We start from the raw sequence: 113084 nt of genomic DNA on the forward strand, positions 1-113084 counted from the left end.
ACGCGTATGCCGCGACCAGGACCTTCCGCGAGCGCGTCCTGCACGACACGTCAGGCCAGGGCACGACCGGCGTGGACGACCAGTATGCGAAGGCGTACTTCGCTGACACCGGAGCGGAGATCATGGGCGCGGGGATGTTCGGCCTGCACAACTTTCCTGACGACCCGGACTGGCGCGGGTGGTGGGGCGACGAGCCCCCATTCCGGATCCCGGTCTTCGTGCTCACGCATCGAGTCCCACGGCCCTCGATCGAGATGACCGGCGGCACCATATTCCATTTCCTCTCCGCAACGCCACAGGAAGCGCTCGACCGGGCATTGGAAGCCGCCGGCGGCAAGGACGTCCGTGTTGGCGGCGGAGCGACCGTCGTGCGCGACTTCCTGAAGGCCGGGCTCGTCGATCAACTCCACGTGGCGATCGCTCCGATCATTCTCGGCCGCGGCATCCGCCTCTGGGACGACCTGCGCGGCCTGGAAACCGGCTACAACGTGGCCGCCGAAACTGCGGAGAGCGGCACGGTCCACCTGACATTCCGGCGCTAGGCCGCACCTCACGTCCGGATGCAAGAAGAGCCAACGCTGGCTGAGCGCTCAATTCTTCTTCAGTTCCTCAGCGAGCATCACGATGATGCCGCTGGGGCCGCGGACGTAGGTGAGCTTATAGACGTCCTCATAGGTGGCCACACCGCGAAGCGGGCGGCAGCCGTGCTTCGCGGCGATCTCCAGGGCCTCGTCCAAGTCATCGACCGAGAACGCGACCCGGTGCATGCCAATCTCGTTGGGCCGCGTGGGCGCCGTCTCGATCGCATCGGGGTGGATGTACTCGAAGAGCTCGAGCTGGCCGTGGCCGTCCGGGGTTTGCAGCATCGCGATCTTGGCATGGTTGCCATCAAGCCCGACGGCGGTGTCGGTCCATTCACCGCTGACCGTGTCACGGCCGATAACCGAAAGACCCAGGTCGGTGAAAAAAGCGATCGTGGCGTCGAGGTCCCGGACTGCGATGGCGACGTTCTCAAGTTTGATGGCCATGCGCGTCATGTTAGCCAGCCGAGAGCACACCCGTGAAGGCCCTGCTTCGCGCCGGTGTTGCGGGACAATAAACGCGTGGACGACCTGCATGTGCCCCCGGGACCCGGCGTGCCCGGCGGACTCCGCATACCGGCAGCAGAGCTGCTGGAGCAGTTCTCGCGAGCCTCCGGACCCGGCGGCCAGAGCGTCAATACGGCCGACTCCCGCGTGCAGCTGAGTCTCGACCTAGGCACCACAACAGCACTGAGCGACGTCCAGCGCGAACGCGCCCTCGACCGGCTCTCGGAGCGGATTTCGGGCACGGTGCTCACGATCAGCGCCTCCGAGCACCGCTCCCAGCGGCTCAACCGGACCGCGGCCAGGCAACGCCTTGTCGCACTCCTCCGCGACGCATTGGCTCCCACAACGGTGCGGCGACCGAGCCGGCCCACCCGTGGCTCACAGCGTCGTCGGCTTGCAGGTAAACGGTTGCGCTCCGAGACCAAGCGCAATCGCCGGCGCCCAGAGGCCGAGTGACCTTCTCTGTTAGCGGGATCACCTGGCAGTCAGTTTGGTGATCCGACCTGCCCTGGCCCACCCTCCAGTCGATACCCTGTCAACCGCTTGGCTTGCTGGCCACCTCGCCAGTGCAGTCAGGGGCCGACGATCCCGGGGCCACGGTCGGGCTCGTCGTCGCCGCCTTCTTCGGGAAGCAATCCACGCTGGTCGAGCACGTACAACAAGATGAAGGCCGGCACGATCAACAGCACGGCGAGACCGGCCGCGACCAGCACGGCGGTGATCGTGCCCGGCGGCGCTGCCGCCGCGGAGACTGTGAGCGTTTCGGGCAGCAGGTAGTCCCACTGTGCAACGCCCCAGGCCAGCACGAGGGCACCGGCCGCGGCGATCGCGGCCAGCCGCCCACCGCGGCGGGGGCGGCCTCGGAGCAGAACCAGCGCGCCGAGCCCTGCGACCACCGAGATGATCACCAGCGGAAGGGCCCTTGAGGTGAGTCCTTCGAAGACGTAGCTAGCTTCGCTGCGTACCACGAAGAGTCCAACCAGGGCGACGGCTCCAGCCGCGGCGCCGGCAGCCACCGCGCGGACGCGGAAGTAGCCGACCATCGCCTCGTCGGCGAGGCGGCCGGCATCCCAAGTGAGCAGTACCGCGGCGACGTAGGCCGTCACGGCCACGGCGAGCAGCCCCATGACCACCGACGTCGGGTTGAGCCAGCTGTGCAGCGGATCGCCCGCCCGGCCGCCGGCCGGAACCTGGCCGGCGGCGATGCCGCCCGCGATGGCGCCGAAGCAGTAGGGCACCAGCACCGAGGAGACGGCGAAGATGACGCCGAAGCTGCGGCGGGCTCGCTGCCGAAACACCGCCTTCCCGAAGGCGAAGCCGGCACCGCGCAGGACTATGCCGAGGGCCGCCAGAGTGAGGGGCACGAACATGGTCAAGGTGATCGACGCGTAGGCCTCGGAGAAACACGTCCAGAGCACGACGAAGATGAAGATCAGCCACACGTGGTTCGCTTCCCACACGGGTCCGATCGAGTGGTCGATGACCTCGCGCGGCCGCTCTCCACGCTTTGTGCCACCAGCGGTCAAGTCCCAAAAGCCCGCACCGAAGTCAGCGCCGCCGAAGATCGCGTAAATGGTGATGGCAGCGAACAAGAGCAGGGCCGCGGCGGTGTCCATGGGTGATCCCTAGGTCTCTTCCACCTGCTGACGCGGCCCATACGGAGAGTCTGTCTCCTCGAACCACTGTGCCTCACGGTAGCGACGACTCATCCCGCGCAGGACGAGGATGGTGGTGATGCCCAGCCCGATGTAGAGAATCGTGACCCCGATGAAGGTAATCCACACTCCGGTGTTGGTGGTCGCGGCGTCCTCCACCCGCATCTTGTTGTAGACGATCCAGGGCTGGCGGCCGACCTCGCTCACCGTCCAGCCTGCCTCGAGCGCCAGGACGGCGAGGGGCCCGGCTACGACGGCGCAGCGCAGGAACCACTTGCTGCGAGGCATGTCTCGTCGGAAGATCCACGATGCCCAATACCACAGCGTCAGCAGGAACAGGGCGGTTCCGACGCCGACCATGATGTCCCACGCGAGATGGACGACGTTCACCTGGCGGTTCGTCGGCCGCTCGTCGGAGGGTACAGAGTCGAGCCCCTGCACGACGGTCGCCCGGCCAGTACTAGGGTCGGACAACCACGAGGCCAGCCCGGGTATGGGGACACCGCCCACCACCTCTCCTTCCGAGTTGAGATGGCCAAGCAGCGTCTCGGGCACGTCGCTGCCGGTGGTCGGCACCATCTCGATGGCGGCGAACTTAACCGGCTGGTTGCTATAGACCCAGCGGGCCAGGCCGTCGCCGACTCCCATCTGCACCGGGACGGCGCTGGCGGCCACGGTGAAGGCGATGAGGAAACCGAGCCTGTGGTAGTGGTCACGCCGCCCGCGCAGCATCGCCGTCGCGTAGACCATGGCCACCAGGAAGCCGCCGACCAGATAGGCCGCAATCACCATGTGCGCCGCCATCAGCGGCATGGCCCGGTTGAAGATCACCCCGAGCGGATCCACCGCCACGACATTCCCGGCGGTGTCCAGCGTGACTCCTTCGGGGGAGTTCATCCACGCGTTGGCGGCCACCACCGAAATGCTGCCGAAGATGCCGGCGACGGCGATCGGGACACCGGTCCAGAAATGGGTCCAGGGTTTGAGCCGCCGCCAGCCGAAGATGTAGATCGAGATGAATACGGCCTCGAGAAAGAAGAAGAGACCCTCGAACGCGAAAGGCACACCGAACGCCTCGCCCCAGTGCCCCATGAACTGAGGCCACAGCAAGCCGAACTCGAAGGAGAGAACCGTTCCGGTGACGGCGCCGACTGCGAAGGTGACCGCCATGTACTTCGACCAGCGCTGAGCAAGCCGGATGGCGACAGCGTCGGCCCGCCTGATCCCTCGATAGTTGGCGATCAGCGCCATCACCGACCAGGACACGCCGAGTGGCACCAAGACGATGTGGAAGGCCAGCGTGAACGCCATCTGCGCACGCGCCCACGGAACCGGGTTCACCTCCATTGTGGGGATGAGGACGTCAACGAACAGCGTCATGTCGCACCCCTTCCGGCGTCATTGACAGCTGCCATGGGGTCCCGGGGAAAGCCAAGGCCGGAGCCTCCTGGAGCGGGTTCTCGGTTCTACCGTTGCTGCCTCTAGGCACTGATCCTGAACCCCGGGGCGGACGGCGTCATCACCCAAAATGGGTGATGACGGGGACCGGGAGGCAGTGGTTGGCTCTGATAAGTGCCGGTCTAGGTCAACTCCGGCACAAAGGCCGCCAGCAGGTTCATTTTCTGGTTGAGCGTCGATCACGTTGAGGAGATGCCATGACACCGCCCATGGACAACCGAAGCGCGGCTGGCCGTGGCCAGCCGGTTAGCGCAGGTCAGGATTCCGCCGACGCGTTCGTGGTGTTCGGAATCACCGGAGACCTGGCCAAGGTGATGACGTTCAGATCGCTGTACCGGCTGGAGCAGCGGGGTTTGTTGCAGTGTCCGATCGTCGGGGTTGCCGTCGATGATTGGACGGTTGATCAGTTGGTGGAACGGGCCCGGAAATCGATCGAGGGCACTGGAGAGGTGATCGACGCCGCCGTCTTCGACCGCTTCGCGGCCCGGCTGTCCTATGTGCAGGGCGATTTCGGCGACGCAGCGACCTATGGCCGAGTCGCCGAGGCGATTAAGGGCGCCGGCAGCCCTGTGTTCTACCTCGAAATCCCGCCCTTCTTGTTCGGCACAGTCGTCAAGGGCTTGGCCCGGGCCGGCCTGACCGCGACGGCCCGGGTAGTGGTAGAAAAGCCGTTCGGGCATGACCGAGCTTCGGCTCGCGCCCTGGCCGAGGATCTGCACCAGTTCATCGACGAGTCGCAGTTGTACAGGATCGACCACTATCTGGGGAAGATGGGCCTGGAGGAGATCATCTACCTGCGGTTCGCCAACACGATGCTCGAACCGATCTGGAACCGAAACTACGTCGAGTGCGTCCAGATCACGATGGCCGAGGATTTCGGCGTCGAGGACCGTGGCCACTTCTACGATCCCGTCGGTGCGCTGCGCGACGTGGTCGTCAACCACCTCATGCAGGTCGTCTCCGCGGCTGCAATGGAGCCCCCGTCCGGGGGTGATCCGCAAACGCTCAAGGACTCGCAGGTCGCTCTGTTCCGCGCGGTCTCCGCGGCCGATCCCGCCCACTACGTCCGCGGCCAGTACGAGGGCTACCAGAGCATCAACGGCGTGGCACCGGATTCGACGACGGAGACGTACGCCGCGTTGCGGCTCGACATCGACAATTGGCGCTGGTCGGGGGTGCCGTTCTTCATTCGGACCGGCAAGAAGCTTCCGGTCACTCAGACCGAGCTTCGGCTGGTGTTCAAGCAGCCGCCCCGACTCGGCTTCAACTTCGGATCCGATCGCCGGCCAGAGCCCAATCAGATTGTCATCAGGCTTGACCCGTCGACCGGCGCCAGGTTCAAGGTCGAGGCTCTGCGTGCGGACACAGTCGGCCCCGGGGCCATCGATCTCGACATGGAGTTCGCTGACGAAGGGGGCGAGGGGCCGACTCCGTATGAGGTGTTGCTCCACGCGGCGATGGTCGGAAAGAGTACGCGGTTTACCCGCCAGGACGGGGTCGAGGAGACGTGGCGGATCATGCAGCCACTCCTGGATGCGCCGCCACCGGTGCACAGCTACACACCCGGGTCCTGGGGCCCGGCAGCTACAGATGAGCTGACCGCCGATTACGCCGGTTGGCACCGGCCTTGGCTGGCGTCATGAGTCCCAACGCTGCCCGGCGGGCCACCGAGCAGATCACGCCTATACGCCTCCCTGTTTGCAGCACCCCCACATCACCTTCACCATCCCGGAAGGCCCAGCGGTGTTGCCAGGCCTTCCGTCCCTCAGGGTCGCCAAGAAAACCGTTGAAATAGCACAGCCCCACTCCTAGAGTCATATATGGGGAAGGATGAGAGGGATCATGGGCGACCATACTGACGGCGACCCGAAAACTCCAGACATCGCTGCTACCACCAGCCCGGGTCAGGTAGAAAAGTTCCAGGATCCTGGACTACCTCCCCACCGCCCGCGCCGTGCCGATAAGGATTCCCGGGCCGCAAAACGTGCCGAGCGGCAGGTTGCAATTCTCTTTGCCATATCCATGATCGGTACCCTGCTTTTCTTCGTCGGGTATTTTGCCATCCCGTTACCCACTGCGATTTCCACGCTGCGACTGCAAAACCTGCTGCTGGGCATGGGAACGGCCTTCGCGATGCTCGGCATCGGCGTCGGCATCATTCACTGGGCGAAGACCCTGATGCCGGACCATGAAGTGGCCGAGGAACGCCACGAGGTCCGCACCGAAGAAGACCGCCAGGACGCGGAGCAGATCATGGGCCAAGTCCTTGACGAGTCCGGCATCAAGCGCCGTCCCCTGATCCGCAACACCCTCATTGCCGCCGGGGCGCTGGCCATCCTGCCGGCCATCGGCATCTTCCGCGACCTGTCCAAGAACCTCGATCCGGCCGTCCTGGGACACACGCTGTGGAAGGAGGGCACGCGTCTGGCACGCGACCCCGAAGGAACACCGATCAAAGCCTCGGACGTGACTTTCGGCGCTATCTTCCATGTCGTCCCTGAAGGCCTGAACGAACTCCCCGTTGGCAAGCTCGACGAAAAAGCCAAGTCAGTGGTCCTGCTCGTCCGTCTGGACCCGGCAGATCTGCATCCCAGTCCCGGCCGGGAGGACTGGGCCTACAACGGCATCGTCGCCTATTCCAAGATCTGCACGCACGTCGGCTGCCCGGTGGCCCTGTACGAGCAGCACACCCACCACCTGCTCTGCCCCTGCCACCAGTCCACCTTCGACGTGACCCATCAATGCGAGGTCATCTTCGGTCCTGCATTCCGACCGCTGCCGCAGCTGCCGATCACCGTGAACAGCGAGGGCTATCTGGTCGCCCGGAGCGACTTCCATGAACCTGTCGGCCCGAGCTTCTGGGAACGTGCCCTGCTGGAATCCGGCGGCTAGATCTGCTCGGACGCGGCCGACAACTTCCCGGACGCGGCCGGCCTGAGGGCACCCCAGCCGAAGTCCCGCCGGTTCAGGCCTGCTCGTCAGCGGGGGCGCTCGGGTTCGACCAGCACCAGGATCGTGTCGGGGCGTACGCCGTCGAACTTCATGGCGTCGGCAGCGGCTTCGGACTCCATCATGCGCTGGAACGTGTCCGGGTCCGGGACTTCGACGATCAGACCGACGCGGTTGGTTTTGTCCGGATCCACAAAGGTCCGAACGGTCATGCCCAACGGTCCGAAGAGTTCTTGACGCCGCGGCGAGCTGAGCCAGTGATCAACGTCGTCAACCTCGTGAAAGATCAATAGGGTTGCCATCGTCGCCTCTACTTTCGAAAGGCGGTATTAGGAGCCCGGATCGGGAGACAATCGCGTGAGGAACTCCTAACCCATGCAGAAAGTACCACAGCCGGCTCCTCTTCGATAGACACCCGGAAAACCGCTGAGATCGCTCGCGGCGTCAGGGCGGCCGGTACCAGCCGACCATCGGCAGGCGGCCGGGTGATTTGTCCTATCGAAACTCCGGGCGCGGGGACCTGACCGGGAGTATGGTTCAGTCATGCCTCCCTTGGAGAATTTCGTCGCCTTCGCCGTCACGGCGGCGGTCATCATCGTGATTCCCGGCCCCAGCGTGCTCTTTACCATCGGACGGTCCATCGCCTTCGGCCGCAGGGCGGGAGTCCTCAGCGTCGCAGGCAACTCTCTTGGGATCATCCCCGCCATCCTCGCTGTCGCCTTCGGCGTAGGCGCGATCGTGACGGCCTCTGTCGTCGCGTTCACCGCGCTCAAAATCGCCGGCGGTCTTTACCTCGTCTGGCTCGGTATCCAGGCCATTCGGCACCGCCGCGCGCGTGCAACAGGAACACCTCGTGTCCCGTCATCCTCCTGGAAGCTGCTGCGCCAAGGCTTCATCGTCGGTTTCACCAATCCCAAGACCCTCGCGTTCTTCCTTGCCGTGCTGCCGCAATTCGTCGATCCCGCCGCGGGAGCGGTGTGGGCGCAGCTGCTCCTTCTCGGGCTGACTTTTCAGGCCATCGCGCTGGTCTGCGACAGCGCGTGGGCTCTGGCTGCCGGCACTGCCCGGGCGTGGTTCGCCAATTCCCCACGCCGGCTCTCCACCCTTTCCGGGGCTGGCGGCGCGATGATGATCGGCCTTGGCGGCACGCTCGCACTGACCGGCTCCAAGAGCTGAAGGACGGGTTCACGCCGCCATCGAGCAAGTGGTTAGGCTGGGTGGATGGCGACAGTCATTCTCGTGCGGCACGGACGCACCACAGCCAACGCCGCTGGACAGCTCGCAGGTCGGGCCGCGGGCGTCTCGCTGGACCAGACCGGGCGCGACCAGGCGGCCCTGACCGGGGACCGGCTCGCGGCCGTGCCCGTCGTCGGGGTGGTGTCGAGCCCTCTGGAGCGTTGTCGGCAGACCGCCCAGTTCATCCTCGATCGCCAGGCCGGCGCGCCGGACGCGCCGATCGATCCAGATCTCACCGAGTGCGATTACGGCGAGTGGCAGGGCCGCGCGATCAGTGATCTCGAGACCGAGGATTTGTGGCCGGTTGTGCAGTCGCAACCGTCCGCCGTCGTCTTTCCCGGCGGTGAATCCCTGGCCGCGATGCAGGCCCGGTCGGTGGCAGCGATTCGACGCCACGATGCAGCCTTCGAGGCGGAGCACGGGCCAGGGGCCGTGTGGGTGGCGGTGAGTCACGGCGACGTCATCAAGTCAATCCTTGCCGACGCGCTTGGCATGCACCTTGACCTGTTCCAGCGCATCAACGTGGGCCCAGGGTCCGTGTCCATCGTGAGCTACGGCATCAGTCGGCCAAGCGTCTACGCCACCAACACCGACGCCGGTGATCTGTCATGGCTGTCAAAGGGCATCCGCTCTGCCGGTGCGCCGGTGGGCGGCGGTGCAGGGAAGCAAGCGCCCTGAACTTCATGGGCCTAAAATACTGACATGCCTACACGTGTTCACGAGTTCGCCTGGCCTGATCGCGTCGTCGTTGGCACCATTGGCCTTCCGGGGGCGCGGACGTTCTATCTGCAAGTGCGTGCGGGGACACAGATCGTGAGTATTGCCCTGGAGAAGCAGCAGTCGGCTCTGCTCGCGGAAAAGATCGACGAAATTCTCGACCAGCTCATCGCCGTCGAGGGCAACCCCTTCAGCGTCCCTACGAGCACTCCGATTGAACTTGTCGACAACGACCAACTCGAGACAGTTCAGGAGCAGTTTCGCACCGGCTCAATGACCTTAGGTTGGGACCCGACGACGGCGCAGCTCGTGATCGAGGCCTACGCCATCCCCGATGTCGATGCCGACGACGAAGCGCTTGACGAGGACGGGGCTGACGCGGCCGAGATGCTGGTGGTGCGAATGCCGGTCGGCACCGCCCGCGCTTTCGCGAAGCGCACCCGTGAGGTCGTGGACGCCGGACGCCCAATGTGCCCGCTCTGCGGTTACCCCATGGACGCCGACGGGCACATCTGCACCCTTCCCGAGGCCTGATGCCGGCGCTGGACCTGGTGACCGCCGAGCTGACGCTCACTGGCCGTATCACGACGGCATCAAACGCAACATTTCTGGGCAGTATCGGCGACGTGGTGGTCGTTTATAAGCCGATAGCAGGCGAAAGTCCGCTGTGGGATTTTCCCCCCGGCACGCTGGCCCACCGGGAGGTGGCAGCCTACTTGGTCTCGCAGGCCTTCGGCTGGGACGTCGTACCGCAGACCTGGCTGCGCGATGGCCCGTTCGGCGAAGGGATGGTGCAGCTCTGGCAGGAGCAAGACCCCGCACAACGCGCCGTGGACCTGGTCGCCGCAGACCAGGTACCGGAGACGGGCTGGAAGCACGTGCTCAAGGGTCGAGATGAGAACGGACGCCCGGTCGCCCTCGTTCACGAAGACTCGCCGGCGCTCAGACGCATGGCGGTGTTCGACGTCATCGTCAACAATGCCGACCGCAAGGGCGACCACATTCTTGCCATGACGGACGGGCACCGGCACGGCGTGGACCATGGGCTGACCTTTCACCGTGACCACAAGCTGCGCACGGTGCTGTGGGGATGGCTGGGAGACGCTCTCACCGCTGAGGAACGTGACGGCATAGACCGAGTCAGCGAAGGACTGCACGGCGAGTTGGGCAAAAATCTGGCGGACTTGCTCAGTGCCGAAGAAATCGCATCGATCGCCGCGCGCTGTGCCCAACTGCGCCTGGCCGGGCGGTTTCCGCCTCCGCGCGGTGAGATGTCTGCGGTGCCCTGGCCACTGTTCTAGGTCGATATGCAGCAAATGCAGCGAACCAGGCCACGTACTCAGCGCGACGCCGCTGCACATCTTTCCACGTCGGCTCACCGAAATGAACGAAACTCGGATCCCTGCTGAGAAGCCGGCTGCGCCTCAGCCCAGGACTTCGTCGACATAGCACCAGCGCCACGACTCACCCGGTTCGACGCTGCGCATGACCGGGTGGCCCGTGGTGCTGTGGTGGCGGGCCGCATGCAGGCCGGGGGACGAATCGCAGCAACCGACGTTGCCGCATTCCAGGCACAGGCGCAGGTGGACCGGAGTGGTTCCTTCGGCGTGGCAGTCGAGACACTGAGGGTCGACCGGAACCGGGCGGTCCGGTGCCCGGACCATGTGCCCGCAGCCGGTCGCTACCTCCTGGGGTACGGCCCAGAACGCCCCGTGACGGGTGCCGCAGTCGTCCATGGCGGCGTCGAGCATCGATTCTTCAATGTCCAACCGCTCCAGCACCTCATCCACCACCTCGGAAGGGTAGTCACCCGTTCCGCGAAGTTCCAGGACTTTGGCCCGTTCGGCGTCCAGCATGGCTACCCGCAGCTGCGCATAGCGGTGGCTGGGGGTGCGGATTTCGGTTTCCGGCCGGCCCAGCCGCTCCCAGGCTGCCAAGCCGCGCTCCTCGGTCCGCCGCTGCAGCATATCCAGGACTTCCGGCGGGTCCTCAGGCACAGCGGCTGTGCGCAGCCTTTCCAATCCGGCTGCCACGGTCTGCTGGAGCATCGAGGCCTGAGTCAGCGCGTCTTGCGCAGGATCAGGGCCATGCAGTCCCAGCCTGCGCACCAGCCAGGGCAGGCTGAATCCCTGCAGCACCAAGGTTCCGCCCACTACGGAGAGGGCGGCGAGGATGAGGACCTGGCGGTGGGGTATGTCCTGCGGCAGGACCAAGGCCGCGGCCAGGGTCACCACACCACGCATCCCGGCCCACGAGACAACGGCGGGTACCTGCCAGCCCGGCGCCGGGTCCGATCGCCTGATCCGCGGGACCAGGCGTGGGAGGTACATGGTGGGAAATACCCAGACCGGGCGCAGGACCAATACCGCCAACAGCACCACCGCGCAGGTCCACCAGACGCGTCCGAGGCCGAGCGGGTCAGCGTTCGCGGCATCGATGATCGACCGCACCTGCAGCCCAATCAGTAGGAAGACGGAATTTTCCAGCAGGAACTGCACTGTGGCCCAGTTGCTGCGCTGGCTCAACCGGGATGCACCGCCAGGCATCGCCGGACTTCGGGTGCCGATGATCAGTCCGGCGACGACGACCGCCAGGACGCCGGAGGCATGGATTTTCTCGGCCGGGATGAACGCCACGAAGGGAGCGGCCAGCGACATTGAGGTATTGATGGCTACATTGCGAACCCTCCTACGGATCTGCAGCAGCAGCCAGGCAGCAGCCGCTCCGGCCGCTGCCCCGCCGGCCACGGCGAGCAGGAACTCCAGTCCGATCTCCAGCAGGGTGAAACTGCCGGCTATCGCTGCGATCGAGGCCCGGAGTAGGACCAGTGCTGTTGCATCGTTGACTAGCGACTCGCCCTCAAGGATGTTCACGATCCGCCGCGGCATGCCCACCCGCCGGGCGATGGACGTTGCGGCCACGGCGTCGGGTGGTGCGACCACCGCTCCGAGGGCAAACGCGGCTGGCAGCGGGACGTCGGGCAGCAACCACCAGACCACCAGTCCGACCGTGACGGTACCGAAGATCACGTAACCGACCGAGAGCATTCCGATCGACCGCTTGTTGGCCTGGAACTCCACCACTGAGGTGCGCAGCGCTGCCGCATAGAGCAGCGGCGGCAGGATCCCGATCAGGACGATGTCCGGGATAAGGGCCACCGATGGGATGAAGGGCAGATAAGATCCCAAAACGCCGACCAGCACCAGCAGCAGCGGGACGGAGACCTTCAACCGGCGGCCGAGCGCGCTGACCGCGCAAATCACCGCCACCAGCGCCAGCAGACCGACGGCGACGTCCATGCACCTATTCTGGCAGAATGCTCCGGTCAGTGGTGAGTGCGCAGGAATTCCGCGGGCGGGTGGACCGACGGCGCTCCGGCGTCGTCGTCGGAGGGCTTGAGCCCCTCGGCAGCAAGGGAAGCAAGGGAATGGTCGACGCCTTCCTGCCAGGAGAGCGTGGGACCGGGCTTCGCCGAGGCGACTCCTCTATTCGAAGAACTCGAAGCGCGGCTCGCCCTGGACTCCTGCCCGCTGCATCGCATCTTTCAGTTGCGGGAGGGTCGTGAAGGCGCGGGCCTTGTCTACGGAATCAAAGTAGTGGAGCACGAGAACGTTGTTCGGGTCATCGACCATTCGGTGCACGGATTCGCTGGTTACCTCGGCAGCCGCCTGCATGTCTGCCACTGAATCGTAGACCTTGCGCCAAGCATCGTAGTCGGCGACGCGGTGCAGCGTAAGTAAGAGTGCCATTGCGAGCTCCAGGGGTTGGATCGGGTTGCGCGCCATCCACGATGGTGGGGGCCGCTGGACAAGATTCAAACTACTCCTGAGCATTCGTAGCGGGTAGGGGCTGATGCCTGTGCAGCACAGGGTCATCGCAGTAATGGCACGGACCGTGACCGTGTTCATCCCGATCGCAGGAAGAGCGGAAATGTTGCCTCTGGCTGCCTCCGGGCCCGCCCGTCTGCCCAGGTCGTTCGGAGAGGGTGCCTGGCGAGGTGCATAAAACCGGGTTCCTCTACCACCCGACTCCGGGTTGGTACGACCCGAAGCTCCACTCCCGCCCGCCCGGGTCCAGAACGCGAGCCCGTCGCGTGCCCCACTCAGTGTCCTCGGGCCGGAAAACCGACACGCCGCCGGCATCGACTGCGGCGGTGTAGATCTGATCGACATCGCCTCTAACGACGTACAGGCCCGCCCCGGTCGACCTCCCAACAAGCGGAGCGACAACATAGTCGCTGTCATCACTCGCAACCATGACGACGACTTCGTCCAACCGCAGTTCAGAGTGCACGACCCTGCCGCCAGGACCGTCCTTTCGGGCGACCACTTTGAAACCGATCGCTTCCAGCCAGGCAATTGCGGCGGGAGCATCGGCGTAGCTCAAGTAGGCGGCGAGCTTGGATGCCATGCCAGCATTTTATGTCCATCAAGGAAGGATCGTCTTCGGCTCAGATTTCACCCGCTAGGTCGACGATCCCCCACCGCCGCCGCAACCCGTCTGGCAGTCCTCGCCCACGAAAGCGCGGCCAAAGATGATTGTCCACATGAGACTAACCCTCCTTGGCGTTGGGAAGCAGTCACTTCTGACCGCCAGGCGCCCCAAGACGAGGATCGCGATGAAGAGTTCTGAGGCTGCATCACTCTCCCGGCCAACAGTTATGGCGCCACGCGGCATCGGTGCTCAACGGCATCAATTTGATGAGGCGTGCTGCCGCAAAAGCCCGTGGCGGCTAAGAACACGTGTTCTTAGCGGCCACGGCAAAACGTCTCAGGAAGTCAGGAACTACACATTGAAGCGGAACTCCACCACGTTCCGTAGCCGAATAACCTCTACGACGGCTCGCCAATGCAAACGCGTTCTGCTGGCGCTGTTGATGCGACAGGCAGGGCCCGTTCGCCTCGTGCAGCGGGAACACCGTTTATTTGGATGGCGCTGGCTTTGAAGACAATTCCAAATTCGGTCACGTCCGTGAAAGGTGGCGACGCCGACGTTGACCATCTGCACGATCCCGTTGACTTGTCGAGTGCGAACCTCGGCAACAACGCCGACGAGCGCCATTCGTGTCCAACGTGCCCTGCCCAGGTATGGGCACTAAAGCCACTAAGAACCGTGCGTGTACGACGGCCGGCTGGCCGGTCCGCGTTCTCCACGACAGGGGCGAAACGTCCCCGCCTGCTCGACCCCGGCGACCAAGAGTTCGCCGCCCCGTCGGCGCAGACTGGCAAGCCGACCGCCGGCCGCTGCCGTCCTACGCCGCGGCCGGTTCCAGGACCTCGAGCCGGCACGGCACGGACGCCGGACCGGTGGCCGGGGGCAGCTGCCCCGTCCGGCGAGCCGAGTGCAGGTCTGCCATCGGCACGGCACCCACCACCGCCTGACGCAGGTCAAGGACCACGGCCATTCCGCCGGCAAACGTGCAGGCCCGCCGTACCACCGCGTAAACCGCCCCCAGGTTACGCTCGGTAACCGTGCCCCGGATCCGGATGTGCGCCGCGGCCATGTCCACGTCGAGCCGGACCATCACCTTCAGCTTCGACCGCGCAGCCGGGACCGCCCCGCTGCGCAATTCACGCACGCAGTGGCGCCCCGGCCAGCCGGCGGCGACCCGTGGACCGGTCATCGCCGCCTCTCCGGGAGGGCTCCGCCGCGGAGGCGCCAGACTTGTCCACGATCTGCCCTGCCGCGGCGTTTTCCCGCACCGCAAAGATGGCCGCCGCCGCCCCGGCCTTGTCCCGGAACAGCCCGGAGACGGCCAGGACCTCGTGGTCCTCCCCCGTCAACCGGAACCTGAACTCCGTGCCGTCCGTGAAAATTTCAAACTGCCCCGCCATACCGACCATTCCCCTAGAATCCCGGCGGCACCCCGACCGCCTGCATGCATTGATGTGATCATCAATGCCCCCACGAGGGACTCTCACGCCGCCGTCCGGGTGGGCAACCCGGACCCAATTGTTGCATCGATTGGACCAAATTGCTATAGTCCGGCTCCTTCCCGTCCGACCGCCACTGACCCTGCTGCCCAGTAACCGGGCCGCCGAAGGCGAGGATCTGCCCCCGTGCGCCGGCCCCTGGCCAGCTGCTTCCGTGGGCCGGACCTGCACCGGCACATCCGGCAGCCGCCGGCCAGGTCCGCGCGCAGTCGTTGGGCCAGATACACCGGGACCTTGTCGGCGTCCGGATTGTAGATAAGCACAACCCGGTCAAAACGCCCGAGAACGGAACCATTCATAGCCCCAGCCTAATCACCGCGAACTACGCCCCGCCCCGGCCGGAGCGTCCACCCCACGCAGCGGCCGGGAGTGCTTCATGGGAAGGTGCCAGGTGCGCTTCGAGCCGTGTTCGGCATCTATGTAAACCACTGGCGTTGCAGATATGGGAACGCGACCAGGAACCGCGTAAGCCCATCCTTCAGCGCTTCACTCGCCGGCCACTCCCCTCCCCCGCCGGCGGAAATGATGTACACATGCTCCGCCGGCGTCCCGCTGGTCTACTGGTTCCTGGGCGGCGCCGATCCGGGCGAAACTGGCCCTCCGAACGCTTGTCCCATGTAACGGCCGCCGGTCACGGCGGGCTGCCGGGCTTTTGTCATGTGGCTCGGCCCCTAGCCCACACCTGCCGATCCGACCGGCAGGGCGGACCGCCGGCACCTTCCCGCCTGCCAGGCCTTGGCCGCTGCCGGAGCCGGCCAGGGCCGGGCTCGCGGGTACTTTCCGTGCAGCCGTCCCGCGACCGGTAGAGTGCAGCAGACAGCGGCAACACAGTGGCTGGGCTTCTTATTTGCCCCTTAGGTCATCTGCTACCCGGTTCAGGTCCTGGACCCAGCCGGTGGAGCGGCCAATTGTGCCAACAGCGGCCTCAAAGTTGTGAAGTGCTTCCGCCAGGTCGTCCAAGGCCGCGGCGATAGTGGCTTTCACCGCCGGGTAGCCTTCATTGGACCGGGGATCGGAGGATGCCGTGCGTAGCAGTTCCGCCCCGGCCTTGATAACCAGTGATGCCTCGGACTCGTTCATGCCCATACCCCTGTCTGATGGATTGACGCTAAAGGACTGCCGGCCCCGGCCCTGGTTACCTGCCGCCCTTGCCAAAAAGTCCTGCCCGGACCCCGGTGGCATAGGCCGTGCCGATGGCCGGTGCCGCCTCCTGGAAAACGGTGCCCCCGCCGGGTAGGACCATGTAGGCCAGGAACTCCTGATCGAAGGTGACGATCCCTGAGTCTACGGCGTCCAGCTTCGCCCGGATCAGCAGGGACAACTGATGCCAGCACCGGCGGGACATCTCCTCCGCCGGCTTGCTGCCCGCCCCCTGCCTCCGCGGCTGCAGCGGATCACCCGCCGGGCCGGCCTTCTCTGCCGAACCGGGAAGGGCGAGCACGAAACGGAACCGACGTTCGCCGGCGGTGAAAGCGATGGCCGCCCTGCCCTCCTCCCAACCGCAGCGAAATCCGGTGGCACCGTACCCGGTGAGCATGTCCTGGATTTCCACCCGGGACGCCGCACTGGTGATGGAGGCACCCCGGACATAATGAGTCGTCATATCTCAGGGTACGCCCGCCCGGCGTCCCGGACCGGCGTGCCGGCGGAGCGGCGGCACCGGCCGGCGTGGTGCTCGCGGCCCAAGCGGAACAAGACCGCCTTGGCCGCGAACAAACATTAGGTTCTGAACCTTATCCGTGGGACAGTGATGACACCTGTGGAGGCATCAAGCAGTGAGTGTCCCGGCAGGTTGGTGGAAGGGCCGCGGCGGCTTATTGGGGGTTCGTCGGGACCCTTCCCCTACGCCAGGTGCCAATTCCCGCAACGAGCCTGTGAACACGGTGACCCGTCCCGCGCCAAGAACCTCAGCGCGTGATGGCTCGGAAGCCCTAGCTCGTTCCCCTCGAGGAACCGTATGACGAGCCGCGTTCGAGGAGATCCACGGGAAGTTCTGCTCGCCTCCAAGGCGTTGCGCCTGGTTGTGCGGATAGCACGGGAGCAGGACAATCCGAAACCACCATCGTTCTCGCCGTTGGGATCCTCATGGGACGAAACGGGTGTGGCAAAGAAGATGCCCTCCACATCCTCAAGAATGCTTCCAATAGCCGCAAGATCAAGCTCCGTGACCTTGCCGCCCGCCCGTCGTTGCCAAGATTCGGAAGCAAATAAATCACGCGCCTACGACGGACGGGGCTGGTAGCGTTTTTTACGACCGCGGCTGCCCATGCCCAGTGAAGTGGTGTGCCACGAGGCTTGCAGCACGAAACCACGATGGATGTTCTATGCCGGGCGCCCTGTGGAAGAATGGAACGTGGGAGGGTCTGCGGCATCCGGACAGCGCGAGTGCCTGCCCCTGTTTGCTTGAGTCGATATGCGCTCCCCTATCGGGAGCCGTTGGAACGCCCTTATTCCCGAAGGTCAGCGTGCTCGGCCCAGTTCCGGTCACGGCACGGGAGACTGACCGGTGGTGGGATCCGTCAACCGTTAGAGGGAGATGAGCAATTCATGATGCCTGATCAAGAACATCCCGTACTCGATCTTGACCCATCGGAGTCGTGGGACCTGCTGGCCGGGTCGGAGCTGGGAAGGTTGGCCGTCAGTGTGGGTGACATACCGGAGATCTTTCCCATCAATTACCTCGCCCATGACGGCGTCGTGCTGTTCTGCACGGCTGAGGGCAGCAAACTGGTGAACTTGACGATTAATAAGCATGTGGCCCTGGAAACGGACGGGTTCACCGACGAGTTCGCCTGGAGTGTGATCGTGCACGGCACCGCCGAAACCTTGGCGGGAGGGGCCGACATCGAAGCCGCAGCGCAACTGCCACTGCGCTCATGGATCCCGACGATGAAATACGTTTTCGTCGTCATCACGCCGCAAAAGATCACCGGCCGCCGCTTCGCCCGCGGCCCCGCCCCCGACCGCTGGTAACAACTGACCGGCGCACCCGGCCAAGGTCACGGGGACAGGCGAGGCGTCATAGCCGCGGGAACCGAACGGCATTGCGGCCGGGTACCTGGCCTTGACTGCGGCGCGCCGACGGATGCCGTATCGGCGAATATGTTCAGCTAAGTGGAGGAGGCAGGACCGCCCTCGTCACCTCAGAGACGAGCGGTACATGCCCCGAAGAAAATCGCTGGCGAGCTTCCACTTGGCGTGGATATTTCGGCGGCTGATGCTGTGTCCGCTGAAGTCCCGCCAGCTTAAAGTTGCCGCAATCCCTTGACGAAGGTTCCGGCGTCAACCGTCTTCACCTCGCCGTCGATTTGATAGGGCAGGGCTTGAGCGTGGTGAACTCGTAGCTGTTCACACTTGGCTGGTCCCCCAGCCCTTGGGTAGTGGCGCGCAGCGCCTTCAGCAGGACACGCCACTTGGAAATGTGCGGGAAAATGACCACTTCGAATTTTCCATCCGAGAGTTTGTCATCGGGCTCGCTGAGCGTGGCATACTCCGCCATCTCGGCGATGTTTGCGAAGACGATGCTGTTGAACTTCCGGCGCTTGCCATCGGACTGGCGTATCTCGAAGGACTGAAACCTCGAAAACGTCCGCACGACGGAGACCATCTCCTTGAGAACGTCAACCTCCGTGACCTCGCCGCTGACATCTGCCAAGGCCGCACCGCACCCCACTTCACGGATAACGGAACAGGCCTGAAGATGCCCGGGAATGCTCCCCCCGCAGCGCAACGATGCCGGTTGTGCCGATGAACCTTTATCTCAATTCATGCTGTTTCGGGCTGGCAGCGCTCCTCTTCCCTTCGGCACTGACGGTCATCTTTGCCCCGGCGGCTACAGCGGGCAGCCCCTTCTGACGGAATCGTTCACCTGGGACAAGGGTGTACGTCAGCTGCGTTTTCTGGCTTCCCGTCCCGTCCGGGCGGCAAGCGCTGCCCGACGGGCCGCGATGAACGCCTTCCACCGCACTCGGGTCAGTCCGTTCCCGTTGGCCGGACCGGATCCGGTGTCCGCCGGTTGGGCCCAGACCTGGATGATGGCCCAGGTTACCGCGGCTAGCGGCACGGCCAGCACGGCACCGATGATTCCGGCGAGGATAACACCGGCGGCCAGGGCCAGGATGATGACCAGGCCGTGCAGGCGCAGCGATCTCCCCATCACGATTGGTTGCAGGACGTGGCCGTCAAGCTGGTTGATGCCAATGACGATGGCCACGACAATCAGCGCCACAACTGGCCCGTTGGCAACCAGCGCGATCAGAGCAGCAAGGATGCCCGCTACCGTCGCCCCGACCATCGGGATGAAGGCGCCAAGGAAAACAATGACGGCCAGCGGAAGGGCCAGCGGCACCTGCAGGATGAACAGTGCCGCGCCGATGACCACAGCCTCGATCAGGGCGATGATCGCCGTACCCCGCACATACTGGCCCAGCACGACGAGGGACCTGGACCCGGAGCTGCGAAGCTTGCGCTGTCGCTCACCGTGGAAAGGCCGGAGGAAGAAATTCCAGATCCGTCCGCCGTCCTTCAGGAAGTAGAAGAGCACGACGGCGCCCAGCAGGACACCCGTGATGACCTCGGCCGCCGTCGAAACCCCGGCAAGGGCGCCGGCCCCGAACTGGCTGCTGGTGGCAAACCCGGTCACCGCGTCGATGCCCCTGTCGATCATTGTCTGGTCGATGGGCAGTGGACCGGAAGCCACGAATTTTTGGAGCTCCTCGAATCCACCGGCGGTGGCGGTGACCAGCTCGTCCCATTCGCTGCGCACGGCGAAAACGATGCCGGTGACAATGCCTCCCAGCACGACGACGGCGGCCAGGAACGTAATCCAGGTCGCCAGCGCACTGGGGAGCCCCTTGCCTCGCAGGAAGGCGACCACCGGGTTGAGCGCCGCGGCCAGGATGAGCGCCACCATGAGTGGGATCACGATGAGCTTGAGCTGTATCAGCCCGTACACGGCAACGGAGACCGCGATCAGGAGCAAAATGAACTGCGCGGCACGGGTCCCGGCCCGGCCGAATCCGTCGGCCCATAATCCCCGGGCCTTCACGGCGCCCACGGTGGACGAGGTTGTTGTCATGGAAACCATCCCCTTATCTGCCTGCTGTACAGGTACTCTCAGGATGCGCCTCCCCGGGTGGTAGGCCGCAAGAACGGCACCCCCCTAGGGGTTCGCTGCTACCCGAAAAGCATGCGGCGCGGACACCGTCCGGAGCCGTCACAAGTATCCGTCCCCGGACCGGTTCACCGCTTTCCTTTCCGGTGAGTGTGAGACGGGCCGCTAACACTGTCGGCAGTCAGCAGGGACAAAAATGAACATGGACATCAGCAGCTCTGGCACGAATAGCCTGCACTGCAGGACGCCGGGACGCCGGACCCTTCCGTGTGTGCATGACCTGAGCGTATCCTCGAGGCAGGGCCGGCGGTTCGAGCAAAGGCCCGCGAAGGCCTCTGGCAGTTCCGAGGTACCCATGGACGCTCACCGTTCCGGACCCCGTCCGGAGGTCCTCCCCGGTTCCAAAGAGCCGAACGGCATAGCCGCCGGGTACCTGGCCTTGGCCGACCAGGTCCGCGAAGCGGGCCTGCTACGCCGCCGGCGCGGCTACTACATCACCCTGTTCGCCCTGCTCATGCTCGCCTTGGCAGGAACGTGGACCGGCTTCGGGCTGCTGGGTGCCAGCTGGTTCCAGCTGCTTATCGCGGCGGTCCTGGGCATCTTGTTCACCCAGTTCAGCTTCCTGGCCCATGAAGCAGCCCACCGGCAAGTCTTCGCTTCCAAACGCGTCAACGAGTGGGCCGCTCGGCTGATCGGCACCGGCCTGGTCGGCATCAGCTACGCCATGTGGGTACGGAAGCACACCCGGCACCACGGCTTCCCCAACCAAGTGGACAAGGACCCCGACATCCGCACCGGCGCCGTCGCCTTCCATCCCGACGCCGCCGCCGCCAGGCGCGGCTTCATGGTGCTGGTAACCCGGTGCCAGGGCTATCTGCTCTTCCCGCTGCTATTGTTCCTCGGATTCAGCCTCCATATCGACTCGGTCAAATACGTGCTCAGGCCTGCCGAAGTCGACCACCGGTGGTTCGAGATCCCACTCCTGGCTGCCCGTTTCGCGCTGCTGCTCGGCGTCGTCTTCTTTTTCCTGCCCGCCGGTATGGCCTTCGCGTTCATCGGTGTGCAGACCGCCGTATTCGGGTTCTACATGGGCGCCTCGTTCGCACCCAACCACAAGGGCATGCCCATCTACCCCAAGTCCGCCCGGCCGGACTTCGTCACCCGCCAGGTCACCGCGTCCCGCAACATCCGCGGCGGCATCATCATGGACCTGCTCATGGGCGGGCTGAACCGCCAGACCGAACACCACCTGTTCCCCGACATGCCCCGCCCCAGCCTGCACAAAGCCGCTTCGATGGTCCGCCGGTACTGCAAGAGGCACGACATCCCCTACACCGAAACCGGTCTGATTGCCTCCTACGCCACCATCGTGAGCTACCTCAACAGCGTCGGCATCGCCGCCACGGACCCCTTCCACTGCCCCGTCGCCGACATCTACCGCCCCGACTAGACCACCCCAGCGGGGAAAGCATGCGCCCCCGCCCAAAGAATTGCTCCCCGACGCTGATGGGCTCCTAACATCGAGACGGGCTTCCCTGCGCTGCGGGAAAGACTCCCGGGCCGGACAGGGTTGACCAGCCCGTCGCTACCCGTCAAAGGCGGCCGCCGCATCGGGCATGGGTCTGGGCCCTGATGTGCCCCTGGGCGAGCACATGAAACTCCCGTTCCAGTTCACGGATCAGCACGGTCCCCTGCGCATGTGCGCACTCCTGAACCTTCAGATCGCCGTTCTTCACGACCTCGTCCCAATCGTGCACATCCTGGATAGATTCGCCGGTTTCCTTTCTGGAGCGAGGAAACGAGGGTCATTGTCCACAAAGGAGGGTGCGCAGACCCGAAGGCGGAGCACAACTTCCGCCGGCTCCTGCCAGCCGGCAAGCCACTCTCGCTGGCGGAGAACGAAGATGACCACCGTTCCGCCTCCTCCTCCGGCAGAGCCAAAAGACACGCGGGCAGGATTTGAGTGGTTTTCCTGATGCAGCGGCACCTGCGCGTGCGGCAGATCGAAGCTTTCCTCAAACACGTAATCGCTCTCCGGCACGCCTCCGCTAACCCAGACACGGCGACACCGCGTGCAGCTACAGGCAGTCCCGGGGAGCCGAGGCTCGTCGCTGCGATACCCACGCCGGCGGCCTGCGGCACCGGCGTGAGGTTCATTCCGACATAGATCGGTTTGCCCCTATGAGCCCATTGGGACTGGTCCGGGCTGATGACTTCGAAGAACCCGGCGTAGGATTTCCCGGCATTGTTTACGAGCCTGACCACCAATGGTGGTGGCCGGGACGTAGAGCCTGTGACGTGCTATGGCAATCACCGTACTACACGGGATAATCTCAGGGCATGTCAAGGACCGGCACTGGCGGCGGCACTCAACCCGAGCGTCCTGAAACTCCCCCGACCACTGGCCGCCTCCGGGCGGAAGCCGCTTCGGACGTGGCGAAGGAATATGGGCCCCCGCTCTGGACCGACTTGTGGGATGCAATGAGCCGGACACGGAGGAAAATCGCGAACGGCTATACGGCGGCTGCGGACCCGGAAACCCTGAAGACAGACATGATGGTCTTTTTCATCCTGTGCTGGAACTTCCGGGACTGGATCATGACCGATGACACAATTCCCTTCGGGGACGATCTGAAGGAGGTCGAGACTACCGTGCTCTGCATGCGCCGGTGCAGGGCGGTGGCGAAAACCGCCCATCAACGCAGACCCGCGGGGGTTCAGAGCATGGTGATCCATCACAACTCCAGGGCCAGTATCCGCTTCAGTGAGGACCCGACCGATACGGTCGATGTGCTGGAACTGGCAGACGAGTGCCTGCAGTGGTGGCGCACTTACCTCGCAAGACACGGACTTACCGCATGCTAAGGCCGATCCACCGACTGTGGGAAACGAGTAACCGATCGGTTACGATCCCGGCGGCGGGCCCCCGGGTCGATGTCACCCGTCGGGCAGCCCGGTTTGACCCATCCAACGAACAATGTCGTCCTCCGTTACTTCCGCCGCCACCAGGGCGCAGTGGGAAGCCGATTACCGGGGATGTCTTCTTCTCAAGTACGAACCAGCCCGAGGTCGGGCAGACTTTTCGGACACCGCCGCCGAACTGCCCCTGACCGGGCAGCACATCCAGCTGGACCGGCGACCGACCAACGGCCGCTCCTTTACTCATGAACAAGTAAAGCAAACTTCTCCTCAACCTAGATTGCAAACCCGCCCATAGACATAGACCGCACATGCGACCGTTTCGCGGCGGAAATCGCGCTTGAGGAGGTCATCGACCACGCCGAGGTAGAAGTTCAGTTTCCCGGCGTACTCGGGTTGGAACCGGCCGGTCTTCGGCTCGAATACGCAGTACCGCAGCTGTTCGACTTGGAAAGTCCTTCAACGGGCGGTGGTCGGCAGTTCTTCGAACCATGCTGCGGCGGTGTCCGGGTCGGTGGTCAGCTCCAGCCTCGGGCGACGATCACCGGGAGTTCCCAACATCACCTCCCGGCACCTTTCGGGAGCGCAGGCATTGTATCGCAAACCGAAATTCCACCACGTTTTGTAACCGAATAACCTTCTCTACGGTTTCGAGGCACAGAGGCTTCGAGACAGATTCGGTTGTGCAGCTAGGCTTACCGGTGGCCCCAGAGCAGTTCGCGTGTGATTCGGCGCATTTCACTGGGATCAACCTCGGGATGGGCGGCCGCCCAGTCCGCAAGCGCGTCGGCATAGCTGCCGAGCGGTCCGCCCGGGTCAGGCACAAGTTGCGCTTCAGCGTGTAATGCACGGACGGCGGCCAGCAACTACTGACCTCGCTCGGCGCCTATTTCCGCCAGGAATCGCTCATCCCCTGATGGCGCGGACTCGCCTCGACGACGCGCAGGGTCGTGAGTGTAGCCATGCCATGCCTCGCGGTAAGCTCTCAGCGCTGCGCTAAGTTCGTCGTCGACCACGTCATAAAGTGGCATACGTCGGTGACACATTTAGGGCGCACAGAGGCATGGATGGAACTGCAGCGCCGTCCTATCCATGGGGGCAGCCGCGGGTCAGAGGACCTTCTTCACCACGCTGGACTTCAGTTGCATCCGACCAAACCCGGGAACGGTCGCATCGATGTCGTGATCGCCCACGCCGTCCTCAATGAGTCGGATGCCGCGCACCTTCGTGCCGACCTTCACGACACCTCCACCGGCGCCCTTGACCTTGAGGTCCTTGACGATCGTGGCCGTGTCACCATCGCGGTCTCAGCCGATACCTTCGACCATTCGAGGCCGCACATCGGGCACACCAACACGGCGCCCTGCTCGTATGTGAACGCCTCGTGGCACTCCGGGCAAGCCGGCAGAGCGTCAGACATTGAAGCGGAACTCCACCACGTTGCGTAGCCGAATAACGTCTTGACTGATAAGGAGGTACGCCAGCCTGCGATCCCTAGCCCTCGACCATGTCGAGTCGAGTATCCCTGAGTCATAGTCCGATGCCGATTCTGCCCCAGTTTGCTTCACTCATGGACCAGCTCATACAAGCCTCGCTGCGACTGGAGAAGCCGGAGAGTTTAAGCTCTCCGGCTTCTCTACCGTCAACCCGTCGACTTGGTGGTCAACGTACCTTCCAACAGCATCGCCCTTCAGCGCACAACGCTGCTGGTTGTGGGGATCGCGGTGTTGAATGCGGCCCCGCCGTCAGCGGAGTGCTCGACGCCGTTATCCGTGGTGACCCAGATGCGCAACTCCCCTCCGTCGTCGACTGCGGCAGTGATTGCGGCGGCCGGCGCGGAAACCTTGCCAGTCTGTTCCCAGGCATTTCCGGCGTCCCGGCTGATGTGTACGGTGCTGTCGGGTGCAACGCCAACTGCTGTGCGGGGATCGGCGAAGGCGGTGAACATCAGCAGCGGCGCTCCGTCCGGCAGTGACCAGGTGTTGCCCCCGTCGGTGGACCGTTGGACGCCGTCTTCTGTGGTCGCCAGGACGATGTCGCTTTCAGGCGATCCTGCCAACGCCACCGGTTCGAGGGAGGTCTGGACGGTACTCCATTCCTGGCCATCGGCGCTGATCCGCAGTTGGCCGTCGAAGCCGATGATGCCGTCTCGTGTGGTGGCCAGGGCGTGGAAGTCGGATTCGCCCTGTCTGGAAAGCGGTGTCCAGGTTTTCCCGCCGTCGTTGGAATGGATGAGACCGACAGGGTTCGGCAGGTCCGACCCTGCGCCGGGGTGGCCGGAGGCGTAGAAGTGGCCGGCGTCGGCCGTGGCGGCGAAGCCCAGGCGAAGCCCATGAGATCGATGGTGGGACTGAGCTTTTCGGCCGGCTCTGTGCTGACATCGAACAGCCCATAGTGGGTGGCGAGCAGGACCTGTCCGGTGTCCGGGTCCGCGGCCATGCCGTGGACATGGCCAAACGGATTGCGAGTGGCCGGGGGCGTGGAGTTCTGGGCTGCGCCACCGGGTGAGGTGCAGGCGGTTGCAAGCAGCGCGAGGGCAGCGACGCCGGTGAGCGCCTGGGCGGCGCGGGTCGAGATCATTCGGGGCATGGGTGTATTACTCCGGTCAGGAAAAGAGTTGAGGGTGGCGAGCCGGCAGCGGCGGACGGGTGGCCGCCGCTGCCGCTTGGTGCTGCGGTGAGGGTTAGAGGGCCTTGAGCAGGTCCCGCATCTCCGTGATCTCGCCTTCCTGGTCCGTGACGATGGTCCGGGCCAGTTCCACGGCCTGCGGGTTGGAACCCTGCTCCATTTCCTGCTCGGCCATCTTTACGGCGCCTTCGTGGTGGGCGATCATTTGGGTCAGGAACAGCTTTGCGGCTTCGGTGCTCTGGGCAGCCTCAAGCTGTGCCAGATCCTCTTCGGACATCATGCCTTCCATGCCAGCTTCCTCGGAAGCCATGCCGGGCAGCTCGTGACCGTCCATGCCGGCGCTTTGCGAGGGCATCATGCTCGGTTGGCCCCATGCCTGGAGCATTCCGGTCATCCGCTCGATTTCCGGTCCCTGGGCTTCCTTGATCTTCGTCGCCAGGTCGGTTATCTTCGGGTCCAGATCCTCCTTGGAGAGCATGATCTCGCTCATCTGCACGGCCTGCTGGTGGTGCGGGATCATCATCTGGGCGAACATCGTATCCGCGTCATTGTGTTCGGCGCTGACCTCGGCAGCAGACGTTGCGGAGGTGGCCGCCGAGGTCTGTTCCGGCGATTGGGTGCCGCTTTCGCCCGTTGCGCATCCGGCCAGAGCCAGGACGGTGGCGAGGGCGGCTGCCGAGACAGTCAGTTGACGTTTCATTGTGGTTCCTTCAATCAGTGGTTCTTCTGAGGTGTCGTCCATCGCCCCACGCTGCGCAAGAGCTCAAGCAGGGGGTAACGGACCGGTCTTTCCGCATAGCGGCGGTACCGGCCGGTTTATGTGCGGCTGATGGAGAGCTGAACCAGTGAAGGCGGCCGCAGATGCGGCGCGGTGCGGGGAAGGATGCGGGGCGGTCCGCGGAGTCCGGCGGCAGACACAACCAGGCCGGATTTCAGGCCCAGCAGGGCCGCAATACCGGTCAGGAACAAGGCCAGGATGCACATGCCAGCGGCCATGTCGGTTTCTCCGCAGTTGGCACAGAGGGCCGCCGCGGTTCCGCCGCTGTCCTGGACCAAAAGCGCCGAACCGGCCATCGGCGGGATGTGGACGGCCCCTTCCCCGATAGCGGCGACATGGTGTGTCCTTTGCCAGTCCGGGTTATGGTTCCCGGTCCAGGTGTGCATGGCGAGGATTCCGACGATGATCGCGAGAAGCCCGAGCAGCAGTCCGACGGTCCGGGCAGGCGAGGAAGCGGTGACCCGGGAGTTGGTCCGGGCCACTGTTCCTGACGCCTTGTTCCTGACAATCATTTGCATCCAGCCTAGCTACTGCCGTCGGGCGGAATCGAATCCACTCGGAACCCGGGCCGCCTCCGGCGTGCCGGGTCCGGCATCGGCCTGGATCCGTTCCGGGTCCAGATCGATCCGGCGCAGCAGTTGGGCGTTGAGGGCAACCACGATGGTGGAGATAGACATCAGGATCGCGGCGACGGCCGGAGAGATCGCTACCCCCGCGAAGGCCAGCACGCCGGCGGCCAGCGGCACGGCGATGATGTTGTAGCCGGTGGCCCAGAGAAGATTCTGGATCATCTTGCGGTAGCTGGCCCGGGACAGGTCAATCATCGAGAGCACGGCCCGGGGGTCGTTGCCGGCCAGCACGACGCCGGCCGATTCCATCGCCACGTCGGTGCCGGCGCCGATGGCAATGCCGACATCGGCGCGGGCCAGGGCCGGGGAGTCGTTGACGCCGTCGCCGACCATCGCGACCCGCAGACCGCGCTCCTGCAGTTCTGTCACCTTCTTGTCCTTGTCCTGGGGCAGCACTTCGGCGAAGACCTCGTCGATGCCCAGGTCCTTCCCGACAGCCTCGGCCACCTGCCGGGCGTCGCCGGTGATCATCGCGACCTTCACGCCACGTTCCTGGAGCGCGGCGACGGCGGCCCGGGACTCGTTGCGGGCTTTGTCTTCCAAGGCGACCGCGCCGATGATGTGCCCGTCGCGGACCACATGCAATACCCCCGCGCCCCGCTCCATCCATGCGGAAGTATGCGCGGCAAGCCCATCGGGGGGTGTCAGGCCGAGCTCGCGCAGCATGTTCGGTCCGCCGACGGCTACTTCGGTGCCGCCGACGACGGCGAGTACGCCGCGGCCGGTCATGGAGCTGAAATCCCGGCCGGTCAGCCGCATCGCGGAAGCTTGGGGGTTGGCGGCGGCCGCCTCGACGATCGCGCGGGCCACCGGGTGTTCGCTGTCGGATTCGACGGCGGCTGCGGCAGCCAGCAGTTCTGCCTCGGTAACGCCGTCGATCGCCGCGGTGCCGGTGACGGCGTGCTGGCCTTCGGTCAGGGTGCCGGTTTTGTCGAACAGCACGACGTCGATGGTGCGCATGCGTTCAAGCGCCATCCGGTTTTTGATCAGCACGCCGGAGCGGGCCGCGCGTTCAGTGGAGATCGCGATCACCAGCGGAATGGCCAGTCCCAACGCGTGCGGGCAGGCGATCACCAGGACAGTGACCGTCCGGACCACGGCCTCGTCCGGACTGCCCAGGACCAGCCAAGCCACGAAAGTGATGATGCCGGCGCCGAGAGCGAAGTAGAAGAGCAGGGCGGCCGCGCGGTCTGCGAGGGCCTGGGCGCGGGAAGATGAGGCCTGCGCCTCGGCGACGAGGCGCTGGATGCCCGCCAGCGCAGTGTCGGAGCCCACGGCGGTGATTTCTATCCGCACGGCATTGTCGGTGGCGACGGTTCCGGCGACCACGGTGTCTCCGGCACCGCGGCCCACGGCCTTGGATTCACCGGTGATCATGGATTCGTCGAACTCGGCTTCGCCGTCGATGATGCGGCCGTCTGCGGGAACCCGGGCGCCCGAGCGCACCAGGACGATGTTGCCGGCAGTCAGGGTGCCGATCGGCACCGTGGTGACGCTGCCGTCATCGTTCACCAAGTCGGCTTCGTCCGGCAGCAGTGCCGCCAGAGCGTCGAGGGCGCCCTGGGCCGACCCCAAGGCCCGCATCTCCATCCAGTGGCCCAGCAGCATGATCACGATCAGCAGCGCCAGTTCCCACCAGAAGTCCAGGTCGAACCCGCCGATGCCCAGGGTCGTGATCCAGGAGGCGGCGAAGGCCACGGTGATGGCCATGGCGATCAGCAGCATCATGCCCGGCTGGCGGGCCTTCAGCTCCGACAGCCCGCCCTTCAGGAACGGCAGGCCGCCGTAGAAGAAGATAACGGTGCCCAGCACCGGTGGAATCCACTCTGCGCCGGGGAACTCGGGAATGTCGTACCCCAAGAGCATCGCGAACATCGGACTGAAAAAGACCACGGGGATCGAAAGAGCCAGCGACAGCCAGAACTTGTTTTTGAACATGGCGGTGCTGTGTCCTGCGTGCTGCCCATGGGTATGGACAGCGTGTTCTTCGTCCACTGCCACCTGGGCCTGCTCATGCCCGTGGTGGTGTTGCCGTTCGGGCGAACCCTGGGAACTCATGACTCTCCGTTCTTGATGAAAGTTGTCGAGAAATCTGCGGCGCTGTCATTTCAGAGGCGCGGTGTTCTTTTAGGAAGTGGCTACCTGGTAGCCAGCTTCGGCTACTGCTTCACACACTTCCGCGTCGGCCACAGGCTGGGCGGCGGTGATGCTGACGGCGGAAACGCCACCAGGAACGAGCACCACCTGCACATCTGTGACGCCATCGAGACCAATCAGCGCGTCGACGACAGTGGACGAGCAGTGCCCGCAGGCCATTCCGGCCACTCGGTATTCGGCACGGACCGGGAAGCCGGCATCTGCTGCCTTATGCGCAGCAGCAGATGCCGGCTCTTCGACGTTTTCGGCGTCAGCGGGCGCGCAGCAGGCGCAGCCGGGAGAAGAGGCATCTATCAGCGGAAGTTCGCGGTTCCCTGCTCCGCACATGGCGATCTCCCTCACGCTAGTAATCAACCTGCGGGGACGAGAAGCGTCATGCCTGAGCCGATAGCCCAGAGGAGGTCGCAGCTGCCCTGTCAGTGTGGGTGAGGACCTTCATTGCGTTGAGCACCTAAAGGGCGCGTGACGGCGTTTTCCGGTATTCCATTGATATACCCATGGGGGGTATGTGTCAACGGACGGAGCAGGGACCGCCTTGCCCCGAGGGCGTTGAGGCTACTGCTTCAAGTGGTGGCCGGCTCCCCGTCGGCCGGAAGACACACGTGAAAGGGACACGATGGGCCGGTAAGAACACATGTTCTTACCGGCCCATCGCAAGCCCCTGAGGTCAGGAATCACACGTTGAATCTAAATTCGACCACGTCGCCGTCGGCCATCACGTATTCCTTGCCTTCGATCCGCACCTTGCCGCGGGACTTGGCCTCGGCCATGGACCCTGCGTCAACCAGGTCGGCGAATGAAACCACTTCGGCCTTGATGAAACCGCGCTGGAAGTCCGAGTGGATGACGCCGGCGGCCTGCGGCGCGGTGTCGCCCCGGTTGATGGTCCAGGCACGCGCTTCCTTCGGCCCCGCGGTCAAGTACGTCTGCAGGCCCAGGGTATGGAAGCCAACCCGCGCCAGCTGGTCCAGGCCGGATTCATCCTGGCCGTTCATCTCCAGCATCTCGCGGGCCTCTTCCTCGTCCAGTTCCACGAGGTCCGCCTCCAACTTGGCATCCAGGAAGACGCAGTCGGCCGGCTCCACGAGCGCGCGCAGTTCGGCCTGGCGCTCCGGGCTGGCGAGCACGGCGTCGTCCACGTTAAACACGTAGATGAACGGCTTGGCGGTGAGCAGGCTCAGTTCCCTGAGGTTCTCGACGTCGAGCTTGTCGCTCTCCACCGAGGCGAAGACGGTGTCGCCGCGCTCCAGCACCGCCTGCGCCGCCTGCATGGCGGCCAGCTCGGCGGCGTCGCGCTTCTTGATCTTGACTTCCTTCTCAACCCGCGGAATGGCCTTCTCCAGGGTCTGCAGGTCGGCCAGGATCAGCTCGGTGTTGATAGTCTCCATGTCCGAGCGCGGGTCCACCTTGCCGTCCACGTGCACCACGTCGGGGTCGTCGAAGACACGGATGACCTGGGCAATGGCCTGTGCTTCGCGGATGTTGGCCAGGAACTGGTTGCCCAGCCCTTCACCCTCGGAGGCGCCCTTGACGATGCCGGCGATGTCCACGAAGGAGACGGTTGCCGGAAGGATTCGCTGCGACCCGAAGATCCCGGCCAGCTGGTCCAGCCGGGGATCCGGCAAGGAAACCACGCCGACGTTCGGCTCGATGGTGGCGAACGGATAGTTTGCCGCGAGCACGCTGTTGCGGGTCAGCGCGTTAAAAAGAGTTGATTTGCCGACGTTGGGCAGTCCGACGATGCCAATAGTTAGAGCCACGGTAGTCAAGGATACCGTGGCCGGGACACAACCACCGGCGTTCCCTGTTTTGTCCGAGGCAGCTGGCAATGTGAAGACATGGATGCATCGCATGTACTTCTCGCACTTCTGGCCTTGTTCATTGGCGCCGCGGCCGGGGCCGTGGCCGTGGCTGTCCTTTTCCGCCGCCGCCTGGCGGATCTGCAGCACGCTGCCAAGGACGACGGCGACCGGCTGGCGGAGCTCTCGGCCCGCCTCGCCGGAGTGGAGGCGGAGCGCCGGATGCTGGCCGAGCAGAACCGTCAGCTCTCCGCCCAGGATGAACAAGAGAACACGGTGCTGCGCGCCCTGATCCCGGTCGGCGAGAAGCTCAAGCTGGTCCAGCAGCAGGTCAGCCTGCTTGAACGGGACCGGGTGGAGCAGTTTGGCCAGTTGGCCGAGCAGTTGCGCGCTGCCCAGCGCAGTGACGAGGCGCTGATGCGTTCCACCCAGACACTCGCCTCCGCGTTGCAGTCCAACTCAGCGCGCGGCCAGTGGGGCGAGGTGCAACTGCGCCGGGTCGTGGAGGCAGCCGGCATGCTCCCCCATGTGGATTTTGATGAGCAGGTCCACCTGGCCGGCGCGGACCGGACCGGCCGCCCGGACATGCTGATCCGGCTGCCCGGCGGGAAGACCATCGTGGCGGACGCCAAGGTGCCACTGCGCGCCTACCTGCAGGCCCAGGAGATCCCGGCCGCAGCATCGGCTGCCGAACAGCAGCAGCGTGCAGACCTGCTGGCCGCCCACGCCAAGGCGGTGCGCGCCCACGTTGACGCCTTGGCGGGGCGGAAATATTGGGAGAATCTGCAGGCCTCGCCGGAATTGGTGCTGTGTTTCCTGCCCTCGGAAGCGGTGCTGTCCGCGGCCCTGCATGCTGATCCCGGGCTGCTGGACCATGCCTTCGCCCGCAGCGTTGCCTTGGTCTCCCCCGTCTCGCTGCTGGCCACGCTCAAGTCGGTGGCGTTCACTTGGCGGCAAGAGGTCCTCAAGGACAATGCCCGCGAGATCTTCGACCTGTCGCGGCAGCTCTATGAGCGGCTCGGAACGCTAGGCGAGCACGTCACGCGGCTGGGCTCATCGCTGAAAAGCTCGGTTGAACGGTACAACTCGTTCGTTGGGACCTTGGAGTCGAGGGTGCTGCCGACAGCGCGGAAGATCAACGCCTTCGACGCGACGGTGCTGGAGGAACCCGCAGCACCGGCAGCGCTGGAGAACACGCCCCGGCTGCTGTCAGCACCGGAGCTGATCGAAAACAGGGATCCGGCCGCCTGAGGCTCCCCCGGCGCCGCGCATAGGCCTATCGGGCCGCTCGGCTGCCGGGTGGCCGGCAGCCGAGCGGCTCGAGGCCCTTGGCCCGGGGCGCGGGACCTGGCGCCCGCGGCCCGGGGCCGGGCTTAGCTTTGCTGGGGCCGCGGCCCTGCGGCTTAGCTGGTGGGGCGGGCTACCCTGCCGCCGAGGCCGCGCGTGTCATCGCCGCGTTCCTTGAGCGTGGCCCGCAGTTCCTTGGGCAGCGAGAACAGGATGTCCTCCTGGGCGGTGACGACTTCCTCCACCTCGCCGTAGCCGTAGTCGGCCAACAGGCTCAAGACTTCGCGCACCAGCACCTCGGGCACCGAGGCGCCCGAGGTCACGCCCACGCTCGCCACCCCTTCGAACCAGGACTCATCCACCTGGTTCGCGAAGTCCACCCGGTAGGCCGCTTTGGCGCCGTATTCCAAGGCGACCTCGACCAGCCGGACGGAGTTGGAAGAGTTCGCGGAGCCAACCACAATCACCAAGTCTGACTGCGGAGCGATCTTCTTGATCGCCGCCTGGCGGTTGGAGGTGGCGTAGCAGATGTCGTCACTGGGCGGATCCTGCAGGGCCGGGAAGCGTTCGCGCAGGATCGAGACGATTTCCAGTGTCTCGTCGACGGAGAGCGTCGTCTGCGAGAGCCAGATCAGCTTGTTCGGGTCGCGCACCTCCACGGTCCGCGCCTCGTCCGGGTTGTTGACGATCGTGGTGTGGTCCGGCGCTTCGCCGTAGGTTCCCTCGACTTCTTCGTGCCCCTCGTGACCAATCAGGAGGATCTCGTTGCCGTCGCGGGCAAAGCGCACCGCTTCCCGGTGCACCTTGGTGACCAACGGGCAGGTGGCGTCAATGGTGCGCAACTGCCGGTCCGCAGCAGACTGCACCACGGCGGGGCTCACTCCGTGTGCGGAGAAGACAACCAACGCCCCCTCCGGAACCTCGTCCGTCTCTTCAACGAAAATGGCGCCCTGCTCTTCCAATGTGGAGACAACATGCACGTTGTGGACGATCTGCTTGCGAACATAGACCGGCGGACCGTAGTGCTCCAGTGCCTTTTCGACCGCGATCACCGCACGGTCCACGCCAGCGCAGTATCCGCGGGGAGCTGCCAACAGCACCTTCTTGTCGCCGTCCACGGGCACGGCTGCTGCAACTTCGTCTGGAGTGCGGCGCTTGCGGGGAACGGTAGGCATGGAAAGGGAAACTGCAGTACTGGCCATGCCTCTATGCTAGCCGGTGGCCTTGTTACGCCGGTCCCCGCCCAGCAACGCCCGCAGGGTGAATCCGGCCACGGCAACAACTAGTCCAACGCCGGCAAAAACGGCAGCCCACGGGCGGAAATCAGCCACGGCCAACGCTGCCAGCCTCCCCACGAAGGCGGCGGCAAGTTCGCTGCGGCCTGCCGCGCCCTCGGCCAAGGGCGGCACCTGCACGGCCACCAGCCAGAGGAGCCCACCCAGTGCAGCCGCGCCAATCCCGGCCCAGGCCAGTGCGGTGGTCCGTCGGCGTGCGGCCAGCAGCATCAGCATCAGGGCACCGCCCGCCAGCAGCGCGGCTACCCACCACTGCGCCGCCAGGTCCTGCCAAAAGGCCAATTGGCTCGCGGTCTGGGCGGACCCCACAGGGACCAGCACGCGCTCCGGGACCGGCAGATTGGTGCCGAGCGCTTCCGCTACCCGCGTAACCGCCAGGTCCACGATGGGGGCAATATCCAAGGTGATCCCCGCTTCCGACCCCGTCTTGCCGGACAGCGTGAGGGTGTGCGAGTTGGCCAAGGCCTCATTCAGCGCCTGCGGGAAACCGTCCAGCTCGGTGACCGCCCCGGCGGTCCGCTCGACGATGGGGAGCACCAGTTGCTGCAGGCCTGCCGGCAGGTTTGCACTTCCGGAAACTTCTTCCGTGACTGCGGAGGCCAGCGCTGCACGGAACTCGGCATCGCCGCCTAGCGGTGCAGCCAGCGAAACGAACCCGTCACGGTCGAACACCCGCTGGTTGGCCCAGGCTCCGCACAGTGCGGCGCCGGCGAGGAGCACAGCGAGTAATCCGCTGACCAGGGCCAATACTGCCCGCATGGCCGCCTCCGTCCTTCGTCTGCCCGGTGCTCCCGCGCCGGGGAGCGCCGCGCCGCCTATACCAGTACAACAGGGAAACTTCAGTGGCAGGGATAGCTGATAAGAATTTGGCATCCTCCCCTCCCTGAATGGAGAGCAGTCCCTGAGCCGCTGCCATCAGGCTGCTGTGCTCAGGGTGGTTCCTGTTTCGTCGGGGTGTGCCGGCGCGGGCGTCGGGCTTACCTTCCCTCCACAGGCGTTTAGTTGGGTCTCCGCATGCCCTGCGGCGACCCGTAGCAGGTTCACTGCTGCGTTGATGTCCCGGTCATTTAACGCCCCGCACCTGCATGTCCAGGCCCGGACGTGCAGGGGCTGGGCTTCGCCGATGGTCCCGCACGCCGAGCAAAGCCGTGTGGATGGAAACGACCGCTCCGCCTTGACCAGGGTGCGTCCGGCCTCGGCGGCCTTTTCTTCGATCAGCCGGATTAGCATGCCCCAGCCGGCGTCGTAGACGGACTTGGCCAGACGTGTCCTGGCCAATCCAGTAATGCCCAGGGTTTCGGTACCGATGACTTGGTTTTCGTCAACGATCCTGCGGGCCAACTTGTGATGATGATCCAAGCGCGTTTCGCGCACCTTGCGGTGCAGGACGGCAACCTTGCGCCGGGACTTCTCCCGGTTCGTCGAGCCCTTCTGCCGCCGGGCCAGCTCGCGCTGGGCTGTGGCGAGTTTGGCGAGTTTCTTCTTCAGATGCCGTGGATTCTGCACCTTCTCCGAAGTCCCGTCGTTGTAGGCGATGACCGCCAAGTGCTCCAACCCCAGGTCAATCCCGGCCGTGGCATGCTTCGGAGTCCGGCGGGGCATCGCGGCCACGTCCACCACGAACGATGCATAGTAGCGGCCGTCGGCTTCCCGGATGATCGTCACCGAGGACGGCGCCGCCGGCAGGTCTCGGGACAGGGCCGTCTTGACTTCGCCCACCTTCGGCAACCGCAACATGCCCTGGTCTCTGCCCACCTTCCGCAGTCCGAAGCCGGCGTTGCGGGTGAATCTCGCCGACTGGGTCGCATTCCGGCGGGACTTGAACCGGGGCGCCTGGACCTTCCGGCCCTTGCGTCTGCCCTTGAGTGAGTCGAAGAAGTTCCGGTAGGCGGCCTCCGCGTCGGCCAGGGATTGCTGCAGGGCCACCGAGGAAACCTCGGTCAGCCACGCCCGTTCCGGGGTTCTCTTCGCCGCGGTCAGGGCCGCCGAGAGCTCCGCACGGCCCGAATACACGTCGCCAGTCTCGCGGGCCCGGTTTCTGGCGGCGACGGCATCGTTGAAAACCACCCGAACACACCCGAACACCCGGGCCAGACACTGTTCCTGGTCCGGGGTCGGATACACCCGGTAGCGGTAGCGCTTCAACATTCTTTTAAGATAGGTGCTGCCTACGACAGTAAGTACCGATATCCACAGCAGAAGGCATATCCTCCGGGACTGCCACGTACACTTTGGTGTCCGCAACCAAGCACCGGCGCGGGCGCGTTGACTGGCCCCATCCTGGACGACTGTGAGAAAGTCATTGCCAAGGACTGCTTAGGCTTCGGCTGCCAACTGCGCGGGTTCAACGGAGAAAACAACCACGTTCACCTGCCGACAGGGTTCCCCGCCACCGTCCAGCACCCAGGCCCAGCAACTCCCTCAATAAGGGGTCTCCCCCGGCAACTGCGCCGCGGTCCCGCCGGAGCAATTGACCAAACGTCCCTGGGGTTGCCATCTCTGGTCCGGCCCTGCTCCCCGGGAACAGCCGGAGGAGCGCCCCGGGATGTCATGGGAGGCATGTGAAAGTCACAGCCTCGTCACACGATTCACCATCGCCGTGAACGATGGAGGTGAATCGCGTTATAAAGGTAGAGTCTTCGGCAGCCGCCGTAAGCACACGGAAGCACACTGCCGGAGGGGGCAATCCATGGAGTCAGGCGGGGTCCAAGGCGCGGACACCGGTAAATCGACCCTGCCCTCGACTGCCAACCAAACCACGGCAGAGAACCCCTGGCCGCTGCGGATGCTGTCCCAGAAGCTCAAGATGCACATCGACCGCGTCCCGCCCACCTGGGTCGAGGGCCAAGTCATTGAGCTCAACCGCCGGAACTCAACAACCTACTTGACCCTGCGGGACACCGACGCCGAGGCCTCCTTCAGCCTGGTGGTCTGGGGCAGCGTGATGGCACGCCTGGAGATGCCGCTGGAGCCGGGGTCCCGGGTGGTGGCACAGATCAAGCCGGACCTTTACGTCAAGACCGGGCGGCTGACCATGCAGACCCGCGATATCAGACCGGTGGGGCTCGGAGACTTGCTGGTGAGGTTGGAGCGGCTGCGCCGCGCGCTGGCCGCCGAAGGACTGTTCGACCCGTCGCGCAAGCAGCGGCTGCCGCTGCTGCCGCACCGCATCGGCTTGATCACCGGCCGGGATTCCGACGCCATGAAGGACGTGATCCGGAATGCCTCGCTGCGCTGGCCGGCCGTCGAATTCGAGGTGCGCGAGGTTGCCGTCCAGGGCGTGAACGCGGTCGCCCAGGTGATGCGGGCCCTCGCGGAACTCGACGCCCGCCAGGATGTGGACGTCATTGTCATCGCCCGCGGAGGCGGATCCCTGGAGGATCTGCTGCCGTTCAGCAACGAAGACCTGGTGCGCGCGGTGGCCGCGGCAGCCACGCCGGTTGTCAGCGCCATCGGGCACGAAGCAGACCGTCCGCTGCTCGACGACGTCGCGGACCTGCGCGCCTCGACACCCACTGATGCCGCCAAGCGCATTGTCCCGGAAGTCAGCGAGGAACTGCACCGGATCGGCCAGGCCCGCGCCATGCTGGCCCGGCGGGTGGAGCAACTGGTACACCGCGAAACCGAGCGGCTGGCCACCTTGCGCAGCCGCCCGGTGATGGCCAATCCTGCCGGCATGGTGGATGTCCGGGCGGACGACATCCACCGGCTGACTTCTCGGGCCCACCAAGCGGTTTCCGCGGCCGTGCACCGGGATACCGACCGGATTGCCCACCTCAAAGCGCAGGTACGGGCGCTTTCGCCTCAGAACACACTGGACCGCGGCTATGCCGTGGCCCAGTTGCCGGACGGCCACGTGCTGCGTGATGCGGCCGATGCTCCGGCAGGAACCCGGCTGCGCCTTCGCCTCGCGGTCGGCGAGGTCGCTGCCGAGACACTCCCCTGAGATCGCACCCGAAACCCCACAGACTCCAACAAATTGACCTGCAGCGAAAGCGAGAATCCGATGACAGAGCAGCCAGCAGTGCCGGCCGATGTCGCGTCCTTGTCCTATGAACAGGCGCGCGAAGAGCTGGTAGCAGTGGTCAGCCAGCTGGAAGCCGGCGGCGCCAGCCTTGAGCAGTCCCTGGCACTGTGGGAACGCGGCGAAGCGCTGGCCGCCCGCTGCGAAGCCTGGCTGGAAGGCGCGCGGCAAAGGTTGGACGCCGCCCGCAGTGTGACCAACGACGGGCAGTCGCCGCTCAGTCCGGGCAGTGCGGGTACTCCGGTTTCTCCGGTTTCCCCGCTCTAGCCCGGCCGGCGCCCCGGCACCCCGGGGGCGCCCCGGGGAGGGTTTGCCGCGGCAGGAAAGTCCGACACGGTCCGCCACGGCGCGGCGGGACGCCCCTCGGCGGTTGCCGTCAGGCCGCTGCTACGAGTCCGCGAGCCGGGCCTTTTCCTCGGCGACGTCGAAGTGGGCCGGTGGCCACTGCGGGTCGATGGCTTCCAACGCCTGCAGCAGCAACTCCTGCACGGCAATCCGGGCGTACCACTTGTTGTCCGCGGGCACGACGAACCACGGCGCCTCCGGGGTGCTGGTCCGGTCCAGCATCACCTGATAGGCCTGTTGGTACTCGTCCCAGAAGCGGCGTTCGTCTACGTCGCCCGGGTCGTACTTCCAGTATTTGTCCGGCCGGTCCAGCCGCTCAAGCAAGCGTTTGCCCTGTTCGGCCTTGCCGAGGTGCAGCATGACTTTGACCAGCCGAATGTCTCTGCCCGCCAGCGACGACTCGAAGTCGTTGATCTGGCCATAGCGGGCTTCCACCACATCCTTGGACGAAAGCCCGTGCACTCGGTGGATGAGCACGTCTTCGTAGTGCGACCGGTCGAAGACCCCGATCAGGCCCGGCCCGGGCAACTCCCGCTCCACCCGCCAGAGAAAATCGTGTTCCAACTCTTCCGGCGTCGGGGCCTTAAACGCATGGTGGGACACGCCCTGCGGGTCGGCCGCTCCGACCACATGCCGCACGATCCCGCCTTTGCCGGAAGTATCCATGCCTTGCAGCACCAGCAGGACCGCGTCGCGTGCCCCGCCGCGGCTCTGCGCAAAGAGCCGTTCCTGCAGTTCGGACAGGCGTCGGTCAGAGGATGCGAGCAACTTTTTGCCCTCGGCCTTCCCGCCGTCAAACCCCGGTGTGCTGCCGGTGTCCACGGCGGCCAGATCAAACCCCGGTCCTACCTGCAGAAGCTCCGACGGACTCCGCGTGAACTCCGGCAACGCAGTCTCTTCCACCCTCGTCCTCCGTTCGGCATGCCACCTGGCGTGCAGTGGGGAAAGCCTACCCAAGCGTGGGCGGCGCGGCTACGGCGGGTCCGCCAGCTACTGCCGGTATCCGGCCAGGAACTCCTCGATCCGCCCGACTGCTTCGGTCAAGACATCCACGTTCGGCAAGGTGACCAGGCGGAAGTGGTCCGGCTGGGTCCAGTTGAACGCCCGGCCGTGCGAGATCAGGATCTTCTGCTGCTTGAGCAGGTCCAACGCGAACTGCTCGTCGTCTTTGATCGGATAGACTTCCGGGTCCAGTTTCGGGAACAGGTAGAGCGCTCCCCTGGCCTGCTGGGTGCTGACACCGGGGATGGCGTTAAGCAAGTCGTAGGCCTTGTTCCGCTGTTCCAGCAGCCTGCCGCCGGGCAGGATCAGGTCGTTGATGCTTTGGTGTCCGCCCAAGGCGGTCTGGATCGCGTGCTGCGCCGGAACATTCGCGCACAGCCGCATGTTCGTGAGCAGGTTGATGCCCTCGATGTAGTCCGCGGCCAGATGCTTGGGCCCGGAGATGGCCATCCAGCCGCTGCGGAAGCCGCACACCCGGTAGGCCTTGGAGAGCCCGCTGAAGGTCAGGACCAAGACGTCGTCGGCCAGCAGCGCCGTGTTCACATGCTCGGCATCTTCGTACAGGATCTTCTCGTAGATCTCATCCGAAAACACCACTAGGTTGTGCTTGCGCGCCAGTTCCAGCATGCCCTCGAGGATGTGCCTCGGGTAGACGGCACCCGTGGGGTTGTTCGGGTTGATGATCACGATCCCCTTGGTGTTGGGGGTGATCTTCCGTTCCATGTCTTCCAGGTCGGGCAGCCAGCCCTCTTCCTCGACACAGAGATAGTGCACCGGATGGCCCCCGGCCAGCGATACCGAGGCGGTCCAGAGCGGATAGTCCGGCGCCGGGATGAGCACCTCGTCGCCGTTGTTCAGCAGGGCCTGCAGGCTCATGGTGATCAGCTCGCTGACGCCGTTGCCCAGGTAGACGTCGTCCACGCCGATCTCCTGGATGCCGCGCGTCTGGTAGTACTGCGACACGGCGGTCCTGGCGGAGAAGATGCCGCGTGAATCGCTATAGCCCTGCGCGGTGGGCAGATTGCGGATCACGTCCACCAGAATCGCGTCCGGCGCTTCGAATCCGAACGGCGCTGGGTTTCCGATGTTCAGTTTGAGGATACGTTGACCCTCGGACTCCATCCGCTGTGCGTGCTCGAGCAACGGGCCGCGGATGTCGTAGAGGACGTTGTGGAGCTTGTTGGACTGCTTGAACTCGGCCATCCAGAAATCTTCGCACACCGAACGCGCCGCTCCGGCGACCGGAGCGGCGCGTTCGTAACGCTGCGCAAAGCGCTAGTCGGTCAAGCCCTTTTTGGCCAGCCAATCGGCGGCTGCGTCGGACGGGTTGCGCTTTTCATCGCCGCTGACCTGCCGGTTGAGGTCGATCAGGTCCTCGGTGGTCAATGCCGCCGAGACTTCGTTGAGCACCTTGGCAGCCGCCTCATCCACGGAATCGGTGCGGACCAGCGGCAGCACCTGCTGCGCGATGAAGTTGTTCTTCGGGTCCTCAAGCACCACCAAGTCGTTGTCCTCGATGGAAGGGGTGGTGGTGTAGATATCGGCCACCTGGATCTTGTCAGTGATCAACGCATTGAGCGTCGTCGGTCCGCCGTAGTCGTTGATCGGTTCAAAGGACTTGGGTACGCAGTTGTAGTGCGCCTTCAGTCCCGGCAGGCCGTATTCACGCTCGGCGAACTCCGGGTTGGCGCCGATCACCAGTTCGCCACAGACCGGGGCCATGTCCTCGATCGAGGTCAGCTTGTGTTTCTCCGCCGTTGCCTTGGTCACCACCATGGCGTCCTTGCTCTCCGCCGAAGCCGGCTCCAGCACACTGAGCCCCTCCGGCATGGCGGCCGGCAGCGCCGCCATGACATCCTTCGCGGAGGCCGCCGTCGCGCCGGTGTCCAGGAACAGCAGGAGGTTTCCGCTGTAATCCGGGATCACGTCCACGGACCCTTCCTCAACGGCCTTCACGTAGACCTCCCGGGAGCCAATGCCGGGCTTCGTGCTGACGTCAAAGCCGGCGGCGGTCAGGGCACCGGCGTAGAGCTCGGCAATAATCTGGCTTTCCGTGCCGCCGCTGGAACCGATCACCAGGGATCCGCCCGAGCTGGCCTCCGATCCCGGCGTCCCTTCCTCCAGCGGGTTGGAACCGCCGCCGCAGGCGGCCAAGACCAGCGCCAGCGCCGCCGTTCCGGCGGCGAGCACGCTCCGCCGTGCAGTCTGGGGCCTGTTCTTGCCGCCCTGGTTGTGTGCATTGATCCGGGGGTGGTTATTCATGCTTGTCTCCTCATGTGCCGGCACTGGCTGCCCTAACCTTACTTGTCCTGCCTTTTGGCCCGGAGGCGGCGCCGCGCACGCCGGGCGATACTGCGACTTTCTGCACCACTGCCAATACGGCATCGGCCACCAGGGCCAGCGCGGCGATCAGCAGCGCGCCGGCAAACAGCCGTACCGGGTCGCGGACGGCAAGCCCGTCGATCAGATAGCGGCCGAGACCGCCGAGATTGATGTAGGCGACCACCGAGACCGTGGCGATGACCTGCAGCACGGCGGCTCGTACCCCGCCCAGCAGCACCGGCAGCGCATTGGGCACTTCGGCGCGGAACAGCACCTGCCATTCGGTCATGCCCATCGCCCGCGCGGCGTCCACCAGCGGGCGGTCGACGGCGGCTATCCCGGAGTAGGTGCCCGCCAGCAGCGGCGGGATGGCCAGGATCACCAGCGCGTAGATCGGCGGCATGAGGCCCAGGCCCATCAGGATGACAAACAGTGTCAGCAGCCCCAGTGTTGGCAAGGCCCGCAGCCCGCTGGCCAGCCCGACGACGGCGACGCGGCCCTTACCGGTGTGGCCGACGAACAATCCCAACGGCACGGCGATGGCCGCCGCGATCACCAGGGTCAGGCCGCTGTAGAAGAGGTGCTCGGCCAGCCTGGCCGGGATGCCGGCCGGTCCGGTCCAATTGGCCGGATCGGCGAACCACGCCGCTGTCTGCTCGAAGAGATTCATCCGCGCACCGCCGCCTGTGCAGCATCGGGCCGCTGTTCCGGGCCGGTTTCCTGCGCCGCTGGGCCGTCCCCCGGTTCCGACTCGCCACCGGGTTCGGCACCGGAGAGCGCCGCGGATCCGCGGTCAGCCTTGTGCCGGCGCAGCCACGGGGTGAGTGCTCGCTCCAGCAGCACCAGGAACGCATCCATCAGCGCCGCGAGCACCAAGGTCATGAAGATTCCGACCAGGATTTCGGTCATGAAGTTGCGCAGCAGTCCGTCAGTGAACAGGAAGCCGAGGTTCGGGACACCGATCAGCGCGCCCACGCTGGCCACCGATATGTTGCTCACCGACACCACCCGCAGGCCGGCAACCAGCACCGGGATGCACAGCGGCAAATCCACCTGGAAGAAGCGGCGCACCGGCCGGTAGCCCATTGCCGCCGCGGCTTGCCGGACGCCGTCGTCCACCGATTCCAGCGCATCGACCACAGAGCGGACCAGCAGCGCAACGGTATACACGGTCAGCGCGACGATGAGGTTGGACATTTCCAGGATGCCGGTGCCCAGGATCACCGGCAGGATCACGAACAGGGCCAGCGAGGGAATGGTGTACAGCACCGAGGACAGGGACAGGATCAGTCCGCGGACGGCGTGGATCCGCCAGGCCAGGTAGCCCAGCGGCAACGACGCCACCAGGCCGAGCACCAGCGGAACCACAGCCTGGAACAAATGGAGCCCGCTCAGCTCCATCACATAGGGAAAGTTGGCCAGGAACCAGTCCATCAGCTGCCGTCCGCCTGCAGCCGCTGCAGCACGGCTGCGGGGTCGATCAGTCCGGCGACGCGGCCTGCGGCATCGACGGCGACCCCAGCCCCGGAGGGCGAGGACAGCGCCGCGTCCAGTGCCTGCCGCAGGCTGGAGCCGGGCGTGAACAGCGATCCCCCAATCAGTGCCTTTGCCGGGTCGCGCTCGCCCGGCGGCAGCCACCCGGCCGGTCCGCCGCCGTCGTTGGTCAGCAACAGCCAGCCCTCCCGAGGCGCTTGCCCAATCCGGTCTGCGGTTGCGGTGGTGGCCGGCATCAGGGTTAGGCCGGCCGCACTGTTGAAAGACAGGGAGCGGAAGCCGCGGTCCCGGCCGACGAAGCCGGCCACAAATTCGTCCACCGGCGCCCGCAGGACTTCCTCCGGCGTGCCGTACTGCGCCAAGCGCCCGCCGGTGGCGAAGACCGCCAGCTTGTCACCGAGGATGGTCGCTTCGTCGATGTCGTGGGTGACGAACACGATGGTTTTGGCCAGGTGCTGTTGCAGCCGCAGCAATTCCTGCTGCAGCTCGGCGCGGACCACCGGATCCACCGCGCTGAACGGCTCGTCCATCAGCAGGATCGGTGGATCGGCCGCGAGCGCCCGGGCCACCCCGACACGTTGCTGCTGGCCGCCGGAGAGCTGGACCGGATAGCGGCTGCCCAGCTCCGGCGCCAGCCCGACGACGTCGAGCAGTTCTGCGGCGCGCTTCCGGGCCGCAGCACGGCGCACGCCGTTGAGCCGCGGTACCGTGGCCACGTTGTCCAGGACGGTTCGGTGCGGCAGCAGCCCGGCCGACTGCATGACGTAGCCCATGGAGCGGCGCAGGGCTGCGGCGGGTTGGGCGGAGACATCCTGGCCGTCCACCAGCACGGAACCAACGGTCGGCTCCACCATCCGGTTAATCATCCGGAGCGAAGTGGTTTTGCCACAGCCCGAGGGACCCACGAAAACGGTGATCGAACCGCGTTCAATGTCCAGGGTCAGGTCCTGGACGGCCGGTTGTCCCGCATAGGTCTTCGTGACGTTACGGAACTCCACCATCGGGCGGGCCCCATCCGTGGCGACTCCGGCCGACCGGTCAGTCGGAAGGGCAGTCGGCTGTATGGGCTCGGTCATGCTGAACCTTCCGTGGGAGATCCTGCGGCCGGCGGGCCCGCAGAAGTGCTGGCTCTGAGTCTAATCACCTCCGCGGCCCGCCTGCACGTGGTTCCCGCCGTCCGCGGTAGTCCTTGGCTTGCGCGGCAGCCTTGGCCAGCTTGGCGAACTGCCGGCCGGTCCGCCGCTGCTCGGCCACGTTTTGCCGCAGGTGCAGGTTGGCCAGTTCCCGTCCCATCTTCCGGTAGCTCTCCCAGCGACGCCGCTCCAGGCTGCCGTCGGCGAGCGCCTGCCGGACCGCGCAGCCGGGCTCGGTCTCATGGGAGCAGTCGTTGAACCGGCAATCGGCAGCGAGCTCTTCGATATCGCCGAACACCGTCCCCAGCCCGTCCTCTGCATCCCAGAGGGCGAAGCCCCGGATGCCGGGGGTGTCCATCAGCACTGCGCCGTTGGGCAGCGGAATGAGTTCGCGCGCCGTGGTGGTATGCCGGCCCTTGCCGTCGCCGGCGCGTACTGCTCCGGCGTCCTGCACGTCCCTGCCCACCAGGGCGTTGATCAGACTGGATTTGCCTGCCCCGGACGGTCCGAGCAAGGCCATCGACCTGCCCGAGCCCAGATGCCCGGCCAGGGCGTCTATGCCATCGCCCGTTTCCGCGCTGGTGGCCAGGACTTCGGCGCCGGCGGCCTGTTCCACGATCTGGGCGGCGACCTCGTCATGCTGGCCGCAGAGGTCCGCCTTGGTCAAGATGACCAGCGGCGCGGCGCCCGAATCCCATACAGCAACCAGCGTCCGTTCCAGCCGGTTCGCCGAGAGCGGCCGGTCGAACGGCACCACCACGCCGATGAGGTCCATGTTGGTAGCCAGGATCTGTTCGGTTGAGAGCGGATCGTAGGCCTGTTTGCGGGAGAGCACGGAGAATCGCGGCAGCAGCCCGGCGATGGCCGGGCCGCCCGCGGACGCCGGGCGGCCGGGTTCGAAGGCCACCCAGTCGCCCGTGGCCGGCGGCTGCGGCAGTCCTGCAGTAGTCAGGTGCAACAGACTGCTGTCGGTTGCCAGCAGGACACGCCCCCGATCGGTGCGCACCACCCGGGCCGGTCGGAGTCGGGGGTTGGAAAATTGGTCCCTGAACAGCGCGGCGATGCGGTCGGTATAGCCGTAGCTGTGCAGCAGGGAGTGCGGTGTGGGTTGGTCGGTCACGACGGTTACCTCGGGAACTTGAGGCCCCCGGGCCGGATGTTCCGGCGGCTAGCCGCGGCTGGAGCGCCGGTCGGGGGCTGGGCTGGAGATGGCTTCGGGATGTGCGGCAAGAACAGTCATCACACCCACCTCCTCGATCAGTCCCAGCGGACCTCCGTGCGGCCCGGCAACCGGACCAGCATAGCGCTCAGCGGTCGTTAGCGGAATGGCTTACCGGCACACCGTCCGGAAAGCGGAGTTTCAGCCCCAGATCGACCAGGTCGACGCGGTCCAGCGAGGGGATCCGGTGGAGCGGGATCCAGCGGGCCAGATCGGTGGAGCCGTCGGCCTCGTCTTTGAGTTCTCCGTCGATGACCGTGGCCGAGTAAATGACGCGGAAGGCGTGCAGCGGACGGCGACCGTTCAGCCGCTTCTCGGCCGGGATGTGTTTGCTGTCCACGCCCAGCAGGCCCTGGAGCTTGGCTGAATAGCCCGTCTCCTCGCGGATCTCCCGGACTGCCCCGGTGGCTGCGTCTTCGCCGTATTCCAGACCGCCGCCGGGCAGCGTCCAGCGCGGCCAGCCAGCGCCGGTCCAACGCGCCAGCAGCACGGCGCCATCGGCGACGATCACACCGTAGGCGGCGACCCGGGTATCGAACTCCACCCCATCAGTCTAGGGCCGCAGCGCTGCCGGGCAGAGGCTAGCGGGCGTGGATACCGCTCTGCGCTGCAGCCTGGACATCCGTCCGCAGGGCTTCGTGGGCCCGCAGCAGCATGGCGGGGGCAACGTGGCGTGGCGGCGTCAACCGGCCCAGAGCGGCCTTGCGCCGCGCCCGGTGCTCTCCGGCCATCACCAGCGCACGGCCGGAGTGGATCAGGAACGATTCAAAGGCCGAGGGCCGAATGTTGAAGCTGGCGGACGACGCCGGGCGGAACGGCTGGGTGTCAACGGTGGTGGTCATGATGGGCTCTCGGTGTGTGCGGGCGTCCGGTCCGAGCGGACGTCGAGTATCGGAAAAGCGTTGAAGTGGAGCTGTACCGGGCGGGTACCGGCGGTGCTCTCCGCTGTCTGGTCCAGATACGGTGCGGCCAGATTGCGGACGTAATCAGATGCTTGTTCGGCAAGATCGGCGAGTTGTTCCCGGGTCAGCCGGACGTTGATGGTGCTGACCACCGACGCTTCCAGCCACTCCTCTGGCACCAGGTCGCTCCCGTAAGCCATGAAATCGGCCAGCAGGTCCGCCCGGCTACGTTCGAATTCCCGGGTGACCAGACGGGCCGCCTCTTTGGTCGCCGGGCTGTCGCCCAGGTCACCGGTGTTGATCGTCAGGCTGCCGGGGGTACGCCGCCACCAGCGTTCGCGGGCTGTTCCGCGGCCTTCGACCTCGCGGACAAAGTCATGCTTGGCCAGTTGGCGCAGGTGATAACTGGTGGAGCCGCTGGACTCCCCCAAACGTTCCGCCAGCCCGCTGGCGGTGTGCGGACCGTATTGGGACAACACATTGAGCAGCTGGATCCGGAGCGGGTGGGCCAGGGCTTTCAGCGACACCACATCTACCCGGCGGTCGCTGTGATCGCTGGCCGGGGCCGCCTGGTGCTTCCTGTCCTGTTCCATGAGGACAACCATACTCTTGCAAAGATATCTTTGCAAGAGTATCTTTGCAATCAATCTTTTGCATCAGCTGCGTCCGCACTCGGATGGTCATCACCGCCCCGGCTTAGCAGGCAGTCAGGAGGGCATTGCGCCGACCTCGGTTGGCCGCTAGAACTGAGACCATGGGCAATGCGGCAACGAGGTTCCACGGCACAGCGCTGCGGAAGCGGGGCCGCCGTGCCTGACTCCGCGGCCACCAGGCCACGTGGCCTGATCGCCGACCGATTGCGTGCCGTCCTGGAGAACGCCGGCCCCGATCCGGCACGGTTCCCTGCAGCCGCCCGGGACTGTTTGGACCGTGCGTACGAGGCGGCCTACGCCGAGAACCACGCCAACGCACGGGCAATGGCAGAGGCCGGATTGGCGCGGTCCTCCGATGCCGATCTGGACGTCCGGCTGGGCCTGTATTCGGTGCTGATTGCGCTCGACCAGCTGTCCGGAGACCAGCGGCAAGCCCTGGATTATCTTCAGGCACGGATTGCCCTGCTCCGGCGGCACGGGCTGGCGGCGGAAGCGGCCGCGGGTGAACGGCTGGGAACCGTTCTGTTCCGCGAGGCAGGCGACGACGACCTGCCGCTGCTGGAGGCCGAACTAGCCCACCTGCTGGCCTCCCACTCCCCCGCGTCGGTGACGTCGGACGTGCAGCTGGCCATCGCCGTCGTCCGTTCCCAGCGGGGTGAGGCGAGGCGGGCGATCACGCTGCTGGAGGAGGCGGTGGCCGGCTACGAACGTGCCGGCCGGACCGACAGTTTGTCCGGTGCCTTGATGTACCTGGCCAATACTTACCTGCAGGCCGACCAGCCGGAACGGGCCACCGCGGCAGCCGACCGGATGCTGGCCTTGCCGGGCAACCGCGCCACCACCGCCAGCATGTGGCTGCTGAAGGCCAATGCCGCTGGCGGCGAGGGCGCGGCCGGGCTGGAGGAGGCGCTGACCGCGCTGGAACTCTACGCAGCAGCCGGCGTGCGGAAGGGCGCGATCAGTGCGGCCGTGGTGCTGGCGCGGCTGTGTGCCGGGATGGGCGACTATGACGACTCCGTGCTGGCCTGGCAGGCTGCGGTGGTTCAAGCTGAACGCGGCGAAGTCCAGGAAGAGCTGACCCTGCGCCTGGCCCTGGGCAACCAATTGCTGGAGGCCGAAGAGTATGAGCTTGCCGGCGAGGTGCTGTCCAAGCTGCTGCAGCGGCTTGAGCAGACCAAGGCACCGCACCCGCAGGTGGCCCGCGCCCTGATGAGCATGGGCCATGCCCACCGGCATGCCGGGCGCACCGCCGAGGCGCTGGACTCTTGGCGCCGCGCGGTGGCCGAGTTCAGCCGCGGCGGCGAATTCGGCGAGTCGGCACGCGCGCTGCTGGCGACCGGCACGCTGCTCTCCCGGGAGGACCGGGAGAAGGACGCGCTGGTCTGCTTCGAGGCGGCCGTGGCGGCCGCCCGCAAGGCCGAGGACGACGACGCCGCGCTGCCTCAGGCACTGCATGCACTCGGCCACGCGTTGTGCGAGGCCGGCAACCCGGACGGACTGACGGCCCTGGACGAGGCGATCAGCCTGGCCCGCGAGTACGGGGCGCACTGGTACGAGGCGGACTACAGCGACACGCGGGCCCGGGGACTGTGGGCACTGGAGGACGGCTCCGGGGCGGTCTCGGCGGCGCTGCACGCGGCCGACCTCTATTCGGCCGCGGACGACGCAGCCTCGGCCGGAAATTCCGAACTGTTCGCCGCACATGTGCTGGCCGAGATGGGCCGCCCCGATGACGCGGTGCCGATGTTCAAACTGGTGCTGCAAGAGCCCGACGTCGGCCGCACACTCCGGGTCGCGGCCCAACTGGGGCTGGCCTCGGCGCTCGACGACTTGGGCCGGACGGTGGAAGCGGACATCGCCCGGCGCGCCGCCGACGCGGCGGCCGACGGCACCGACTGAGCGATCGGGCTGCCAGCGGCTCCGGACCGAAGAGCCTTCTCCCCGTGCCGCCTTGGACCGGGGTCCGGATGTTGCCCGGACCGCCTCGGAGGACCTTCTCCCCGGCGTCGCGTTGGACCGGGCTCGGATGTTGCCCGCATTGCACCACCGGGGTGTCGGCGAGGCTCTCATCTTTGTCTCATCTGCGCCATGGATACTGGTGCCATGCCCCGTATAGCCATCCGCACCGTTCTGGTCACACTGGCCGTGCTGCTCGGGCTGGGCGTCGGCGGTGCCGCGCTGGCTGCCGCGCTGCGCGATCCGGGATCCACCGATCTGGGCCCGTCGATCAGCGTCACGCAGACCGGTTCGCCTACCCCGGCAAAAAGTCCGGACCCGGCAGCCAGTGAATCGCCGTCGCCCGCTGCCACCCCGACGAAGTCGCCGTCTCCGTCGGCACCTCGGCCGGAAGAAGCGAGTCAGCCGGTTCCGGTCCAGCCCGCCCCACCGCAGAACTACGATGACGACGATGACACTTGGGATGATGATGGGCATGACGACGGCGACGACGATGACTAATACCCGCGCCGATGCGACTGCCCCGGACATGCTGCGGGACTGGCCCGGGCACTACGGCGACGCCGGCTGTTCCGGCGGGCGTGCCGGCGGCCGCGCAGGCGGGCGTGACGCCGGCCTTTCCGGCGGCCGTGCATAGCCCTCCCGGCGGGCTTTCGGTCCGGGTACGGATACTGGCCGCCGTGCTCGCACTCTCCGCGCTGGGCCTGCTGGTTGCCGGGTCGGTTGCCTTCGCCTTGCAGCGGGCACATATTGTCCAGCGCATCGATGATTCACTGCAGCGCAGCGTGACCGAATTCAAGACGCTGGCGGAAACGGGCATCGACCCGGAAACGGGGGAACCGTTCACGCAAGCCAGCCGGCTGGTCTTCCTCGCGATGCAACGGACCCTGCCGGCAGCCAACGAAGGCATGCTCGGCCTGGTCGACGGTCAGGTGACCTACACCGCGAGTCCCTCCGTCCAGCTGCGGCTGGAGCAGGATGCCGAGCTGGTGGCCCGCCTTGGCCCACAGGCCGGCGGTTCCGACCGGGTCATGCTGGCGACAGTGCGGACGCCGCTGACCGCCTACCGGGTGGTGACCGTGCCCGTTCAGTTGTCGTCGGACCCGGCGCAGAGCACCTTTGTTTTGGCTTACGACTATGACGCCGAACTGCGGCAACTGGGAGACATCTTCCTTACCTACGCGCTGATCGGCTTCGGCTCATTGGTACTGGTCGGCGGCGTCGGCTGGCTTCTGGCCGGACGGCTGCTCGCCCCGGTCCGGCTGGTGCGCGAAACCGCACAACAGATCACCGACGCGGACCTGACCCAGCGGATCCCGGTCAGCGGCAACGACGACATCTCCGCACTGTCCCGCACGTTCAACGACATGCTTGACCGCTTGGATGGGTCGATGACGGCCCAGCGACAGCTGCTCGATGACGTCGGGCACGAACTGCGAACCCCGATCACCATCCTGCAGGGCCACCTGGAGCTGCAGGACTCGCACGACCCGGCAGAGGTGGAATCGGTTCGCGGAATCGCCCTCGACGAGCTGGACCGGATGCGCCTGCTGGTGGACGATCTGGTCCTGCTGGCCAAGGCAGAGCGCCCGGGCTTCGTCAGCCTGGCTGGCGTGGAGGTCGGCCAGCTGACCGATGACGTCTTGGACAAGGCACGCGCCCTGGGTCAGCGCCGGTGGATGGTCGATGCCCGCGCGGAAATCCGCTGGCCGCTCGACAGCCGTCGGATCACCCAGGCGTGGCTTCAACTGGTGGCCAACGCCGCCAAGTTCTCCGAGCCCGGTTCCACCGTGGCCATCGGATCGGCCGTGCGGGGCGATGAACTGCGGCTGTGGGTCAGGGACGAAGGAACCGGCATCCTTCCCGAGGACCAAGGCCGGATTTTTGACCGCTTCACCCGGGGCAGCAACGGGACGCGGGCGGAAGGGTCGGGCTTGGGGCTGACCATCGTCAGCGCCATTTCGGCAGCGCACGGCGGCACCGTGGAACTGGCCTCTGCCCCGGGCGCCGGTTCAACTTTCACCATCGTGATCACTGGGCGGCCGGAGGCAGCCGCGGACAAGGAGTTAACAGCGTGGGCCAGATTCTGATCATCGAGGACGAGGACAGGATTAGCTCCTTCGTGGCCAAGGGGTTGAAGGCGGCCGGCTATGTGCCCACCGTGGTCGGCACGGGCGGGGAAGGCTACCAACTGGCCATGACCGGAGACTTCGAACTGGTCATCCTTGATCTGGGATTGCCGGACCAGGACGGATTCACCGTGTTGCGGCGGCTGCGCGAAGGCCGGAATGACACTCCGGTCATCATCCTCACCGCCCGCAGCTCGGTGGATGACACGGTCGCTGGGCTGGAGAACGGCGCGAACGACTACATGTCCAAGCCGTTCCGGTTCGAAGAGCTGCTGGCCCGGGTACGGCTGCGGCTGCGGACCGAGGCGCAGCCGGCTGACCTGGCCAACCTGAGCAGCGGCACCCTGAGCTTGGATCTGCGGACCCGCCGGGCCAGCGTGGGCGACCGGGAGGTGGACCTCTCCGCGCGGGAGTTCGCCCTCGCCGAGGCGTTCCTGCGCAACCCGGGCCAGGTCCTCAGCCGCGAACAGCTGCTCTCGCGGGTCTGGGGATATGACTTCGATCCCGGATCCAACGTGGTGGACGTCTACGTCCGCTATCTGCGCAACAAGCTGGGGGCGGAGAAGTTCGCTACCGTCCGGGGCATGGGCTACCGGCTGGTGCCGGACGCCTAGGCCGGCTCAGGCCTCCGCGGCCAACCCCTCGGCGATGGCGAGCCGCTGCAGCGCGTCCTGCTGCCAATCGTGCCCCTCGCCGGCGGTCTTGGCCCCGGCGACCAGCGACAGCGCCACGCCGGCTGCCCGGCCGCGCAGCCCGGCCGGGTCCACCACGGTGTCGAAGACCGCGGCGAAACGCTCGCACGCCGCCGGCACGTGCACGTAGCCGGCGTGGACCGCCGGCAGCACGGCCAGATGCCCGAGGAAGCAGGCCAGGTCGTCCACCAGATGCCCCGGCCCCAGCGAGTCGACGTCCATCAGGCCGGTGATCCGGCCGCCGTTCACCATCAGGTTGGCTTCGTAGAAGTCCCCGTGGGTGGGGACCACCGGACCGGCATCGGTGGCGGCCAGCAATTCTTCCACCCGGCCGGCGAGGGCAAAAATCCGGTCCTGCTCGTCCGGAAGCACCGCAGCCGCCGCCTTCGCGTAGTCGGCGGCGCGCTCGGCCCACGCCGGACGCCGTGAGAGCTCCACGACGCCCGGCGGGAGGGACTTCAGCAGGTCGAGGAGGGTTTCCGGCGCCAAGGCCGCGGCGCCGTCGTTCATGATGGCCCGGGCCAAGGGAGTTCCCGTCGCCTCCGTCAACACCACTACGCCGTCCGCCGGGCCGGCGGTGGCAACCGGAGCCGGCAGGCCCGCGTCGGTCAACAAATGGTGCCGGCGGAGCAACTGAACCGCCCGGTCCGGACGCAGCACCTTCAGGAACACCTTGCGGTCACCCTGTACCGCTTCCAGAACGGCCCGCCGCAGCGGCCGGTAGCTGACCATCCGCAGCTCCGCCTCTCCACCGCCGAAGACACTCCTGCCTACTGCAGCTGGGTCGCAGGCCGCCGGCAAGCCGACCAGCACCGGGTCGGACGGGTATAGCCAGGCGGTCAACGGGACGGCTCCGCCGTCGAGGCGCACCAGCGGCAGGCCGCATTCGGGCACCGCGGCGGTCGTGACGCAGACGTACTCGGTCCGTTCGCCGCCGTCGTTGCCCCGAAGCCGCACGGTGTAGATGCCGGTCGCGCCGGCGCCTGGGCGGTGCTGCAGTTTGGCCAACTGCCAGGATTGGACGCTGCCGCCGAGCGTGGCGACGGCCAGTTCCAGCGGCTCGCGCATCTCGGGGCTTTCCAGCAGGTCGATCCCGGCGGTCTCCGCCGCCATCACGTCCGGTTGTGGTGCATCCATGGTTCCATTGCACACCATTGCGGCCTCCGCCGCTCGGTACGGGCAGGGAAGACGGACCAGAAAAGCACTGCGGCCCGCCCGGTTGGGCAGGCCGCGGTCGCTTTCAGGGGGCAGGTCAGGCCCTGCGGCGCTGCAACACGTCGTCCAGGTTCAGCCGGTTGGTTGCGGGTGCCTGGCCGGAGGCCTCGGCCGGGGTGGCGTCGGCGTGCTGGCCGGCGGCCGCTGCACTCCGCTGTGCCGCAGCCTCTTCGGTCCGCTGGGCCACGGTCTGCTTGATCGAGGTTTTGACCTGCGGTTTCTTGATTTCGGGGGCCGGCAGCGGTGCGGGCGCCGGACGGTTGGCCTTGGCGGCGGCCACATAGGTCGGTCTGGGTACGTCCACGGGCTGCCAGGGCGTGCCGGACGTCTTGCCCGGCGCAACCGTATCGCCGGCCTCAGCGGCAACCTTCAGCGCCCGCTCGCGCAGTTCGGCGGCCGTCAACGGAGCAGGTTCTGCCGGTGCGGTTTCCGACGCCGGCTGGGCGGTGGCGGCCCCGTCGAACAGCTGGGTGGGCCGGGCGGGCGTCTTCGCGCCGGCGGCCTGCGACGCCGATGCCGCGCGGGCCGCTCGGTCGGCACGCGCCGCGGCACGGTTTTTGCGGTCGCGGATGGCCAGTGAGCGCAGGATGACGACGACGGCGACGGCCGCCAGCAGCGCGAAGCCAGGGATCTGGCCCGAGGTTGCGCCGGCCAGGGCAAGGGCGCCGCCGGCGACGAAGACCACCAGGGCTAAAACTCCGGTCAAGGCCAGGGCGGTCCGGCCGTAGCGAATCCGGAACTGGGGCTGCCCGGCGGACTGCCGGGAGGGCTGCTGCACGGGCGACGACGTCGACGGTGCCGGCTGTGCGTTGTATTCCATGATGATCCCCTGGTTGCCGCTGGAGGCGGTTGCGGGTATTGAAACTAGTGGTGCTGCTGCGTGCCCCGCCGCCGGTTCAGCCATCGCGGGCCGGAATCCTCCGCGGAACAGGTACGGTCCTACCCAGACAAACCACAGCCCAACGATGACCGCCAAGATCACAGAGCTCTGAATGTCCACTCTCAAAACCGTAGGAGCTTGAGCATGCCGGGTGCGGCATTCTTCACGGTGTGTCGGATAACGATTCCGCCCGGCGCTGCTTTATGGTGTCAGCCCAACGTCTTTATGGCGTCAACCCGACGTCCCCGTGCTCCAGCCAGCGGGCCAGCAGGCCACCGGGAACTTCCTCAGCGGTGAGCGCAAAGCTGCGATGGTCCGCCCACGCGCCGTTGATGTGCAGGTACCGTGGACGCAGGCCCTCGTCCCGGAAACCGAGCTTCTCCACCACGCGGAGGCTGGCCCGGTTCTCCGGCCGGATATTGATCTCCATCCGATGCAGCCCGAGTGTCTGGAAACAATGGTCGGTAGCCATGGCCACCGCCGTCGGCGCGATCCCGCGTCCGGCGCATGCCTCATCCACCCAGTAACCCAGGGTCGCGGACATCGCGGAGCCCCAGGTGATGCCGGAGACCGTGAGCTGCCCGATCAGCGCCGGCTGGGGCCTTCCCGGCTGCAGCTCCGTGATGACCCAGGGCAGGGCCATGGCCATCCGCGCCTGGTGCTTGAGGGAGCGGACCATCTCGGAGAACGCGGGCAGATAACCGCCGGGAGCCGGGTTGGACGCCTCCCATGGTTCCAGCCAGCGTGCATTGCGGCGCCGGACCGCCATCCACTCGTGCCTGTCCCGGTAGCGGATGGGGCGCAGCGACAAATCCCCGCACTCCAGTGTCGCCGGCCAGATCGCCGCGCCGTAAACCATGTGAAAATCTTTGCGGTCGAGCGGCGCTCAGTCGCAGGAACCGTCGACGAACTCTTTCAGCCAGCCCCGCAGTTCCGTGCCGATATCCTCCCGCTCGGAGGCTATCGTCACCACTGCCTTGAGGTAGCTCAGCTTGTCGCCGGTGTCGTAACGGCGTCCGGAGAAGACCACGCCATAGACGCCCCCACCCTCGCCTTCCGTGCCGGCCAGCACTTCAAGGGCATCGGTCAACTGGATTTCACCGCCGCGGCCCGGCTTCGTCTCCTCGAGTACGTCAAAGACGGCCGGGTGCAGTACATAGCGGCCGATCACGGCCAGATTGGAAGGAGCTTCGCCCGGCGCGGGCTTTTCCACCAGTTCGTTGATCTGAACGTAGCTGCCGTCCCCCACCGGGGTGATGTCGGCGCAGCCATAGGCACTGATCTGCGCCGGGTCCACTTCCATCAGGGCGACCACGGAGCCGCCGGTCTGCTGCTGGACCTCGATCATCTGGGTCAGCAGGTTGTCGCGTTCGTCGATCAGATCGTCTCCGAGGAGCACGGCGAACGGCTCGTGGCCCACATGCTGGCGCGAACGCAGCACGGCATGGCCGAGCCCCAGCGGGTCGCCTTGGCGCAGATAGTGGATGTCCGCCAGTTCCGAGGCAGCGCGAACCGCGGCGAGCTTTTCCAGATCGCCCTTCTCCTCCAGGATCTGCTCAATATTGGGAACCCGGTCAAAGTGGTCCTCGAGCGGCCGCTTGTTGCGTCCGGTAATCACCATGACGTCGCTCAGGTTGGCGCGGACGGCTTCTTCGACCACGTACTGGATGGCCGGCTTGTCCACGACGGGCAGCATCTCCTTGGGCATCGCCTTGGTGGCGGGCAGGAAACGGGTTCCCAAGCCGGCGGCGGGAATGACTGCTTTGCGTACCGCACTGTGAGACGTCATGAATTCAGAGTACCGAACGAAGCTGTTCGGCAAGCCGATTGCGGGGAAAGGAATTACGATGGCGGCCATGGAGAAGCTGACCCGCATGGGCAAGGACACGGCCCGCGCTTTCTTCCGCACCCGCCGCACCGAGCGCCCGGCCGAGGACCGGCTTCGGGCCGGAAGTGCCTTCGCCCAGCAGGTGCTGGACGGCCTGCGGCAGCTGAAGATCCCGGCCGGCACCACCGTTCCGGCGTACCTTTCCGTCGGTTCTGAGCCGTCGACCCGGACGCTGCTGCCTGCCCTGGAGGACGCCGGCTACCACGTAGTCGTCCCCATCTGCGAACCGGGCTACCGGCTCAGCTGGGCCCGCTGGTTCACCGGCGTGGAGTTGGCACGCAGCCCCCGGGCCTGGGTAGACGAGCCGGTCGGAGAACGCTTTGGACCGGAGATCATGGCCGGACTTCCGCTGCTGCTAATTCCCGGCTTGGCCGTAGATGCCGATGGCAACCGGATGGGCCAGGGCGGCGGCTACTATGACCGCTTCCTGGCCTCGCTGCCCGACGGCTCCGACCGCCCGAAGGTTGTGGGGCTCTTCTACACCGACGAGGTCGTACCCTCCGGCACCTTCGAGTTCACCGCGCTCGATGCTCCGCTGGACGGCGTGGTGACTCCCGCCGGCTGGACCTGGTTCGGCAGCCGGAGGGTGTAGAATTGGCACTCGGAGCATGTGAGTGCCAGCTTTTGACTCAGGCACTGTTCTGCTCCAGGCCGAGTTTTCAGGAGGAACCACAGTGCCCACGTACGCCTACGCCTGCAAAGACTGCTCCCACGCCTTCGATATCCAGCAGTCCTTTAGCGATGATTCGCTGACCGTCTGCCCCGAATGCGGCGGCAACCTGCGCAAGAAGTTCAACAGCGTGGGCGTCGTCTTCAAGGGCTCTGGCTTCTACCGCACGGACTCCCGCGACGCTTCCAAGGCCAGCTCCGTTCCTGCGGCCTCCTCCGGTTCCAACGGTGGTACGGAAGCCGCCAAGCCGGCCGCTGCCGCAGAACCGGCCAAGCCTGCCGCGTCCTCGACCCCGGCGCCCGCCGCAGCCGCCAGCTAAGCAGCCGCGGACCGGCGACCGCCGCTTCTCCTACACACCTCTCCAGCGGCAGTGCTGTGTCCACAGCGCTGCCGCTGCCCGCTGCTTGGCACGGGCCGCCGGTCGTAGCGTGGCTGCATGCCCCTCGACGCAGCGCCCAGCCGCACCGCCCGCCTCGCCGTAATGCCACGGAGGATCCTCCGCCGGCACTATCGGCTGATGGCCGCCCTGCTGCTCTGCGCCGCGGCCGCCCTGGCGGTTCATCACTTCACCCCCGCGCCGCCGCCCACCGACGCCGTTGTGGTCGCCGCGGCGGACCTGCCGGCCGGCACGGTGTTGTCCGCCGCGGACCTCGCCCTGGCCCAACTGCCGGCGGGTGCCGTTCCGGCCGGCAGCGCGGCCAGCACCCAGCCGCTGGTCGGCCAGCGCCTGGCCACGGCCCTGCGGGCGGGTTCCCCGGTCTTCGACACCTCCATCGTCGGGCCAGGGTTGTTGGCGGGGGCGCCCCAAGGGACGGTGGCCGTGCCGGTTCGTCCCGCAGACCCCTCCACCGTCCAGTTGGTCTCCCCCGGCCAACTGGTGGACATCGTCCTCAGCAGCGGCAACGGATTCGATGAGCCTGCGGGATCGACGGTCTTGGCGCGCGCCGTCCCGGTGCTCTGGAAAGCCGACGACGGCGGTGCCTCACCGACGCTGCTCGGCTCCCAGGAGCCTGACGGGCTGGTGGTAGTGGCTGCGGCACCGTCCGACGCCACCAACCTGGCTGGTGCTTCCAGCCGGGGCAACATTTTCCTGGTGCTGGTGGGCTGACAGCCCGGGCCGGGCCGCCGGTGCCTCAGGCGCCGGTGTCCCGCTTAGCCCCAGTGCGGAGGACGCTGCTCGCGCAGCCAGGCGTCCCGGTCCTCGTCCTGGTCGCCCCAGGCGCGGGGGTCGTCTTCGGCTGCCTTGGTGGGGAGCGCCGGGGACTGGCTGCGCTTGGCGCGGCGGGATGGCAAGCCGTCCTGGCCGACCTCCTGTGCCTCGGCTGCTGCATCCGTTTCAGGCTCTGCCACACCATCCGTTCCGGACGCGGACGGTGCCTGTCCCGCTTGCTCTGTGGCGTGCTCCGGCTTTCCTGCTGCCTGCTCCGGCTTTCCCGAAGTGGCCGAACGGCCGTCCCTGTTGACCGGTTCTTCCGGCTTCTGCAGTCCCAAGTAGCCTCCGATCAAGTCCGCGCATTTCTCCGGATCAGTGAACACCTCGATGGTCCACAAGGTCAGTGGCCGCCAGCCGAGCCGTTCCAACTGCTGCGGGCGCAGCCGGCTGCGTTCCCGGACGGTCAGTTCCCGGTAGGCCGGGGTGCCGTCCGATTCCAAAGCCACCGGAAGCGTCGGTTCAACATCCGGCGAATACTGTACCGTGCCCGTGCTGGCCACAATATCGATGAGTCCGTAATAGTGGTCCCAGACGCGTGCGCCGCGGGTGCGGACACGCTCCACCAGGTCGGCGACCAGCGGGTCATCGATGCCGGGCGAGAGTTCGGACGCGCGGAAACGCCCGTCGCCGAGGTGACGGTCCAGCAGGTCGTGGAAATCGACCGCTCCATGCCGCAGCCGCTCCGGGTCCAGATCCTCGGGGCGGAAGCAGCTGAGGACGTGCAGCGAATGCCGGGATCGGGTCACCGCGGTCGCGAAGAGCGCACGTCCCCCTGCCGCCGAGAGCGGCCCGAAGTCGTGCACTGCGCGGCCGTGCGGCGTCCGGCCGAAGCCCAGCGAGAAGATCACATCATCCCGGACCAGCCCTGAGGCGCGTTCCACGGGAACCACCCGGAAGGGCTCCTGGCGGCGCTGGAAGAAACTCGTGGCCGAGGGGTGGTTGGGCAGCTGCAGCCGGATGGCCTCCGCCACCCGGGCCGCATGCCGGGCGCTGGCCGTCACCACGGCCAGCGACCGGGACGGCCGCAGGCTGATGTGCTCGAAGACCAGGTCCACCACGCGGTTGAGTTCCGCCGGAACGCTCTCCACGCCTTCGTGTCCGGCGCCGGGCATGCCGGTGCCGTCCGGCAGGTATTCCACTTCCAGGCCGCCGCCGCGGATGGAGCTGGCAGCGGGCAGCCGGGACAGCGATCCCCCGTAGAACTTGTCGCTCAACGCACGGGTCAGGTCCAGGTCCACGGCACGGTAGGCGGTGGTCAGGCGCACCACCGGCAGCACCTGGGACATTGCGTGGAAGCAGCTGATCAGCGGCTTCGGGCCCTCGCCGGTGACCGGATCATCGCGGCGGTCCACATTGACTTCGAAGGGCGCAGCGCGGCCCAGCTCGCCGTCGCCGAAGGCCACCACCTGATGCCCCCGGGAGACCGCGGCAAGAGCCGACGGCAGGCTGGTGGCCTCGGCGTCGAGGACGATCACGGCGTCGAAGTGCTTGCCTTCCGGCAGCAGCAGCGGCAGCACCAGCGGGGAGGCGGTCCAGATCGGCAGCAGCGCTGACACCAGCGATTCCGACTGCTGTCCCAGCGCGGCCAGCGTCGGTTCGCCGGACTTGAGCAGGTCGCGCAACCGGTGCGCGGCCTTGGGCTTGCTCTTGAGCGAATGCTTCCAGTTCTGGGCCAGTTCCCAGCGCAGCCGGCCGGGCCCGGAGGCGATGTGCGCGTTGTCGGCGAGCCGGTAGACGGCTTCGAGCTTGCGCAGGTTGTCGCCGTCCGACATGGCCAGGTAGTCGTCGCCGCTGATCATCGCTTCCAGCGCCGACTGCCACCACGCAAGGTCCAGTTCAGCACCAACCTGCTCGGCACCGACTTGGCGTTCGGCCAAGTCGTCCAGCAGCTCACCCAGCCCGTGTTCGCGCATCTGCTCCAGCAGCAGCGTCCGTTCGGGCAGGTTGATCAGTGTTTCCTTGTCCGCGGCCAGCGCATCCAGCTGTTCCTGGAGCTCGCCGTCGGGCATCGCCGCCAGCGCACGGTCATCCGGCACCGGCGACAGCAAGGCGGCCAGCTTCTGCAGCCTTGCGGCCACGTCTCGATAAAAGCTGTTCAGGTCGGCCAAGCCGGACGGAACCGCCGGATGGCGCTGCGACGTGGCGTAGTCGGCCCACTTGGTCCGCTGCTGCTGCACCTCGAAAAGGGACTCATGCAGGTCCGAGATGTGCACGCCGGGGCGGATGTATTCCTTGGCCACCTTGCGCAGCCGGGAGCGGGTCATCGAGCTCATTTCGATCCCGCGATCCCGCCGCCAGGAGCTCGGCGCGGTTGCCGAGATCAGGTCGGTGACCGGCCGGTCGAAGATGTCCGGGGTGAATTTGTCCAGGCTCCCGCGCACCTCCACCAGCAGCTGCAGCTGCTCGCCCCACTCGCGGAAGGTCCCGGCAAGGGCGATCTGTGAATGCTCGGCCACCTTGTTCATGCGCGTGCGCAGCTGTGGGACATCTTTGGCAAGGTCGGAGGCCAACTGGTGGGCGTCCTCTGTTTCCTTGCGGTTGAGCAGCTTGGCACCGAACCACGGGCTGGTGGTGGCGGATTTGCTGAAGCTGCCCAGTTCGGCCGCACGGACCAGCCGGGCCGCCAGTTCGGCCCGGTCGGTGATGCTGTCCAGCACTGACCGCTTTAACCGGACGGTGGTCGCCGGTGCCGGATCCAGCGAGGTGAGCTTGGCCAGCGACTGCATCGCTTGGTAGGGCGAGCAGCGCCAGCGGGTGCGCACATTGTGCAGCGACTTCACGTGGTCCAGCAGCTTGTGCCGGTGGTCGGTGAGCGTGGCGTGCAGCTTACCCAGCTGCGGCTCCTGCGCCTTTTCGCTGCGGCTGATCGCGCGGATCAGGGTCTGGCGCAGCTGGTCGGGCGTCAGGTCGGCGCTCAGCTGAAGCGCCAGCGACCCCAGGTCCACGGTGTCCAGCAGCTGCGCGAATTCGTTCAGCGTGCCGCGCCGCTCCGCTACCACCAGCACACTCTTGCCTTCATACGCGAGCGCCGCCGCGGCGTTGAGTGCGGTCTGGGTCTGCCCGGTCCCGGGCGGCGTCGAAACCACAAGCGAGTGCCCGGCCTGGACCAGGTCCAGCACCTGCTGCTGCGCCGCGTCGGCATCCAGCAGCAGGAACTCGTCCTGCGGATCGCGTTCGTCGATCGGCGGCAGGTCCACCTCCGGCACCGGCACCGCGCCCAGAGCGTGGGCGGCCGGTTGCGCTTCCTCGGAACCGGCCCCTGCTTCGGCCAGGGCCTGGATCACCGGGTGTCCGGCATCGATCAGCACCGGATCGGTCACGGCTTCCAGATCGGCGAACGTGGAGACCAGGAAATGGTGTTCGATGGTCATGTTCCGCACGTCGGCGGTGAGCAGGCGCAGCCGTTCCAGCACCGGGTGCGGATCCAGGCGGGCAGTGCCGTAGGCCAACCTGGCGGTGGCCTCGGCGTCGATTCCGATCCCCTGCTCGGCGGACAAGTGGCGGACGAGGGCCGGGTTCAGCCGGGCGCGGTCGGCCAGCTGCAGCTCGAAGTCGTCCTGGCTGGGACGCACGGTCAGGGCAACCGGCGTCAACATCACCGGGGCATTGAGCGCCTCAGACCGGCCGACCTCCGGGACCCGCCAGGACGCTGTCCCGGCGGCGAGATAGCCGACGTCGATGCCGCGTTCGGATCCCAGCTCCAGGATCTTGGCCCGCAAGCTGCGGGCGGTGCGCATCGCGGCCGCGTATTGGTTCGGGTCGCGCAACAGGGTGGAGAGACGGGTGCGGCGTCCGGCCAGCAACTGGGCCAGACCGGACGGGTGGGCGTGCGTCAGGTCGATGCTGTTCGACGACGTCGGGGCGAACCGCAGCAAGGTGTCGGACCCGGCCACATCGCCCAGGTTCTCCAGCCACGATGCCACAACGTCTTCAGCAGCCTCGGCTACGCTGGCCAGCGACACGGCTGCCCCCTTCACTTCACTCTCGGCAACTTGCCTCGACCACAACGGCATGTCAATCAAGGTATCGGACTTTAAACGCCAAACGGGCGACCGCAACACTGCCTCAGCGAATTTGCTGTGCAGTGTACCCGCGGCTGCGCGGCGGGTAGGCAGCGGTTGCCCGTTGTGGCTACTCCCACTCGATGGTTCCGGGCGGCTTGCTCGTCACGTCGAGCACCACGCGGTTGACCCCGTCCACTTCGTTGGTGATCCGGTTGGAGATCCTGGCCAGCAGGTCATACGGGAGGCGCGACCAGTCAGCGGTCATCGCGTCTTCGGAGGAGACCGGGCGGAGCACAATCGGATGGCCATACGTGCGGCCGTCGCCCTGCACGCCTACGCTGCGGACGTCGGCCAGCAAGACCACCGGCATCTGCCAGACTTCCTGGTCCAGGCCGGCAGCGGTCAGCTCCGCCCGGGCAATCGCGTCGGCCTTGCGCAGCAGGTCCAGGCGTTCCTGCGTGACTTCGCCGATGATCCGGATGCCCAGACCCGGGCCGGGGAACGGCTGGCGGCCGACGATCTCGGCCGGCAGGCCCAGCTGCGCGCCGACGGCCCGGACTTCGTCCTTGAACAGCGTGCGCAGCGGCTCGACCAGTTCGAACTGCAGGTCCTCGGGCAGACCGCCCACATTGTGGTGGCTCTTGATGTTCGCGGCGCCCTCGCCGCCGCCGGACTCGACCACGTCCGGGTACAGCGTTCCCTGCACCAGGAACTTCACCGACTCGCCGTCGGCGGCGGCCTCGGCCAGGACGGCCTTCTCGGCTGCCTCGAAGGCGCGGATGAACTCGCGGCCGATGATCTTGCGCTTGGTCTCCGGATCGGTGACCCCGGCCAGCGCGGACAGGAAGCGCTGCTGCTCGTTGGCCACGTACAGTTTCACGCCCGTCGCGGCGACGAAGTCGCGCTCCACCTGCTCGGCTTCGCCCTCGCGCAGCAGCCCGTGGTCAACAAAGACACAGGTCAGCTGGTCGCCGACGGCGCGCTGCACCAGGGCCGCGGCGACGGCGGAGTCCACCCCGCCGGACAGCCCGCAGATCACGCGGGAATCGCCGATCTGGGCGCGGATGCGCTCCACCTGCTCTTCCACGATGTTGCCGGTGGTCCAGTTGGGCTCCAGGCCGGCGCCGCGGAACAGGAAGTTCTCCAGGACCTGCTGGCCGTGCGCGGAGTGCTTGACTTCCGGGTGCCACTGCACGCCGTAGAGCTTCTTTTCCTCGTTCGCGAAGGCCGCAACGGGTGCGCCCGCCGTGCTGGCCAGCACGTCGAAGCCTTCGGGCGCCTGCTGCACCGAGTCGCCGTGGCTCATCCAGGTGTTCTGCGAGGCCGGGATGCCGGCCAGAATGGAACGGCCCTCCCCCACCAGGGTGGCGTCCGTGGCGCCGTATTCGCGCAGGCCGGTCTCCGCCACCGTGCCGCCCAGGGCGTTGGCCATGGCCTGGAAGCCGTAGCAGATGCCGAAAACCGGCACGCCGGTTTCGAACAGGTCGGCGCCGACCCGGGGCGCGCCCTCGGCGTACACGCTGGACGGGCCGCCGGAGAGGATGATGGCCACCGGGTTCTTGGCCATCAGCTGTTCAGTGGTGAAGGTGTGCGGAACGATTTCGGAGTACACGTTGGCTTCGCGTACGCGGCGGGCGATCAGCTGCGCGTACTGGGCCCCGTAGTCAACAACGAGGACAGGCCGGTGGTCCGTAGTGGCGGGGGGAGGAGTAGTCACCCCTACAGGATAGTCGCCGTACCGGGGGCCACGCACTTTGAGGTCGGGCTTCCCAGCGTGAGTTGAGGCACGACGGCGGCGCGCACCGCCGTCGTGCTGCTCCCCCGGGGCCGGCGGCTGGCTTGGTCAGTAGCGCTTTGCGGCTTCAGGGTGGGCGGTCAGTTCTTGTTCCACCTCGCGGTGCACCCTGCGCTCCATGATGAAGGACAGGAACGGGATCACGCCGCCCAGGGCAATCAGCACAAGCCTGGTGAACGGCCAGCGCATCAGCGACCAGAGCCGGAAGTCGGCAATCAGGTAGAGCACATACAGCCAGCCATGCGCCACCAGCACCGCGATGGACAGGTTCATGCCCTCGATCACCGACGGTTCGGCCTGCGCCAGGCCGAGCGCGAAGGTCTCTCCGGTCAGCGTGTTGGTTGCGCCGGCGAAGAGGAACAAGTTGAAGCCGTAGCGCAGCACCATCTCCGCGCAGAGCAGCAGCAGCATGATGCCGGTGATGTAGGAGGTGATCTTGTAGAACGTCAGGGCGGAGCGGATCTGCGTGTGCGTTCCAGCGAAGCGGCGCTTGGCGGGGCGCTGGGTCGGCGCGGCGGAACGGTCTGGAGCGTTGTCTGTCACGTGGACTACCTCGTTGCGTGGGGTGTGTTGCTGGGCTTGGTCTCATCGGCGCCGTCCAGGTCACCGGAATGTGGTTCGGCTGGGCCGGCGGCGCCGCCGCGTTCGGCTTCGGCAGCGGAGCGGGCTTCTGCGGCCGCGTCTTCGGCGTCCTCCAGATCGCGGCGGTAGTCGTCGGCCACCAGTCGCCACCAGAGGAAAATGGCGAAGCCGGCGAAGACCACCCATTCCACCGCGTAGAAGACGTTCATCCAGTTGACCGGTGCTTCCTGCGGCTGCGGTCCAACCACCACCGGCTGCATGGCAGTGCCGTCGGTCGCCGTGCCCAGATCCTTGCCGGCAACGGTCAAACCGGTACCGACCACGAAACCGGAGTAGCTCGGCACGTCCCAGCGGTTGATCAGCTCGGCCACCGAGAGGGAGGCAACCTGCCCGGCTGGCCGGGCTCCTGAGAGCGGCGCCTCGGTGGGCAGCAGCCGGCCGACGACGGTGGCCTGGCCGTCCGGGGCCGGAACGGCATCCGCCGGATCCTTGATCCAGCCGCGCACCACGGGAATGACCACGTCTTCGTCGAACTGCTTGACGCCGTGCACGGCGAAGGCGTCCACCACCCAGAGTCCGTTGTCACCGTCCTGCAGACGGTTTTGCACCAGCACCTGGGCGCCGGGGACGAAACTGCCGTCCACGCTGACCATTTGGTCCGCTGTGGTGGCCATCATCGGGATGCCGGGCTCAAAGACATCGGTCAGCGGCTTGACGGTTTCCGTCTCGCCCGGGGGCGGCGGCGGTTCACTTTGGGACGCGGAAAACTGCCACTGGCTCAACAGCACAAACACCGTGGATAGCGCCAGCGCAAGCACCAGAGCCGCTATCCAGCGGGGTTTCAGGGCAGTCTTGAGCACCCTTTAAAGGTACTTCGCATGCTTGTAGAAAACGAATCCGCGCCGCGGTCCGCCCGGCGGTTCCGCCGCCCTCAGGCCAGCGGAACGATGTCGTCGACGCCCATCCGGGCGCTGTCTGCGGAGACGTCGTCGGGCTGCTCCTGGCTGAGCCGTTCTGCCTCCACCCGGGCCAGATAATGCTTCACTTCGCGTTCCACTTGCTCCTCGCTCCAGCCCAGGATCGGCGCCATCAGCTGGGCCACCACCGGTGCGGCCGAGACGCCACGGTCCCAAGCCTCGATGGAGATCCGGGTCCGGCGGGTGAGGACGTCGTGGATATGCCGGGCTCCCTCGTGCGTGGTCGCATAGACCACCTCGGCCGCCAGATAGTCGTCGGCGCCCGGCAGCGGTTCGGCCAACTCGGGCCGCTCGGTGATGATGTCCAGCACGTCCCCGGCCATCGAACCGAAGCGATTGAGCAGGTGCTCCACCCGGGCCACGTGGATTCCGGTCCGGTCCGCGGTGCGGCTGCGCTTGTTCCAGGCGGCCTTGAAACCGGACGCGCCGAGCAGCGGGATGGTGTCCGTGCAGCTGGGCGGCACCCGCTCGTCCAGCGCCCGCGCGGCTTCGTCCACGGCGTCCCGGGCCATCACCCGGTAGGTGGTGTACTTGCCGCCGGCCACCACCACCAGGCCGGGGACCGGGTGCGCCACCACGTGTTCGCGGGAGAGCTTGGCGGTGGAATCGTTTTCACCGGCCAGCAGCGGCCGGAGCCCGGCGTAGACGCCTTCAACGTCTTCCCGGGTCAGCGGGCGCTGCAGCACCTGGTTGACGTGGTCGAGCAGGTAGTCGATGTCCCTGGATGAGGCCGCGGGATGGGCCTTGTCCAGGTCCCAGTCCGTGTCCGTCGTGCCGATAATCCAGTGCCGGCCCCAGGGAATCACGAACAGCACGGATTTCTCGGTGCGCAGGATCAGCCCCACCGTGGACTGGAACCGGTCCCGCGGCACCACCAGGTGGATTCCCTTGGACGCGCGCACGCTCAGCTGGCCGCGCTCGGTCACCATCGCCTGGGTTTCGTCCGTCCACACACCGGTGGCATTGACCACCTGCTTGGCACGGATATTGAATTCGCTGCCGTCCTCTTGGTTGCGCACCCGGGCACCAACCACGCGCTCGCCCTCACGCAGGAAGTCGATGACAGCCAACCGGTTGACCGCGTGCGCTCCGAACGCGGCGGCCGTGCGGACCAGGTTCACCACCAGCCGGGCGTCGTCCACCTGCGCATCGTAGTAGCGGATGGACCCCACCATGGCGTCCTTCTTCAGGCTGGGGGCCGCCCGGTGGGTTCCGCGCTGGGACAAATGTTTGTGGAAGGGCACCCCGCGGCCGCGCCCGGAGGCCACCGCCAGGGCGTCGTACAGGGCCACACCGGCGCCCACGTAGGGCCGCTCCACGAACCGTTTGGTCAGCGGATAAAGGAATGGCACCGGCCGGACCAGGTGCGGCGCAATGCGCTCCAGCAGCAGGCCGCGCTCCTGCAGCGCCTCCCGGACCAAAGCGAAGTCCAGCATCTCCAGGTAGCGCAGCCCGCCGTGGATCAATTTGGAAGACCGCGACGACGTTCCGGAGGCCCAGTCCCGCGCCTCCACGATGCCCACGTCCAGCCCGCGGGTCACCGCGTCCAGTGCCGCGCCGGCACCTACGACGCCGCCACCGACGATCAGCACGTCCAGTTCGGCCCCGCGCTCGACGGTGCCGCGCAAGGCGGCGAGCGACTGCTCGCGGCTTGCGGGACTCAGTGCACCGTCGGTCATCGGCTCAGCCTTCCAGGGTCGGGGTCAGTCGCCGGGCTGGATCGGTGCCAGCACCACTTCGCAGCGCTGGAACTCCTTCAGGTCCGAATACCCGGTGGTGGCCATCGACCGGCGCAGCGCTCCGACCAGGTTGGACGTGCCGTTCGTGTGGTTCGACGGCCCGTGCAGCACCTGCTCCAGCGGGCCCACGGTGCCCACGTTCACGCGGTCTCCGCGCGGCAGCTCGTCGTGGTGGGCTTCCTGGCCCCAGTGCCAGCCGTGGCCGGGGGCTTCCTCGGCCCGGGCCAGCGCGGAACCGAGCATGACGGCGTCGGCGCCCATGGCGATGGCCTTGACGATGTCGCCGCTGAAGCCCAGTCCGCCGTCGGCGATCACATGCACATAGCGGCCGCCGGACTCATCCATGTAGTCCCGCCGGGCGGCGGCCACATCGGAGATCGCCGACGCCATCGGGGCGTGGATGCCCAACGCGCGGCGGGTGGTGGTGGTCGCTCCCCCGCCGAAGCCCACCAGCACGCCGGCGGCACCGGTACGCATCAGGTGCAGGGCCGGGGTGTAGCCGGCGGCGCCGCCGACGATCACCGGCACGTCCAGCTCGTAGATGAACTGCTTCAGGTTCAGCGGCTCCTGCGTCTTGGACACATGCTCTGCGGAGACCGTGGTGCCGCGGATCACGAAGATGTCCACGCCGGCGGCCAGCACCGTCTTGTAGTGCTCCTGTGTGCGCTGCGGGGTCAGCGAGCCGGCCACGGTGACACCGGCTTCGCGGATCTCGGCCAGGCGGGAGGTGATCAGTTCCGGCTGGACCGGGGCCGAGTAGAGCTCCTGCATCCGCCGGGTGGCGGCCGGGTTGAAACTCTCCGTGCCCAGGGCGTCGATTTCCTCCAGCACCGGCAGCGGATCCTCGTACCGGGTCCACAAGCCTTCGAGATTGAGCACGCCGAGGCCGCCGAGCTTGCCCAGTGCAATGGCGGTGGCCGGCGACATCACCGAGTCCATCGGTGCCGCGATCACCGGAGCGTCGAACTTGTACGCGTCGATCTGCCAGCTGACGGAGACGTCCTTCGGATCGCGCGTACGGCGCGACGGGACGATCGCCACGTCATCGAGGGAGTAGGCTCGGCGCCCACGCTTGCCACGGCCAATTTCAATCTCGTAAGTCACGGCTCTAGGTTATCCCACTGCTGGAACGCTTCACCGATGACGGGCAGGGATGGGACTGTCGCCGGCCGCTGCGCGGGCTGCCGGCTGCCCCTCTTCCGACTGCTGGCGTCGTCCCCACGCAGGCGGTACGCTCGACCTGCCGCACGGCAGGCACGCGCACCGTAGGCCCGTTCCCTTCACGGTTGCCGGCTGCCCGCCGCAGGAAGCCGGAGCGGGAAGTGGGCAGTCATGACAGGAAGGATCCGGCGGACCGTCGAGCGCTGGCGGCCGTTCGCGGGCGGCTTGGCGTCCACCCTGTGCTTTGGCATCGCCGGACTGGTCTGGTCGCTGCCCTTTCTTCGGTCGCGCCGCGTGCGGCGAGCCTCGTCATGTACCGTCTGCGCCTTCCATCAGCGCTTGCGCGGCATTGCTGTCTACGTGGTGGCGGCCGTGCTCGTTGCGGGAGCCGGCGCCCGCGCCGTGGAAGCGTTCTCCCCGCCCATCGTCTGCCACAGCCACATCACTGCCGACGGGCGAATCAAGCCGGAACCGTATCTGCAGGTTTCGCCTCCGGCCCCCTGGCGCATCGCCCGCAATTTTTTGGTCGCCCCAGTGAGCGGCGTCGGAGTCCTGACCGGGCGCGGCCTGGCGATGGACACGTGCTCCGGGCCGTCGCTGTGGGTCAAGTTCTGGCCTCCGCCGCGAACCAGCGGTGGCGGGACGATGCTCGGCGACGTGTTCGTTGCGTGGATGCCGCCGGTAGCCCCGTGGGGCCCCTTGAGCGTCTATGGGTATGGCATCGGAGATGAGGGTCAGTACGTTCGCTACGGCCCAAACATGTCCCAGAGCAGGGCCGAGGAGGCGAATCTCGCCAAACACGAGTCCCGGCACGTCGACCAGTGGGCCGTAGGCAACGTGCTGGCCGGCCCGTTCGCCTTCCCGGCGGCCTACATCATCGACGGAGCGCTGTTCCCCTCCTCCCGCAACCACTTCGAGCGAGCCGCCGGGCTGTCCGATGGGGCCTATCCGCCCGCCCCGGATAACTGGCCGGCGCCACGCTGGCCCGACACGGCGGCCCTGCTGGTCATCGCGCTGCTGGTCTTCCGACGTCGGCTCCGCTGGCTCAGCCGCATCGCGATCGGTGGCCGCGGGAACGCCCGAGTCCACGCCCCGATGCGCTGTCCCATCCATACCCGCGGCTGGTCGCAGCCCGCGGTCGCACCCCCAGTGCCGCCGCCGGTGCCGCCGCCGGGCGAAAGTCCCGCCGCTCCTTAACAACGACGGCGCCGCTCCCCTGGTGCGGGGAACGGCGCCGTCGTGGGCTGTGGGGCTACCGCTTGTAGTTCGGTGCTTCCACGGTCATCATGATGTCGTGCGGATGGGATTCCTTCAGGCCAGCCGCCGTGATTCGGACGAACTTGCCCTTGGCCTTGAGCTCGGCAACAGTGCGGGCGCCGGTGTAGAACATGGTCTGGCGCAAGCCGCCCACCAGCTGGTGCGCGACGGCTGAAAGCGGACCGCGGTACGGCACCTGGCCTTCAATGCCTTCGGGGATCAGCTTCTCGTCGTCCGGCACGTCGGCCTGGAAGTAGCGGTCCTTGGAGAAGGACGTGTTCTTGCCGCGGGTCTGCATGGCACCCAGCGAGCCCATGCCGCGGTACGCCTTGAACTGCTTGCCGTTGACGAACACCAGGTCGCCCGGGGACTCGGCGGCGCCGGCCAGCAACGAGCCGAGCATTACGGTGTCCGCACCGGCGACGAGCGCCTTGCCGATGTCGCCGGAGTGCTGCAGGCCGCCGTCGGCAATCACCGGAATGCCGGCCGGAATGGCCGCCTTGGCCGATTCGTAGATCGCCGTGATCTGCGGGACGCCCACCCCGGCCACCACACGGGTGGTGCAGATGGAGCCGGGGCCCACGCCCACCTTGATGGCGTCGGCGCCGGCGTCGACCAGCGCCTGCGCACCCTCGCGGGTGGCGGCCTGGCCGCCGATCACGTCCACATGGGCCGCGGCCGGATCCTTCTTAAGCCGGGCGATCATGTCCAGCACGCCCTGGCTGTGGCCGTTGGCGGTGTCCACCACCAGCACGTCCACGCCGGCCTCGATCATGGTCATCGCACGCTCGTAGCCGTCACCGAAGAAGCCGACGGCGGCGCCGACGCGCAACCGGCCGTCGTCGTCCTTCGTGGCCAGCGGGTACTGCTCCGCCTTGTCGAAGTCCTTGACCGTGATCAGGCCCTGCAGAATGCCGGCGTCGTCCACGAGCGGCAGCTTTTCGATCCGGTTCTTGCCCAGCAGTTCGATCACGTCGGGGCGACTGATGCCCACCTTGCCGGTGATCAGCGGCATCGAGGTCATCACCTCGTGCACCTTGGTGGTCGGGTAGTCGGCACGGGGCACAAACCGGGTGTCGCGGTTGGTGCAGATGCCCAGCAGCTTGCCCTCGGAGTCCACCACCGGCAGGCCGGAAACGCGGTAGTTAAAGCAGAGCTCGTCCAGTTCGGCGAGCGTGGCGTCCGGTGCGATGGTCACCGGATTGGTGATCATGCCGGACTCGCTGCGCTTGACCCGGTCTACGTGCTCGGCCTGGTCGGTGATGGAGAGATTGCGGTGGATCACGCCGAGTCCACCCTGGCGTGCCATGGCGATGGCCATCCGGGATTCGGTCACGGTGTCCATGGCCGCGGAGAGCAGCGGGGTCTGCACGGTAATTCGACGGGTCAGGCGTGAGCTGGTGTCGGCCTCGGACGGAATGACATCCGTGGGGCCGGGCAACAGGAGAACGTCGTCGTAGGTCAGACCCTCGAAAGCGAACGGATTGAATTCTTCGGACACTGCAGGGCCTTTCGAGCGATACCGGTTGCGGCCTCCGGGCACGGTCCAGAAGACCGGCTCCTGAGGTTGGTTACATCCTAAACGTTTCCGACGCGGCGGGTATTTCTGCCCACTGCGGATGTGGCGGAGCTAACGGCCGGCGGCCCCTTCCGGGCCCTGATCCGGACAGCAAAGAGGGGACCAGGCGTGGCCTGGTCCCCTCTCTGCGCTGTTGGTACCGTGGATCTCCGCGCGGGCGCGGCGCCCCTACCGGCGGTTAGTGCTGGTGGTTGTGCTCGTCCTCGTCGGCCGGCTTCTCCACCACCAGGGTTTCGGTGGTCAGCACCAGGGCTGCGATCGAGGCTGCATTGCGCAGCGCCGAACGGGTCACCTTTACCGGGTCGATGATGCCGGCGGCGAACAGGTCCTCGTAGTCGCCGGTGGCGGCGTTGAAGCCGTTGTTGACGGCCTGCTCGCCCACCTTGGAGACGACGACCATGCCCTCGTGCCCGGCGTTTTCGGCGATCCAGCGCAGCGGCTGGACCAGCGCGCGGCGGACCAGCCCGACGGCGGTGGCGGCATCGCCTTCCAGGGCCAGCACGTTCGGGTCGGTGTCCAGAGCCTGGGCAGCGTGCACCAGGGCGGAACCGCCGCCGGCCACGATGCCTTCTTCCAAAGCAGCACGGGTGGAGGACACTGCGTCCTCGATCCGGTGCTTCTTCTCCTTCATCTCGACCTCGGTGGCAGCACCGACCTTGATCACGCCGATGCCGCCGGCCAGCTTGGCCAGGCGTTCCTGCAGCTTCTCGCGGTCCCAATCGGAATCGGTGCGCAGCACCTCTGCCTGCAGCTGGGCCACACGGTCCGCCACATCGGCCTCGGAGCCGGCGCCGTCCACAATGGTGGTGTTGTCCTTGGTGACGGTGATCCGGCGGGCGGTACCCAGCACCTCGAGGCCCACCTGGTCCAGCTTCAGGCCGAGGTCGGCGGAGACCACCTGGGCGCCGGTGAGCACCGCGATGTCCTGCAGCATGGCCTTGCGGCGGTCGCCGAAGCCAGGCGCCTTCACCGCGGCGACGTTGAGCGTGCCGCGGATCTTGTTGACCACCAGGGTGGACAGGGCTTCGCCGTCGATGTCTTCGGCGATGATGAACAGCGGCTTGTTGGCCTGCAGCACCTTCTCCAACAGCGGCAGGAACTCCTGCACCGTGGAGATCTTGCCCTGCGAGATCAGGATGAGCGCGTCCTCGAGGACGGCCTCCTGACGCTCCTGGTCGGTGACGAAGTACTGCGACAGCAGGCCCTTGTCGAACTGCATGCCTTCAGTGAGCACCAGTTCGGTGTCCATGCTGGAGGCTTCTTCGATGGTGATGACGCCGTCCTTGCCCACCTTGTCGAAGGCTTCAGCCAGCAGCTGGCCGACCTCGGGGCTCTGGGCGGAGATGGTGGCGACCTCGGCCACCTTGTCCTCAACCTCGCGGGCGTTCTCCAGCAGGCGCGCGGCAACGGCCTCGACCGACACCTCGATGCCACGCTTGAGTGCACCCGGTGCGGCGCCGGCGGCTACGTTGCGCAGGCCTTCCTTGACCAGGGCCTGGGCCAGCACGGTTGCGGTAGTGGTGCCGTCGCCGGCGACATCGTTGGTCTTGGTGGCGACTTCCTTGGCCAACTGCGCACCGAGGTTCTCGTACGGATCGTCGAGCTCCACCTCGCGGGCGATGGTCACGCCGTCGTTGGTGATGGTGGGGGCGCCCCACTTCTTGTCCAAGACCACGTTGCGGCCGCGCGGACCGAGGGTGACCTTGACGGTATTGGCGAGCTTGTCGACGCCGGCTTCCAGCGCCTTGCGGGCCGCGTCGTTGAACTCCAACTGCTTTGCCATGAATTTGTTCCTTTCACGCGAAATGCCCCGGTTGCGCTGCAACACAGCGGCAGCCGGGGCATTTCGGTTGTCCGTCGTTCCGGCCGCGGGCGTCGACTGCGCGCGCCCGGGCCGCCGGACTGAAGCTGGTGGACTTACTTGGTGACGATGGCCAGCACGTCGCGGGCAGAAAGCACCAGGTACTCTTCGCCGCCGACCTTGACCTCGGTTCCGCCGTACTTCGAGTAGATGACAACGTCACCCTCGGCTACGTCGACGGGAACCCGGTTGCCATTGTCATCGACGCGGCCGGGGCCAATCGCGACAACTTTGCCTTCCTGCGGCTTTTCCTTGGCGGTGTCCGGGATAACCAGGCCGGAGGCCGTGGTCTGCTCTGCTTCGAGCGGCTGGACAACAATACGATCCTCAAGAGGCTTAATGGAGACCGACACTCGGCTCTCTCCTTTTCATGAGCTACGAATAGGTGGGCCAAGGAGATGTCTGCCGTCGTCGCGGTGCCGGCAGGCGGTTCCTTGTATTAGCACCCGCACAGGGAGAGTGCTAACAGTGACTCTATGAGACGGGTTAGCACTCGGTCAAGGCGAGTGCCAGCAGCGGGGCGATCCCGGCTCCACGTGACGCCGCGCGACAGTTCGGGCCGGCAACGAAGTTGCGTAAGGCTTACCTAACCCGATAGTTTTCACAGTGCGCGCAAATAGCAAACGTTTATGTTGCCTAATGCCGGAACCTTCGCAGGATCCGGCTTGACGAACGATGGAGTGTCAGTGAAAAACCCCCTGAAGTCCGGCCTGCTGGTCATGACCGCAGCTGTTTCCATGCTCGCTATGAGCGCGTGCGGTCAGCAGACCGATGCCGCAGCAGACGCCGGTGCAGAGACGATCAGCATTGAGCATGCCTCGGGAACCACCGAGGTGCCGGTAAACCCGGAGACCGTCTACACCTTCGATCTGGGCGCGCTGGACAGCCTCACGGCTTTGGGAGTCGAGGTGGACGGCGTGCCGGAGGCCGTGTACCCGAAGTCGCTGGCACAGTACGGCGAGGACAGCTACACCAAGATCGGCTCCATGAAGGAACCCGACTTCGAGGCGATCAGCGAGGGCGCCCCGGATTTGATCATCATCTCCGGCCGCACCGCTGAGGCCTACGGCGAGCTGAGCAAGATCGCCCCGACCATCGACCTGAGCGTCGACGCCGCCGCACCGGTCGACAGCTTCAAGGAAGTCTCCACGACTCTCGGCCAAATCTTCGGCAAGGAAGCCGAAGTCGAAGACAAGCTCTCCGCCCTCGACACCAAGATCGAGGACACCAAGGCCGCAGCTGCCGACGCCGGCACCGGCCTGGTGCTGATGACCAGCGGCGGCGAAATGACTGCCTACGGCGCCGGGTCCCGCTTCGGCATCGTGCACGATGTCCTGGGTGTGCAGCCCGCCGCCGAGGTGAAATCCGAAGGCCCGCACGGTGAAGCGATCTCGCACGAGTTCGTCGCCAAGACCAACCCGGACCACCTGTTCGTCATCGACCGCGACTCGGCGGTCGGCGAATCCGGTGGCGAAGCAGCCTCGGCGGTCCTGGACAACGACTTGGTCAACGGCACCAAGGCCGCCAAGAACGACAGCATCACCTACCTGGATTCAGCCTCCTGGTACCTGGTGGGCTACGGCCTGAACAACACGGACGCCATGATCAGCGCCGTCCAGGCAGCCATCACGAAGTAGCCCCCCCGTCCGGCCGCCGGCTTCCGAAGCCGGCGGCCCGCGCGGTGGCCCGACCTATGGCTTCCTCCACGATTTCCACTCCAGCTCCGGCTCCGGTTGCCGCCCCTGCCCGGCGTTCCCGTCCCCGGGGATCCGGTGCGCAGCTCGCCTGGGCGGGCACCGCCGTCGTTGTGTTGGCCTGTGCCAGCATGTTCGTCGGCGTCAGCGATGTCTCCCTGCCGGCGCTGCTTTCCGGTGACCAGACCGCATGGGACGTCTTCTGGATCAGCCGGCTGCCGCGGACCCTGTCCGTCATCCTGGCCGGTGCAGCACTGGGCATCGCCGGATTGATCATGCAGCTCATGGCGCGGAACAAATTCGTGGAGCCCTCCACCGTGGGCACCGTGGAGTCGGCTTCGCTGGGCATCCTGGTGGTCACGGTGGCCATCCCCGGCGCATCACTGCTGGCCAAGATGTCGGTGGCCACCGTGTTCGCTGCGGCCGGAACCGGGCTGTTCCTGCTGGTGCTGCGGCGGATCCCGCTGCGCAACACGCTGATCGTGCCGCTGGTGGGCATCATGCTGGGCGGCGTGATCGCTGCTGTCACCACCTTCTTTGCCTACCGGTACGACCTGCTGCAGTCGCTGAACAGCTGGATGATCGGCGACTTCTCCGGTGTGCTTCGTGGCCGCTACGAGCTGCTCTGGATCGTCGCGGTCCTTGGTGTGGTCGGTTATCTATGCGCGGACCGGTTCACCATGGCCGGCATGGGCCAGGAATTCTCCACCAACCTGGGCCTGAATTACGGCCGGGTGATGACCCTGGGACTGGTGATCGTTTCGTTGATCAGCGCCGTGGTGGTGGTCAACATCGGCGCCATTCCCTTCCTGGGCCTGGTGGTGCCCAACCTGGTATCGCTGGTGTTCGGCGACAGCGTCCGCCGCGCGGTCCCTTGGGTGGCCGTGTTCGGTGCTGGCTTCGTCCTGCTCTGCGACATCATCGGCCGCACCATCCGGTTCCCCTACGAAATCCCCGTGGGCGTTATTGTCTCCGCCGTCGGCAGCGCCATTTTCCTGTACCTGCTGCTGAGGACCCGCAAGAATGGCTGACACGGTTCTGCCCGCCGCCCTGACGCAGCACAAGCGCCGCACCGTCAAAACCGTCCGGCCACGGACCTGGATCATCCTGTTGGGACTCCTCACCGCGGTACTGGTTGCCGTGTTCATGACCATCGACCTCCGCGGCAATCTGGGCTACATCCTGCCCCGGCGGGCGATCAAGATCGGGTCGATGCTGCTGGTGGCGTACGCCGTGGGCGTGTCCACGGTGCTGTTCCAGACGGTGACCGCCAACCGGATCCTGACGCCGTCGATCATGGGTTTCGACGCCCTCTACATGCTGATCCAGACCGGACTGACCTTCGCCATCGGCGGCCAAGCGCTGCTGAGCATGGGCGCACCGGCTCGCTTCGTGATCGAAGTTTCGCTGATGGTCGCCTTCTCCTTCCTGCTCTACCGCTGGCTGTTCACCGGCGGCGGCAAGAGCCTGCACCTGATGCTGCTGGTGGGGATCGTATTCGGCACGATGTTCCGCGGTATCTCCTCGCTGCTGCAGCGGCTGATCGACCCGAGCGAATTCATCATCCTGCAGGACCTGTTCTTCGCCAGCTTCAACAACGTGGACGGCTTGCTGCTGGCCGTCTCGGCGCTGGCAGTTGCTGCCGCCAGCATCCCGGTCTGGCGGATGCGCCGGGAGCTGGATGTGCTGGCGCTGGGACGGGACACCGCTCTAAACCTGGGCGTGAACCACCGGCGGGCCGTTACCACGGTCTTGATGGTCTGCGCCGTCCTGGTGGCCGTCTCCACCGCGCTGGTCGGTCCGATTACGTTCTTCGGCCTGCTGGTGGCCAGCCTGGCATACCTGCTCTGCTCGCATTTCCGCCATGTCTACGTGCTGCCCATCGCCGTGCTGCTGGGCGCAATCGCACTGCTCGGCGGCCAGTTGGTGCTCGAACAGGTGTTCAGCTTCGACACCGCGCTGAGCATTGTCATTGAATTCGCGGGCGGTCTCCTGTTTATTGCCCTGCTGTTGAAAGGCTCCGTCAAATGATCCACGTCTCCGGCGTCTCCAAGACCTACGGCACGCAGACGGTAGTGGACGATGTCAGCTGCTACATCAAGGACGGCGGGATCACCTCGATCATCGGACCCAACGGGGCCGGCAAGTCCACGCTGCTGTCCATGGTCTCCCGGCTGCTGCCGATGGATGCCGGAGCCGTCACCATCGACGGACTGGACGTCAGCAACACCGCGGGCAAGGAACTGGCCCGCAAGATGGCCATCCTGCGCCAGGACAACCAGCTGACCGTGCGCCTGACCGTGAGGGACCTGGTCGGTTTCGGCCGCTTCCCGCACAACCAGGGCCGGCCGACCGCCACCGACAGGGCGCACATCGACCAGGCCCTGGAGTATCTGGACCTGACCTCGATGGCGGACAAGTTCGTGGACGAGCTCTCCGGCGGCCAGCGCCAGCGCGCTTTCATTGCCATGGTCCTGGCACAGGACACCGACTACCTGCTGCTGGACGAGCCGCTGAACAACCTGGACATGAAGCACTCGGTGGAAATGATGCGGCTGCTGCGCCGGCTAACCGACGAGCTGGGCAAGACGGTGGTGCTGGTCATCCATGACATCAACTTCGCCTCCTGCTACTCCGACTCCATCATCGCCATGCGCTCCGGCCGGCTGATCCATCAGGGCTCCCCGGCGCAGATCATGCATCCTGAAGTCCTTCGCGATGTCTACGAGATCGACATTCGGATCGAGGAAATCGACGGCAACCGGATCGGCGTCTACTTCGCCTGAACGGCTGTTTCCGGCACTGCAGGCGTTCGTTCGCAGCAAACCGCCTGCAACCTGCGAGCCCGCTCTGGGCCATCCTTCATGCTGCCCTATAGGGTTTGAGCACAAGGACCCGGCAGCGAAAGGGACGGCGACTCAGTGACCTCCAGGTCTCAGGAACAACTTCCGCGGCTGCAGGCTGAATCGGTCATGGCCGGCTACGACGGATCCGCGGTGTGCGGCCAGTTCAGCGCTGACCTGAACCCGGGGCAGGTGCTGGCCTTGGCAGGCGCCAACGGAGCCGGCAAGTCGACCATGCTGAGGACGCTGAGCGCCCGTCAGGAACCGGTGGCCGGCAGCATCAAACTTGACGGAGTGCCTGCGGACGAACGCTCGCTGCATTACCGCCGCAGCGTCGCCGCGGTTTTCGACGACGATGCCTTCTTCCCGGCGTTGACGGTCAGTGAGCACCTGCTGCTGATCGCCCTCGGGCACGGACTGGATGACCCGTCTGCGGCCGTCAGCCGTGAAGTTGGATTTTTTGGCTTGGACAGCCATGCCGAGGACTTCCCGCATTCCCTCTCCTCCGGGCAGAAGCGCCGGCTCCTGCTGGCTTCCGCCTTCATCCGCCCGTTCACACTGCTGGTGCTGGATGAACCGGAGCAGCGGCTGGATCAGACGATGCGCCGCCGCTTGGCCGAGCGGATCGTCGGGTGTGCCGGCGCCGGGGCGGCGATCCTGCTGGCAACGCACGATCCGCTGCTGCTGGCCGCCACAGCCGACCGCTGCGCGGTGTTGGATGGCGACGACGTAGCCTTCGTTGCGCCGGAACGCGCGGCCGAGTTGATTTCCGGGTGAGCCAGCTTCCTTCCGCCGCTGGTACAGCCGGGGCCGTGCGCTTCAATCCGATGGCCTTTTCCCGGGCTGCGGCAGCACGGCATCCGCTGGAGAGTCGGTGGAGCGTCTTCGCGGACGTGTACCAGACGCTATTGGGCGCAGTCGTGCTGATTTCCTACGCCGGGGCCCTGCTGTACGGCATTCGCGAAGAACTCTTGGTCAACGCCGGATCGGTGCTGACCCGCAGCGTGATCTCCGAAAGATTCGCCCAGGTTCCGGCGCAGACGGCTATGGCGGCCGTCCTGCTGCTGGCCGCTTCCGGCGGCTTTCTGCTGCTTTTGCGCCTGGGCCCGGTCTCGGCCACCGCTGCCCAGGGGTATTGGTGGCTGGGCCTGCCGATTAACCGGCGGAGGGCACTGGCCCGGCCGGCAGCCGGCCGGATGCTCCGGACAGCCTTGGTGGCCGGTCTTGTTTTCCTCCCGCTGGCGGCGCTGGCGGGGCCGGCGCACGGGGCGGCCTCGGTCCTGCTGGGCAGCGCCGCGGCGGCGGCCGTCGGGGCTGCGCTCTACCTGGCGGCAGCGTTTGCCCAGGCTACGGCGGGGAAGCCGGCGGCAACCCGGGTTGCCGGAATAGCGAGTGCCGTCGGCCTAGTGGTCCTGCTCCTGCCGCTGTTGTCCGGAGGCCTTGCGTCGTTTCCCGGGCAAGCTTTGCTGTTGTTGCCTTCCGGTTGGCCGCTGCTGGTGGTCCACGGCAGCATCTGGCCGCTGTGGGCCGCAGCCGCCCTGGTCCTGGTTGGCGGCTGCAGCGGCTATTTTCTGCTCCGGTCGCTCTCGACCGCCGAGCTGACCGCCAGCGGCAGTGTCTCCGGCCACGCCGCCGGCGCGCTGTATTTCGGCGACTTCCGTGAGCTGGAGCGGGCACTGGACCATCGCAGGGTGCGCCGCCGGTTCCGTCTCAGCCTTGCCCCACCGTCCTCGCCCTCCGCCGTGCTGGTACGCGCCGACGTCGTCGCCTTTCTCCGCTCCCCCGGCAAGGTTCGTCATGTCGCCGTGATGGCGCTGGCTCCGGCTGCCGTTGGCTGCATCGCCGGTGCCGGCAGCGCCATCATCATGGCCGGCGTCCTGCTGGGCTGTGGCTGGGCGGCCGCCTCCGGCTGCGCCTTCGTTGCCCGTGCCCACGCTGCCAGGCCTGTCCTTGAAAGCCTTCTGCCCTTGGCGCCCGTCCAGGCACGGCGCGCCCATGCTGTACTTCCCGCCGTTGGTCTGGCGGTTTGGGGTCTGGTGTCCTTCGGGTTGCTGGCAGTGATGGGTGCAGGTGGTCCGTCACTGGCGGTGCTCGGGGTCCTGGCCGGACTCGGTTTGGCCGGCGCGGCCATGCGGGCCGCGTTTCAGCCGCGGCCCGACTGGACTCGTCCCGGCGGCAGCACGTCCAACCTGCTTATGCCCGCGGGCGTCGAAGCCAGTTTCATTCGAGGTCCGGACTTTTCGGTGATCGCCATGCTGCCCGCCCTGATCGCTGTAGTATCAGGCGTCGTACCGTGGTGGCTCCTGCTGGTCCAGGCCGGCTCCAGCGCATACTGCCTGTGGTGGGGAACGCGCGCGGAGTAGTCCACGGGCCCCGACTGGCGAGGGGCCGAGCCGTCATTCCTTGAGGACCGAGAGGATGTTGCCGGCAGGGTCCTTGAACCAGGCGATGTCCGGGCCGTTGCCGCGCATGATGCCCTTTTCATCGGTGGGCAGGTCCGGATTGTTGTAGATCTTGGTCTGCACGCCACGGCCGTTGAGTTGGTCCACCGCGGTTTCGACGTCGTCGACGGCGAAATTCAGGACCGTGAACGTTGCCGGTTCGTGGTCCGGCTTCGGATACATGATCACCCGGGCGCCGCCGGGCAGATGGAGCTCGAGGATCCCCATGGGTCCGTCGGCCACCTTGAGGCCCAAGGTGCCGCCATAAAACTGTTTGGCGGCGGCGATGTCATTGACGCTGAAGCCGCTGAAAGCATGGTTGGGGGTAAACCCGGCGCTGTCCATGGTGGTCTCCTTCGCTTCGCGGGCGGGCACTTCCAGACTGGCACAGCAGCACCGGCCAGAACAGTGCTCCGCGCCGCTAGCATGGAACCAGGACCCGCCGCAGGTCCGGCCGCGGGTATTGACGGAGGCCGACATGGGACAAGACCCGGCGTGGACCGCGGACGTCTCGGCGCTGCAGGCCATTGCGGCCTCGCCGCTGGGCAGCCTGCCCGAGCCGCTGCTGCGCGACCTCTTGACCGGCAGCACCCTGGTCCGGGTGCCGGCCGGCACTGTCACCCACCGTGAAGGCGATGCAGACCCCCATCTGGAGCTCATGGTCTCCGGGCTGCTGAAGTTTTATGCCACGGCCCCGGACGGGCGAACCATCACGGTGCGCTACTGCCGCCGCGGGTCGCTGATGGGTGTGGTTTCCCTGTTTTCACCGGACTTCGCCCTGCCGGTGAGCGGTGTGGCGCTGACCGACACCGAACTGGTGCGTCTCTCCCCCGTGCGGGTACGTGGCGCCGCGGCGCGCGAACTGCCGGTGGCCCACGCGTTCCTTCGCGAGCTGAGCGCGCGCGTGCTCGGTTTTATGGCCGAGATCCCCGGCAGCGCCTTTACCTCGGTGCGGCAGCGGGTAGCCCGGCACTTGTTGGACCTGGCCGCCGGTGCCGATGCCGGCCGGCTGGACGGGCCTGCACCGATGCCAGCTGCCGGGTCGGAGCTGGCCGTACACACCACGCAGCAGGAACTGGCGCAGGCGGTCGGTTCGGTCCGCGAAGTGGTGGTGCGTATTCTGCGCGACCTGCGCGAAGCCGGGGTGGTCCGTACCGAACGGGACCGGATAGTGATTGTTGAGCCGGGGAGGCTGGCGGAGCTGGCCATCTGGAACCCAGGTTCCTGACACCGTCCGGGTAGCTCCCGACACTGGACCTATGAAGACCCTACCCACACCGGCAACGCAGCCCGGGGCCGCGACCGACGTGCCAATCACCCCAGAAGAACTGCAACTGGCGTCCCGCAACCACGCGATGCCGCTGGAGATGCTCACCGCCGCCCGTACGCCGGCGGGCATGCACTATTTGCTCACCCATTTCGATGTCCCGCTCATCGACGCCGGTGCCTGGCGGCTGCGGATCGGCGGCGCGGTGCGCCGGCCACTGGAGTTCAGCCTGGCCCAACTGCAGGCCCGCGAACAGCGCACTCTGGCCGTCACCTTGGAATGCGCAGGCAACGGCCGGAGCCTCATCAAACCCCGGCCCGTGAGCCAGCCGTGGATCTACGGCGGAGTCGGCACCGCCGATTGGACCGGTACACCGCTGGCCCCCTTACTCGCTGAGGCCGGTGTGGACCCGGAAGCGGTGGATGTGGTTTTCACCGGCGCGGACCGGGGCGTTCAGGGCGGTGAAGAGCAGAGCTATGCCCGGAGCCTGAAAGTTTCCGAGGCAACGTCCCCGGACGTGTTGCTGGCCTACGCCATGAACGGTGCGCCGTTGCCACCCCAGCACGGCTTCCCGGTGCGGCTGGTGGTGCCAGGCTGGTACGGGATGGCCAGCGTGAAGTGGCTGACCGGCATCGAGGCCAGCACCTTCCCGTATACGGGATTCCAGCAGATGTCCTCCTACCGCTACAACCGCAGCGAAACCGATCCCGGCGAACCGGTAACGCGGATCAAGGTCCGTGCACTGATGGTCCCGCCGGGCATCCCGGACTTCATGACGCGAAACCGGCTGGTGGATGCAGGCCCGGTGCTGCTGCGCGGCAGGGCCTGGTCCGGGAGGGCACCCATCCAGCAGGTCAAGGTCGCCGTCGACGGCGTGTGGTCGGAGGCGCAATTGGACCCGCCGGACGGCGAATATGCCTGGCGCGGCTGGACTTTCCGCTGGCAGGCGGAACCGGGCGGGCATCAACTGCGCTGCCAGGCGATGGATGCCCTCGGGCAGGTCCAGCCATTGGAGCCGGAATGGAATTATTTGGGCATGGGCAACAATGCCGTGCAGACGGTGCCGGTGACTGTCCGTCCGTAAAGGCAGCATCCGGACGCGGTAGTATTCCGGTTCATGGCTTCGCCCGGCCCGCCAGCCCGCCCGGAACATTCCCAGCCTGAGGCTTGGTGGAAAAGGTCCCACGAGACCACCGTCCTCCTGGTGGCCATTCTGGCGTCCTTCGTGGCCTTCCTCGACGCCTCCATCGTCAATGTGGCGCTGCCCGCCATTGACCGTGACCTGGGCGGCGGCCTGGCGGTCCAGCAATGGGTGGTGGGCGGCTACCTGCTGGCCCTCGGCTCGCTGATCCTGGTGGCCGGCGCCCTGTCCGACGTGTTCGGCCGGATCCGGATCCTGCGGCTGGGGCTGATGGTCTTCGGGGCGGCTTCGCTGGCCTGCGCTGCGGCGCCGGCTGCCGCCGCCCTGATAGCCGCCCGGATTGTCCAAGGCGCAGGCGCGGCGCTGCTGGTGCCGGCTTCGCTGGCCTTGATCACCCTGACTTTCGCTGGCCGGGACCAGCACCGGGCGATCGGAATCTGGACCGGCTGGACCGGCACCGCGTACATCATCGGCCCGGTCTTCGGCGGCCTGCTGGTGGACACGCTAGGTTGGCGGCTGGTCTTTGCCGTGAACGTGCTGCCCATCGCCGCCACCTTATGGCTGATGGCCCGGCTGGCCGATCCGCCCCGGCAGGAGCCGCGGGCACCCATCGATGCCTTGGGGGCGTGCCTGGCCGCCGCCGGGCTCGCCGGGCCGGTGTTCGCGCTGATCGAACAGCAACGGCTCGGCTGGACAGATCCACGGGTGCTTATTCCGCTGGCCGCCGGGCTCATCAGCCTGGGGCTCTTTCTGTGGTGGGAACGCCGAGTCTCCTACCCGATGATGCCACTGCAGATTTTCCTCGTGCGCAATTTCGGCGTCGGCAACATCGCCACGGTGGGAATTTACGCCGGCCTGTCCCTGGGGATGTTCGCGCTGCCGGTCTTTCTGCAGCAGTCCGCCGGCTTCAGCGCCACCGCCGCCGGCCTGGCGATCTTGCCGATGAGCATCCTCTCACTCGCACTGGCAGCCTGGTTCGGCCGGCTCTCGGGCCGCTACGGGCCGCGCCTGTTCATGGCCGCGGGGCCGCTGCTGGCCGGCACCGGATTCCTGCTCATGTTGTCCGTGCACGAGCCGCTGGACTTCTGGCAGCACATCGTGCCGGGCGTGCTCTTGGCGGGTCTTGGCCTAGCAGTAACTGTCTCCCCGCTGACCGCAGCGGTGCTGGGCGCGATCGAGGCGGAACGCAGCGGGATCGCCTCCGCGGTGAACAATGCGGTGGCCCGCATTGCCGGGCTGCTGGGGATTGCCGTCGCCGGCGCCATTACCGGCGGACTGCTTGACTACGCAGGTTTCCGCCACGCCGCGCTGGCCGCTGCCCTGATGCTGTTCGCCGGCGGGGCGGTTTCCGCCGTAGGCATCCGCAACCGGCCCTAGGTGCCGGGCCGCAACTCACGGGCCAGGCCCGCAGGCTCCCCTGGGCCAGGCCCGCAGGCTTCCCTGGCCCAGGCCGCAGCCCCTGCCCCCACGCCCTGAGCCAGCCCCGGCCCAGCAGGACTACACCACGGAAAAATCGCCCGGCAGGATGGTCCGGCCGGTCAATGCCAGCAGGACCATCGCCCCGTCGCCGCGTTCGGAGGCGATCTGGATGGCGAGTCGGCCGGCTTCCAGTTCCACGTCGCTGGGCAGCTCGGCCACCAGGCCGCACGCGCGGGACAGGTCCAAGGTGTGCACGGCCAGCTCGAAGATCCGGGTCGGCAGGTAGTCGCTGAACCGCATTCCGCCGGCAGCCGTTTCGATGATCCGGTCTTCGGCCAGCGGCAGCGTGTTCTCCAGCTGGGCCAGCAGCCGGTCCACCATATCCACCGGGTGCGGCCCCAATTCCTTGCCGGCCGCGATGGCCCGCTCGGTGACACCGGGGTCATCAGCCAGTCCGGTGGCCAGGTAATAGTCGGCGGCCGATTCCACCTGGACCTTGTCAGCCGGACGCCCCAAATATGTCAACACCGTGGACAGGGCACGGCTGGTGTGGCCGGCCAAGGTCCGCACGGTCCAGTCATCCAGCCCTGGCGCATTCCACGCGGTAGACGGCACGTCGGACAACACTTCCCGGAAATAGCGGCCCGCGGACAGGAAAGTTGCCGCCGATTGAATCATGCGCCCATGCTACGGCCGGCCGCTGTCCACGACCAGCGCTTTGGTGTGGCCCGGCACAGTCCGGGCAGGATTGCCGTGTCCCTCAGGCCAGGCGCCGCATGTCCCTCCGCCACGCCGGCACAGGGACGGCGACCTCTTCCCACAGGGCCTGCCATCCGCGGTGGGCACGATTGCTGGCCGCGATCAACTCGCCCAGTTCCGCTTCGATTTCCGCCTGGCAAGCATCCGTATCGATGTCGCTCCAGTCCAAGGGTGTTGACATAATCCGGGCCTCCTCACAGTAAGCTTCCTTCGATCCTACGGACGCCGCGCTCGTCCGGCCATGGGGAGAACTACCCATCAGCGCGTGTAAAGACGATCCTCCGGCCGTGCGCCGGCCCGAATCGGCTGCACTAGGCTTGAAACCATGGCACCCGAGACCCACGCCGAGAGCATCGCCCCGATTCTGACTCCGGAGGGCTGGGAACTGCTGAACTCGCTCGGCCCGTACTCCGAAGCGGAGAGCCTGCACACCGGAACCGAGCTGCGCAAGGCCGGCCACTCCCCCGAACTGGTCTCCGCCGCGATGACGCAATCCCGGCTGCGGGCCAAAGCCGCGGCAAAATTCGGCCCGTTCGCGGAAAAGATGCTCTTCACCCAGGCAGGACTGGAACAGGCCACCCGGCTGAACATCGCGGCCCTGCACGCCCAGCGGTTCCAGGCTGCCGGGGCCGAACACGTGGCTGACCTCGGCTGCGGCATCGGCGCGGACTCGATGGCGCTGGCCACCCTTGACCGCAGGGTCACCGCCGTCGAACGTGATGAAACCACCGCCGCCGTGGCCACAATCAACCTGATGCCCTGGCCGGACGCCACCGTGGTCAACGCCGAAGCCGAAGACGTTGACCTGACCGGAGTCGACGGCGTGTGGCTGGATCCGGCCCGGCGGACCACCACGACGTCGGGCACCACCAGGATCTTCGATCCGGAGGCGTTCTCGCCGCCCTTGTCCTTCGTTGAGCAGCTCGCGGACCGGGGCCTGCCGGTGGGCGTCAAAATGGGTCCCGGCATCCCCCACGACGCGCTGCCGGAGAACTGCGAGGTCCAATGGGTATCCGTCAACGGCGACGTGATTGAGGCGGCGTTGTGGTTCAACACGCTGGCCCGGCCCGGCGTCCGGCGTGCGGCCTTGGTGATCGGGGCCGCCGGCACCGCCGAACTCACCAGCGCCGTCAGCTTCGATCCGGCCCACCAGGACGTGGAGACCGGTCCGGCCGAAGGCTACCTGTATGAGCCCGACGGCGCAGTGATCCGGGCCGGGCTGGTGGCCGATCTGGCCCGCGGCCTGGAGGGCCACCTGCTCGATGAGCACATCGCGTACATCTGTGCTCCGCAGCTGCAGCAGACCCCGTTTGCCCGGGCGTACAAGGTGCTGGAGGTCAAGCCGTACAACGTCAAGAAGCTCAAGGCGTGGGTCAAGGCCAACCGGATCGGCACCCTGGAGATCAAGAAGCGCGGCACCTCGGTCACCCCGGACGAATTGCGCAAAACCCTGCTGACCGGTTCCGGCAAGGGTCCGAACAAGGCGACGCTGGTGCTGACCCGGATCGGCGAGGACCGGGTGGCGATCGTCGTCGAGCCCGTCCCCTCCGCCGGCGGCCGCAGCCGCGAGCGCGCAGCCAGGCCCTGACACACTAGAATCAAAGCAGTGTCGCCGCCCGTTCTGCGCGAGACGTGCATCTCCGGCGGCAGCCGGTACCGCCAGATACGGAGCAGCGTTTGAACATCGATTTTGCCCAGTCCGCCCAATCTTCTCTTGGAGTCGAGTGGGAGCTGGCGCTGGTAGACGCACAAACCGGCGAGCTGGTCTCCGTGGCCGAGCAGGTGCTGGACGCTGTCCGCGCGGGCCATCCCGACCTGAAAGACGACGACGAGCACCCGCACGTGAAGCAGGAACTGCTGCTGAACACGGTTGAGCTGGTGACCGGCATCTGCCGTACCGTCAGCGATGCCAAGGCCGACCTGAGCAGTGCACTGACCGCGGTCCGCGACGTCACCGATCCGATGGGCGTGGAACTGTTCTGCGCCGGCAGCCACCCGTTTGCGGCACCGCGGTCGCAGCCGGTGACGGACAAGGCGCGCTATGCCAAGCTGATCGACCGCACCCGGTGGTGGGGCCAGCAGATGGTGATTTACGGGGTGCATGTGCACGTCGGCCTGGATCACCGGGACAAGGCGCTGCCGGTGATGGACGGGCTGCTCAACTATTTCCCGCATTTCCAGGCGCTCTCCGCATCCTCCCCCTTCTGGGCTGGAGAGGACACCGGGTACGCCTCGCAGCGCGCGCTGATGTTCCAGCAGTTGCCCACCGCGGGCCTGCCGTTCCAGTTCCCCAGTTGGGCGCTGTACGAGGACTACGTCCAGGACATGTTCACCACCGGCGTGATCGACACCATCAGCGAGATCCGCTGGGACATCCGTCCGGTTCCCGCGCTGGGTACCATCGAGATGCGGGTCTGCGACGGGCTGTCGACGCTGCAGGACGTGGGCGCCGTCGCCGCGCTCACCCAGTGCCTGGTGGACGAGTTCTCCACCGCGTTGGACAACGGCTGGGCCATCCCCACCATGCCGCCGTGGCATGTGCAGGAGAACAAGTGGCGCGCCGCCCGCTACGGCATGGACGCCATCATCATCCTCAACGCCGCCGGCAAGGAAATGCTGGTCACCGAACACCTGCGCGAGCATGTGCTGAACCGGTTGGAACCGGTGGCCCGGAAGCTTGGCTGCAGCAAGGAACTGGCCGACGTGGAGAAAATCATCGACGGCGGTGCCGGCTACCAGCGCCAGCGCCGGGTGGCGGCAGAGCACGACGGCGACCTGCGCGCCGTCGTGCTCGACGTGGTCAGCCAGCTGCGCCGCGCCGACCACTGACGGGATCGGCGCGCCGCCAAGCAGCGCCGGGAAGTTCCTGCAGCCTCACAGACCGGCTGCGCGGCGCCGCCGGTCGTGGCTGCCGCGCAGGTCGCGGTTCAGCCGACGGTCGCCGTGGTAAAGGATGGAACTGTAGTCCACCTCTTCGGCCGTCTTGGCAATCACCACGGGCTCTGCGGTTTTCGGCTTTTTGGGCTCGACGTAGAGCCAGCCGATGGTCCCCAGCACAATGTCCACCAGCGAATTCTTGATCCCGATGTAGGAATAGATCGCGTAGATCGCCAGCGTCGCGTTGAGGGCGGCGAAGGCGGCATTGCCCCAGTTCTGCGCCAGGATGTCGCGGTAGAACGTGAACAGCGAGAACGCCACCATCAGATACGGAATCAGCACGTACAGGGCAGGCGCCGCGGTACGGTCCTTGACCTTGGGCGTCCGCACAAACGGAATCTTCTCGCCGGTCAACGCCTGCTGCATCGATTTGAAAACGCCGGCCAGGTTCACCGGCAGCATGACCAGGTTGAATCCGTAGATGCGGAAGATGTCGCCAAAGCGGTGGCCGCAGTCGCGCAGGTCGCTGCCCATGGCCAGGAAGTAGGGCAGCGCCGCAATAAACACCACCGGGCTGAGCAGCCGACTGTCGTACGGATAGGCCAACAGGAACACCAGGCCGAAGCTGGCCCAGGCGATCGAGGCCATGTAGTTGACCTTCATGAGCACTTCGCGGACCAGGATCCGCTCGTGCCGGTGGCGCCGCTCCACCAGTTGCGACCACAGCTTGGGCAGGATCAGCAGGCCGCCGTTGGCCCACCGCCGCCGCTGCACCACCAGCGAGCCAAAGTCCGGCGGGGTGGCGCTGTAGCTCAGCCGTTCCGGGTAGTTGGCCAGCTTCCAGCCGTGCGCGCCCAAGTCGATGCTTGATTCGGTGTCTTCGATGACCGTCCGGTCCTGGATGTAGGTGCGGATCTCGAAGCCGCCCACCGTCTCCACCTCGACGATGTCTTCCAGCGCCTCCTTGCGGATCACCGCGTTGGCGCCCACCCAGAAGGTGGCACCGTAATAGGTCATGCCTTGATGCAGGATGTGCTGGATGTCAGTGGTCGCGCCGGCTACCCGCTCAATCCGGGTGGGAGCTCCGCGGAAGGCCGAGTAGGGCGTCTGGGCGACGGCGATGCGCTCGTTCCCCGGGGATTCGAGGAAGTACACCAGCCGCAGGCAGTAGTCGCGCAGCAGCTGGGAATCGGCGTCCAAGGTCAGCAGATAGCGGCTGTCGGGGATCTCAAGGTCCGCGTCTTCGCCGTCCGGCACGGGCCGCAGGACGGTGTCGCCGGCGGCGTCCTCCACTTCCCAGCGCTGGCCCATCAGCGAGATGTAGGCGTTCAGGTTCATCGCTTTGTTGGCCTCATGCGAGAGGTTGGCATAGCGTTTGCGCTCGAACGTCTCGGTCTTCACGCTGAAGGTCCGCACCAGGCGCAGGTGCAGTTCCTCGATCCGCTCGGGGGCCAGCTCAGCCGACTGTGCGGCGGCCGCCTCCAGAGCCAGCAGCACCAGGCGCAGTTCGCGGGCCAAGCCCATGACCACCAAGTCCACGAAGAACTCGTCAACGTGGTCCTCGATGCGCTCGGCCTCGGCGAATTCTTCCAGCCAGGTGGCGGCGGCGGTGTACTCGCTGATCAAGCGCTGCAGATCGGACGACGGCGCGTGGTCGCCATTGCGGAATGCCGCCAGGGCGGCGTTGGCCCTGTTGGCCGGGACCCGCAACCTGTCGCTGATCTCGGTCTGCAGGGCCCGCGTGCGCTCAAGCCGTTGGAGCACGGCGGGATCGGTGGGGAAAGGCGGGTCGTCGAGCAGCAGCACCACCCGCAGGTCGGGGAATTCCTGCAGGGCTGCCGACCACAGCGTGGACCGGACGACCTCCGGCTCTTCGGCGTAGGACGGCACCAGCACGGTCACGCCGCCGTCGTAGCGGGAAAAGTGCCGGTCCAGCTCCCCGCGCGGAACCCGCTGGTGGTCGCGGAACCGGTACATGGCCCCCTGCCGGGCCAGCAAGTACATCAGGGCGGAGAAGGTCAGGAACGTCACCACGACCAGATAGGACACAGCTTCCAGCTGGAACCGGAAGCCCGGGCCCGGGTTGTTGGCGAACTGGCGCAGGATGGTGGTGACCACATAGACGATCCAGGCCGTCACCGTGGTGATAATCCCCAGCCGCCCCAGGACGATCTTTCGACCGCTGGGCTTGGGGTGCACGATGGACATCGGTTCCGACCGCTTTTCGGCACCCCACTGGCGGCGCCGCGGCGCCGGATCGGCGGCGGAAGCGAGCGGCTCGACTTGAGCGGCAGGCATGGTGTCCAGCATGAAAACCCCCAACAAACAGGACGAAAAAAGGGCAGAGCCGTGGTGCTCTGCCCTGGTGGATCCTCGGCCGGCGGAACGGGCGCCGGTGCCCCTTAGTCTAGGGGCTTGCCCGAGACAATAATACAACGTTTAAACGTGATTAACGCCACTCTTTCAGGCGTGTCGTCATCAGATGTCTACCTGTTACCGTACAGACACGGGTTCCGGAGCGGATTCCCGTAGTTGGGGAGAACAATGTCGAAAAGATTTCCGGGCCGCCGCTTGTCCTGGCTGCGGCTTGGCGTCCTGATCACCGCGACCGCGGCCCTCGTGGCCGCGGCCGGGGTTGGTTGGGGACAGTTCACTGATGCGCGTGCTGCTGCGGGCAAGGCGTCCTGGTTCGCCGGCTACGTGGACGCTACGGCTACTCCGTTCTACAGCTTCGAGAACCCCTCCAGCGAGGCCGAGCGCAGCGTCATCCTCTCCTTCATCGTGGCGGACCCGGAAAATCCCTGCTCCCCGTCCTGGGGCGGCTTCTACGGATTCGACGAGGCCCAAGCCACCATGGACCTGGACCGCAGGGTTGCCCGGCTCGCGGAAACCGGCGGCCACGTGGGCATTTCCTTCGGCGGCCTCCTCAACCGGGAACTGGCCAGTGCCTGTACCGATCCGGTTGCCCTGAAGCGGGCATACAGCCAGGTGCTGGAGCGCTACAACGTGGACACCATCGACCTGGACATCGAAGGCGAGAACCTCACGGACGCCACGGCCGGCGAACGCCGTGCCACGGTAATGGCCCAACTGGCCGCGGAGCGGGAAGCAGCCGGCCAGGATCTGGAGATTTGGCTGACCCTGCCGGTCGCCCCGCATGGCCTGACCGAGGACGGGGTCCGCACGGTCCAACAAATGCTGGCCGCCAAGGTGCCCTTGGCCGGCGTCAACCTCATGACCATGGACTATGGCCAGAGCCGGCAGCAGGATCAGGGCATGCTCGATGCCTCCATCCAGGCGGCCCGGTCGGCGCACGTCCAGCTGCAGACCGCCTACCGCGAGGCCGGTTTGGAGTCCGGCGAACGGACCGTCTGGAGCAAGATCGGCCTGACCCCGATGATCGGCCAGAACGACGTGCCCGGAGAAATCTTCACCGTGGACGATGCCGCCGGACTCAACGCCTTCGCCACCGAAGTCGGCATCGGGCGGATGTCCATGTGGTCGCTGAACCGCGACACCACCTGCAGCACCAATTACGGGGACGTCACCAAGGTGTCGGACAGCTGCAGCGGCGTAGAACAGCAAGGGATCAGCTACGCGGCCGTGCTCGGCCAGAATTTGGGCGGGCTGCCGCGGTCGGTCAGCGAGCCGGGCCACGATGCCACCGCCGCCCCTGCCCCCACCGGTCCCCCCGTTGCGTCCGACGCCGACATCGTGGACGATCCGGCGACCAGCCCCTACCCGATCTGGACCAGCGAGGCGGCCTACGTGGCCAACGAGCGCGTGGTCTGGCACCGCAACGTGTACAAGGCCAAATGGTGGACGCGCGGCGACGTGCCCGACGATCCCACCGCCTCCGAAGAGGTCACTCCGTGGACCTTGATCGGGCCGGTGCTGCCGGGCGAAACCCCGCAGCCTGTAGTCACCGCCCCGGCTGGCACCTTCCCGGAGTGGAAGATCGGCACCGTCTACCTGAAAACCGATCGCGTCCAACTCGAAGGCCGGGTGTTCGAAGCCAAGTGGTGGACCCAGGGCGACAGCCCCGAAGCTGCCCTGCAGGGAGCGGACAGCTCGCCGTGGCTGGTCCTGACCAACGAAGAAGTGGCTGAACTGCTCGCCGACCTCGGCAAGTAGCCACCGCCTGAACCGCGGCGGATCCCGTTTTACAGGTGCACGCTGCTGACCGGCATCGAGGAGTCCGGCGCGAATTCGATGCCGGACGGCTGGCCGCCGGCCATCACCACCTGGGCGCCGAGCGCGGCGACCATCGCGCCGTTGTCGGTGCACAGTGACACCGGCGGCACCCGCAGCGAGATGCCGTGCTTGTCACAGCGCTCTTGAGTCAGCGCGCGCAGCCTCGAGTTGGCCGCCACCCCGCCGCCCAGCAGCAGGTTGCTGATGCCGTGCTCGGTGCAGGCCAGCATGGCCTTGGCGGTGATCACGTCCGCCACCGCTTCCTGGAAGGACGCCGCGATGTCTGCCACCGGAAGTGGCTCGCCCGCAGCTTCGAACTGCTCCACACACCGGGCCACGGCCGTCTTCAAGCCGGAGAAAGACCAGTCGTAGCGGTGCGGTCCCGGCTCCTCCGCTGACCCCATGTACTTGGGTTGGGTCAATCCGCGCGGGAAACGGATCCGCTTCGGATCCCCCTCGCGGGCCAGCTTGTCGATCACCGGTCCGCCCGGGTACCCCAGGCCGAGGATGCGGGCCACCTTGTCGTAGGCTTCGCCGGCCGCGTCGTCGATGGTGGCGCCGAGCAGTTCTACGTCGTCCGTCAGGGAGCGCACGCGCAGGATCTCCGTGTGGCCGCCGGAAACCAGCAGCGCACCCAGGTTCTCCGGCAGCACTCCCCCGTCCAGCACGCCGACGCCCACGTGGGCCACCAGGTGGTTGATCGCGTACAGCGGCTTTCCGGTGGCCAGTGAAAGCGCCTTGGCTGCACAGACGCCGACCATCAGGGCGCCGGCCAGCCCGGGCCCGGAGGTGACGGCCAGTGCGTCCACTTCGTCCAAGGTGACGCCGGCGGTGTCCAGCGCCTGCTCCAGCGTGGGGATGAACGCGTCCAGGTGGGCGCGCGAGGCGATCTCCGGGATCACGCCGCCGAAGCGAACATGCTCGTCCATCGAGGACGAAACGGTGTTGGCCAGAAGGGTATCGCCGCGGACAATGCCGACCCCGGTTTCATCGCAGGAGGATTCGATCCCCAAGACCAGCGGTTGGGTGCGGTTCATCGGGTCTCCTCCATGGTTTCCGGCTGCTCGCCCGGTATGGCGGCCCCCGCAGCGTCCCGGCCGGCACCGGGCCGGCCGGTCCAGTCCTTGAGCTTCAGCCGCATGATCAACGCGTCGGCGCCGCCGCGGTAGTAGCGCGGGCGCACGTGGATCTGCTCGAAGCCAAACCAGCGGTAGAGCCGCTGCGCCCGCGGATTGTCAGCGCGCACCTCCAGCAGCACGTCCTCCGCCCGCTGCTCCGCGGCCTGTTCGATCAGCAAGGCCAGCAGGCGGGTGCCGATCCCCTGCCCCTCGCGCTCGGGCACCACGGCGATGGTCTGCACATCGGCGATCGGCCGCACGCACATCAGGCCGGCATAGCCGATCACCTCGCCGAGGGCATCCACGGCCACGTAGTAGCTGCGGGTGTCCTGCGCCAATTCCTCGTAGAACATCTCGGTGGGCCACGCATCGGCCGGAAACAGTTTCCGCTCCAGCGCATCCACCGCGGGAATGTCGGCCTCGGTCATCGCCCTGATCTGGCCCGCGGGCGGCGCGCCGGCGGTCACAGTGCACGCTTCCGCGGTCCGGGGACCTTTGCGTCCGATTCGCGCAGGTACAGCGGCGACGTGTCCAGCAGGTCCAACCCCTTTTCCAGCTTGGCGACGGCGGTGCGGCCCAGCGCTTCGGCCGTCGGCTGTGTGCCGCTGTACTCGGTGACGCCGCGCAGCTGCTCCGGGTACAGCCCGGCGCCCATGCCGTAAGCCGGCAGGTCCGGGACCGCGGACGGCGCACTGACGTGCGGGCCGTCCAGCAGTTCATGCCTGCCGCCGGTACTGCGGTAGCGCGCCCAGTACACTTCCTTGCGCCGGGCATCGGTGGCCACCACGAACTCGTCCACGCCGGCCCGCCAGGCATCAAGCGCGGCGTCCACGGCAATGGCGTCCAGGCTCATCACACCGTGCAGCGGCTTGCCCCAGGCGAAGGCCAGCGACCGTGCCGTGGCAATGCCGGAGCGCAATCCCGTGAACGGCCCCGGCCCCACGCCCACCACCACGGCGTCGATGTCCGCGCCGGTGACGTCCGCCGTCGTCATGATCTTGCCGATTCCCGGGGCGAGTACTTCCGCGTGGCTGCGGGTGTCCTCGGTGGCGAAGGCGGCCAGCGTCTCTCCTTGTCCGGTCAGCAGCGCGGCGCTGGCGATAGCGGAGGTGTCAAGCGAGAGGATCAGCACGCATCAATTTTACTTGAGGGATTCCACGGCCCCTCGCATCGGCTCCCGCCGCCTCGTGGGGCCGCGGGCTGCCGGACCGCTCAGGCCGGCGGCTGCCCGGCGATATTCACCATCCAGTGCACGCCGAACTTGTCGGTGCACATGCCGAAGGTGTCCCCCCACGGGGCCTGTTGCAGCGGTTCAGTGATGTTGGCGCCGTCGATCAGCTTGTCCCAGTAGCCGCGCAGTTCTGCCTCGTTGTCGCCGCTGAGCGAGAGCGAATGGCTGGAACCGGGGGTGAAGTCCATGCTGTTCGGCGTGTCCGCTGCCATCAGCACCAGGCCGCGCTCGGTGGCCAGCTGCGAGTGCATGATCTTGTCGGTCTCGGCCGGATCATCGCTGGCGTGGAAGTCGCCGAAGGTGTTCAGCGTCAATTCGCCGCCGAACACCGACTGATAAAAGGTCATCGCTTCTTTGGCCTGGTCGCGGAATCCCAGGTACGGGGTCAGCGCAGTGTCCATGGGTTGGCCTCCTCGCCGGTCTGCTGTCGCCAACGATTATGGACCTGCGCCCCGAGGCAGTGAAGACCGGGGCGTCCGCAGCGCCTCCGGCCGCGGCAAATCGCGCCGGAGAAAGCCCTCCGATGCAGGCCTTCAGGCGTCAGGCGAAGATGTACGCGGCCCAGCGCGGACCGTACGCCGCCATCCGGATCAGCCGAGGCTCGCCGTCGTCGGGATCTTCAAAATCCAGGACGACGCCGGTGCTCGCCGAAGTGCCCGCGGCGCCTTCCGCCGGCCGGTTCACTACGTCCGCACCGCTGGGCCGCACCAGTGAAATGTCCAGCCAACTGTCCGAGAGGTGCTCCACGCGGCCGCGGCCCCACTCCACGACGGTCACGGCCTCATCCAACGTGTTCTCCAGATCGATGTCATCGATCTCGCCGTCGGACTCCAGCCGGTAGGCGTCCACGTGGACCAGGTCCGGGCCGCCGTTCATGCTCGGATGGCTGCGCACCAGCACGAAGGTGGGCGAGATGATGCCTGGGCGGACGCCGAGTCCCTCGCCCAGGCCCTGGGTGAAGGTGGTTTTCCCCGCGCCCAGTTCCCCGCTGAGCACCACTAGGTCGCCGGCCCGCAGGATCCTGCCCAGCCGGGCGGCGAGCGCCTGCGTCTCCTCCGCCGAGCCCACGTGGAACTCGCGCTCCCATACCGGTGTGGCCGGTTGTTCCCGGGCCACATCCGCTGCTCCGGGCTGGCCCGCCCCGCCCGTCAGGCCAGCACCCCTCATGCCAGCCTCCTCAAGCCAGCACCGCGCCGGCGTCCCCGGCGCTGTCCGTGTTCCGCTCGTCCGGCGAGGCCAAAGCAGCAGCGCGGACCTGGGCGGCTGCAGCGGCCTGTTCTGCCGCGGACGCGGTGAGTTCTTCGGCTACCGCCACAGGAGCCGCTTCCCCGCCGTCGTCCTGTTCATCGGCGGTGCCGGTGTAGTAGCGCGGCACGCGAGGGCTCACCCGGGTGACAATCTCGTAGTTGATGGTGCCGGCGCCGACCGCCCAGTCCTGGGCGTCGGGAACACCCGGCCCCGGGCCGAACAGGATGACTTCCTCACCAAGGAGGTCGCCGGCGTCGTTGGTCCTCAAATCCACCACGAACTGGTCCATGGCCACCCGGCCCACCAGGTCGTAGCGCTTGCCGCCGATGGCCACTTGGACCCCGGTGACGCTGCGCGGGATCCCGTCGGCGTATCCCAGCGGCACCAGCACCAGTGTGGTGGGCTCGGTGGTCAGGTAGTTCAGTCCGTAGGAGACTCCCTGGCCGGCGGGCACCTGCTTGCAATTGGCCACCCGCCCGCGCAGTGTCATGGCCGGCACCAGCCCCAGTTCCTCGGGGGTCTGCGTCTCAAAGGGCGACAGCCCGTAGATCCCCAGGCCGACGCGGACCATGTCGAAGTGGGCATCCGGACGGCTGAGCGTGCCGGGCGTGTTGGCCAGATGCCGGACTTCCAGATCCAGCCCGGCGTTTTCCGCCACCGCCACCGCCTCGCGGAAGCGGTCCACCTGGTCGTCCGTTTCCGGCCGGTGTGGTTCGTCGGCGACGGCCAGGTGGGAGAACACACCGACCACCCGCAGCAGCCCGAGTTCCTGGTACTCCACGGCCCGGTTAACCAGGTCCTCCCAGAGCGCCGGCGGACAGCCGTTGCGGCCCAGACCGGTGTCGATTTTCAGGTGCACCCGCGCCGGTCGTTCCAGCTGCCGGGCGGCCGCGACCACCGGCTCCAGCTCCCAGCCGGAAATACCAACGTCGATTCCCGCTTCAATGCCGGCGGCGAAGTCGGTATCCGGGGTGTGCAGCCAAGCCAGGATGGGGGCGTCGATGCCCGCTTCGCGCAGCGCCAGGCCCTCGGTAAAGTGCGCCACGCCCAGCCAGCCGGCACCGGCCTCCAGCGCGGCGCGGGCCACCGGTATTGCTCCGTGGCCGTAGGCGTCCGCCTTGACCACGGCCATCACGCGGGCGGGCGCTGCGATTTCGCGCAGATGCCGCACGTTGGCGCGGATCGCATCCAGGTTGATCACGGCTTGGCGGTCATAGGGCAGCGGTGACGATGTAGAGCTCACGGATCCATTCTCCCATCCGAAGCTTGCTTTCCAGCTGAAGGGTTACGCGGAGCGGTGGCACCGCATGGGGCCAGCCGGCATGATTCTGCGGCCGGGGCGCGCGGTCAAGCGGCGAGGATGCAGGGTTGGCCCTAGCTGGCACAATACAAGCTAGGGGCGCGTCCCGGGTTCGGGTCCGCCGATTGTTATCCAAAGTCAATGTTCGGGGGAAGCAGTGGCAACACTTGCCATTCTGGGCGGCGGCGGGTTCCGCGTGCCGCTGGTCTATCGCGCGCTGGCCGAGGGGCCAGCGGCGGGCTTGGTGGACCGGCTGGTGCTCCACGATGTGGACGCCGGCCGGCAGCAGACGATCGCCCGGGTGCTGGCCGATGCTCCGCTGCCTCGCGGCGTCCGGCCGCCCCGGATTGAATCCGCCCGCACGCTCGACGACGCGCTGGCCGGGGCCGACGTCGTCTTCTCCGCCATCCGTCCCGGCGGAACGCAGGCCAGGACGCAGGACGAACGCATCGCCAGCCGGGTCAACCTGCTGGGCCAGGAAACCACCGGAGCAGCCGGCATTGCCTGCGGCCTGCGGGCAGTTCCCGCCGCCCTGGAGATTGCCCGGCGGCTGCGCGAACTGAGCCCCGACGCGTGGCTGATCAACTTCACCAATCCCGCCGGGCTGGTCACCGAAGCCGTGCTGCCAGTGCTCGGCCACCGGGTGATCGGCATCTGCGACACGCCCCTCGGGCTGGTCCGGCGCTCCGCCAAAGCCGCGGGCGCCCCGCTGCGCCGCGGCTCGTTGGCGGGCGTGGACTACGTGGGCCTGAACCATTTGGGCTGGCTGCGCGGGCTGGAGCATGACGGCGGGGACCTGCTTCCCGGGCTGATCGCTGACCCCGGCAGGCTGCAGTCGTTTGAAGAGGGCCGGATTTTCGGGACCAGGGAACTGCAGGTCCTCGGGGTGATCCCGAATGCCTACCTGTTCTATTACTACTTCCGCCGCGAAGCAACGATGGCGCTGGCCGGCGCCACGCAGACCCGCGGCGAGTCGATCCACGAACTGCAGCAGGAGTTGTACGCCAGGCTGCAGGCCTCCGGGACTCCGTATGCGGAGTGGGAGGACGCGCTGCGGCGCCGCGAGGAGAGCTATCTGTCCGAGGCACGGGAGATCGGCGTTTCCCGCGATGAGGAGGACCGTGCCGCCGGCGGTTACGAACACGTCGCCCTGGACACGATGCGTGCCCTGCTCACCGGCGAGCGCAGCGAGCAGATCCTCAACGTCCGCAATGCCGGGACCATCCCGCAACTGCCGGACGACGCCGTCATCGAAGTGCCGTCGGTCGTCGATTCGAACGGTGCCCGTCCCCTGCCGGTGAAACCGCTGACCCTGCATCAAGCCGGGTTGATGACCCAGGTCAAGGCAGTCGAGCAGGAGGTGGTCCGCGGCGGACAGGGCGACCGCGCCGCCGCATTGCGGGCCTTCATGATCCACCCGCTGATCACCTCCGGCCACGTGGCCCACCGGCTGCTCGAGGCCTATGAACAGGCCCACGGATACCGCTGGAACTGAGCGTCGGATGGTTCTACCTCCCGGCCCTGGCGGCCGCGATGACGGCGGTGATCCTGCAGCGGGAAACGCGGCTGCCGCACCACCGGGATGCCGTCTGAGGGAGCCCTCCCGCCCGGCGGCTTCCCGGGTGATAATCACCTCATGGACTTTGTCGGGGGCCTGATCGCCGTGGCGCTGGTGGCGTTGATCATCGCCGCCACCGTGTCCATGGCGTCCCGTCCCTGGCGGGGCTTTCCCGGGTCTGCTGGCCTGTCCGGGGCGTTCGGCGCCATGGAAGAGATCTTCGCCCCGGGCCGCTATGAAGCGCGGATGGAACAGGAGCGGCAGCAGCAGGCACCTGCCCCGGCACCGGCGCCCGGCGACAAACCCACACCGGGCGAGGCCGCGGAGGCCGAGGGCCCAGCCCACGGTGAGGCCGCGGAGGCCGAGGGACCAGCTCACGGCGACGTCCGGACCCATCGCGACGACGGCGACAACCGGAACCATCGCGACGGCCGGAACGACGGCGACGCCCCGGACGACGGAAGGTAAGGGACATGCCCACCGAGGACGATGCCCGCCGGCTCTGCCTGGCCCTGCCCGGGGTCACTGAACGGCCCAGCTGGGGCCAGCCGGCGTGGTTCGCGAAAACGCTGATGGCCCGCATCTGGGAGCCGGGCGTGCTGACCGTCAAAACCGAGGAACGCGAGGCGCTGGCCGGCACGGCGCCGGAGGTGTTTTTCTGGACGCCGCACCATGAGCGGTCGCCGCAATTGGTGCTCCTGCACTTGGCCAACGTGTCACCGGCCGAACTTGAAGAGCTGCTCGACGAATCGTTCAGGATCGCCGGAGGCCGGCACCTTCCCTGAGGGACGGTGCCGGCCTCCGGCAGGATTCGCGCCGGCGGTGCCTAGCGTACTCCGGCCGCCTCGGCCGCGGCCTGCTCGGGCTTGGCCACCTGCTGAACCAGCTTGGCGCCTTCCACGTCCACGTCGGGCAGGATCTTGTCCAGCCACCGGGGCATCCACCAGGCAGCCTTGCCGAACAGGTGCATGGCCGCCGGAATCAGCGTCATGCGCACCACGAAGGCATCCAGCAGCACACCCAGGGCCAGGGCAAAGCCGATCGGCCGGACCATGGTCAGGTGGGAGAAGATGAATCCGGCGAAAACGGAGACCATGATGATCGCCGCGGCCGTGACCACCTTGGCGCCGTGGTTGAAGCCGCTGACCACGGCGGCCCGGGCGTCTTCGCCGTGCGCATAGGATTCGCGCATGCCGGAGACCAGGAACATCTGGTAGTCCATCGCCAGCCCGAAGAGCACGCCGATCATGATCATCGGCAGGAAGCTCAGGATCGGCCCCGGGTCATGCACGTCGAACAGGTTGCCCAGCCAGCCCCACTGGTAGATCGCCACGACGGCGCCGAAGCTGGCACCCAGCGAGAGCAGGAAACCGGCGGTGGCCAGCAGCGGCACCAGGATGGAGCGGAAGACCAGCAGCAGCAGGATCAGCGAGAGCCCGATGACAATGGCCAGGTACACCGGCATGGCGTCCGCAAGCTTGTCCGAAACATCGATTTGCATCGGCGGCTGGCCGGTGACGGAAATCCCGACGCCGGTGCTCTCCTCGAGCGCGGCAGTCTCCGCCCTCAGGTTGTGGACCAGATCCTCGGTGCTCTCGGCGGCCGGGCCTTCCTCCGGGATGACCTGCAGGACGGCGGTGCGGCCGTCGTCGCTGGTTCCGGTCGGAACGGCGGCTGCCACGTGGTCCATGGCCCGCAGTTCCTGCGAGAGCTGCAGCAGGGTCTCGTCCGTCTCGGCCCCCTCCAGACCGGCCGGCAGGTCGGCCACCACAATCAGCGGACCGTTGATGCCCTCGCCAAAATTTTCGCCCAGCTGGTTGTAGGACCGGTAGGCCGTCGAGTCCGCCGGTTCGGAGCTGCCGTCCGGCAGGCCCAGCCGCAGCTCGGCGGCCGGCACTGCCATCACGCCCAGCACTGCCACGCCGGCGATCAGCGCCAGCCACGGGTGCTTGGTCACCGACTTGCCCCAGCTGCGCTTCGGATCGTTGTGGAATTCGTGGCCCGGTGTTGAGCTCTCCGCGCCGGCGGCCACCGGGCCGGCCAGTCCGGCCTTGGCCCACGCCCGCTTGGACAGAATCCGCCGGCCCATGATGGCCAGCAGCGCCGGGGTCAGCGTCAAAGCAACCACGACGGCGACGGCCACCGTCGCGGCTCCGGCCAGTCCCAGCACGGTGAGGAACGGGATCCCCGGCACCGCCAGTGCGGCGAGCGCAATAATCACCGTGAGCCCGGCAAAGAGCACCGCGTTGCCGGAGGTTCCGGTGGCACGGCCGATGGACTCGATCAGCGGAACGCCGGACAGCAACTGGGTGCGGTGGCGGTTGACGATGAACAGCGAATAATCGATGCCCACGGCCAGCCCCAGCATCAGCGCCAGCACCGGGGAAACCGAGCTCATGTCGACAACACTGCTCAGGGCCATGGTGCCGCCCACACCGACGCCGACGCCGACCAGTGCCATCAACAACGGCAGCCCGGCGGCGAGGAGCGTGCCGAGCATCAGCACCAGCACGGCGGCGGCCACCGCGATGCCGATGACCTCGGCCGCACCGAACAAGCTGGAGATGTCCTCGACGATGTCCTTGCTGTACTCCGCCTGCAGCCCGGGCACCAGGCCGGCTTCAGTGACTTGCTGGACCTGTTCGCGGTCCTCCTTGGAGACCGACATCATGTCCTGTTCGAACTGGACCTGCACGAAGGCGGCCGAACCGTCCTCAGAGACGAACCGCAGCCCTTCCGAGGACTGCTGCTGCAGCTTGGCCGCTTCCAGATCAGCGACCCCTGACTCATACTCTGCCTGGCCGTCTTCCAGCCGCTGCTCGGCCTGGTCCAATTGCTCCTGCGCCGCTTCCAGCTGGGCCCGCTGCGGCTCCAGCTGGGCCCGGGCCTGCTCGGCCATTGCGGTTTGTCCGGCGGCTTCAAGCTGCTCGATCTGCGCCTCGGCGGCCTGCACTTGCTGCAGCCCCGGCTCCAGCTGCGCCTTGCCCGCGTCCAGTTCGGCCCGGCCGTCGTCAAGCTGCTGCGCCGCCGCTTCCAGCTCCTCTTCGCCGTCGGCAATCATCTGGGGAGCATCGTCCAACGACGTTTGCAGGTCCACCGGGTCCGTGGCTCGTTTGACGGCGCCCAGGTCCGTCAGGTCGGCGGAGATCCGGGCAATGGCCTTCTCCTGCTTGGCAGTGAACGCCGTGCCGTCCGTCGTCGTGAAGACAATGGTGCCGAGACCGCCGGAGGCGTCCGGCAGTTTCTCCTGCAGCTCGTCCGCGACTGCCTGGGCGGGGGTGCCGGGAATGGTGAAGCTGTTGGACAGTGTGCCCATGAAGGCTGCGACGGATGCGCCGACGGCCACCATGACCACCAGCCACGCAGAGACAAACCACCAGCGCTTGCGGGCGGCCAGCTTGCCGAGTCGATAGAGCAGTGAAGCCATGCGATTAGTCCTTGTGGTTGGTGTTGAAGCCGCTACGCAGCAGGTCAAGACTCTCGAGCAGTTGCTGCCGGAAGGCCGACGGCGGAGGTGCCTCGCCGTCGGGGGTTTGGTTGGCTGCCATCCGCATGGCGGCCTGGGCACACGCGATCAGCGAGCCGGCGAGCGCGGTGACCATCAGTTCACCCGAGTTCTCCGGCAAACGGGGGCGCAGCCCGTCTTCCAGCGACTGTTTCGCCTGGCTCCAGATTTGAAGCTGCATGCGTTCCAGTTGCGCGTCGTCTGCACCCATTTGGTAGATCTCGCAGAGCAGCGCCAGCCGGTCCTGGCTGATGTCGCCGCCGAAAGTGGCCAGCACCGCGTCCATGATCGGCTCGTCCCCCGGCCGTTCATCCAGCCGGGCGAAGGACTCTTCCAAGAACTCCTCCACCGGCAACGTAACGGCCGCCTCGATGGAGGGGAAGTAGTTGAAAAAGGTCCGCCGCGAGACGCCGGCTTCTGCCGCCACTTGGTCCACGGTGAAACCGCCCGGGCCCTGCTCGCGGGCCAACCGCAAAGCGGCCGCGGTGATGGCGGCCCGGGTTGCCACCTTGTTTTTCTCGCGGCGGCCTTCCGGCTGCACCGCGCTTTCCGTACTCACCGGTTCAGCATAGAACCAAACTTGCACACCATGCAAAATTGCCCACCGTGCACGGATGGCTCCGGAAACTGAGCTAAATTTGAAGGGACCCTGCTCCGGGTCTGCTCCCCGAACCCCAGCCATCCGAGGACCTGCATGTCGCCGCGCACCCTGTTCCGCACCGTCGCTTTGGCCGAAGCCGTCACCTGGACACTGCTGCTGATCGCCTTGCTGTTACGCGCCTTGGCGCCGGAGGCCCGCGTGGCGGTCAGCATCGCCGGTGGCCTGCACGGCTTCGTCTTCCTCTGCTATGTGGTCAGCACCTGCTTCACCTGGGTCAACCAGAAGTGGACTGCCGGCCGCGGCGTCCTGGCGGTGGTCTCCGCAGCCATCCCGTACGCGACCATTCCGGTGGAAAAGTCCATGGACCGCCACGGCCTCCTCGGCAACGCCTGGCGGCTCGGCGCCGGCGGGGAACAACCGCGTGGCTTCCTTGAGCGGATCCAGGCCGTCGTGCTGGCGCGCCCGGTGGCAGCTATCGCCGTTGTCCTCGTCGCCGTCGCCGCCGTCTTCAGCTTCCTGCTCTACATGGGCCCGCCGGACACCTGGTTCGCGTAGCCGCCAGACGAACATTGGGTTAGGCCGGAATCTGGAACCAAGCCCCCGCAGCCGGTAGCATCTGCTCAAGCCCTGAGCGGGCGGGTCCTGATGGGCTGGCGCGGCGGTTCCCCGGCCACCGTTCAGCAGGCCGTGAGAACCACTCCGGGAGGGCCAAGGAGGCCGGCATTTTTGGGATCCGCCCCGGTGGCGGGTAGCAACGCTCACGATCGAGAGCAGGACCCGCATGGTAGCGGCGACGACGGTACTGACGATCATTCTTCTCTGGAGCGCGTTCTCCGGGCCGCTTGACCGGCGCGGGGTCACGTCGGCCCTGTTCTTCACCGTCGCTGGCTTTGTCGTCGGCACGTCGGCCCTGGGCCTGCTCGGAGCCTCACTGGAGTCCTCTGAATTTGGTTTGGTTGCCGAGATCGCGCTCGTCCTGCTCCTGTTCAGCGACGCCACCCGGCTCGACGTTCGCTCGCTCCGTCGCGAACTGGGCTGGCCCGTCCGCCTCCTGTTGATCGGGTTACCCCTCACGATGCTGGCCGGTGCAGGGGTGGGGGCGCTCGTCTTCCCCGGAATTCCGCTGGCGTCAACGGTGCTGCTGGCGACGATCCTGGCCCCCACCGACGCAGCTCTCGGGCAGAAGGTGGTCTCCGATCCAGCCGTTCCCGCCCGCGTGCGGCAGGCGCTCGACGTGGAAAGCGGCTTTAACGACGGCCTCGCGGTGCCCTTCTTCCTCGTCGCGCTTGAGATCGCGAACGCCGAACTCGAGACGGGGGTTACATGGGCGGTCGCCAGCAACATGGCCGCACAGATCGGCTGGGGTCTCACGGCCGGCCTGAGCGCGGGCATACTGGGCGGCTTGCTGTACGGCATCGCCGATCGGCGCGAATGGATCAGCCCCGACTGGCGGCAGATCGCGCCGTTGGCAGTGGCACTGCTGGCCTACACCATCGCCGTGCTGCTCGGCGGCAGCGGCTTCTTCGCCGCCTTCGCCGGTGGTATCGCCTTCGGGAGTGTCTCGGGCGCCCGTAGCTCGCTCGTCAACCTGTTCACAGAAGAGTCAGGAGCCCTTCTCGCCTCCATTACGTGGATCGGATTCGGGGCGCTGGCCTTCACCTTGGCGATCCCGCACATTACCTGGCAAGTGTTTCTCTATGCCGCACTGAGCCTGACCGTGGTGCGGATGATTCCCGTGGCGATTGCCCTCGCCGGCCGCAGAGTCAAGCGCCCGACGGTGGCCTTCATCGGCTGGTTCGGTCCGCGGGGCCTGGCTTCGCTGGTGTTTGCACTGCTCGCGTTGGAGCGCGGCATCCCCGACGCTGAAGTCGTCCTCACCACCGTGGTTGTCACGGTAGCGCTCAGCGTCGTCGTGCACGGCCTGACCTCGGTCCCGCTATCCGCCGCGTACCGCCGCTGGTATGAGAGCCGCCCGGCCGAGCATCCGGCAGCGGAGGAGACCGTACCGGTGGTCATGCCTCGTCGGCGACGCCAACACGGCATCGGTCCGGCTTAGCTCGGTGCGTTCCTCATCGGCACTCCGTCGTCGTACGAACCTTCCCTGGTCCATCGGTCCGCAGGGTCACCAGGCTCCACCGTGGAACGCACCCGCATCGGTTGCGTCGCCGCCCATATCTTCACGTGATCGTCGCCGGGACTACGAGCTCGCCGCCGTCGGCGCGGGCAGGCTCGACCGTGCTTCTGTGGTGTGCCTGACCGCGGCGGATTGCCTTGTCCAGTTCGACGACGATGGGGACGATCAGCGCCAGGCCGATGCAGGCCAGCCACTGGCCCCCGCTCAGTGAAGTTGTCAGCAGCAGGTCCTGAAGGAAGCCGATCTCCACGGCTGCCACGGTGAAGAGCACCGGGATCGAAAGGATCTTGAGCGCATTGATAATCGGTGCCACCAGACCCGACTCCGGATCGCGCCGCTTGGCCAGGCTGCCGAAGACGGAACTCAGCGCGAGCACTACGAACGCCATTGTCAACGGCACGTTGGGTTCGGTGGCGCTCATCGGACCCGGAGCCAGGAGCAGGGCCGCGAACGTCACTGCGAATCCGACTACGCCGTAAACCAGCCACTGGGTGACTGCACTGCCGTTGGTGATCGGTTGCGTGGTGTCCCGCGGCGGTCTGGACATCAAATCCGGTGCCGGAGGATCGGTCATGATGACCATCACCGGAAATATGGTGATGAAGAAGTTGATGAACAGCACCATCGTCGGAGACAGGGCAACGCCGTCGTTGATGTTGAAGACACTGGCGACCAGGAACAGCAGCACCAGCGCGAACAGCGCGGACATCTGGTACCGGACGAATGACACAATCTTGTCGTAGATGCTGCGGCCCAGCCGGATCGCGGTCACCAAGGTGCCGAAGTTGTCATCCGTGAGGATCAGGTTTCCGGCTTGCTTGGTCACCTCGCTCCCCGAGCCCATGGCCACGCCAACATCCGCTTGCTTGAGCGCAGCGGCGTCGTTCACGGCGTCGCCGGTCATGGCGACGACGGCGCCGCCCTGCTGCATGAGCCTGGCCAGCCTCAGTTTGTCCTGGGGCGTCACCCGCCCGAAGACGTGGAGTCCAGGCAGGGCCCGCTGCAGGTCCGCATCGGACATCGCCTGGATTTCCGCGCCACTGATCGCCCCGGCACCGAGCTTGAGTTCGGCCCCGATTGCGGCGGCAGTGACCGCATGGTCGCCGGTGATCATCCGAACTTCGATGCCCGCCTCGTGCGCTGTACGCACGGCGGCGGCCGCCTCCGAGCGCAGCGGGTCGATGATGCCAACCATGCCCACGAAGGTGAGCTCGTCAACGAACTTCATCGGATCCTGGGCCACCTCGGCTTCCCGGCCGTCCAGCCGCCTCACGGCGAAGGCCAGGACCCGCAGGCCTTTCTCCGACAGGGACGCGTTGGCTTTCGTGATGTCCTCTTGGACGTCGCCGATGGCAACCTCCCCCTCGGGCAGCAGGGCCATGCTGCACCGTGCCAGGACCACATCCGGGCCGCCCTTGACCATTTCGACGAAGTGCGGCTCGCCGTCAAGCGGCAGGTTGTGGAATGTCGCCATGAACTTGTAAGCCGAGTCGAAGGGAACCTCCGCGATACGGGGGTAGGCCCGGCGCGTATGTTCCGCATCGACGCCCATCTTGGCGGCCAGCACCACCAGCGCGGCCTCCGTGGGGTCACCGATCACCTCGCCAGAGTCGGAAACCGTGGCATCACTGTCCAGGCACAGCCCGTACGCCAGCCGGGTGAAGTCCGGCACCGGCTCGCCGGCCGTCTGGCGGATGACCCCGGTCTTGGCGTAGCCCTCGCCCTGCACGCTGTACCATGTGCCCCGGACATACAATTGCCGCACCATCATCTGGTTCATGGTCAGGGTGCCGGTCTTGTCCGAGTTGATCGCGCTCGTGGCACCAAGCGTCTCGACGTCGCTGAGGTTCTTGACCACTGCCTTGTGCTCGGCCAACTGCTTGGCCCCGTAGGCCAGCATCGCCTGCACGAACGTCGGCATGCCGGTCGGAATGGCCGCGATCGCCATCGACATGCCCACCAGCAGGACCGTCCCGACGGCCTGCCCGCGGATCACCCCGATGATGATGATGATCGCGACTGCGGACCAGGCGATGATGCCGATCACTTTGGTGAGTCCGTCAAGCTCTCGCTGCAGCGGGGACTTTCCCGGGTCCACGGACGAAAGCATCGAAGCGATCTTCCCCATCTCGGTCTGCATACCGGTGGCAGTCACCACCATCGTCGCTGTTCCCCGCGTGACGGCGGTGTTCTGAAAAGCCATGTTGGTGCGGTCGCCCAGTGACACATCGGCCGCCTCGAGCGTTTTGGGGTCCTTCGCGATCGGCGCGCTCTCGCCGGTCAGCGCGGCCTCCTGGGTTTCCAGCGTGGCGGATCGGAGCAGCCGGCCATCCGCGGGCACAAGGTCGCCGGCCTCGAGGTTGACGATGTCCCCCGGTACGAGGTCCGTGGCGTCCAACTGGGCCAGGGAACCGTTCCGTACGACGCGTGCCTGCGGAATCTGCATCTTGGCCAGGGCATCGACGCTGGCACGAGCCTTCAGCTCCTGCTGGGTTCCCAGCACCAGATTAAGGATCACCAGCAAGGCCACGATGATAGCGACCGCAACCTGGTCAATGATCAGGCTCACGATGACAACCCCGACGAGCATCAGGTTCATCGGATCCCGCAGCAGCCGCAGCGCGATTGCCCAGCGTGAGGGCGGCCGCTCGGCGGCTATCGAGTTGGGCCCGTACCGGGCCCGCCGCTGGTCGGCCTCGGCGCTGTCAAGACCTGCCTGCTCGTTCGTGCCGAGCTTGGCCACCACGGCCTCGGGCGCCTGCACGTGCCACTGATCAGCTGCAGAAGTTTCGGTTGTTTCCGGAAGAGACATAGCAATCGTCCTTGCTCTTGTGCGGCCTGTGGTCGCGTCCTTTCGGGGAACCTGCCGGTGCAGGGGACTACCAGAGGGCGACAATCAGTAAGGCTCCGGGATCTCACGCGGCAGATACGCCGGTTCTTCGTAGTCGCCCGGTTTTTGCCGCTTGGGAAGCGTGACGTCCGGTTGTTTAAGCGGCTCATAGGGGATCTGGTCAAGGATGTGGCTGATGACGTTGAGCCGCCCGCGTTTCTTGTCATTGGTGTGAGCCACGAACCAGGGGGCCCACGCAGTGTCCGTCTGACGGAACATCTCATCCCGGGCACGTGAATAGTCATACCACCGGCTGTAGGACTTCAAATCCAAGTCCGAGAGCTTCCAGTACTTGCGCGGGTCATCGATCCGGCTCTGCAGCCTCAAGGTCTGCTCTTCGGCATCAACCTCGAGCCAGTACTTCAGCAAAGTGATGCCCGAATCCACCATGGCGCGCTCGAAGGTTGGGGCCGTCAGGAGGAACTTCTTCGCTTCTTCGTCGCTGCAGAAACCCATCACCCGTTCCACCCCGGCCCGGTTGTACCAGCTTCTGTCGAAGATGACGACCTCTCCCGCTGCAGGCAGATGCGAAACATACCGTTGCACATACATCTGCGACTTCTCACGCGGGGTGGGCGTTGGCAAAGCCACGACCCGGAAAACACGGGGGCTGACGCGGCTGGTAAGCTCCTTGATCACGCCGCCCTTGCCCGCCGTGTCCCGGCCTTCAAAGACGATGACGATTTTGGCCCCTGAAGACTTGACCCACTCCTGCATGGCCACCAATTCTCCATGCAGGGGCTTGACGAGCTTGTCGAACTCCCGCCGCTTCATCGTGGGTTTATCTTCGGCACGGTTCTGCTTCTTGCTCTTACCCATGGCCGCCAGTCCTTCGCCGGGTCATCCGACACCATCACCCGGGCGCTGTCCCTGAGCACTCCCTGCAGGTTCCCGGTGACCCGCTTGGGGCTCCAAGCAACGGGCTACCCCTAAGCCCGCGGCGTAACTTCTCGCAAGATTCAACCTGTACAGCGGCGGCTAGCCGCTTGGACGAAGTCTAGCCGCAAGTCGAGCCGCCGAGAACGATTCGCAGCCAACGCCCCAAGCCAGCGGGCAGCCTGCCGGGATGTTCCAGTGGTCTGCCTAGCATCCACCTTGGGGTTTTCCAACCTTTCCGGCCGGCACAGAGACGTTCTACCCGCGCCCCAAGAGCAGCGAAAAGCCGCTGAACCAGCCGGAGAATCTCACCCTTGCCGGATGAGGTGCCCGATTTGGAAGCCGGAAGATACTGACTTCTAGTTATCGGAGGCGCGTCGGCTTCCGACTGGTCCGGCTGAGAGAGGAGCTAAAGCACCTCCGGGCCACAATATCCAGTCATGGACCAACATAATGAACAGGATTTCCAATGGATTTCTGGGAGAACTTCTGGAGCGTCATCTGGTGGTTTATTTGGGTGTTCGCCTTCACCACCTACTTGATCGCCGTGTTCTGGATCATCAGCGACATCTTCCGCGACCATGCACTCAACGGGTGGCTGAAGGCAGTGTGGATGATTTTCTTGATCTTCGTTCCGTTCTTGACGGCCTTGATCTACCTCATTGCCCGCGGCTCCGGCATGACTGAACGTTCAGCCGAACGTGCACGCCTCAATCAGGAGTACACCGAGTCGTACATCCGTGATGTCGCCGGATCCAGCCCCACCGAGGAAATTGCGAGGGCTAAAGCGCTTCTGGACTCCGGAACCATCACGGAAAGCGACTACGCAAAAATTAAGACCCGTGTCCTTGCGTAAAACGGCTTAGGCCCAGAGGAGGTAGCCATGTGCCGCTGGCTGGCGTATTCGGGATCGCCTGTGCCCTTGGACGAACTATTGTTCAAACCGGCCAATTCAATCGTTGTGCAGAGTAAGCACTCACGGTTGGGGGCCGAAACCACCAATGGCGATGGCTTCGGCGTCGGCTGGTATGGTGTTCTGCCCACACCGGGTATCTTCCGAAGCACCGAACCCGCGTGGAACGACAGCAATCTCTGGGAGCTCGCATCCCATGCATCCGCCGGCCGGGTTTTCGCGCATATCCGCGCCTCCACTGGCTCGGCGGTCCAGCAGACAAACTGCCATCCGTTTCGCCACGAACGCTGGCTGTGGATGCACAATGGCCTCATCCGGGACTTCCCGGCCATCAAGCGGGACCTGGCCATGGCTGTCCGCCCCGACCTCTTCCCCCTGATCCAAGGATCAACGGACTCCGAGGTGTTCTTCATGCTTGCTCTCACCTTTGGCTTGGAGCAGGATCCGCTCGCAGCAGTCGCTGCCGCGGTCGGGCACATCGAAGGAGTCGGCAGGAGCCACGGCATCGACTACCCGCTGCAGATGACAGTGGCCACGACCAACGGCGACTCCACCTGGGCCTTCCGCTACTCCAGCGAAGGCCGCTCACGGACCCTCTTTCACAGCACGGACGTCACGACGCTCCGGGCGCACTATCCCGGCAACGTCATGCTTGAGCAGCTGTCCGACGATGCGCGGTTGGTAGTGTCTGAACCCTTGGGCGACCTGCTCGGAGCGTGGCAGGAAGTGCCGGAGGCCACCAGCGTGGTCGTGCACGACGGTGAAGTCGAGTTCCATCCATTCAGGCCCACAGACGCAGCCGCAGCGACCTCTTGAGCGGTTCTTTCGAACTAGACCTGGAGAAGACTGTAACCGATGATAAAGGCGCCGATGGCAAGTATTGTCGCTGCCGTCACGATCCGGCCGTTGCGCTGCAGCCAGGCATAGACGGCCGCCAGTTGCCCTTCGGCTCGTTCCGGGGATCGTACCCAGTAGAGAATCGGCACGACGACAGCCGACTGGGCGAGAACTGCATAGCCGAGAACCAACAGGGTGCGCACAAGGGCCGATGGTTCTTGGACGCTGATCAGCGCACCGGCGGTTACCGCCAACACGAGTGCCTTCGGACGAAGGTTCAGCCCCAGACCGAGCCCAATGAATTCCCACGTGCGGGCGGACTGAAACTTGGCCGTGATCTTGCCCAGCATGGCGCTCTCCCGTGTACCTTTCCGTCTAAAGAGGTACACCGCATAGCCGATGAGAAAGGCTCCGATCACCAAACCCAGTGCGGCCTGGAACTCATCCTCGTTCCACCTCGGGATGTTCGACAGGAACCCCAGCCCCACCGAGGACAGACCGACAATCACGACCGACCCGGTGATGGTACCAATCAGGAAGGCCAGGGCCCGCCGTCGCGGATGCGACGACAGCAGGATAACGATGGTGATGCTGGCCGGCACTGTGCTCATCGCCCCGGCTACGGCGACTGGCACAAGGCTGACTAAGACGGCCAGCACTAGCGGCTCACCCTGCTCGGAGGGCGGTGTGGCCGGACATCATTTCTGTTGCGTGCCATCGCGGTGCGGGTGGTCCGGTCGCCTCCGCGGCCGGCGGGCGCGGATGGCGTCGTCTTCGAGCTTGAGTGCTGCTTCGATGTCCTTCTTGTCCCCCGTCAAGGCCCGACGCCAGACCTTGGATGGGTCCGAGTCGAGAAGGATCGTGCGGACCAGCAGGGTTAGCGGAACGGCGAGGATGGCACCGACTGGGCCAAGAACGACGGCCCAGAACAGTACCGAGACAAAGGTCAGCGTCTCGCTGAGCGACACCGCATTGCCAATATATTTGGGCTGAATGATCGATTGGATGACACTGTTGATCACGCCGTAAATCACGATGACGGCGACAACAACGGGCCAGCCTCCGCTCAATGCCCCGAAGACCAGCGGCGGGATGATCGCGATGAAGTAGCCGATGTTGGGGATGAAGCTGCAAATGAACGACAACACCCCCCAGGCCATCGCACCCGGGACCTGCAGGAGAAACAGGACGAGCCAGTTGAACAGGCCTTGGGCGGCGCCCAGGACGGTAGTTGCCACCATGTAGCGGCGCAGGTCAACGGCAAAACCGCTGAAGGCAGTGGCCATGGCCGGCCGGTGGGGCTGCAGGTGGGTCAGCAGGGCGGCCATACGGCCTCCGTCAACCGCCATCAAGATGAGCATCGTCAGGATGATGACCAGGACGCCGATCATGCCCGTGATGTTCCCCAACAAGCCTGTGACGAACTCGATGATGCGGCCGGGCGTAAGGGCCTGCTGCACGGTCTGTGCCTGTTCAGACCCGAATCCCGCGGACTCCAGCAATTGGGCGATGGACTCGCCCAATTGGTTCAGCTGGGGAGCATATTGCGGCAGCAGCGCTGAGAACTGCGCGAGAGCGGCCAACAAGACCACGGAAAGGCCGATCAGGACGGCGAAACTGGCGGCGATGGTGGTTCCGGTACCGATACCCCGCGGGACACCGTGCCGCTGCATCCAGCGCCTCATCGGATGCACGCAGACGGTAATCACTAAGGCCAGGAAGACCGGGGTGAAGATCCCCTGGATTGCGGCGATTCCGAAAGCCGCAACGGTTGCACCGGCGAGAGCCAGCAGGATGGTGGTTGCGCGCGGAATGCCGGAGCGCTGGACGGGTTCGGATGGTTCGGGTCCGGATGCTTCAGGTTGCATTGCCCCCTCCTTCTCCGCTCGTCGTAGTCTAGGGGTCCCGCTGTGTCGTCAGAAGGGGACGGAGGCGACAGGTCTGAGGTATCGACCCTTAGCAGTTGAGCTCGTCCGTTACTCCCTTGCGAGCGGTCTCGACGTTGGCTGCATCGTTCTTCAAGGAAGTAACCACCTGCTGAACGGTGGCGTCATCGGGAATGTTGTCCACCGCAGACCTGAGCTCATCCGTGGCGGTGGCCAGTGCATCAGTCCGGTCTTTGGCCACGTTTGCGGTCGCCCCCTTGAGATCGTTGTAGGTATTACTGACCTCTTCCCGCGCCGAACGGATCTCCTCGATGGTGGCATCCGGCGTCAGGGTCTCTCGGAAGTTCTGCAGGGCGGCGGCGAAGGCATCGGAGGCCCCGCATGCTTTCGCAACATTTTCCTCGGGGCTGGCAGAGCACCCCGCGAGCATTCCCACGGCCAACCCTAAGGCGGCAGTTCCTGTCAGAAGCGGATGTTGTTTCGACATGGTTGTTCCTCTCTGGATACCGGTTGTACCGGGCGGCAGACGGCCACTGTCAGACACATCAAGTCTGGATTTGTCCGCCGCCGCTCTGCTTCACCCAACCGGGATGAATTCAAGTTCCCCGGATCAGAGACGGCGCGGGAACTTCCGCCGTCACGCGACCAACCGGGCAGCAGCGTGCCCCCAGATCAGGAGCACGACGGCGGCACTCACGCCGAAGAGGAGCGCAATTCCACACCCAGCGTTCAGAGCCGCAGAGAATCACGCATCGTTGGCCGAACTGGCGGATACCTACCGGTCGCTACCTCACCCGCAATGGATGAGGTGCCCCATGCCACGGACAGTGATCCTTAAGCCAAGAACCCAGGATTCGTGGCGGGACATTGCATCCCGGGCCCTGGGCTCCGCGGGCGCAACCGAAAGGACCGTCGTGGACATTTGGAACAACTTTTGGGACTTCTTCTGGTTCCTCTTCTGGACCGTTGCGTTTATCGCCTACCTCATCACGCTGTTTTCCGTCGTCGCCGATTTGTTCCGGGATCGGTCCCTCAACGGCTGGTGGAAGGCTGTATGGATTGTCTTTCTGATTTTCTTCCCCTTCCTGACGGTGCTCGTCTACATCATCGCCCGCGGAAGAGGGATGGCCGAGAGAAGCCAAGAACGTGCATTGCACACCCAGGAAGCCGTGGACAAGTACATTGGGGATGTCGCGGGGACCAGCCCCTCTGACGAAATCGCGAAGGCCAAATCGCTGCTGGACACCGGGACGATCACAGCGGATGAATACGCGGCGATCAAGAAACATGCCCTCCATGGCCTCCGCGTGCCCTAACGAAGCACGCTGAGACGCGTTTCCTGGCTCGTCTCCTCAGCAGCCGCGGTATCAGGCATCAAACCGGGCGAAGGCGCGCAAGGCCCCGCCGTCGTTATCAGTGACGTGCCTGTAGCCAAGCGATTCATAGAACGCCTTCTGGCCGGCCTCGTCGTCCGTCAGCAGGACCTTTTGCCGGACGTGGGAAAACGGCTGCAGTACCGATTCCACCAAACGTCGACCGATCCCCCGGCGCTGGAAGTCCGGATGGACGAGCACGTCCTGCAGATAGCAGATCGACGCCCCGTCGGATATCACCCGAGCGAGCCCAACAAGCTCGGTACCGGCGCGGGCTACTGCAATGGCGGCAGAACCGGATAGGGCAGTCGACACGGTCTCCGGCGACGACGTATAGATGGTCCAGCCAACGGCACCATATAGCGCGAGCACCTGCTGGAGGTCCAACTCCGCCGCGTCGACAAGCCTAACGTCCGGGGACATGTGGTCGATTGCGGCGGGGCGGTCCACGGGCTAGCTCTTCGGCTTCCAGATGTTGATGTCGGAGTCCACCGCGAACTTGTTGATGGCGTCAGTTTCCTCGTCTGTGAATTCGAGGGTGGCTACGGCGGCGAGGCTGTCCTCCAACTGCGCGACGCTGGACGCTCCGATCAGCGCCGAGGTCACCGGGGCGCCCTTCGACTGCTCGCGCAACGTCCAGGCGATG

109 protein-coding genes and 1 pseudogene (2 of these 110 cut by a window edge) are annotated in these 113084 nt (G+C 66.4%); 44 read left to right on the top strand and 66 right to left on the bottom strand.

Annotation, left to right across the window (positions count from 1 at the left end):
• Positions 1–542, top strand: partial view of a dihydrofolate reductase family protein gene (locus E4J89_RS03715; protein ID WP_136784756.1) — the 3' portion only. It extends 103 nt beyond the left edge of the window; only the last 542 of its 645 coding nucleotides appear in the window; its start codon lies off the left edge, out of view; it ends in the stop codon at positions 540–542.
• A gap of 48 nt (positions 543–590) precedes the next feature.
• Here the strand turns inward: E4J89_RS03715 and E4J89_RS03720 are convergent, their stop codons facing one another.
• Positions 591–1028, bottom strand: a complete 438-nt coding sequence (locus E4J89_RS03720; RefSeq protein ID WP_136784757.1) for a VOC family protein — start codon at positions 1026–1028, stop codon at positions 591–593.
• A 75-nt stretch (positions 1029–1103) separates the two neighbouring features.
• On the opposite strand from E4J89_RS03720, the gene arfB reads away from it, so the two are divergent.
• Complete coding sequence (arfB, locus tag E4J89_RS03725; protein WP_136784758.1) at positions 1104–1544, top strand: alternative ribosome rescue aminoacyl-tRNA hydrolase ArfB; 441 nt, start codon at positions 1104–1106, stop codon at positions 1542–1544.
• A 116-nt stretch (positions 1545–1660) separates the two neighbouring features.
• Here arfB and E4J89_RS03730 read toward each other — a convergent pair whose 3' ends face one another.
• Entirely contained in the window at positions 1661–2704 is a 1044-nt protein-coding gene (locus E4J89_RS03730) for a cytochrome d ubiquinol oxidase subunit II (RefSeq protein ID WP_136784759.1), read from the bottom strand.
• A 9-nt stretch (positions 2705–2713) separates the two neighbouring features.
• Positions 2714–4123 (bottom strand): cytochrome ubiquinol oxidase subunit I, encoded by a 1410-nt coding sequence (locus E4J89_RS03735; protein WP_136784760.1) that lies wholly within the window; start codon positions 4121–4123, stop codon positions 2714–2716.
• A gap of 275 nt (positions 4124–4398) precedes the next feature.
• Here E4J89_RS03735 and zwf point away from each other — a divergent pair, with 275 nt between their 5' ends.
• Complete coding sequence (gene zwf, locus E4J89_RS03740) at positions 4399–5844, top strand: glucose-6-phosphate dehydrogenase (RefSeq protein ID WP_205754394.1); 1446 nt, start codon at positions 4399–4401, stop codon at positions 5842–5844.
• Positions 5845–6043: 199 nt separating this feature from the next.
• Positions 6044–7093 carry a Rieske 2Fe-2S domain-containing protein gene (locus E4J89_RS03745; protein WP_136784761.1) on the top strand — a complete coding sequence of 350 codons (1050 nt, stop codon included), beginning with the start codon at positions 6044–6046 and terminating at the stop codon, positions 7091–7093.
• Positions 7094–7179: 86 nt separating this feature from the next.
• Here E4J89_RS03745 and E4J89_RS03750 read toward each other — a convergent pair whose 3' ends face one another.
• Positions 7180–7452 carry a hypothetical protein gene (locus E4J89_RS03750; RefSeq protein ID WP_136784762.1) on the bottom strand — a complete coding sequence of 91 codons (273 nt, stop codon included), beginning with the start codon at positions 7450–7452 and terminating at the stop codon, positions 7180–7182.
• Between the two features lie 241 nt (positions 7453–7693).
• Here E4J89_RS03750 and E4J89_RS03755 point away from each other — a divergent pair, with 241 nt between their 5' ends.
• Genes E4J89_RS03755 through E4J89_RS03770 form a run of 4 tightly spaced genes read left to right on the top strand, consistent with a single transcriptional unit; the run spans position 7694 to position 10404 of the window.
• Positions 7694–8326, top strand: coding sequence for a LysE family translocator (locus E4J89_RS03755; protein WP_136784763.1), 633 nt, complete (start codon positions 7694–7696; stop codon positions 8324–8326).
• Between the two features lie 45 nt (positions 8327–8371).
• Entirely contained in the window at positions 8372–9064 is a 693-nt protein-coding gene (locus E4J89_RS03760; RefSeq protein WP_136784764.1) for a histidine phosphatase family protein, read from the top strand.
• Between the two features lie 24 nt (positions 9065–9088).
• Entirely contained in the window at positions 9089–9637 is a 549-nt protein-coding gene (locus tag E4J89_RS03765; RefSeq protein WP_136784765.1) for a DUF3090 domain-containing protein, read from the top strand.
• A complete protein-coding gene (locus E4J89_RS03770; RefSeq protein ID WP_136784766.1) occupies positions 9637–10404 on the top strand; it encodes an SCO1664 family protein in 768 nt (255 codons plus the stop codon). The genes E4J89_RS03765 and E4J89_RS03770 overlap by 1 nt, the downstream gene beginning before the upstream one ends.
• A 123-nt stretch (positions 10405–10527) precedes the next feature.
• On the opposite strand, the gene E4J89_RS03775 is transcribed toward E4J89_RS03770, so the two are convergent.
• The 7 genes from E4J89_RS03775 to E4J89_RS03805 all read right to left on the bottom strand — a co-directional run bounded on the left by E4J89_RS03775 (position 10528) and on the right by E4J89_RS03805 (position 16639).
• A complete protein-coding gene (locus E4J89_RS03775) occupies positions 10528–12402 on the bottom strand; it encodes a Na+/H+ antiporter (RefSeq protein WP_136784767.1) in 1875 nt (624 codons plus the stop codon).
• A 186-nt stretch (positions 12403–12588) separates the two neighbouring features.
• The gene (locus E4J89_RS03780) at positions 12589–12852 is read right to left on the bottom strand and encodes a cyclase (protein WP_136784768.1); all 264 of its coding nucleotides are present in this window, start codon (positions 12850–12852) and stop codon (positions 12589–12591) included.
• A gap of 268 nt (positions 12853–13120) precedes the next feature.
• The gene (locus tag E4J89_RS03785) at positions 13121–13513 is read right to left on the bottom strand and encodes a VOC family protein (RefSeq protein WP_136784769.1); all 393 of its coding nucleotides are present in this window, start codon (positions 13511–13513) and stop codon (positions 13121–13123) included.
• An 841-nt stretch (positions 13514–14354) separates the two neighbouring features.
• On the bottom strand, positions 14355–14681 hold the full coding sequence (locus tag E4J89_RS03790; protein WP_136784770.1) for a hypothetical protein: 327 nt from the start codon (positions 14679–14681) through the stop codon (positions 14355–14357).
• Positions 14674–14937 carry a DUF1508 domain-containing protein gene (locus tag E4J89_RS03795; RefSeq protein WP_136784771.1) on the bottom strand — a complete coding sequence of 88 codons (264 nt, stop codon included), beginning with the start codon at positions 14935–14937 and terminating at the stop codon, positions 14674–14676. The genes E4J89_RS03790 and E4J89_RS03795 overlap by 8 nt, the downstream gene beginning before the upstream one ends.
• Before the next feature lie 942 nt (positions 14938–15879).
• Positions 15880–16116: a hypothetical protein gene (locus E4J89_RS03800; protein WP_240691687.1), complete on the bottom strand. Its 237-nt coding sequence runs from the start codon at positions 16114–16116 to the stop codon at positions 15880–15882.
• A gap of 55 nt (positions 16117–16171) precedes the next feature.
• A complete protein-coding gene (locus tag E4J89_RS03805; protein WP_136784773.1) occupies positions 16172–16639 on the bottom strand; it encodes a hypothetical protein in 468 nt (155 codons plus the stop codon).
• A gap of 482 nt (positions 16640–17121) precedes the next feature.
• Between E4J89_RS03805 and E4J89_RS19660 the strand changes: the two genes are divergently transcribed.
• Positions 17122–17247 carry an ANTAR domain-containing protein gene (locus tag E4J89_RS19660; RefSeq protein ID WP_240691688.1) on the top strand — a complete coding sequence of 42 codons (126 nt, stop codon included), beginning with the start codon at positions 17122–17124 and terminating at the stop codon, positions 17245–17247.
• A gap of 336 nt (positions 17248–17583) precedes the next feature.
• Positions 17584–18009 carry a pyridoxamine 5'-phosphate oxidase family protein gene (locus E4J89_RS03815; protein WP_240691689.1) on the top strand — a complete coding sequence of 142 codons (426 nt, stop codon included), beginning with the start codon at positions 17584–17586 and terminating at the stop codon, positions 18007–18009.
• A gap of 319 nt (positions 18010–18328) precedes the next feature.
• On the opposite strand, the gene E4J89_RS03820 is transcribed toward E4J89_RS03815, so the two are convergent.
• Both E4J89_RS03820 and E4J89_RS03825 read right to left on the bottom strand, forming a co-directional pair.
• Complete coding sequence (locus tag E4J89_RS03820; protein WP_240691690.1) at positions 18329–18691, bottom strand: hypothetical protein; 363 nt, start codon at positions 18689–18691, stop codon at positions 18329–18331.
• Positions 18692–18922: 231 nt separating this feature from the next.
• Entirely contained in the window at positions 18923–20113 is a 1191-nt protein-coding gene (locus E4J89_RS03825; protein ID WP_136784774.1) for an AI-2E family transporter, read from the bottom strand.
• A gap of 391 nt (positions 20114–20504) precedes the next feature.
• On the opposite strand from E4J89_RS03825, the gene E4J89_RS03830 reads away from it, so the two are divergent.
• On the top strand, positions 20505–21599 hold the full coding sequence (locus E4J89_RS03830) for an acyl-CoA desaturase (protein ID WP_136784775.1): 1095 nt from the start codon (positions 20505–20507) through the stop codon (positions 21597–21599).
• A gap of 142 nt (positions 21600–21741) precedes the next feature.
• Here E4J89_RS03830 and E4J89_RS19350 read toward each other — a convergent pair whose 3' ends face one another.
• Complete coding sequence (locus E4J89_RS19350) at positions 21742–21885, bottom strand: hypothetical protein (protein ID WP_169303914.1); 144 nt, start codon at positions 21883–21885, stop codon at positions 21742–21744.
• Positions 21886–22489: 604 nt separating this feature from the next.
• Here E4J89_RS19350 and E4J89_RS03835 point away from each other — a divergent pair.
• Positions 22490–23014 carry a hypothetical protein gene (locus E4J89_RS03835; RefSeq protein ID WP_136784776.1) on the top strand — a complete coding sequence of 175 codons (525 nt, stop codon included), beginning with the start codon at positions 22490–22492 and terminating at the stop codon, positions 23012–23014.
• A gap of 1163 nt (positions 23015–24177) precedes the next feature.
• Here the strand turns inward: E4J89_RS03835 and E4J89_RS03845 are convergent.
• From E4J89_RS03845 to ychF, 7 genes and pseudogenes are all read right to left on the bottom strand, one after another.
• Positions 24178–24488: pseudogene (locus E4J89_RS03845) on the bottom strand (alkylphosphonate utilization protein).
• 270 nt (positions 24489–24758) lie between these two features.
• Complete coding sequence (locus E4J89_RS19925; RefSeq protein ID WP_346763371.1) at positions 24759–25583, bottom strand: F510_1955 family glycosylhydrolase; 825 nt, start codon at positions 25581–25583, stop codon at positions 24759–24761.
• A gap of 168 nt (positions 25584–25751) precedes the next feature.
• Positions 25752–26396 (bottom strand): DUF305 domain-containing protein, encoded by a 645-nt coding sequence (locus E4J89_RS03855; protein ID WP_136784777.1) that lies wholly within the window; start codon positions 26394–26396, stop codon positions 25752–25754.
• A gap of 116 nt (positions 26397–26512) precedes the next feature.
• The gene (locus tag E4J89_RS03860) at positions 26513–26986 is read right to left on the bottom strand and encodes a DUF6153 family protein (protein WP_136784778.1); all 474 of its coding nucleotides are present in this window, start codon (positions 26984–26986) and stop codon (positions 26513–26515) included.
• Positions 26987–27001: 15 nt separating this feature from the next.
• On the bottom strand, positions 27002–29161 hold the full coding sequence (locus E4J89_RS03865) for a heavy metal translocating P-type ATPase (protein WP_136784779.1): 2160 nt from the start codon (positions 29159–29161) through the stop codon (positions 27002–27004).
• Between the two features lie 69 nt (positions 29162–29230).
• Positions 29231–29602 (bottom strand): heavy-metal-associated domain-containing protein, encoded by a 372-nt coding sequence (locus E4J89_RS03870; RefSeq protein ID WP_240691692.1) that lies wholly within the window; start codon positions 29600–29602, stop codon positions 29231–29233.
• Positions 29603–29934: 332 nt separating this feature from the next.
• Positions 29935–31020 carry a redox-regulated ATPase YchF gene (ychF, locus tag E4J89_RS03875; protein ID WP_136784780.1) on the bottom strand — a complete coding sequence of 362 codons (1086 nt, stop codon included), beginning with the start codon at positions 31018–31020 and terminating at the stop codon, positions 29935–29937.
• 78 nt (positions 31021–31098) lie between these two features.
• Here ychF and rmuC point away from each other — a divergent pair, with 78 nt between their 5' ends.
• The gene (gene rmuC / locus E4J89_RS03880; protein ID WP_136784781.1) at positions 31099–32310 is read left to right on the top strand and encodes a DNA recombination protein RmuC; all 1212 of its coding nucleotides are present in this window, start codon (positions 31099–31101) and stop codon (positions 32308–32310) included.
• Positions 32311–32462: 152 nt separating this feature from the next.
• Here rmuC and E4J89_RS03885 read toward each other — a convergent pair whose 3' ends face one another.
• The 3 genes from E4J89_RS03885 to E4J89_RS03895 all read right to left on the bottom strand — a co-directional run bounded on the left by E4J89_RS03885 (position 32463) and on the right by E4J89_RS03895 (position 35789).
• Positions 32463–33548: a 4-hydroxy-3-methylbut-2-enyl diphosphate reductase gene (locus tag E4J89_RS03885; RefSeq protein ID WP_136784782.1), complete on the bottom strand. Its 1086-nt coding sequence runs from the start codon at positions 33546–33548 to the stop codon at positions 32463–32465.
• A gap of 9 nt (positions 33549–33557) precedes the next feature.
• Positions 33558–34400, bottom strand: coding sequence for a hypothetical protein (locus E4J89_RS03890; protein WP_136784783.1), 843 nt, complete (start codon positions 34398–34400; stop codon positions 33558–33560).
• 156 nt (positions 34401–34556) lie between these two features.
• On the bottom strand, positions 34557–35789 hold the full coding sequence (locus E4J89_RS03895) for an RNA-guided endonuclease TnpB family protein (protein ID WP_136784784.1): 1233 nt from the start codon (positions 35787–35789) through the stop codon (positions 34557–34559).
• A 541-nt stretch (positions 35790–36330) separates the two neighbouring features.
• Here E4J89_RS03895 and xseA point away from each other — a divergent pair.
• Together xseA and E4J89_RS03905 are read left to right on the top strand one after the other, a co-directional pair.
• Entirely contained in the window at positions 36331–37587 is a 1257-nt protein-coding gene (gene xseA / locus E4J89_RS03900) for an exodeoxyribonuclease VII large subunit (RefSeq protein WP_136784785.1), read from the top strand.
• Between the two features lie 60 nt (positions 37588–37647).
• Positions 37648–37932: an exodeoxyribonuclease VII small subunit gene (locus tag E4J89_RS03905; protein WP_136784786.1), complete on the top strand. Its 285-nt coding sequence runs from the start codon at positions 37648–37650 to the stop codon at positions 37930–37932.
• Between the two features lie 120 nt (positions 37933–38052).
• Here E4J89_RS03905 and E4J89_RS03910 read toward each other — a convergent pair whose 3' ends face one another.
• The 10 genes from E4J89_RS03910 to E4J89_RS03955 all read right to left on the bottom strand — a co-directional run bounded on the left by E4J89_RS03910 (position 38053) and on the right by E4J89_RS03955 (position 46675).
• A complete protein-coding gene (locus E4J89_RS03910; protein WP_136784787.1) occupies positions 38053–38913 on the bottom strand; it encodes a polyphosphate kinase 2 family protein in 861 nt (286 codons plus the stop codon).
• Between the two features lie 87 nt (positions 38914–39000).
• Positions 39001–40215 carry a pyridoxal phosphate-dependent aminotransferase gene (locus E4J89_RS03915; protein WP_136784788.1) on the bottom strand — a complete coding sequence of 405 codons (1215 nt, stop codon included), beginning with the start codon at positions 40213–40215 and terminating at the stop codon, positions 39001–39003.
• A gap of 72 nt (positions 40216–40287) precedes the next feature.
• Complete coding sequence (locus E4J89_RS03920; protein WP_136784789.1) at positions 40288–41274, bottom strand: ABC transporter substrate-binding protein; 987 nt, start codon at positions 41272–41274, stop codon at positions 40288–40290.
• 10 nt (positions 41275–41284) lie between these two features.
• Positions 41285–42004, bottom strand: coding sequence for an ABC transporter permease (locus tag E4J89_RS03925; protein ID WP_136784790.1), 720 nt, complete (start codon positions 42002–42004; stop codon positions 41285–41287).
• Entirely contained in the window at positions 42001–42768 is a 768-nt protein-coding gene (locus E4J89_RS03930; protein WP_136784791.1) for an ABC transporter permease, read from the bottom strand. The genes E4J89_RS03925 and E4J89_RS03930 overlap by 4 nt, the downstream gene beginning before the upstream one ends.
• Complete coding sequence (locus E4J89_RS03935; RefSeq protein ID WP_136785007.1) at positions 42768–43829, bottom strand: ABC transporter ATP-binding protein; 1062 nt, start codon at positions 43827–43829, stop codon at positions 42768–42770. Before E4J89_RS03935 ends, E4J89_RS03930 begins: the two co-directional genes overlap by 1 nt.
• 139 nt (positions 43830–43968) lie before the next feature.
• The gene (gene rsgA / locus E4J89_RS03940) at positions 43969–45081 is read right to left on the bottom strand and encodes a ribosome small subunit-dependent GTPase A (protein WP_240691693.1); all 1113 of its coding nucleotides are present in this window, start codon (positions 45079–45081) and stop codon (positions 43969–43971) included.
• 187 nt (positions 45082–45268) lie between these two features.
• Entirely contained in the window at positions 45269–45724 is a 456-nt protein-coding gene (locus E4J89_RS03945; protein WP_136784792.1) for an NUDIX domain-containing protein, read from the bottom strand.
• A 37-nt stretch (positions 45725–45761) separates the two neighbouring features.
• Entirely contained in the window at positions 45762–46022 is a 261-nt protein-coding gene (locus E4J89_RS03950; RefSeq protein ID WP_136784793.1) for a hypothetical protein, read from the bottom strand.
• A complete protein-coding gene (locus E4J89_RS03955; RefSeq protein WP_136784794.1) occupies positions 46019–46675 on the bottom strand; it encodes a helix-turn-helix domain-containing protein in 657 nt (218 codons plus the stop codon). Before E4J89_RS03955 ends, E4J89_RS03950 begins: the two co-directional genes overlap by 4 nt.
• 216 nt (positions 46676–46891) lie before the next feature.
• Between E4J89_RS03955 and E4J89_RS03960 the strand changes: the two genes are divergently transcribed.
• The 5 genes from E4J89_RS03960 to E4J89_RS03975 all read left to right on the top strand — a co-directional run bounded on the left by E4J89_RS03960 (position 46892) and on the right by E4J89_RS03975 (position 51434).
• Complete coding sequence (locus E4J89_RS03960; protein ID WP_136784795.1) at positions 46892–48634, top strand: hypothetical protein; 1743 nt, start codon at positions 46892–46894, stop codon at positions 48632–48634.
• A gap of 204 nt (positions 48635–48838) precedes the next feature.
• Positions 48839–49192 carry a hypothetical protein gene (locus tag E4J89_RS03965; RefSeq protein WP_136784796.1) on the top strand — a complete coding sequence of 118 codons (354 nt, stop codon included), beginning with the start codon at positions 48839–48841 and terminating at the stop codon, positions 49190–49192.
• Positions 49185–49328, top strand: coding sequence for a hypothetical protein (locus E4J89_RS19675; RefSeq protein ID WP_240691694.1), 144 nt, complete (start codon positions 49185–49187; stop codon positions 49326–49328). Before E4J89_RS03965 ends, E4J89_RS19675 begins: the two co-directional genes overlap by 8 nt.
• 43 nt (positions 49329–49371) lie before the next feature.
• Positions 49372–50781 (top strand): HAMP domain-containing sensor histidine kinase, encoded by a 1410-nt coding sequence (locus E4J89_RS03970; RefSeq protein ID WP_240691695.1) that lies wholly within the window; start codon positions 49372–49374, stop codon positions 50779–50781.
• Positions 50766–51434, top strand: coding sequence for a response regulator transcription factor (locus E4J89_RS03975; RefSeq protein ID WP_136784798.1), 669 nt, complete (start codon positions 50766–50768; stop codon positions 51432–51434). Before E4J89_RS03970 ends, E4J89_RS03975 begins: the two co-directional genes overlap by 16 nt.
• A 6-nt stretch (positions 51435–51440) precedes the next feature.
• On the opposite strand, the gene E4J89_RS03980 is transcribed toward E4J89_RS03975, so the two are convergent.
• From E4J89_RS03980 to galU, 4 genes are all read right to left on the bottom strand, one after another.
• Entirely contained in the window at positions 51441–52649 is a 1209-nt protein-coding gene (locus E4J89_RS03980) for an aminoglycoside phosphotransferase family protein (RefSeq protein ID WP_240691696.1), read from the bottom strand.
• Between the two features lie 115 nt (positions 52650–52764).
• Positions 52765–53727 carry a hypothetical protein gene (locus tag E4J89_RS03985; RefSeq protein WP_136784799.1) on the bottom strand — a complete coding sequence of 321 codons (963 nt, stop codon included), beginning with the start codon at positions 53725–53727 and terminating at the stop codon, positions 52765–52767.
• Positions 53728–53830: 103 nt separating this feature from the next.
• Positions 53831–54466 (bottom strand): GNAT family protein, encoded by a 636-nt coding sequence (locus E4J89_RS03990; protein WP_136784800.1) that lies wholly within the window; start codon positions 54464–54466, stop codon positions 53831–53833.
• A 27-nt stretch (positions 54467–54493) separates the two neighbouring features.
• On the bottom strand, positions 54494–55396 hold the full coding sequence (gene galU, locus E4J89_RS03995) for a UTP--glucose-1-phosphate uridylyltransferase GalU (protein WP_136784801.1): 903 nt from the start codon (positions 55394–55396) through the stop codon (positions 54494–54496).
• 67 nt (positions 55397–55463) lie between these two features.
• Here galU and E4J89_RS04000 point away from each other — a divergent pair, with 67 nt between their 5' ends.
• From E4J89_RS04000 to cpaB, 3 genes are all read left to right on the top strand, one after another.
• Positions 55464–56087 carry a 5-formyltetrahydrofolate cyclo-ligase gene (locus E4J89_RS04000; protein WP_169303916.1) on the top strand — a complete coding sequence of 208 codons (624 nt, stop codon included), beginning with the start codon at positions 55464–55466 and terminating at the stop codon, positions 56085–56087.
• Between the two features lie 82 nt (positions 56088–56169).
• Positions 56170–56484, top strand: a complete 315-nt coding sequence (locus tag E4J89_RS04005) for an FmdB family zinc ribbon protein (protein ID WP_136784803.1) — start codon at positions 56170–56172, stop codon at positions 56482–56484.
• Positions 56485–56601: 117 nt separating this feature from the next.
• Positions 56602–57273, top strand: coding sequence for a Flp pilus assembly protein CpaB (cpaB, locus tag E4J89_RS04010; protein ID WP_240691697.1), 672 nt, complete (start codon positions 56602–56604; stop codon positions 57271–57273).
• 44 nt (positions 57274–57317) lie between these two features.
• Here cpaB and E4J89_RS04015 read toward each other — a convergent pair whose 3' ends face one another.
• From E4J89_RS04015 to E4J89_RS04040, 6 genes are all read right to left on the bottom strand, one after another.
• Positions 57318–61391, bottom strand: coding sequence for a DUF4011 domain-containing protein (locus tag E4J89_RS04015; protein WP_136784804.1), 4074 nt, complete (start codon positions 61389–61391; stop codon positions 57318–57320).
• Positions 61392–61509: 118 nt separating this feature from the next.
• Positions 61510–63099: a glutamine-hydrolyzing GMP synthase gene (guaA, locus tag E4J89_RS04020; protein ID WP_136784805.1), complete on the bottom strand. Its 1590-nt coding sequence runs from the start codon at positions 63097–63099 to the stop codon at positions 61510–61512.
• 126 nt (positions 63100–63225) lie between these two features.
• On the bottom strand, positions 63226–63720 hold the full coding sequence (locus tag E4J89_RS04025) for a DUF3817 domain-containing protein (protein ID WP_136784806.1): 495 nt from the start codon (positions 63718–63720) through the stop codon (positions 63226–63228).
• A 5-nt stretch (positions 63721–63725) separates the two neighbouring features.
• Positions 63726–64619, bottom strand: a complete 894-nt coding sequence (locus tag E4J89_RS04030; RefSeq protein WP_136784807.1) for an SURF1 family protein — start codon at positions 64617–64619, stop codon at positions 63726–63728.
• A gap of 71 nt (positions 64620–64690) precedes the next feature.
• Positions 64691–66415 carry a glycerol-3-phosphate dehydrogenase/oxidase gene (locus E4J89_RS04035; RefSeq protein WP_136784808.1) on the bottom strand — a complete coding sequence of 575 codons (1725 nt, stop codon included), beginning with the start codon at positions 66413–66415 and terminating at the stop codon, positions 64691–64693.
• A gap of 24 nt (positions 66416–66439) precedes the next feature.
• A complete protein-coding gene (locus E4J89_RS04040) occupies positions 66440–67579 on the bottom strand; it encodes a GuaB3 family IMP dehydrogenase-related protein (protein ID WP_136784809.1) in 1140 nt (379 codons plus the stop codon).
• A gap of 228 nt (positions 67580–67807) precedes the next feature.
• Here E4J89_RS04040 and E4J89_RS04045 point away from each other — a divergent pair, with 228 nt between their 5' ends.
• Positions 67808–68833, top strand: a complete 1026-nt coding sequence (locus E4J89_RS04045) for a hypothetical protein (RefSeq protein WP_136784810.1) — start codon at positions 67808–67810, stop codon at positions 68831–68833.
• Positions 68834–68888: 55 nt separating this feature from the next.
• Here the strand turns inward: E4J89_RS04045 and guaB are convergent, their stop codons facing one another.
• The 3 genes from guaB to groES form a co-directional block, all read right to left on the bottom strand.
• Complete coding sequence (guaB, locus tag E4J89_RS04050) at positions 68889–70394, bottom strand: IMP dehydrogenase (protein ID WP_127511179.1); 1506 nt, start codon at positions 70392–70394, stop codon at positions 68889–68891.
• Positions 70395–70650: 256 nt separating this feature from the next.
• Positions 70651–72255, bottom strand: a complete 1605-nt coding sequence (gene groL, locus E4J89_RS04055) for a chaperonin GroEL (RefSeq protein WP_136784811.1) — start codon at positions 72253–72255, stop codon at positions 70651–70653.
• Positions 72256–72389: 134 nt separating this feature from the next.
• Entirely contained in the window at positions 72390–72686 is a 297-nt protein-coding gene (groES, locus tag E4J89_RS04060) for a co-chaperone GroES (protein ID WP_127511177.1), read from the bottom strand.
• A 333-nt stretch (positions 72687–73019) separates the two neighbouring features.
• Between groES and E4J89_RS04065 the strand changes: the two genes are divergently transcribed.
• From E4J89_RS04065 to E4J89_RS04090, 6 genes are all read left to right on the top strand, one after another.
• On the top strand, positions 73020–73970 hold the full coding sequence (locus tag E4J89_RS04065; protein WP_240691698.1) for a siderophore ABC transporter substrate-binding protein: 951 nt from the start codon (positions 73020–73022) through the stop codon (positions 73968–73970).
• 56 nt (positions 73971–74026) lie between these two features.
• Positions 74027–75058, top strand: a complete 1032-nt coding sequence (locus tag E4J89_RS04070; protein WP_136784812.1) for an ABC transporter permease — start codon at positions 74027–74029, stop codon at positions 75056–75058.
• A complete protein-coding gene (locus E4J89_RS04075) occupies positions 75051–76058 on the top strand; it encodes an iron chelate uptake ABC transporter family permease subunit (RefSeq protein WP_136784813.1) in 1008 nt (335 codons plus the stop codon). Before E4J89_RS04070 ends, E4J89_RS04075 begins: the two co-directional genes overlap by 8 nt.
• On the top strand, positions 76055–76813 hold the full coding sequence (locus E4J89_RS04080) for an ABC transporter ATP-binding protein (RefSeq protein ID WP_136784814.1): 759 nt from the start codon (positions 76055–76057) through the stop codon (positions 76811–76813). The genes E4J89_RS04075 and E4J89_RS04080 overlap by 4 nt, the downstream gene beginning before the upstream one ends.
• 135 nt (positions 76814–76948) lie before the next feature.
• On the top strand, positions 76949–77647 hold the full coding sequence (locus E4J89_RS04085; protein ID WP_240691699.1) for an ATP-binding cassette domain-containing protein: 699 nt from the start codon (positions 76949–76951) through the stop codon (positions 77645–77647).
• The gene (locus E4J89_RS04090; RefSeq protein WP_136784815.1) at positions 77644–79233 is read left to right on the top strand and encodes a DUF6297 family protein; all 1590 of its coding nucleotides are present in this window, start codon (positions 77644–77646) and stop codon (positions 79231–79233) included. Before E4J89_RS04085 ends, E4J89_RS04090 begins: the two co-directional genes overlap by 4 nt.
• Positions 79234–79266: 33 nt before the next feature.
• Here the strand turns inward: E4J89_RS04090 and E4J89_RS04095 are convergent, their stop codons facing one another.
• Positions 79267–79656 (bottom strand): VOC family protein, encoded by a 390-nt coding sequence (locus E4J89_RS04095; protein WP_136784816.1) that lies wholly within the window; start codon positions 79654–79656, stop codon positions 79267–79269.
• Positions 79657–79789: 133 nt separating this feature from the next.
• On the opposite strand from E4J89_RS04095, the gene E4J89_RS04100 reads away from it, so the two are divergent.
• From E4J89_RS04100 to E4J89_RS04110, 3 genes are read left to right on the top strand one after another with little or no spacing between them, the layout of a single operon-like run.
• The gene (locus E4J89_RS04100) at positions 79790–80539 is read left to right on the top strand and encodes a Crp/Fnr family transcriptional regulator (RefSeq protein WP_136784817.1); all 750 of its coding nucleotides are present in this window, start codon (positions 79790–79792) and stop codon (positions 80537–80539) included.
• Between the two features lie 31 nt (positions 80540–80570).
• Entirely contained in the window at positions 80571–81662 is a 1092-nt protein-coding gene (locus tag E4J89_RS04105; RefSeq protein ID WP_136784818.1) for a sulfite oxidase, read from the top strand.
• A gap of 33 nt (positions 81663–81695) precedes the next feature.
• Positions 81696–83096 (top strand): MFS transporter, encoded by a 1401-nt coding sequence (locus tag E4J89_RS04110; RefSeq protein ID WP_136784819.1) that lies wholly within the window; start codon positions 81696–81698, stop codon positions 83094–83096.
• Between the two features lie 120 nt (positions 83097–83216).
• On the opposite strand, the gene E4J89_RS04115 is transcribed toward E4J89_RS04110, so the two are convergent.
• Both E4J89_RS04115 and E4J89_RS04120 read right to left on the bottom strand, forming a co-directional pair.
• Complete coding sequence (locus E4J89_RS04115) at positions 83217–83816, bottom strand: maleylpyruvate isomerase N-terminal domain-containing protein (RefSeq protein WP_136784820.1); 600 nt, start codon at positions 83814–83816, stop codon at positions 83217–83219.
• Positions 83817–83898: 82 nt separating this feature from the next.
• Positions 83899–84078 (bottom strand): hypothetical protein, encoded by a 180-nt coding sequence (locus E4J89_RS04120; protein ID WP_136784821.1) that lies wholly within the window; start codon positions 84076–84078, stop codon positions 83899–83901.
• A 144-nt stretch (positions 84079–84222) separates the two neighbouring features.
• On the opposite strand from E4J89_RS04120, the gene E4J89_RS04125 reads away from it, so the two are divergent.
• Positions 84223–85485: a methyltransferase gene (locus tag E4J89_RS04125; protein ID WP_136784822.1), complete on the top strand. Its 1263-nt coding sequence runs from the start codon at positions 84223–84225 to the stop codon at positions 85483–85485.
• Positions 85486–85574: 89 nt separating this feature from the next.
• Entirely contained in the window at positions 85575–86726 is a 1152-nt protein-coding gene (locus tag E4J89_RS04130; protein WP_136784823.1) for a glutamate--cysteine ligase, read from the top strand.
• Between the two features lie 45 nt (positions 86727–86771).
• Here E4J89_RS04130 and E4J89_RS04135 read toward each other — a convergent pair whose 3' ends face one another.
• Positions 86772–89072, bottom strand: a complete 2301-nt coding sequence (locus E4J89_RS04135; protein WP_240691700.1) for a glycosyltransferase family 2 protein — start codon at positions 89070–89072, stop codon at positions 86772–86774.
• Positions 89073–89318: 246 nt separating this feature from the next.
• Between E4J89_RS04135 and E4J89_RS04140 the strand changes: the two genes are divergently transcribed.
• Positions 89319–90908 carry a carbohydrate-binding protein gene (locus E4J89_RS04140; RefSeq protein ID WP_136784824.1) on the top strand — a complete coding sequence of 530 codons (1590 nt, stop codon included), beginning with the start codon at positions 89319–89321 and terminating at the stop codon, positions 90906–90908.
• A 29-nt stretch (positions 90909–90937) separates the two neighbouring features.
• Here the strand turns inward: E4J89_RS04140 and tsaD are convergent, their stop codons facing one another.
• The 6 genes from tsaD to alr all read right to left on the bottom strand — a co-directional run bounded on the left by tsaD (position 90938) and on the right by alr (position 95808).
• Entirely contained in the window at positions 90938–92005 is a 1068-nt protein-coding gene (gene tsaD, locus E4J89_RS04145; protein WP_136784825.1) for a tRNA (adenosine(37)-N6)-threonylcarbamoyltransferase complex transferase subunit TsaD, read from the bottom strand.
• The gene (gene rimI / locus E4J89_RS04150; RefSeq protein ID WP_136785014.1) at positions 92002–92514 is read right to left on the bottom strand and encodes a ribosomal protein S18-alanine N-acetyltransferase; all 513 of its coding nucleotides are present in this window, start codon (positions 92512–92514) and stop codon (positions 92002–92004) included. Before rimI ends, tsaD begins: the two co-directional genes overlap by 4 nt.
• Before the next feature lie 35 nt (positions 92515–92549).
• Positions 92550–93218: a tRNA (adenosine(37)-N6)-threonylcarbamoyltransferase complex dimerization subunit type 1 TsaB gene (gene tsaB / locus E4J89_RS04155; protein WP_136784826.1), complete on the bottom strand. Its 669-nt coding sequence runs from the start codon at positions 93216–93218 to the stop codon at positions 92550–92552.
• A gap of 80 nt (positions 93219–93298) precedes the next feature.
• Positions 93299–93718, bottom strand: coding sequence for a VOC family protein (locus E4J89_RS04160; RefSeq protein ID WP_136784827.1), 420 nt, complete (start codon positions 93716–93718; stop codon positions 93299–93301).
• 139 nt (positions 93719–93857) lie between these two features.
• Positions 93858–94484 (bottom strand): tRNA (adenosine(37)-N6)-threonylcarbamoyltransferase complex ATPase subunit type 1 TsaE, encoded by a 627-nt coding sequence (gene tsaE / locus E4J89_RS04165; protein ID WP_136784828.1) that lies wholly within the window; start codon positions 94482–94484, stop codon positions 93858–93860.
• A 10-nt stretch (positions 94485–94494) separates the two neighbouring features.
• Positions 94495–95808, bottom strand: coding sequence for an alanine racemase (gene alr, locus E4J89_RS04170; protein ID WP_136784829.1), 1314 nt, complete (start codon positions 95806–95808; stop codon positions 94495–94497).
• 214 nt (positions 95809–96022) lie between these two features.
• Between alr and E4J89_RS04175 the strand changes: the two genes are divergently transcribed.
• The 3 genes from E4J89_RS04175 to E4J89_RS04185 all read left to right on the top strand — a co-directional run bounded on the left by E4J89_RS04175 (position 96023) and on the right by E4J89_RS04185 (position 98208).
• Positions 96023–97360: a 6-phospho-beta-glucosidase gene (locus E4J89_RS04175; protein WP_136784830.1), complete on the top strand. Its 1338-nt coding sequence runs from the start codon at positions 96023–96025 to the stop codon at positions 97358–97360.
• Between the two features lie 141 nt (positions 97361–97501).
• Complete coding sequence (locus E4J89_RS04180; RefSeq protein WP_136784831.1) at positions 97502–97891, top strand: hypothetical protein; 390 nt, start codon at positions 97502–97504, stop codon at positions 97889–97891.
• Positions 97892–97896: 5 nt separating this feature from the next.
• Positions 97897–98208 carry an MmcQ/YjbR family DNA-binding protein gene (locus E4J89_RS04185; protein ID WP_136784832.1) on the top strand — a complete coding sequence of 104 codons (312 nt, stop codon included), beginning with the start codon at positions 97897–97899 and terminating at the stop codon, positions 98206–98208.
• 41 nt (positions 98209–98249) lie between these two features.
• Here the strand turns inward: E4J89_RS04185 and E4J89_RS04190 are convergent, their stop codons facing one another.
• Together E4J89_RS04190 and E4J89_RS04195 are read right to left on the bottom strand one after the other, a co-directional pair.
• Positions 98250–100850, bottom strand: a complete 2601-nt coding sequence (locus E4J89_RS04190; RefSeq protein ID WP_136784833.1) for an MMPL family transporter — start codon at positions 100848–100850, stop codon at positions 98250–98252.
• Positions 100851–100854: 4 nt separating this feature from the next.
• On the bottom strand, positions 100855–101487 hold the full coding sequence (locus E4J89_RS04195; protein WP_169303917.1) for a TetR/AcrR family transcriptional regulator: 633 nt from the start codon (positions 101485–101487) through the stop codon (positions 100855–100857).
• 135 nt (positions 101488–101622) lie between these two features.
• Between E4J89_RS04195 and E4J89_RS04200 the strand changes: the two genes are divergently transcribed.
• Complete coding sequence (locus E4J89_RS04200) at positions 101623–102084, top strand: DUF3817 domain-containing protein (protein WP_136784835.1); 462 nt, start codon at positions 101623–101625, stop codon at positions 102082–102084.
• A 226-nt stretch (positions 102085–102310) separates the two neighbouring features.
• The gene (locus tag E4J89_RS04205; RefSeq protein WP_136784836.1) at positions 102311–103585 is read left to right on the top strand and encodes a cation:proton antiporter; all 1275 of its coding nucleotides are present in this window, start codon (positions 102311–102313) and stop codon (positions 103583–103585) included.
• Between the two features lie 121 nt (positions 103586–103706).
• On the opposite strand, the gene E4J89_RS04210 is transcribed toward E4J89_RS04205, so the two are convergent.
• Together E4J89_RS04210 and ppk2 are read right to left on the bottom strand one after the other, a co-directional pair.
• Positions 103707–106475 (bottom strand): cation-transporting P-type ATPase, encoded by a 2769-nt coding sequence (locus tag E4J89_RS04210; RefSeq protein WP_136784837.1) that lies wholly within the window; start codon positions 106473–106475, stop codon positions 103707–103709.
• Positions 106476–106559: 84 nt separating this feature from the next.
• Complete coding sequence (gene ppk2, locus E4J89_RS04215; protein WP_136784838.1) at positions 106560–107372, bottom strand: polyphosphate kinase 2; 813 nt, start codon at positions 107370–107372, stop codon at positions 106560–106562.
• A gap of 526 nt (positions 107373–107898) precedes the next feature.
• On the opposite strand from ppk2, the gene E4J89_RS04220 reads away from it, so the two are divergent.
• Positions 107899–108285 (top strand): SHOCT domain-containing protein, encoded by a 387-nt coding sequence (locus E4J89_RS04220; protein ID WP_136784839.1) that lies wholly within the window; start codon positions 107899–107901, stop codon positions 108283–108285.
• Positions 108286–108312: 27 nt separating this feature from the next.
• Positions 108313–109158, top strand: coding sequence for a class II glutamine amidotransferase (locus E4J89_RS04225; protein WP_136784840.1), 846 nt, complete (start codon positions 108313–108315; stop codon positions 109156–109158).
• A 14-nt stretch (positions 109159–109172) separates the two neighbouring features.
• On the opposite strand, the gene E4J89_RS04230 is transcribed toward E4J89_RS04225, so the two are convergent.
• The 3 genes from E4J89_RS04230 to E4J89_RS04240 all read right to left on the bottom strand — a co-directional run bounded on the left by E4J89_RS04230 (position 109173) and on the right by E4J89_RS04240 (position 111552).
• Entirely contained in the window at positions 109173–109838 is a 666-nt protein-coding gene (locus tag E4J89_RS04230; RefSeq protein WP_346763369.1) for a GAP family protein, read from the bottom strand.
• A gap of 39 nt (positions 109839–109877) precedes the next feature.
• Positions 109878–111047, bottom strand: coding sequence for an AI-2E family transporter (locus E4J89_RS04235; RefSeq protein ID WP_136784842.1), 1170 nt, complete (start codon positions 111045–111047; stop codon positions 109878–109880).
• Positions 111048–111135: 88 nt separating this feature from the next.
• Positions 111136–111552, bottom strand: coding sequence for a hypothetical protein (locus E4J89_RS04240; RefSeq protein ID WP_136784843.1), 417 nt, complete (start codon positions 111550–111552; stop codon positions 111136–111138).
• Between the two features lie 427 nt (positions 111553–111979).
• Between E4J89_RS04240 and E4J89_RS04245 the strand changes: the two genes are divergently transcribed.
• On the top strand, positions 111980–112381 hold the full coding sequence (locus E4J89_RS04245) for a PLD nuclease N-terminal domain-containing protein (RefSeq protein WP_136785015.1): 402 nt from the start codon (positions 111980–111982) through the stop codon (positions 112379–112381).
• Positions 112382–112432: 51 nt separating this feature from the next.
• Here the strand turns inward: E4J89_RS04245 and E4J89_RS04250 are convergent, their stop codons facing one another.
• Together E4J89_RS04250 and mgrA are read right to left on the bottom strand one after the other, a co-directional pair.
• The gene (locus tag E4J89_RS04250; RefSeq protein ID WP_136784844.1) at positions 112433–112861 is read right to left on the bottom strand and encodes a GNAT family N-acetyltransferase; all 429 of its coding nucleotides are present in this window, start codon (positions 112859–112861) and stop codon (positions 112433–112435) included.
• 30 nt (positions 112862–112891) lie between these two features.
• On the bottom strand, positions 112892–113084 hold the 3' portion of the coding sequence (mgrA, locus tag E4J89_RS04255) for an L-glyceraldehyde 3-phosphate reductase (protein WP_136784845.1). It continues 848 nt past the right edge of the window; only the last 193 of its 1041 coding nucleotides appear in the window; the start codon falls outside the window, past its right edge; its stop codon occupies positions 112892–112894.

The organism is Arthrobacter sp. CAU 1506, from assembly GCF_005047635.1.
Taxonomy (GTDB): domain Bacteria; phylum Actinomycetota; class Actinomycetes; order Actinomycetales; family Micrococcaceae; genus Crystallibacter.

Excerpts from the sequence above, each read along its gene's own strand:
- E4J89_RS03720 (WP_136784757.1), bottom strand. The coding sequence starts at position 1,028 with ATGGCCATCAAACTTGAGAACGTCGCCATCGCAGTCCGGGACCTCGAC.
- E4J89_RS03730 (WP_136784759.1), bottom strand. The coding sequence starts at position 2,704 with ATGGACACCGCCGCGGCCCTGCTCTTGTTCGCTGCCATCACCATTTAC.
- E4J89_RS03735 (WP_136784760.1), bottom strand. The coding sequence starts at position 4,123 with ATGACGCTGTTCGTTGACGTCCTCATCCCCACAATGGAGGTGAACCCG.
- zwf (WP_205754394.1), top strand. The coding sequence starts at position 4,399 with ATGACACCGCCCATGGACAACCGAAGCGCGGCTGGCCGTGGCCAGCCG.
- E4J89_RS03745 (WP_136784761.1), top strand. The coding sequence starts at position 6,044 with ATGGGCGACCATACTGACGGCGACCCGAAAACTCCAGACATCGCTGCT.
- E4J89_RS03750 (WP_136784762.1), bottom strand. The coding sequence starts at position 7,452 with ATGGCAACCCTATTGATCTTTCACGAGGTTGACGACGTTGATCACTGG.
- E4J89_RS03755 (WP_136784763.1), top strand. The coding sequence starts at position 7,694 with ATGCCTCCCTTGGAGAATTTCGTCGCCTTCGCCGTCACGGCGGCGGTC.
- E4J89_RS03760 (WP_136784764.1), top strand. The coding sequence starts at position 8,372 with ATGGCGACAGTCATTCTCGTGCGGCACGGACGCACCACAGCCAACGCC.
- E4J89_RS03765 (WP_136784765.1), top strand. The coding sequence starts at position 9,089 with ATGCCTACACGTGTTCACGAGTTCGCCTGGCCTGATCGCGTCGTCGTT.
- E4J89_RS03770 (WP_136784766.1), top strand. The coding sequence starts at position 9,637 with ATGCCGGCGCTGGACCTGGTGACCGCCGAGCTGACGCTCACTGGCCGT.
- E4J89_RS03775 (WP_136784767.1), bottom strand. The coding sequence starts at position 12,402 with ATGGACGTCGCCGTCGGTCTGCTGGCGCTGGTGGCGGTGATTTGCGCG.
- E4J89_RS03780 (WP_136784768.1), bottom strand. The coding sequence starts at position 12,852 with ATGGCACTCTTACTTACGCTGCACCGCGTCGCCGACTACGATGCTTGG.
- E4J89_RS03785 (WP_136784769.1), bottom strand. The coding sequence starts at position 13,513 with ATGGCATCCAAGCTCGCCGCCTACTTGAGCTACGCCGATGCTCCCGCC.
- E4J89_RS03795 (WP_136784771.1), bottom strand. The coding sequence starts at position 14,937 with ATGGCGGGGCAGTTTGAAATTTTCACGGACGGCACGGAGTTCAGGTTC.
- E4J89_RS03800 (WP_240691687.1), bottom strand. The coding sequence starts at position 16,116 with ATGAACGAGTCCGAGGCATCACTGGTTATCAAGGCCGGGGCGGAACTG.
- E4J89_RS03805 (WP_136784773.1), bottom strand. The coding sequence starts at position 16,639 with ATGACGACTCATTATGTCCGGGGTGCCTCCATCACCAGTGCGGCGTCC.
- E4J89_RS19660 (WP_240691688.1), top strand. The coding sequence starts at position 17,122 with ATGGGACGAAACGGGTGTGGCAAAGAAGATGCCCTCCACATCCTCAAG.
- E4J89_RS03815 (WP_240691689.1), top strand. The coding sequence starts at position 17,584 with ATGATGCCTGATCAAGAACATCCCGTACTCGATCTTGACCCATCGGAG.
- E4J89_RS03825 (WP_136784774.1), bottom strand. The coding sequence starts at position 20,113 with ATGACAACAACCTCGTCCACCGTGGGCGCCGTGAAGGCCCGGGGATTA.
- E4J89_RS03830 (WP_136784775.1), top strand. The coding sequence starts at position 20,505 with ATGGACGCTCACCGTTCCGGACCCCGTCCGGAGGTCCTCCCCGGTTCC.
- E4J89_RS03835 (WP_136784776.1), top strand. The coding sequence starts at position 22,490 with ATGTCAAGGACCGGCACTGGCGGCGGCACTCAACCCGAGCGTCCTGAA.
- E4J89_RS03855 (WP_136784777.1), bottom strand. The coding sequence starts at position 26,396 with ATGAAACGTCAACTGACTGTCTCGGCAGCCGCCCTCGCCACCGTCCTG.
- E4J89_RS03860 (WP_136784778.1), bottom strand. The coding sequence starts at position 26,986 with ATGATTGTCAGGAACAAGGCGTCAGGAACAGTGGCCCGGACCAACTCC.
- E4J89_RS03865 (WP_136784779.1), bottom strand. The coding sequence starts at position 29,161 with ATGAGTTCCCAGGGTTCGCCCGAACGGCAACACCACCACGGGCATGAG.
- rmuC (WP_136784781.1), top strand. The coding sequence starts at position 31,099 with ATGGATGCATCGCATGTACTTCTCGCACTTCTGGCCTTGTTCATTGGC.
- E4J89_RS03885 (WP_136784782.1), bottom strand. The coding sequence starts at position 33,548 with ATGGCCAGTACTGCAGTTTCCCTTTCCATGCCTACCGTTCCCCGCAAG.
- E4J89_RS03890 (WP_136784783.1), bottom strand. The coding sequence starts at position 34,400 with ATGCGGGCAGTATTGGCCCTGGTCAGCGGATTACTCGCTGTGCTCCTC.
- E4J89_RS03895 (WP_136784784.1), bottom strand. The coding sequence starts at position 35,789 with ATGTTGAAGCGCTACCGCTACCGGGTGTATCCGACCCCGGACCAGGAA.
- xseA (WP_136784785.1), top strand. The coding sequence starts at position 36,331 with ATGGAGTCAGGCGGGGTCCAAGGCGCGGACACCGGTAAATCGACCCTG.
- E4J89_RS03905 (WP_136784786.1), top strand. The coding sequence starts at position 37,648 with ATGACAGAGCAGCCAGCAGTGCCGGCCGATGTCGCGTCCTTGTCCTAT.
- E4J89_RS03915 (WP_136784788.1), bottom strand. The coding sequence starts at position 40,215 with ATGGCCGAGTTCAAGCAGTCCAACAAGCTCCACAACGTCCTCTACGAC.
- E4J89_RS03920 (WP_136784789.1), bottom strand. The coding sequence starts at position 41,274 with ATGAATAACCACCCCCGGATCAATGCACACAACCAGGGCGGCAAGAAC.
- E4J89_RS03925 (WP_136784790.1), bottom strand. The coding sequence starts at position 42,004 with ATGAATCTCTTCGAGCAGACAGCGGCGTGGTTCGCCGATCCGGCCAAT.
- E4J89_RS03930 (WP_136784791.1), bottom strand. The coding sequence starts at position 42,768 with ATGGACTGGTTCCTGGCCAACTTTCCCTATGTGATGGAGCTGAGCGGG.
- E4J89_RS03935 (WP_136785007.1), bottom strand. The coding sequence starts at position 43,829 with ATGGTGGAGTTCCGTAACGTCACGAAGACCTATGCGGGACAACCGGCC.
- E4J89_RS03950 (WP_136784793.1), bottom strand. The coding sequence starts at position 46,022 with ATGACCACCACCGTTGACACCCAGCCGTTCCGCCCGGCGTCGTCCGCC.
- E4J89_RS03955 (WP_136784794.1), bottom strand. The coding sequence starts at position 46,675 with ATGGAACAGGACAGGAAGCACCAGGCGGCCCCGGCCAGCGATCACAGC.
- E4J89_RS03965 (WP_136784796.1), top strand. The coding sequence starts at position 48,839 with ATGCCCCGTATAGCCATCCGCACCGTTCTGGTCACACTGGCCGTGCTG.
- E4J89_RS19675 (WP_240691694.1), top strand. The coding sequence starts at position 49,185 with ATGACTAATACCCGCGCCGATGCGACTGCCCCGGACATGCTGCGGGAC.
- E4J89_RS03980 (WP_240691696.1), bottom strand. The coding sequence starts at position 52,649 with ATGGATGCACCACAACCGGACGTGATGGCGGCGGAGACCGCCGGGATC.
- E4J89_RS03990 (WP_136784800.1), bottom strand. The coding sequence starts at position 54,466 with ATGGTTTACGGCGCGGCGATCTGGCCGGCGACACTGGAGTGCGGGGAT.
- galU (WP_136784801.1), bottom strand. The coding sequence starts at position 55,396 with ATGACGTCTCACAGTGCGGTACGCAAAGCAGTCATTCCCGCCGCCGGC.
- E4J89_RS04000 (WP_169303916.1), top strand. The coding sequence starts at position 55,464 with ATGGAGAAGCTGACCCGCATGGGCAAGGACACGGCCCGCGCTTTCTTC.
- cpaB (WP_240691697.1), top strand. The coding sequence starts at position 56,602 with ATGCCCCTCGACGCAGCGCCCAGCCGCACCGCCCGCCTCGCCGTAATG.
- E4J89_RS04015 (WP_136784804.1), bottom strand. The coding sequence starts at position 61,391 with ATGCCGTTGTGGTCGAGGCAAGTTGCCGAGAGTGAAGTGAAGGGGGCA.
- E4J89_RS04035 (WP_136784808.1), bottom strand. The coding sequence starts at position 66,415 with ATGACCGACGGTGCACTGAGTCCCGCAAGCCGCGAGCAGTCGCTCGCC.
- E4J89_RS04045 (WP_136784810.1), top strand. The coding sequence starts at position 67,808 with ATGACAGGAAGGATCCGGCGGACCGTCGAGCGCTGGCGGCCGTTCGCG.
- groL (WP_136784811.1), bottom strand. The coding sequence starts at position 72,255 with ATGGCAAAGCAGTTGGAGTTCAACGACGCGGCCCGCAAGGCGCTGGAA.
- E4J89_RS04070 (WP_136784812.1), top strand. The coding sequence starts at position 74,027 with ATGGCTTCCTCCACGATTTCCACTCCAGCTCCGGCTCCGGTTGCCGCC.
- E4J89_RS04075 (WP_136784813.1), top strand. The coding sequence starts at position 75,051 with ATGGCTGACACGGTTCTGCCCGCCGCCCTGACGCAGCACAAGCGCCGC.
- E4J89_RS04080 (WP_136784814.1), top strand. The coding sequence starts at position 76,055 with ATGATCCACGTCTCCGGCGTCTCCAAGACCTACGGCACGCAGACGGTA.
- E4J89_RS04095 (WP_136784816.1), bottom strand. The coding sequence starts at position 79,656 with ATGGACAGCGCCGGGTTTACCCCCAACCATGCTTTCAGCGGCTTCAGC.
- E4J89_RS04100 (WP_136784817.1), top strand. The coding sequence starts at position 79,790 with ATGGGACAAGACCCGGCGTGGACCGCGGACGTCTCGGCGCTGCAGGCC.
- E4J89_RS04105 (WP_136784818.1), top strand. The coding sequence starts at position 80,571 with ATGAAGACCCTACCCACACCGGCAACGCAGCCCGGGGCCGCGACCGAC.
- E4J89_RS04110 (WP_136784819.1), top strand. The coding sequence starts at position 81,696 with ATGGCTTCGCCCGGCCCGCCAGCCCGCCCGGAACATTCCCAGCCTGAG.
- E4J89_RS04115 (WP_136784820.1), bottom strand. The coding sequence starts at position 83,816 with ATGATTCAATCGGCGGCAACTTTCCTGTCCGCGGGCCGCTATTTCCGG.
- E4J89_RS04120 (WP_136784821.1), bottom strand. The coding sequence starts at position 84,078 with ATGTCAACACCCTTGGACTGGAGCGACATCGATACGGATGCTTGCCAG.
- E4J89_RS04125 (WP_136784822.1), top strand. The coding sequence starts at position 84,223 with ATGGCACCCGAGACCCACGCCGAGAGCATCGCCCCGATTCTGACTCCG.
- E4J89_RS04135 (WP_240691700.1), bottom strand. The coding sequence starts at position 89,072 with ATGCCTGCCGCTCAAGTCGAGCCGCTCGCTTCCGCCGCCGATCCGGCG.
- E4J89_RS04140 (WP_136784824.1), top strand. The coding sequence starts at position 89,319 with ATGTCGAAAAGATTTCCGGGCCGCCGCTTGTCCTGGCTGCGGCTTGGC.
- tsaD (WP_136784825.1), bottom strand. The coding sequence starts at position 92,005 with ATGAACCGCACCCAACCGCTGGTCTTGGGGATCGAATCCTCCTGCGAT.
- rimI (WP_136785014.1), bottom strand. The coding sequence starts at position 92,514 with ATGACCGAGGCCGACATTCCCGCGGTGGATGCGCTGGAGCGGAAACTG.
- E4J89_RS04160 (WP_136784827.1), bottom strand. The coding sequence starts at position 93,718 with ATGGACACTGCGCTGACCCCGTACCTGGGATTCCGCGACCAGGCCAAA.
- tsaE (WP_136784828.1), bottom strand. The coding sequence starts at position 94,484 with ATGAGGGGTGCTGGCCTGACGGGCGGGGCGGGCCAGCCCGGAGCAGCG.
- E4J89_RS04180 (WP_136784831.1), top strand. The coding sequence starts at position 97,502 with ATGGACTTTGTCGGGGGCCTGATCGCCGTGGCGCTGGTGGCGTTGATC.
- E4J89_RS04185 (WP_136784832.1), top strand. The coding sequence starts at position 97,897 with ATGCCCACCGAGGACGATGCCCGCCGGCTCTGCCTGGCCCTGCCCGGG.
- E4J89_RS04190 (WP_136784833.1), bottom strand. The coding sequence starts at position 100,850 with ATGGCTTCACTGCTCTATCGACTCGGCAAGCTGGCCGCCCGCAAGCGC.
- E4J89_RS04200 (WP_136784835.1), top strand. The coding sequence starts at position 101,623 with ATGTCGCCGCGCACCCTGTTCCGCACCGTCGCTTTGGCCGAAGCCGTC.
- E4J89_RS04205 (WP_136784836.1), top strand. The coding sequence starts at position 102,311 with ATGGTAGCGGCGACGACGGTACTGACGATCATTCTTCTCTGGAGCGCG.
- E4J89_RS04210 (WP_136784837.1), bottom strand. The coding sequence starts at position 106,475 with ATGTCTCTTCCGGAAACAACCGAAACTTCTGCAGCTGATCAGTGGCAC.
- ppk2 (WP_136784838.1), bottom strand. The coding sequence starts at position 107,372 with ATGGGTAAGAGCAAGAAGCAGAACCGTGCCGAAGATAAACCCACGATG.
- E4J89_RS04220 (WP_136784839.1), top strand. The coding sequence starts at position 107,899 with ATGGATTTCTGGGAGAACTTCTGGAGCGTCATCTGGTGGTTTATTTGG.
- E4J89_RS04225 (WP_136784840.1), top strand. The coding sequence starts at position 108,313 with ATGTGCCGCTGGCTGGCGTATTCGGGATCGCCTGTGCCCTTGGACGAA.
- E4J89_RS04235 (WP_136784842.1), bottom strand. The coding sequence starts at position 111,047 with ATGCAACCTGAAGCATCCGGACCCGAACCATCCGAACCCGTCCAGCGC.
- E4J89_RS04240 (WP_136784843.1), bottom strand. The coding sequence starts at position 111,552 with ATGTCGAAACAACATCCGCTTCTGACAGGAACTGCCGCCTTAGGGTTG.
- E4J89_RS04250 (WP_136784844.1), bottom strand. The coding sequence starts at position 112,861 with ATGTCCCCGGACGTTAGGCTTGTCGACGCGGCGGAGTTGGACCTCCAG.